Source organism: Bradyrhizobium sp. HKCCYLRH2015 (assembly GCF_051168215.1).
In the GTDB taxonomy this organism is placed as follows: Bacteria; Pseudomonadota; Alphaproteobacteria; order Rhizobiales; family Xanthobacteraceae; genus Bradyrhizobium.
Map to the genome: position 1 here is coordinate 112512 of NZ_JBNPUO010000013.1, position 113796 is coordinate 226307.

Annotated in this window: 104 protein-coding genes and 2 tRNA genes (1 of these 106 cut by a window edge); 67 read left to right on the forward strand and 39 right to left on the reverse strand. The window is 65.6% G+C overall.

The window, feature by feature from the left end:
- Positions 1-16: 16 nt before the first annotated feature.
- The 7 genes from ACQR1H_RS30180 to ACQR1H_RS30210 all read left to right on the forward strand — a co-directional run bounded on the left by ACQR1H_RS30180 (position 17) and on the right by ACQR1H_RS30210 (position 6330).
- Positions 17-253 (forward strand): hypothetical protein, encoded by a 237-nt coding sequence (locus tag ACQR1H_RS30180; RefSeq protein WP_316237458.1) that lies wholly within the window; start codon positions 17-19, stop codon positions 251-253.
- Positions 250-1725, forward strand: a complete 1476-nt coding sequence (gatA, locus tag ACQR1H_RS30185; RefSeq protein WP_434908624.1) for an Asp-tRNA(Asn)/Glu-tRNA(Gln) amidotransferase subunit GatA — start codon at positions 250-252, stop codon at positions 1723-1725. The genes ACQR1H_RS30180 and gatA overlap by 4 nt, the downstream gene beginning before the upstream one ends.
- Positions 1716-2012, forward strand: a complete 297-nt coding sequence (locus ACQR1H_RS30190; RefSeq protein ID WP_434884861.1) for a hypothetical protein — start codon at positions 1716-1718, stop codon at positions 2010-2012. The genes gatA and ACQR1H_RS30190 overlap by 10 nt, the downstream gene beginning before the upstream one ends.
- A 4-nt stretch (positions 2013-2016) precedes the next feature.
- The gene (gatB, locus tag ACQR1H_RS30195) at positions 2017-3495 is read left to right on the forward strand and encodes an Asp-tRNA(Asn)/Glu-tRNA(Gln) amidotransferase subunit GatB (protein ID WP_434908625.1); all 1479 of its coding nucleotides are present in this window, start codon (positions 2017-2019) and stop codon (positions 3493-3495) included.
- A 1394-nt stretch (positions 3496-4889) separates the two neighbouring features.
- Positions 4890-5156 carry a hypothetical protein gene (locus ACQR1H_RS30200; protein ID WP_315740271.1) on the forward strand — a complete coding sequence of 89 codons (267 nt, stop codon included), beginning with the start codon at positions 4890-4892 and terminating at the stop codon, positions 5154-5156.
- 126 nt (positions 5157-5282) lie between these two features.
- Positions 5283-5636 (forward strand): hypothetical protein, encoded by a 354-nt coding sequence (locus ACQR1H_RS30205; RefSeq protein ID WP_434908626.1) that lies wholly within the window; start codon positions 5283-5285, stop codon positions 5634-5636.
- A 298-nt stretch (positions 5637-5934) separates the two neighbouring features.
- The gene (locus ACQR1H_RS30210; protein ID WP_410051457.1) at positions 5935-6330 is read left to right on the forward strand and encodes a tyrosine-type recombinase/integrase; all 396 of its coding nucleotides are present in this window, start codon (positions 5935-5937) and stop codon (positions 6328-6330) included.
- Positions 6331-6351: 21 nt separating this feature from the next.
- Here the strand turns inward: ACQR1H_RS30210 and ACQR1H_RS30215 are convergent, their stop codons facing one another.
- From ACQR1H_RS30215 to ACQR1H_RS30225, 3 genes are all read right to left on the reverse strand, one after another.
- Complete coding sequence (locus ACQR1H_RS30215) at positions 6352-6867, reverse strand: hypothetical protein (RefSeq protein WP_316218306.1); 516 nt, start codon at positions 6865-6867, stop codon at positions 6352-6354.
- A gap of 85 nt (positions 6868-6952) precedes the next feature.
- Complete coding sequence (locus ACQR1H_RS30220) at positions 6953-7687, reverse strand: hypothetical protein (protein WP_316218307.1); 735 nt, start codon at positions 7685-7687, stop codon at positions 6953-6955.
- Positions 7688-8091: 404 nt separating this feature from the next.
- A tRNA-Ser gene (locus tag ACQR1H_RS30225) sits at positions 8092-8185 on the reverse strand.
- Between the two features lie 743 nt (positions 8186-8928).
- Between ACQR1H_RS30225 and ACQR1H_RS30230 the strand changes: the two genes are divergently transcribed.
- Both ACQR1H_RS30230 and ACQR1H_RS30235 read left to right on the forward strand, forming a co-directional pair.
- Complete coding sequence (locus ACQR1H_RS30230) at positions 8929-10458, forward strand: porin (protein ID WP_316237455.1); 1530 nt, start codon at positions 8929-8931, stop codon at positions 10456-10458.
- A gap of 605 nt (positions 10459-11063) precedes the next feature.
- Positions 11064-12140, forward strand: coding sequence for an alpha/beta hydrolase family protein (locus tag ACQR1H_RS30235; protein ID WP_315804012.1), 1077 nt, complete (start codon positions 11064-11066; stop codon positions 12138-12140).
- 64 nt (positions 12141-12204) lie between these two features.
- Here the strand turns inward: ACQR1H_RS30235 and ACQR1H_RS30240 are convergent, their stop codons facing one another.
- Entirely contained in the window at positions 12205-12726 is a 522-nt protein-coding gene (locus tag ACQR1H_RS30240; protein WP_315804011.1) for a MarR family winged helix-turn-helix transcriptional regulator, read from the reverse strand.
- A gap of 400 nt (positions 12727-13126) precedes the next feature.
- On the opposite strand from ACQR1H_RS30240, the gene ACQR1H_RS30245 reads away from it, so the two are divergent.
- The gene (locus ACQR1H_RS30245; RefSeq protein WP_315804010.1) at positions 13127-14656 is read left to right on the forward strand and encodes a porin; all 1530 of its coding nucleotides are present in this window, start codon (positions 13127-13129) and stop codon (positions 14654-14656) included.
- A gap of 672 nt (positions 14657-15328) precedes the next feature.
- Positions 15329-16858, forward strand: a complete 1530-nt coding sequence (locus tag ACQR1H_RS30250) for a porin (RefSeq protein ID WP_315804009.1) — start codon at positions 15329-15331, stop codon at positions 16856-16858.
- A 64-nt stretch (positions 16859-16922) separates the two neighbouring features.
- Here ACQR1H_RS30250 and ACQR1H_RS30255 read toward each other — a convergent pair whose 3' ends face one another.
- The gene (locus ACQR1H_RS30255) at positions 16923-19289 is read right to left on the reverse strand and encodes a transglycosylase SLT domain-containing protein (protein ID WP_434908627.1); all 2367 of its coding nucleotides are present in this window, start codon (positions 19287-19289) and stop codon (positions 16923-16925) included.
- 333 nt (positions 19290-19622) lie between these two features.
- Here ACQR1H_RS30255 and dapA point away from each other — a divergent pair, with 333 nt between their 5' ends.
- Genes dapA through ACQR1H_RS30275 form a run of 4 tightly spaced genes read left to right on the forward strand, consistent with a single transcriptional unit; the run spans position 19623 to position 22071 of the window.
- Positions 19623-20513 (forward strand): 4-hydroxy-tetrahydrodipicolinate synthase, encoded by an 891-nt coding sequence (gene dapA / locus ACQR1H_RS30260; protein WP_316181901.1) that lies wholly within the window; start codon positions 19623-19625, stop codon positions 20511-20513.
- Positions 20514-20541: 28 nt separating this feature from the next.
- Complete coding sequence (gene mscL / locus ACQR1H_RS30265; protein ID WP_316181903.1) at positions 20542-20958, forward strand: large conductance mechanosensitive channel protein MscL; 417 nt, start codon at positions 20542-20544, stop codon at positions 20956-20958.
- Position 20959: 1 nt separating this feature from the next.
- Positions 20960-21433 carry an SsrA-binding protein SmpB gene (gene smpB, locus ACQR1H_RS30270; RefSeq protein WP_315804006.1) on the forward strand — a complete coding sequence of 158 codons (474 nt, stop codon included), beginning with the start codon at positions 20960-20962 and terminating at the stop codon, positions 21431-21433.
- 56 nt (positions 21434-21489) lie between these two features.
- Entirely contained in the window at positions 21490-22071 is a 582-nt protein-coding gene (locus ACQR1H_RS30275; protein WP_315804005.1) for a peroxiredoxin, read from the forward strand.
- Positions 22072-22088: 17 nt separating this feature from the next.
- Here ACQR1H_RS30275 and ACQR1H_RS30280 read toward each other — a convergent pair whose 3' ends face one another.
- Positions 22089-22772 carry a uracil-DNA glycosylase gene (locus tag ACQR1H_RS30280; RefSeq protein WP_315804004.1) on the reverse strand — a complete coding sequence of 228 codons (684 nt, stop codon included), beginning with the start codon at positions 22770-22772 and terminating at the stop codon, positions 22089-22091.
- On the reverse strand, positions 22753-23406 hold the full coding sequence (locus ACQR1H_RS30285) for an NYN domain-containing protein (protein ID WP_315804003.1): 654 nt from the start codon (positions 23404-23406) through the stop codon (positions 22753-22755). The genes ACQR1H_RS30280 and ACQR1H_RS30285 overlap by 20 nt, the downstream gene beginning before the upstream one ends.
- A 347-nt stretch (positions 23407-23753) precedes the next feature.
- Between ACQR1H_RS30285 and rpoZ the strand changes: the two genes are divergently transcribed.
- The 13 genes from rpoZ (at position 23754) to ACQR1H_RS30350 (ending at position 37000) form a co-directional block, all read left to right on the forward strand.
- Positions 23754-24146: a DNA-directed RNA polymerase subunit omega gene (rpoZ, locus tag ACQR1H_RS30290; protein ID WP_006612728.1), complete on the forward strand. Its 393-nt coding sequence runs from the start codon at positions 23754-23756 to the stop codon at positions 24144-24146.
- 169 nt (positions 24147-24315) lie between these two features.
- The gene (locus ACQR1H_RS30295) at positions 24316-26616 is read left to right on the forward strand and encodes a RelA/SpoT family protein (protein WP_434882464.1); all 2301 of its coding nucleotides are present in this window, start codon (positions 24316-24318) and stop codon (positions 26614-26616) included.
- Between the two features lie 81 nt (positions 26617-26697).
- Entirely contained in the window at positions 26698-27480 is a 783-nt protein-coding gene (locus ACQR1H_RS30300) for a pyridoxine 5'-phosphate synthase (RefSeq protein ID WP_434838238.1), read from the forward strand.
- On the forward strand, positions 27477-27896 hold the full coding sequence (gene acpS / locus ACQR1H_RS30305) for a holo-ACP synthase (protein ID WP_315804001.1): 420 nt from the start codon (positions 27477-27479) through the stop codon (positions 27894-27896). Before ACQR1H_RS30300 ends, acpS begins: the two co-directional genes overlap by 4 nt.
- Before the next feature lie 288 nt (positions 27897-28184).
- A complete protein-coding gene (lepB, locus tag ACQR1H_RS30310; RefSeq protein WP_315804000.1) occupies positions 28185-28946 on the forward strand; it encodes a signal peptidase I in 762 nt (253 codons plus the stop codon).
- Positions 28943-30040 (forward strand): ribonuclease III, encoded by a 1098-nt coding sequence (gene rnc / locus ACQR1H_RS30315; protein ID WP_434908628.1) that lies wholly within the window; start codon positions 28943-28945, stop codon positions 30038-30040. Before lepB ends, rnc begins: the two co-directional genes overlap by 4 nt.
- Positions 30030-30956 (forward strand): GTPase Era, encoded by a 927-nt coding sequence (gene era, locus ACQR1H_RS30320; RefSeq protein ID WP_316237451.1) that lies wholly within the window; start codon positions 30030-30032, stop codon positions 30954-30956. Before rnc ends, era begins: the two co-directional genes overlap by 11 nt.
- Before the next feature lie 2 nt (positions 30957-30958).
- On the forward strand, positions 30959-31339 hold the full coding sequence (locus tag ACQR1H_RS30325; RefSeq protein ID WP_315803997.1) for a hypothetical protein: 381 nt from the start codon (positions 30959-30961) through the stop codon (positions 31337-31339).
- A gap of 246 nt (positions 31340-31585) precedes the next feature.
- Positions 31586-32326, forward strand: a complete 741-nt coding sequence (gene recO / locus ACQR1H_RS30330; RefSeq protein WP_434908629.1) for a DNA repair protein RecO — start codon at positions 31586-31588, stop codon at positions 32324-32326.
- A gap of 290 nt (positions 32327-32616) precedes the next feature.
- On the forward strand, positions 32617-34365 hold the full coding sequence (locus ACQR1H_RS30335) for a phospholipase D-like domain-containing protein (protein ID WP_434864195.1): 1749 nt from the start codon (positions 32617-32619) through the stop codon (positions 34363-34365).
- Positions 34366-34395: 30 nt separating this feature from the next.
- On the forward strand, positions 34396-35442 hold the full coding sequence (locus ACQR1H_RS30340; protein WP_315803994.1) for a DUF2278 family protein: 1047 nt from the start codon (positions 34396-34398) through the stop codon (positions 35440-35442).
- 154 nt (positions 35443-35596) lie between these two features.
- Positions 35597-36583, forward strand: coding sequence for a glutathione S-transferase family protein (locus ACQR1H_RS30345; protein ID WP_434908630.1), 987 nt, complete (start codon positions 35597-35599; stop codon positions 36581-36583).
- A 9-nt stretch (positions 36584-36592) separates the two neighbouring features.
- Complete coding sequence (locus ACQR1H_RS30350; protein WP_315803992.1) at positions 36593-37000, forward strand: ACT domain-containing protein; 408 nt, start codon at positions 36593-36595, stop codon at positions 36998-37000.
- A gap of 21 nt (positions 37001-37021) precedes the next feature.
- On the opposite strand, the gene ACQR1H_RS30355 is transcribed toward ACQR1H_RS30350, so the two are convergent.
- Entirely contained in the window at positions 37022-38080 is a 1059-nt protein-coding gene (locus ACQR1H_RS30355; protein WP_316181916.1) for a LysR family transcriptional regulator, read from the reverse strand.
- Between the two features lie 155 nt (positions 38081-38235).
- Between ACQR1H_RS30355 and ACQR1H_RS30360 the strand changes: the two genes are divergently transcribed.
- The 3 genes from ACQR1H_RS30360 to ACQR1H_RS30370 all read left to right on the forward strand — a co-directional run bounded on the left by ACQR1H_RS30360 (position 38236) and on the right by ACQR1H_RS30370 (position 42235).
- Positions 38236-39897 (forward strand): acetolactate synthase large subunit, encoded by a 1662-nt coding sequence (locus tag ACQR1H_RS30360; RefSeq protein ID WP_434874503.1) that lies wholly within the window; start codon positions 38236-38238, stop codon positions 39895-39897.
- Position 39898: 1 nt separating this feature from the next.
- Positions 39899-41500, forward strand: a complete 1602-nt coding sequence (locus ACQR1H_RS30365) for an FAD-binding protein (protein ID WP_434874504.1) — start codon at positions 39899-39901, stop codon at positions 41498-41500.
- Between the two features lie 111 nt (positions 41501-41611).
- Complete coding sequence (locus ACQR1H_RS30370; RefSeq protein ID WP_316237444.1) at positions 41612-42235, forward strand: glutathione S-transferase family protein; 624 nt, start codon at positions 41612-41614, stop codon at positions 42233-42235.
- Between the two features lie 3 nt (positions 42236-42238).
- Here the strand turns inward: ACQR1H_RS30370 and ACQR1H_RS30375 are convergent, their stop codons facing one another.
- The 6 genes from ACQR1H_RS30375 to ACQR1H_RS30400 form a co-directional block, all read right to left on the reverse strand.
- Positions 42239-43027, reverse strand: coding sequence for an IclR family transcriptional regulator (locus tag ACQR1H_RS30375; RefSeq protein ID WP_315803987.1), 789 nt, complete (start codon positions 43025-43027; stop codon positions 42239-42241).
- Positions 43028-43058: 31 nt separating this feature from the next.
- Complete coding sequence (locus ACQR1H_RS30380; RefSeq protein WP_434908631.1) at positions 43059-43820, reverse strand: SDR family NAD(P)-dependent oxidoreductase; 762 nt, start codon at positions 43818-43820, stop codon at positions 43059-43061.
- Complete coding sequence (locus ACQR1H_RS30385; protein ID WP_434908632.1) at positions 43817-45550, reverse strand: FAD-dependent oxidoreductase; 1734 nt, start codon at positions 45548-45550, stop codon at positions 43817-43819. The genes ACQR1H_RS30380 and ACQR1H_RS30385 overlap by 4 nt, the downstream gene beginning before the upstream one ends.
- 10 nt (positions 45551-45560) lie before the next feature.
- Entirely contained in the window at positions 45561-46772 is a 1212-nt protein-coding gene (locus ACQR1H_RS30390) for an ABC transporter substrate-binding protein (RefSeq protein WP_315803984.1), read from the reverse strand.
- A gap of 154 nt (positions 46773-46926) precedes the next feature.
- Positions 46927-47145, reverse strand: coding sequence for a hypothetical protein (locus tag ACQR1H_RS30395; protein ID WP_315803983.1), 219 nt, complete (start codon positions 47143-47145; stop codon positions 46927-46929).
- 834 nt (positions 47146-47979) lie between these two features.
- Positions 47980-48810, reverse strand: coding sequence for an alpha/beta fold hydrolase (locus tag ACQR1H_RS30400; protein WP_434908633.1), 831 nt, complete (start codon positions 48808-48810; stop codon positions 47980-47982).
- 395 nt (positions 48811-49205) lie between these two features.
- Here ACQR1H_RS30400 and parC point away from each other — a divergent pair, with 395 nt between their 5' ends.
- The 5 genes from parC to ACQR1H_RS30425 all read left to right on the forward strand — a co-directional run bounded on the left by parC (position 49206) and on the right by ACQR1H_RS30425 (position 54762).
- Complete coding sequence (parC, locus tag ACQR1H_RS30405; RefSeq protein WP_316217814.1) at positions 49206-51458, forward strand: DNA topoisomerase IV subunit A; 2253 nt, start codon at positions 49206-49208, stop codon at positions 51456-51458.
- Positions 51459-51541: 83 nt separating this feature from the next.
- Positions 51542-52504: a cation diffusion facilitator family transporter gene (locus tag ACQR1H_RS30410; RefSeq protein ID WP_315805840.1), complete on the forward strand. Its 963-nt coding sequence runs from the start codon at positions 51542-51544 to the stop codon at positions 52502-52504.
- A 44-nt stretch (positions 52505-52548) separates the two neighbouring features.
- Entirely contained in the window at positions 52549-52953 is a 405-nt protein-coding gene (gene arsC / locus ACQR1H_RS30415) for an arsenate reductase (glutaredoxin) (protein WP_315805839.1), read from the forward strand.
- 37 nt (positions 52954-52990) lie between these two features.
- On the forward strand, positions 52991-54265 hold the full coding sequence (locus ACQR1H_RS30420) for an adenylate/guanylate cyclase domain-containing protein (protein ID WP_316181550.1): 1275 nt from the start codon (positions 52991-52993) through the stop codon (positions 54263-54265).
- Positions 54266-54327: 62 nt separating this feature from the next.
- Positions 54328-54762 (forward strand): universal stress protein, encoded by a 435-nt coding sequence (locus ACQR1H_RS30425; RefSeq protein ID WP_315805837.1) that lies wholly within the window; start codon positions 54328-54330, stop codon positions 54760-54762.
- Here the strand turns inward: ACQR1H_RS30425 and ACQR1H_RS30430 are convergent.
- Together ACQR1H_RS30430 and ACQR1H_RS30435 are read right to left on the reverse strand one after the other, a co-directional pair.
- The gene (locus ACQR1H_RS30430) at positions 54759-55982 is read right to left on the reverse strand and encodes an MFS transporter (protein ID WP_316181548.1); all 1224 of its coding nucleotides are present in this window, start codon (positions 55980-55982) and stop codon (positions 54759-54761) included. The two genes, ACQR1H_RS30425 and ACQR1H_RS30430, sit on opposite strands and share 4 nt — an antisense overlap.
- A 102-nt stretch (positions 55983-56084) precedes the next feature.
- Entirely contained in the window at positions 56085-56876 is a 792-nt protein-coding gene (locus ACQR1H_RS30435) for a class I SAM-dependent methyltransferase (protein WP_316237439.1), read from the reverse strand.
- A 200-nt stretch (positions 56877-57076) separates the two neighbouring features.
- Here ACQR1H_RS30435 and ACQR1H_RS30440 point away from each other — a divergent pair, with 200 nt between their 5' ends.
- Positions 57077-58459, forward strand: a complete 1383-nt coding sequence (locus ACQR1H_RS30440) for an Nramp family divalent metal transporter (RefSeq protein WP_316181545.1) — start codon at positions 57077-57079, stop codon at positions 58457-58459.
- 82 nt (positions 58460-58541) lie between these two features.
- Here ACQR1H_RS30440 and ACQR1H_RS30445 read toward each other — a convergent pair whose 3' ends face one another.
- From ACQR1H_RS30445 to hemB, 3 genes are all read right to left on the reverse strand, one after another.
- Entirely contained in the window at positions 58542-59318 is a 777-nt protein-coding gene (locus ACQR1H_RS30445) for an arginyltransferase (protein ID WP_315720511.1), read from the reverse strand.
- Between the two features lie 91 nt (positions 59319-59409).
- Positions 59410-59943 carry an RDD family protein gene (locus ACQR1H_RS30450; RefSeq protein ID WP_434908634.1) on the reverse strand — a complete coding sequence of 178 codons (534 nt, stop codon included), beginning with the start codon at positions 59941-59943 and terminating at the stop codon, positions 59410-59412.
- A 186-nt stretch (positions 59944-60129) separates the two neighbouring features.
- A complete protein-coding gene (gene hemB / locus ACQR1H_RS30455; protein WP_315805832.1) occupies positions 60130-61191 on the reverse strand; it encodes a porphobilinogen synthase in 1062 nt (353 codons plus the stop codon).
- A gap of 221 nt (positions 61192-61412) precedes the next feature.
- On the opposite strand from hemB, the gene ACQR1H_RS30460 reads away from it, so the two are divergent.
- The 13 genes from ACQR1H_RS30460 to ACQR1H_RS30520 all read left to right on the forward strand — a co-directional run bounded on the left by ACQR1H_RS30460 (position 61413) and on the right by ACQR1H_RS30520 (position 72501).
- A complete protein-coding gene (locus tag ACQR1H_RS30460; protein ID WP_315711435.1) occupies positions 61413-61880 on the forward strand; it encodes a DUF6163 family protein in 468 nt (155 codons plus the stop codon).
- Positions 61881-62240: 360 nt separating this feature from the next.
- On the forward strand, positions 62241-62753 hold the full coding sequence (gene ldtR, locus ACQR1H_RS30465; RefSeq protein ID WP_008962376.1) for a transcriptional regulator LdtR: 513 nt from the start codon (positions 62241-62243) through the stop codon (positions 62751-62753).
- Positions 62754-62966: 213 nt separating this feature from the next.
- Entirely contained in the window at positions 62967-63191 is a 225-nt protein-coding gene (locus tag ACQR1H_RS30470; RefSeq protein ID WP_315805831.1) for a hypothetical protein, read from the forward strand.
- A gap of 18 nt (positions 63192-63209) precedes the next feature.
- Complete coding sequence (locus ACQR1H_RS30475) at positions 63210-63431, forward strand: hypothetical protein (protein WP_006612770.1); 222 nt, start codon at positions 63210-63212, stop codon at positions 63429-63431.
- A 180-nt stretch (positions 63432-63611) separates the two neighbouring features.
- Positions 63612-64016 (forward strand): hypothetical protein, encoded by a 405-nt coding sequence (locus tag ACQR1H_RS30480; RefSeq protein ID WP_434908635.1) that lies wholly within the window; start codon positions 63612-63614, stop codon positions 64014-64016.
- 187 nt (positions 64017-64203) lie between these two features.
- Positions 64204-65508, forward strand: a complete 1305-nt coding sequence (gene glyA, locus ACQR1H_RS30485; RefSeq protein ID WP_316181541.1) for a serine hydroxymethyltransferase — start codon at positions 64204-64206, stop codon at positions 65506-65508.
- 14 nt (positions 65509-65522) lie between these two features.
- The gene (nrdR, locus tag ACQR1H_RS30490; RefSeq protein WP_011927287.1) at positions 65523-66008 is read left to right on the forward strand and encodes a transcriptional regulator NrdR; all 486 of its coding nucleotides are present in this window, start codon (positions 65523-65525) and stop codon (positions 66006-66008) included.
- The gene (gene ribD, locus ACQR1H_RS30495) at positions 66005-67156 is read left to right on the forward strand and encodes a bifunctional diaminohydroxyphosphoribosylaminopyrimidine deaminase/5-amino-6-(5-phosphoribosylamino)uracil reductase RibD (protein WP_316217819.1); all 1152 of its coding nucleotides are present in this window, start codon (positions 66005-66007) and stop codon (positions 67154-67156) included. The genes nrdR and ribD overlap by 4 nt, the downstream gene beginning before the upstream one ends.
- Complete coding sequence (locus ACQR1H_RS30500; RefSeq protein WP_434887066.1) at positions 67156-67764, forward strand: riboflavin synthase; 609 nt, start codon at positions 67156-67158, stop codon at positions 67762-67764. The genes ribD and ACQR1H_RS30500 overlap by 1 nt, the downstream gene beginning before the upstream one ends.
- Before the next feature lie 182 nt (positions 67765-67946).
- Positions 67947-68438 (forward strand): 6,7-dimethyl-8-ribityllumazine synthase, encoded by a 492-nt coding sequence (gene ribH / locus ACQR1H_RS30505; protein WP_316181537.1) that lies wholly within the window; start codon positions 67947-67949, stop codon positions 68436-68438.
- 1 nt (position 68439) lies between these two features.
- Positions 68440-68949: a transcription antitermination factor NusB gene (gene nusB, locus ACQR1H_RS30510; protein ID WP_434887067.1), complete on the forward strand. Its 510-nt coding sequence runs from the start codon at positions 68440-68442 to the stop codon at positions 68947-68949.
- A 238-nt stretch (positions 68950-69187) separates the two neighbouring features.
- Entirely contained in the window at positions 69188-70180 is a 993-nt protein-coding gene (gene thiL / locus ACQR1H_RS30515; protein WP_434890165.1) for a thiamine-phosphate kinase, read from the forward strand.
- A 200-nt stretch (positions 70181-70380) separates the two neighbouring features.
- Positions 70381-72501 carry a sodium-translocating pyrophosphatase gene (locus ACQR1H_RS30520; protein WP_316181531.1) on the forward strand — a complete coding sequence of 707 codons (2121 nt, stop codon included), beginning with the start codon at positions 70381-70383 and terminating at the stop codon, positions 72499-72501.
- A gap of 74 nt (positions 72502-72575) precedes the next feature.
- Here the strand turns inward: ACQR1H_RS30520 and ACQR1H_RS30525 are convergent, their stop codons facing one another.
- The 3 genes from ACQR1H_RS30525 to ACQR1H_RS30535 form a co-directional block, all read right to left on the reverse strand.
- On the reverse strand, positions 72576-73658 hold the full coding sequence (locus ACQR1H_RS30525) for a DUF2336 domain-containing protein (protein WP_434908673.1): 1083 nt from the start codon (positions 73656-73658) through the stop codon (positions 72576-72578).
- Positions 73659-73879: 221 nt separating this feature from the next.
- Positions 73880-74887, reverse strand: a complete 1008-nt coding sequence (locus tag ACQR1H_RS30530; protein WP_434908636.1) for a Bug family tripartite tricarboxylate transporter substrate binding protein — start codon at positions 74885-74887, stop codon at positions 73880-73882.
- Between the two features lie 156 nt (positions 74888-75043).
- Positions 75044-75505: an outer membrane protein assembly factor BamE gene (locus ACQR1H_RS30535; RefSeq protein WP_315805821.1), complete on the reverse strand. Its 462-nt coding sequence runs from the start codon at positions 75503-75505 to the stop codon at positions 75044-75046.
- 129 nt (positions 75506-75634) lie between these two features.
- Here ACQR1H_RS30535 and ACQR1H_RS30540 point away from each other — a divergent pair, with 129 nt between their 5' ends.
- The 9 genes from ACQR1H_RS30540 to ACQR1H_RS30580 all read left to right on the forward strand — a co-directional run bounded on the left by ACQR1H_RS30540 (position 75635) and on the right by ACQR1H_RS30580 (position 82681).
- Positions 75635-76171 (forward strand): ubiquinol-cytochrome C chaperone family protein, encoded by a 537-nt coding sequence (locus ACQR1H_RS30540; protein WP_434846938.1) that lies wholly within the window; start codon positions 75635-75637, stop codon positions 76169-76171.
- A gap of 4 nt (positions 76172-76175) precedes the next feature.
- Complete coding sequence (locus ACQR1H_RS30545; protein WP_316237433.1) at positions 76176-76799, forward strand: YceD family protein; 624 nt, start codon at positions 76176-76178, stop codon at positions 76797-76799.
- 319 nt (positions 76800-77118) lie between these two features.
- On the forward strand, positions 77119-78180 hold the full coding sequence (gene plsX, locus ACQR1H_RS30550) for a phosphate acyltransferase PlsX (protein WP_316181524.1): 1062 nt from the start codon (positions 77119-77121) through the stop codon (positions 78178-78180).
- Entirely contained in the window at positions 78177-79151 is a 975-nt protein-coding gene (locus ACQR1H_RS30555) for a beta-ketoacyl-ACP synthase III (protein ID WP_434908637.1), read from the forward strand. The genes plsX and ACQR1H_RS30555 overlap by 4 nt, the downstream gene beginning before the upstream one ends.
- Before the next feature lie 132 nt (positions 79152-79283).
- On the forward strand, positions 79284-79640 hold the full coding sequence (locus ACQR1H_RS30560) for an integration host factor subunit alpha (protein WP_315740211.1): 357 nt from the start codon (positions 79284-79286) through the stop codon (positions 79638-79640).
- A 132-nt stretch (positions 79641-79772) separates the two neighbouring features.
- Positions 79773-80336 carry a MerR family transcriptional regulator gene (locus ACQR1H_RS30565; protein WP_434846937.1) on the forward strand — a complete coding sequence of 188 codons (564 nt, stop codon included), beginning with the start codon at positions 79773-79775 and terminating at the stop codon, positions 80334-80336.
- 225 nt (positions 80337-80561) lie between these two features.
- Positions 80562-80639: transfer RNA gene (locus tag ACQR1H_RS30570), tRNA-Pro, on the forward strand.
- Positions 80640-80822: 183 nt separating this feature from the next.
- Positions 80823-81698, forward strand: coding sequence for a class I SAM-dependent methyltransferase (locus ACQR1H_RS30575; protein ID WP_434908638.1), 876 nt, complete (start codon positions 80823-80825; stop codon positions 81696-81698).
- A 101-nt stretch (positions 81699-81799) separates the two neighbouring features.
- Positions 81800-82681, forward strand: coding sequence for an AraC family transcriptional regulator (locus ACQR1H_RS30580; RefSeq protein ID WP_434908639.1), 882 nt, complete (start codon positions 81800-81802; stop codon positions 82679-82681).
- Positions 82682-83211: 530 nt separating this feature from the next.
- Here the strand turns inward: ACQR1H_RS30580 and ACQR1H_RS30585 are convergent.
- The 8 genes from ACQR1H_RS30585 to ACQR1H_RS30620 form a co-directional block, all read right to left on the reverse strand.
- The gene (locus ACQR1H_RS30585) at positions 83212-84771 is read right to left on the reverse strand and encodes an oleate hydratase (protein ID WP_434908640.1); all 1560 of its coding nucleotides are present in this window, start codon (positions 84769-84771) and stop codon (positions 83212-83214) included.
- Positions 84772-84884: 113 nt separating this feature from the next.
- The gene (locus ACQR1H_RS30590) at positions 84885-86480 is read right to left on the reverse strand and encodes an oleate hydratase (protein WP_434908674.1); all 1596 of its coding nucleotides are present in this window, start codon (positions 86478-86480) and stop codon (positions 84885-84887) included.
- A 301-nt stretch (positions 86481-86781) separates the two neighbouring features.
- Positions 86782-88257 (reverse strand): ABC transporter ATP-binding protein, encoded by a 1476-nt coding sequence (locus tag ACQR1H_RS30595; RefSeq protein ID WP_315800410.1) that lies wholly within the window; start codon positions 88255-88257, stop codon positions 86782-86784.
- 50 nt (positions 88258-88307) lie between these two features.
- Entirely contained in the window at positions 88308-88991 is a 684-nt protein-coding gene (biuH, locus tag ACQR1H_RS30600) for a biuret amidohydrolase (RefSeq protein ID WP_434899322.1), read from the reverse strand.
- A gap of 15 nt (positions 88992-89006) precedes the next feature.
- Positions 89007-89933 carry an ABC transporter permease gene (locus ACQR1H_RS30605; protein WP_315775139.1) on the reverse strand — a complete coding sequence of 309 codons (927 nt, stop codon included), beginning with the start codon at positions 89931-89933 and terminating at the stop codon, positions 89007-89009.
- A 3-nt stretch (positions 89934-89936) separates the two neighbouring features.
- Positions 89937-91046, reverse strand: a complete 1110-nt coding sequence (locus ACQR1H_RS30610; RefSeq protein WP_434908641.1) for an ABC transporter permease — start codon at positions 91044-91046, stop codon at positions 89937-89939.
- Positions 91043-92152, reverse strand: a complete 1110-nt coding sequence (locus tag ACQR1H_RS30615) for a BMP family ABC transporter substrate-binding protein (protein WP_434908642.1) — start codon at positions 92150-92152, stop codon at positions 91043-91045. The genes ACQR1H_RS30610 and ACQR1H_RS30615 overlap by 4 nt, the downstream gene beginning before the upstream one ends.
- Before the next feature lie 529 nt (positions 92153-92681).
- The gene (locus ACQR1H_RS30620; protein ID WP_315711478.1) at positions 92682-92837 is read right to left on the reverse strand and encodes a hypothetical protein; all 156 of its coding nucleotides are present in this window, start codon (positions 92835-92837) and stop codon (positions 92682-92684) included.
- 225 nt (positions 92838-93062) lie between these two features.
- On the opposite strand from ACQR1H_RS30620, the gene ACQR1H_RS30625 reads away from it, so the two are divergent.
- Positions 93063-94031: an SDR family NAD(P)-dependent oxidoreductase gene (locus tag ACQR1H_RS30625; protein ID WP_316217827.1), complete on the forward strand. Its 969-nt coding sequence runs from the start codon at positions 93063-93065 to the stop codon at positions 94029-94031.
- Positions 94032-94283: 252 nt separating this feature from the next.
- Here ACQR1H_RS30625 and ACQR1H_RS30630 read toward each other — a convergent pair whose 3' ends face one another.
- The 3 genes from ACQR1H_RS30630 to ACQR1H_RS30640 form a co-directional block, all read right to left on the reverse strand.
- Complete coding sequence (locus ACQR1H_RS30630) at positions 94284-94760, reverse strand: GcrA family cell cycle regulator (protein WP_434840156.1); 477 nt, start codon at positions 94758-94760, stop codon at positions 94284-94286.
- A gap of 85 nt (positions 94761-94845) precedes the next feature.
- The gene (locus ACQR1H_RS30635; protein ID WP_006614936.1) at positions 94846-95043 is read right to left on the reverse strand and encodes a hypothetical protein; all 198 of its coding nucleotides are present in this window, start codon (positions 95041-95043) and stop codon (positions 94846-94848) included.
- A gap of 1005 nt (positions 95044-96048) precedes the next feature.
- Positions 96049-96990, reverse strand: a complete 942-nt coding sequence (locus ACQR1H_RS30640) for an acetamidase/formamidase family protein (protein WP_315799653.1) — start codon at positions 96988-96990, stop codon at positions 96049-96051.
- Between the two features lie 130 nt (positions 96991-97120).
- Between ACQR1H_RS30640 and ACQR1H_RS30645 the strand changes: the two genes are divergently transcribed.
- Positions 97121-97909: a YdcF family protein gene (locus ACQR1H_RS30645; RefSeq protein WP_316237507.1), complete on the forward strand. Its 789-nt coding sequence runs from the start codon at positions 97121-97123 to the stop codon at positions 97907-97909.
- On the opposite strand, the gene ACQR1H_RS30650 is transcribed toward ACQR1H_RS30645, so the two are convergent.
- A complete protein-coding gene (locus ACQR1H_RS30650) occupies positions 97906-99753 on the reverse strand; it encodes a tetratricopeptide repeat protein (RefSeq protein WP_434908675.1) in 1848 nt (615 codons plus the stop codon). The genes ACQR1H_RS30645 and ACQR1H_RS30650 overlap by 4 nt on opposite strands.
- A 186-nt stretch (positions 99754-99939) precedes the next feature.
- Between ACQR1H_RS30650 and ACQR1H_RS30655 the strand changes: the two genes are divergently transcribed.
- Positions 99940-100725 (forward strand): DUF169 domain-containing protein, encoded by a 786-nt coding sequence (locus tag ACQR1H_RS30655; RefSeq protein WP_316237425.1) that lies wholly within the window; start codon positions 99940-99942, stop codon positions 100723-100725.
- Positions 100726-100850: 125 nt separating this feature from the next.
- Positions 100851-102029: a saccharopine dehydrogenase family protein gene (locus ACQR1H_RS30660; protein WP_316181499.1), complete on the forward strand. Its 1179-nt coding sequence runs from the start codon at positions 100851-100853 to the stop codon at positions 102027-102029.
- Between the two features lie 32 nt (positions 102030-102061).
- Here the strand turns inward: ACQR1H_RS30660 and ACQR1H_RS30665 are convergent, their stop codons facing one another.
- From ACQR1H_RS30665 to ACQR1H_RS30675, 3 genes are all read right to left on the reverse strand, one after another.
- Positions 102062-103300, reverse strand: coding sequence for an O-antigen ligase family protein (locus tag ACQR1H_RS30665; RefSeq protein WP_434908643.1), 1239 nt, complete (start codon positions 103298-103300; stop codon positions 102062-102064).
- Between the two features lie 87 nt (positions 103301-103387).
- Entirely contained in the window at positions 103388-104917 is a 1530-nt protein-coding gene (locus ACQR1H_RS30670; protein ID WP_315799657.1) for an undecaprenyl-phosphate glucose phosphotransferase, read from the reverse strand.
- Positions 104918-105070: 153 nt separating this feature from the next.
- Positions 105071-106204: a glycosyltransferase family 4 protein gene (locus ACQR1H_RS30675; protein ID WP_315799658.1), complete on the reverse strand. Its 1134-nt coding sequence runs from the start codon at positions 106202-106204 to the stop codon at positions 105071-105073.
- Between the two features lie 365 nt (positions 106205-106569).
- On the opposite strand from ACQR1H_RS30675, the gene ACQR1H_RS30680 reads away from it, so the two are divergent.
- Complete coding sequence (locus tag ACQR1H_RS30680) at positions 106570-108867, forward strand: GumC family protein (RefSeq protein ID WP_434908644.1); 2298 nt, start codon at positions 106570-106572, stop codon at positions 108865-108867.
- On the opposite strand, the gene ACQR1H_RS30685 is transcribed toward ACQR1H_RS30680, so the two are convergent.
- Entirely contained in the window at positions 108864-110102 is a 1239-nt protein-coding gene (locus ACQR1H_RS30685) for a GNAT family N-acetyltransferase (RefSeq protein ID WP_434908645.1), read from the reverse strand. The genes ACQR1H_RS30680 and ACQR1H_RS30685 overlap by 4 nt on opposite strands.
- 275 nt (positions 110103-110377) lie before the next feature.
- Between ACQR1H_RS30685 and ACQR1H_RS30690 the strand changes: the two genes are divergently transcribed.
- Positions 110378-111439, forward strand: coding sequence for a polysaccharide deacetylase family protein (locus ACQR1H_RS30690; RefSeq protein WP_434908646.1), 1062 nt, complete (start codon positions 110378-110380; stop codon positions 111437-111439).
- Here ACQR1H_RS30690 and ACQR1H_RS30695 read toward each other — a convergent pair whose 3' ends face one another.
- On the reverse strand, positions 111440-111661 hold the full coding sequence (locus tag ACQR1H_RS30695; protein WP_315799662.1) for a DUF2842 domain-containing protein: 222 nt from the start codon (positions 111659-111661) through the stop codon (positions 111440-111442).
- Positions 111662-111763: 102 nt separating this feature from the next.
- On the opposite strand from ACQR1H_RS30695, the gene ACQR1H_RS30700 reads away from it, so the two are divergent.
- A complete protein-coding gene (locus ACQR1H_RS30700) occupies positions 111764-112852 on the forward strand; it encodes a COX15/CtaA family protein (RefSeq protein WP_434908647.1) in 1089 nt (362 codons plus the stop codon).
- A gap of 793 nt (positions 112853-113645) precedes the next feature.
- Positions 113646-113796, forward strand: partial view of a type I restriction-modification system subunit M gene (locus ACQR1H_RS30705; protein WP_434908648.1) — the beginning only. Its footprint extends 1391 nt past the window's final position; the window shows 151 of its 1542 coding nt (coding positions 1-151); its start codon is at positions 113646-113648; its stop codon lies beyond the right edge, outside the window.

The window sequence follows — 113796 nt, forward strand, 5'->3', positions numbered from 1 at the left end:
AAGCGAGCCAACGCCGATGTGCCTGCTCTGCGACGATGAAGCGGCCTACAAGGCCTATATGGACTATCTCGACGCCATGGAGCGGCAGGGCAAGGCCGCCGACCCGGACAAGGCCGTCAACGAGATCCTCGACCAGCTCGAAGCGGCCGCCAATACCAAGAAAGCCTCCCCTGCGAAGAACAAGTTCTTCGCGGACGACGCCGACGACGACAAGACGCTCTCCCCGTTCTTCTGCAGCCCGATCAACAAATGACCGATTTGACTTCGCTGACGCTCGCCGAGGCCCGCAAGGGTCTCGCGAGCAAGACCTTCACGTCGCTCGAGCTGACCGACGCCCATCTCAAGGCGATCGAGGAGGCGCGGGCGCTCAATGCCTTCGTGATGGAGACGCCGGACCAGGCGCGCGCGATGGCGCGCGACGCCGACGCCAAGATCACCAAGGGTGAGGGCGGGCCGCTGGCCGGCATTCCGCTCGGGATCAAGGACCTGTTCGCCACCAAGGACGTCCGCACCACCGCGTGCTCGAAGATCCTCGGCAATTTCGTGCCGACCTACGAGTCGACCGTCACGTCGCAGCTGTGGCGCGACGGCGCAGTCATGCTCGGCAAGCTCAACAATGACGAGTTCGCGATGGGCTCGTCGAACGAGACCTCGTGCTTTGGTCCCGTGGGCAATCCGTGGCGCCGCGAGGGCTCCAACACCACGCTGGTGCCGGGCGGCTCGTCCGGCGGCTCGGCCTCCGCGGTGGCGGCGCTCTTGTGCATGGGCGCGACCGCGACCGACACCGGCGGCTCGATCCGCCAGCCCGCGGCGTTCACCGCCACCGTCGGCATCAAGCCGACCTACGGCCGCTGCTCGCGCTGGGGCATCGTCGCCTTCGCCTCCTCGCTCGACCAGGCCGGCCCGATCGCGCGTTCGACCCGCGATGCGGCGATCCTGTTGCGCTCGATGGCCGGCCACGACCCGAAGGACACCACCTCGGTCGACATCCCCGTGCCGGACTACGAGGCCGCGATCGGCAAGTCCGTGAAGGGCATGAAGATCGGCATCCCCAAGGAGTATCGGCTCGACGGCATGCCGGCCGAGATCGAAAAGCTCTGGAGCGAGGGCGCGGCCTGGCTGAAGGCGGCCGGCGCCGAGCTGGTCGAGGTGTCGCTGCCGCACACCAAATACGCGCTGCCGGCCTATTACATCGTGGCACCGGCCGAGGCGTCCTCGAACCTCGCCCGCTACGACGGTGTCCGCTACGGTCTGCGCGTGCCCGGCAAGTCGATTGGCGAACTGTACGAGAACACAAGGGCCGAGGGCTTCGGGCCCGAGGTGCGGCGACGCGTCATGATCGGCACCTATGTGCTGTCGGCCGGCTATTACGACGCCTATTACATCCGGGCGCAGAAGGTCCGGACCCTCATCAAGAAGGATTTCGAGGACTGCTTCGCCCAGGGCGTGAGTGCGATCCTGACGCCGGCGACGCCGTCGGCCGCGTTCGGCATCTGCGAGAAGGGCGGCGCCGACCCGGTCGAGATGTATCTCAACGACATCTTCACGGTGACCGTGAACATGGCCGGCCTGCCGGGCATCGCGGTGCCCGCCGGCAAGGACAGCCAGGGGCTGCCGCTGGGCTTGCAGCTGATCGGCCGGCCGTTCGACGAGGAGACGCTGTTCTCGCTCGGCGAGGTCATCGAGCAGGCGGCGGGACGCTTCACGCCGGTTCGGTGGTGGTAAGCGTCGCCGATTTCAAGACGAGCCTCGCGGGCGACGCGCCCGCGGCCGGCCTGACGCCGGTGCTCACCGGCCTGTGGTGGCTGGCGAAGGGCGACTGGGACCGGGCGCACAAGATCATTCAGGACGAGCCCGGCCGCGACGCGGCCTGGGCGCACGCACATCTGCATCGCGTCGAGGGCGACCTCGGCAATGCCGGCTACTGGTATCGCCAGGCCGGGCAGCCGGTCGCGAAAGATGCGTTGGATATCGAATTCGAGCGGATCGTCTCCGCACTGCTTGGGAGTTAGAGCCATGACGGCAACCAGCGGCAAGCTGATGAAGGGCGCCACCGGCGACTGGGAGGTCGTGATCGGCATGGAGATCCATGCCCAGGTCACCTCGAAGTCGAAACTGTTCTCGGGCGCCTCCACCGCCTTCGGCGGCGATCCCAACAGCCACGTCTCGCTGGTCGACGTGGCGATGCCGGGCATGCTGCCGGTCATCAACGAGGAGTGCGTGCGGCAGGCCGTGCGCACCGGGCTCGGGCTCAGTGCCAAGATCAACCTGCGCTCGGTGTTCGACCGCAAGAACTATTTCTACCCCGACCTGCCACAGGGCTACCAGATCAGCCAGTACAAGGACCCGATCGTCGGCGAGGGCGAGGTCACGGTCGAGCTCGACGGCGGCAGGACCGCCACTGTTGGCATCGAGCGCCTGCACATCGAGCAGGATCCGGGCAAGATGCTGCACGACCAGTCGCCGTCGCTGTCCTATATCGACTTCAACCGCTGCGGCGTGGCGCTGATGGAGATCGTCTCCAAGCCTGACATCCGCGACGCCGAGCAGGCCAAGGCCTACGTGACCAAGCTGCGCTCGATCATGCGCTATCTCGGCACCTGCGACGGCGACATGGAGAAGGGATCCTTGCGCGCCGACGTCAACGTCTCCGTGCGCAAGCCGGGCGGGCCGCTCGGCACCCGCTGCGAGATCAAGAACATCAACTCGATCAGCTTCATCGGCCAGGCGGTCGAGGCCGAGGCGCGGCGCCAGATCGAGATCATCGAGGACGGCGGCACGATCGAGCAGGAGACCCGCCGGTTCGATCCCGACAAGGGGGAGACGCGCTCGATGCGCTCCAAGGAGGAGGCGCATGACTACCGTTACTTCCCGGACCCGGACCTGCTGCCGCTGGAGTTCTCGCAGTCCTTCGTCGACGAGCTGAAGGCGGCGCTGCCGGAGCTGCCGGACCAGAAGAAGGCGCGCTTCATCGCGGATTTCGGCCTGTCGCCCTACGACGCCTCCGTGCTGGTCGCCGAGCGCGAGAGCGCTGCGTTCTACGAGGCCGTCCTGGAGGCGCTGTCCGACCGGGCGCGCGACGGCAAGCTCGCCGCCAACTGGGTGATCAACGAGCTGTTCGGCCGGCTGAACAAGGAAGGCCGTGACATCGCGTCGTCGCCCGTCTCGGCTTCTCAGCTCGCGGCGATCGTCGCGCTGATCGGCGAGGGCACGATCTCCGGCAAGATCGCCAAGGACCTGTTCGAGATCGTCTGGAGCGAGGGCGGCGATCCGCGTGAGCTGGTCGAGAGCCGCGGCATGAAGCAGGTCACCGACCTCGGCGCCATCGAGAAGGTGGTCGACGAGATCATCGCCGCCAATCCGGACAAGGTCGCGCAGGCGAAGGCGAAGCCGCAACTCGCCGGCTGGTTCGTCGGTCAGGTGATGAAGTCGTCGGGCGGCAAGGCCAATCCGCAGGCGGTGAACGATCTCCTGAAGAGCAAGCTCGGCATCTGAAACGACGGTCGCTCGTCTTCGTTCCGGCGGCGCGCACGAGGGTGCGCGCCGTTTTGTTTTGGCGCCGCGGTCCGGCGAATCGCCGCGTGCGATTCGCAAAAAAGCCACCATTGCCGAGCGTTCGAACGCACACGAGGGCGTGTGCAATGAAAATTTTTTCGTTGCCAAAATTTACGACTCAGAGTCCGCGCGTTGCTCTCGCGGTGCGAGTCTGCACGCCGACACGCCGGCGTCGCCGCGTGCGACGTGCCGTTCAGTCGCTCAGAAAAATACTTGCAGCACAGGCTTTTTGCGCAATCGCGATTAGTTGCGATCGCGGCCTTGCGCAGAGAGACGTTTGGATTTTCGCGATCGATCGACGCGCTGCTTCGCGCGTTGCGCCAGCCGCGTGCGCGCGCGCCTGTCAACACTTCCTTAAGCCGGAAGCTGTTTTTTTTCACTCGTTGGTGTATCGATGAGGAGTGCAGCTCGATTCCCGAGTGCACGCATCGACTAAGCCATCTCACATCGGAGGGCAACATGGCCAAGAAAGCGAAGAAGGCGAAGAAGGCAGTGAAGAAGGTCGCGAAGACTGCGGCGAAGAAGACTGCCAAGAAGACCAAGAAGGTCGCCAAGAAGAAGTAACTCTCGCAGTCCTCTGCGAGATGAGTCCGGCAGCTGATGCCGGCACGTCGTTGGAACGTTAGGTCTGCATGGCTCCTCGAGAGCCGGGCGGATCTCCTGAAGCTCCAACAGACGATAGAGGGTGTCGGCGAGACATCAGGTCAACGGTCGGATCGAACTCGAGAGCGGCTTCGCTCGCGGTGCGGTCCGGCAGAAGAAACAGGATTTCTTCGTTCGGTGCAGATCGCGTTTCCGGTCTGCAATCTCACGAGCGGCTATCAGCCAGAGTGGGATCTGATCCTGACGTGTTCGCCGACGCCCTCGATCCCTGAGCACCGCGCCCTTGGCGACTGTGTGCCTCCAACCTCCCCATAGACGAACAGCATCATCAGCAGCTCGGCGCAGGCGTGCCCGCGCTGCGCAATCTCCCGCACGTGCTGTCGAGACGTGTCCAGTCGCGATGCGGCTGTTGACCAGCGGCGTGGTGCGCTTCGCGCCAGCGCGGTGAGGCGCTTTCGCGGATGGTTATGAGTTTGCCAAACAGAACGGTAAACCGCTCTTTGCCGAGTTGAAGAATCCATTTCGAATCAATGCATTGAACCCGGCCCGGGAAAATGCGGGGTTCCGCGTTCAGGGCTCGTTCAGCACGATGTTTAAACTGCCTTTCAAACTTGATCGGTCATCCTTCGCGCATAAGCCGCGAGACGGCATGGGGATAACCAGGCGTTGAACAGCTGGACGGGGGCGTGCTCGGGTGACCGGCCGCCTCCTCGAAGCGAAGGAGAGCGACGATGTTTCAGGGACAACTCAATTTCGATGACGTGACCACCGCGGAGCAGGGCGCCAGCGGCGATGTGCTGTTTGAGCTCGGCATGCTCTATGCGAGCGGTCGCGACGGTGCGGTCGATCTGATCGCCGCGCACAAATGGTTCAATCTCGCCGCCCTCAGGGGCCGCGTCGATGCCGTGGCTATGCGCCGCGAGGTCGCCGAGCAGATGTCGGACGCCGAGATCGCGACCGCGCAGCGCGAGGCGCGCGCCTGGATGACCGCGCACTGAGCGAGCCAAGCCGCGGCTTGGCGGATCTCGCCCGATCGCTCATTCTCGTCGGAAGCGGGCCTCGTCGCGCGCCCATAAATCTCCTATCTGTCGTTCGGTGTGACGCAGACAAGCGGGATTGACGGCATGGGCCAGGCAAGGCGACAGGCGCGGCGGCAAGAGCTGATCGACTGCCATGACTGCGGCAGCGGCGTCTCCTTCAGCGCAGTGGCGTGCCCGCATTGTGGATCGACCGAGCCGGCCGGGCCTGCGGTGCAAAGCCGGCGCGAGTTGAAGCGTCTGCGGGTCGAGGCCCATAATGACCGCCGCCTCATCGTGGTGACCGCCCTCTGTGCCGGTCTCGGCGCCATCTATGGTGCCGCGATGGGAGCAGGAGGCGTAGCGTCATGGTGGGCTGCGCTCGGCTATGGGTTCGTCGGCACCATCATCGGCGTGCCCGCCGCCTTCGTGATCAACATCAGCCGTGGCTTGTTCGATTGAACCGCGCGGGATTGAGCGGCAACCGTGATCACGACGGCCATGCTCCGTTGCGATCCGGCAGGTGCGTGAACGGCTCGGCTTTGATGCGGATGATCAGGGGGGAGGGGCCTGTTGGCCGCACCCAAGGGTGGCTGGCGGAGACGGAGGAGTTTCCCGCATGTTTGCCCCTGTCCGTGGGTGTCCGATAACTCGTTGTGGGTAGAACGTTTTTCTGATTTGATCGTCCCTCATTGGCTGTGGTCGTCTGCCCAGATCCGGATTTCTGGTCTGGGTACAGGGGCGGGTAGGAGCGGATCGCATGGCGGGCGGAACGTTGACGGCGCTCAAGGTCGCCAAGGCGAAGAAGCCCGGCATGTACGGCGGAGGGGGCGCCGCCCTTTCGAACATGGCCATGCTCGAGCTGCTGCAGGGCATGGGCTTCGGCGAAGACGTGACCGTCCACGGCTTCCGGTCGACCTTCAAAGACTGGTGCTGGGAGCAGACCGGCTATCCAAATCAGATGTCGGAAATGGCTCTGGCACACTCGGTTTCGGATAAGGTAGAGGCGGCCTACCGCCGCGGTGACATGCGGGAGAAGCGTCGACGGCTGATGGCCGACTGGGCGGCATATTGCGAAAGCCCTTCACTGAGTCGAGGAGCGCCTAACCCAGCTTCGCTAGATGCGCGCTATCCTGGAGGGGGCGCACGCATCTAGTTTCTGATGTTTTTCCAGCTTCTATTTGCCGAACGCGTCCGGCACCGTGACCGAAATCACGACCGGAGGGGGCGGTTGCCGGCGCTCTGGCGGGGTCCAGCGCCCAACTGCGTCCACTCTAATGCGCGTGATCGACGGTTCGTCCGAGCCGAGATCGACGTCGTCCAGATGAACCTCCGTCACCTGGTGTCGAAGCGTAAGCTCTTGGCGGTCGATCCGAACATATTGGCTGACCGTCTTGATCTCGCGGTCGCCGGCAAGAAACGTCAGTATGAACGTGCCGTCCGTTTTGCTGCCCCGCTGACCATTCTCGGCCCGCAGATCGATCGAGAACTTGCCATTGCCCTTCGGCGTCACAGTAAACGTGGCGTAGTGCTGGCTGGTGTTTGGGATATCTGAGCCGAGCCGGATTGTCTTGGTGTGATCAGGCCAGTTGGCAAAGTTGGGGCTCGGCATATTGGCAGACGCCGGGGCAATCATGTTCAACGCGAGAGTTGCAGCGGAGGCGGCTGCCAGCAGCAAGGTTGCGTATCTCATTTGAGGGCTCCAAGTATGGGCAACATTGCCCGCCCTCTCGACTACAGTCAGCATCACGACGTGACATTGGAAAAAACTGTATAGATCATCGATGAGATAGTTGCCGGCTTTTGGCAGTCGGCCTGGTCGGAAACTCGGAACCAAAGTTGTAGGTCACAAAGCCAACTCGGATACCTATGGTGACGGTGATGGCAAGTTCAGCGCCCTTCATTGATCCCTTTGCTCTTAAGTTCACGTCCATAACGACGCAGGCGTACTCCACCCTGGTCTTCGCAACTTGGTCAAACTCGGCGCGAGACAACTCGTAGGGACGGTACTGAATCGTCGTGAAGAAGGTTTGCGTGTTGCGGAGGCGAGCCTCAGCATGTTCTTGAAGGATCTGCTTGAGCTTCTCGGTCGGCAGAATCGGTACGTTTCGCCCCAGTTTTGGGCCTCTCTCGACCAGACCCTCTCGGATCGCCAGCTCCAGGCGCTTATGTGCTGTGGTGTAAGTGTCGGCGTTCAGTGCTTCGATAGCGTCGCCTACGAAGAACGGCATGCCCTCTCTTTCGGCAGCCAGCACTTGGAGGAGCATTTTCGTTGTATCAGCGTAGGGAAAATTGCTGCACTGCCGAATTCGGTGGTCGAAATCTTCAATGGAGTTAGAGCAAAGGAGCGACCACGCCTGCATAGCGGCAGACTCGTCGACTTCGGCGGTGAATTCTAGGAGCAAACTTCCATGGGCGTCGCTACGGAACGCTAAGGGTCCCAGAGATCCAGCTTTGGTTTCAGAATGGCGCACGACCACCGAAAAGCGCCGAGGCTCGATATCGAGACGCATGGATGAATCTCCTGCGCCACAAATCTCCTGCTACACGATTGGTTCCGCGAACGCGGTCCCGTTGACGAGATCGGAAGCGTGCTTTTGCGTTGATTGCGAAGGCGGCCGGCCGAGATTTGCCTATGCAGACCATCCGGTCACTGGCAGCCAGCGACGAGGATCTTGTTTGCAATCTTCTCGACGCGGCTGGTCGAGCACCGCGCCGGCCAGCGAGGTCCGGACCTCGAAGCTGGAGGAGCCGTCCCGGATCAGGCGGACGAGGGTCCGGGTGCGCATGGTGTACCGTGAACGGACTGCAAACAGACTGTGCCGGGTTTTGTGTCGGTGGAAACCGCACCGATCCGCGCCATCTGCGGAGCGCTTCCGGCCGGCTCGATCGATGCCAAGTGATTGAAAAAATTGGCTGGCGGAGACGGAGGGATTCGAACCCTCGATAGGGCTTTACAACCCTATAACGGTTTAGCAAACCGCCGCCTTCAGCCACTCGGCCACGTCTCCGGCGACGGTCGGTATGCCCGACGCCGCGCTGAGCCGCAAGCGGCAGATTGCATGCGGTTTCGAAATCCTCACAGGGCCGCGGCTTCGCCGGACCGGTGCGGGCGGTGGTCTTCACCTTCGGCTCATCGATCCGGGCTGGACCTGCCGTTTGATCGGCCGCGGTACGCGTCGAAGTCGACGGGCGGTGCGAGCCCCCTCGATGATCCCTGACGCGGGGGACCCCTAATATAGAGGGTCGTCGGCAAAGGCGGCCGTTGGCAGGGGCGCAGACGGCATTGTCGTCCGGCCCGATTCTCGTTCAGCGCGTGGCTGGATTCACGGCCCCGGCGCCTGACTTGGGGCGGGTTCCGGGCGGGCGAGTGCTCGCGGCCTTAAGCACCTCAAATTGCTTTGTGACAAAACGACAACATAAACAGCGACTTAGGTGTTCCCGCAGAACCACGGTTCCGTGCCTTTTGTGCAACACCGGTCCGAAAAGGCGCCGCTTGGGCGCCGCAATGATGGTTCCTTTGTTGCGTGTGCAAAGGCCTTCGGTAATTCTGCTCGCACGACGAAGGGGGGCATCCCGACGTCGTCCCGTTTAGGTCGTTCGCTCAAGTCCCTCGCGTTCATGCGGGTGTGTCCGATAGCGCGAAGCGGCTGAGCGACGGGTCGAAGAGGGATAACGGGTCCAACCCCAAGGGTGTCTCTCACCCAGCGGAGGCGGAACCTTCCCTGACTGAGCAACTTGGAGGTTTAACATTATGAACACGATCAAGAGCCTTGTCCTGGGCTCGGCGGCCGCTCTCGTCGCCATGTCCGGGGCTCAGGCAGCTGACCTTCCGATCAAGGCCAAGGCGGTCGAATATGTGAAGGTCTGCTCGCTTTACGGCGCTGGCTTCTACTACATCCCCGGCACCGACACCTGCATCAAGCTGGGCGGTTACCTGCGTGCTGAAACGTCGTTCGCCAGCAACGGCCAGTACAACAACGCGGTCAACGGCGTTGCCGGCGGCATGAACCGCCAGAGCAACTACTACTACAGCCGCGCTCGTCAGGACCTCAACATCGACACGCGCACCGCGACCGAGTACGGCGTGGTCCGCACCTTTGCTGACCTGACGTTCACCTGGACCAGCGGCACCTACGCTGGCTCGGGCTCGGCGACCGGCGCGACTGCCTACTCGACGGCTGGCGCTCCTGGCGCTCAGGCCGACGGCAACATCGCTCAGGGCGGCATCGGCGTGTACTACGCCTTCATCCAGTTCGCCGGCTTCACGATGGGTAAGGCCGTGTCGCAGTTCGACGCGCCCTGGACCAACTACCCGGGCAACAACTTCGACGGCCTGTGGGGCGGCGGCGGCACCGTGACCGGTGTCAACCAGTTCACCTACACCGCCGACTTCGGCTCGGGCATCACTGCGGCGATCTCGGCGCAGGACGCGAGCCAGTACTACACCACCAACATGTGGAACGTGTCGGGCATCACCGCGGCCGGCATCATCGGCGGCTCGTATGGCACCAACAACTTCGGTGGCAACGTGTCTCCGGACATCGTCGGCATGGTTCGTGTCGACCAGGCTTGGGGTCTGTTCCAGGCGTCGTTCGCGGCGCATGACAACCACACCGGCTACTACGGCGCCACCGAGCTCACCGGTCACCCGGCTGACAAGTGGGGCTGGGCTGCTCAGCTGGCCTTGTCGATCAAGAACATCCCGACCGGCCCCGGCGACACCATCAACATCCAGGGCGTCTACACCAATGGTGCGAGCCGCTACAACGCTCAGAGCCTGGTGCCGACCACCTACGCGATGTACGGCGGCAGCAGCACGGCTGGTGTCTACGGCACGCTCGGCTTCGCTGGCGTCAGCGACTCGGTCTTCGTGACCGGCGGTGAGCAGCAGCTGACCACGACCTACGGTATGCGCGGTGCGTACACCCACAACTGGAACCCGGCCTGGAACACCGCGATCTACGGTTCGTGGGCTGCCGTGTCCTACAACAGCACTGCCAAGGGCCTGATCTGCGGCAGCGCGGCGATGGGTGCGATCGCGGGCGCAGGCTTCACCTGCAACCCCGACTTCAACATCTCCTCGCTGGGCTTGATCACCCGCTGGACCCCGGTCAAGAACCTGACCTTCTCGGCCGACGTGGCCTGGACCAACCTCGACCAGAAGTACTCGGGCAACATTGTTTCCCCGGCTACGACCACGACTTCCAAGCCGGCTGCGGTCTATCAGCTCAAGGACCAGAACTCGGTGTCCTTGCTGCTCCGCGCTCAGCGCAACTTCTGATCCTGATCGTCTGATCGGGTTCAAGAGCCCCCGGCAGGAAACTGCCGGGGGTTTTTGCTTGTGTGCGGGCGCTCATTCCGGAGTGACTCCGGGTCCGGTGCGCTCGAGAAGCGATCGATGCCAGATCGATGGATCGAGCCAATTGAGCAGAGCTTCGATTGCCTGTAGCTCGAAAGTCGCATTCGTTTCAGTAGGTTGGCTGCACGCTGGTATTTTTTTTAAAAATGGTGTTGAAAACAGATGAGTTGATAAGCTAATTTTCTCATGCCTGAGTAATCATTCGTCCTCGTGAGGACGACACCGCAGACGCAAGACGACGATCATACGATGTTAGACTCCAGGAAGCCTCCGGCGATGCCCCGCCGGAGGCTTTTTCACATCGGGATCTCCTCGGCACCCTAGATCTGACGTTGCCTCTCGATTGCAGAGCCTCAGCGTGATCTCCGCAGGCGCGTGCCATCAGCGCATACATCCATCGTCTCACTAAAAATCGTTGTGCATCGGCTTGACCGGGAAATGCCGGATGGTCACCATGACCGTCAGATGACGGGGCCACACCGTCACGCCAGTGAGGAATGTGTCCAAAGATGAGTTCGGAAGGCTCTGTGGGAGTGCTGCGTCCGTGGTCCGAGCAAGACGATCTGGCGGGCGCCATCACGCGGCTGCTGGAAGCGCGGCCCGAGGGCCGGGCCGAGCTTGCGGAATGTCTGGCGGTTGCGCAGCGGATCGACGCCAGCGACGACGAGTCCTGGTATCGCGAGTGGATGCAATGCGCGGACGCCATGAAGGCTGCCGCCGCCGACGCCGTGAGCAGCGGTCGTCCCGAGCTGGCGTTTCGCAAATGGTCGCGCGCAGTGGATTGTTATGAGGCTGCGGCCTGTCCGTTCAGCAGCTCGCGTTCCCGCCAGGACGTCGTGCTGTCCCGCATGCGCGAATGTGCGCGCGAATTCCTGCGCTGTGCCGATCCGCAAGGAGAGGTCGTCACGATCCACTGGCGCGCCGACTATCCGCTCGAAGCCTATTTCCTGCCGGCGCGTGGCGAGGCGGGCAGGGCGCCCACCGTCATCTGCATCGGTGAGCCCGGCCGTCGCAAGGAAACGTCGCTGTTCAAGCTTGCAGCCCATGCGGAGCAGCGTGGCTTGGCGCTGCTGGTGGTCGATCTGCTGGGCAGCGGACCGGACTGCCGCTTCGAGGAGATCGTCGGCCGTCGCGATCTCGAATCGGCCATCGCGAGCGTGACGGACTACGTGACGTCCCGCGATGACGTGGACGAAGGCCGGATCGCGATTCTGGCCGACGACTGGAGTTCGTCCTTTGTCGCGCGCGGCATCGCACTCGATCCGCGTTATGCTGCGGCGGTCTGCGACGCCGGCTTGTGGGATATTCACGAGCGTGTCTTCCTGTCGCGCCGACCCGGTGCGTGTGAGCGGGGCAGGCCGCCGATCGCGACGGAAGGGCTGGCGGCGCGGCAGATCATGTGTCCGCTGCTGGTGACGGTGCCGGAGCGTGGCTGGCTTCGAGCCGACATCGCAACCCGGCTGATCGCGCAGATCAAGCGCGAGCACCCGGACATCACTCTGAAGATCGTCTCCAGCGCGGGCGCCGATTGGCTCGAAGCCGATGCCTTCGTCTTCGACTGGATCGCGAGGCGTCTGGCGGGGTCTCAGCGGCCTCCAGGCTGACGCGACCGCATGTCTGGGCCCGCTGCCTGCAAGAGGCGGTCGGGCCGTGGTCGCCTCGGGGGCCTCAGAGCCCCATCGTGAGTCGCGCGCTGGCCTTCTCGAAACGGTCCTTGAGGCCAGCCAGCTTGTCCGTGAAGGTCGCCAGCTCGCGAGCGTCGAATTCCTCGAAGATGAAGCTGAAGATCTGCGCCTGCTGGGCTTCCAGCTCGGCGAACTGCTCCGATGTCTTGGTGGTGAGCGACATCCGGACCACGCGTGCATCGTTGGGGGCGGGCTTGCGTTCCATGAAGCCCTTCTTCTCCAGCAGCTTCGACTGCGTCGTGACGAACGAAGGGTCGACGTGCAGCCGCTTGGCCGCCGCATTCACGGCGACTCCCTCGCCTTGATCCAGCTCGGAGATCGCCATCAGGATCATCCATTGCGGGCCACTGATGCCGATTCGCTTGGCCCAGAAGTACCTCAGCTCCTCCAGATGGACGTTGATCGTGGAGATCTCCCTGGCGAAGCGAAGAATGGCGTCGCGATTCTTCGGCAGATGTTCGGCAGTCTGCGGTTGCGCGTCCGCTTCCACAGGTGCGGCAGACATGTTCTTCAAGGGCGCCATTGCTCAGGAGTTCCAGTACGAAGCTCGACCCTAAAGAAAAAAAATCCGCAACAAAATCACTTATCTAGGAGGACATGCGCCGTCCCCCGTGCGCTGCACAACTAGCTGCCATTGTGTTGCCCTCAAGACACATTTCGGCTTCATTCAATTACCTGACTGCATAAACTATTTTGCTTACCGAATGAGCGAAGGCATAGTTCCTGGCGACGGTGGGGGGTTACTCGATCGTCCCGTGACAGGTGGTTCGCTTAAGTCCCTCGCGTGATGCGGGTGTGTCCGATGGCGCGAAGCGGCTGAAGCGGTTTTTCGGGAGCAGAGGAAGCGGATCGTCCTGGGGGATCTTGGTCCGGTTCTTTCTCAAAAGAGCAACTTGGAGGTTTAAATGAAGACGGTTAAGAGCCTTGTCCTCGGCTCGGCGGCAGTTCTGCTCGCCATGTCCGCGGCTCAGGCGGCCGACCTTCCGATCAAGGCCAAAGCGGTCGAGTATGTGAAGGTTTGCTCCCTGTATGGTGCGGGCTTCTACTACATCCCCGGCACCGACACCTGCATCAAGCTCGGTGGCTATCTCCGTGCTGAAACGGCGATCGGCACGAACAGCGACTTCAACGGCACGTACAGCGGCCAGGGTGGTGCGCATAACCGCCTGAGCAACTACTACACGGCCCGCGCTCGTCAGGACATCAACATCGACACGCGCACGGCGACCGAGTACGGCGTGGTCCGTACCTTCGCTGACCTGACCTTCAGCTGGACCTCCGGCGGCTATGCCGGCACGGGTTCGGCCACCGGTGCGACCGCTTACTCGACCGCTGGTGCGCCGGGCGCACAGGCCGACGGCAATATCGCGCAGGGCTCGGTCGGCGTGTACTATGCCTTCATCCAGTTCGCCGGCTTCACCATGGGTAAGGCCGTGTCGCAGTTCGACACGCCCTGGGTCAACTATCCGGGCAACAACTTCGACGGTCTCGCCGGCGGCGGCGGCACGGTCACCGGCGTCAATCAGTTCAGCTACACTGCTGACTTCGGCTCCGGCATCACGGCCTCGGTCTCGGCTCAGGATGCGAGCGCCTACTACCAGAACAACCTCTGGAACGTGGCGGGTTCGACGGCGGCTGGCGTGATCGGTGGTGCTTACGGCACCAGCAACTACGGTGGCAACGTCTCTCCGGACTTCGTCGGCATGGTCCGTGTCGACCAGGCCTGGGGTCTGTTCCAGGCGTCGTTCGCGGCGCATGACAACCACGTCGCTTACTACGGCGCGTCCGAGACCTCCGGCCACCCGGCCGACAAGTGGGGCTGGGCGGCTCAGCTGGCCCTGTCGATCAAGAACATCCCGACCGGACCTGGCGACACGATCAACGTGCAGGGCGTCTACACCAACGGTGCGAGCCGCTACAACATCCAGAGCCTGATGCCGAACAACTACGCGATGTACGGCAGCACGGGTCTGGCTGGCGCCTACCAGAGCATCGGCTTTGCCGGTGTGGGCGACTCGGTCTTCACGACCGGTGGTGAGCAGCAGCTGACCACGACCTACGGTATGCGCGGTGCGTACACCCACAACTGGAATCCGGCCTGGAACACTGCGATCTACGGGTCGTGGGCTGCCGTCCGCTACAATGGCACGGCCAAGGGCCTGATCTGCACCAGCCCGGGCGTTGTCGCGGCCTTCAACGCGGGTTCGACCTGTAATCCGGACTTCGATCTGGCCACCCTCGGCTTGATCACGCGCTGGACCCCGGTCAAGAACCTGACCTTCTCGGCTGACTTCGCCTACTCCTGGCTCGACCAGAAGCACTCCGGTTCGGTCACCGCTCCGGCTGCTGCTGCTGTCGCGAAGCCGGCCGCGGTGTACGAGCTGAAGGATCAGCAGTCGGCTGTGCTGCTGCTCCGCGCTCAGCGCAACTTCTGATCCAGATCGTCTGACGACGGTTTGACGAACCCCCGGCAGGCAACTGCCGGGGGTTTTTCTTTGCCTCGCCAGCGCGTGCTCCAGCGCCGAGATCCGCATTCCTCGCCGCTCCGCTCTGTCGCTGACAAACATGCTGCAGACCCGCCCGAGAACCACACCGCGCGGCCACGCGACGGAGTGCGATCTGGATGGAATTTCGCGACCGCCTCGTGGCCATCCGGCTCAAACATGCGTGAGAGGCGGTCGGCGGGCGCTCGGTTCGACCGCACGTTTGAGCCAAGCTTGGCCTGCGTGATCCCGGGCAGGCGAGGGCCCGTGTCACGATCGCCGGGATGACAGAGCCAGAAAATTGGAGCCTCGCGCTCGCCGCGCTTCTCGACGCGCGTCCTGCTGCATTCCCGCCACGAGCGCGACACGCATTCGGCGGCGAAAGTCTTCCCTGACACATTACTCTTGGGGATCTGGCGACCGTGTGCCGTGCCGCGGCCGCGCCACATGCGTGATCCGGCCGGTCACGAGAATGGTCCGATAAAGCACCAACTCTGCCTCGCGATCGTTCCCACTGCAACGCTATGCGCGAGCACTGTGGTGCAGCTGGAGACGGGCTGACCGTTGGGGCGGTCGTTCGATGTCGAGCCGGGCCGGTCTGAACTGAGCAATTTGGAGGTTAGTATGAAGACTGTGAGGAGCCTTGTTCTGGGCTCAGGGGCGGCGTTGCTCGCCATGGGTGGGGCTCAGGCCGCCGACCTTCCGATCAAGGCCAAAGCGGTCGAGTATGTCAGGGTCTGCTCGATGTACGGCGCCGGATTTTTCTACATTCCGGGTACCGACACCTGCATCAAGCTCGGCGGCTACCTGCGTGCCGAGGCCGGCTTCGGTACGAATACGATCTTCCAGAATGCCGTGAACGGCGTCGCCGGCGGGCGAAATCGTCTCAGCAACTACTACACGACGCGTTCGCGCGCCGACCTCAACATCGACACCCGCACCGCGACCGAATATGGCGTCGTGCGCACCTTCTTCGACGGTGTCTTCCAGTGGACCGGGGGCAGCTATGCCGGGACCGGCTCCCCCACGGGCGCAACCGCCTATTCGACGGCGGGCGCGCCTGGAGCGCAGGCTGACGGCAACATCGCGCAAGGCGGGATCGGCGTCTTCTATGCCTTCATCCAGTTCGCCGGCTTCACCATGGGTAAGGCCGTGTCGCAGTTCGACGCACCTTGGGCCAACTACCCCGGCAACAATTTCGACGGTCTGACCGGCGGCGGCGGCACCATCACCGGCGTCAACCAGTTCACCTACACCGCGGACTTCGGCTCGGGCATCACGGCCGCGATCTCGGCCCAGGATGCGACGCAATATTCGCAGTCGCAGATCTGGAATACGGCGGGACAGACGGCTGCCGGCGTGCTCACCGGCAGCTATGGCACGTCGAATTTCGGCGGCAACGTCGCGCCCGACATCGTCGGCATGGTGCGCGTCGATCAGGCCTGGGGCCTGTTCCAGGCGTCCTTCGCGGCGCACGACAACCACGCCGCCTTCTTCGGTGCCAACGAGACGACCGGGCATCCCGCCGACAAATGGGGCTATGCCGGTCAGCTCGCCCTGTCGATCAAGAATATCCCGACCGGCGCCGGCGACACCATCAATCTGCAGGGCGTCTACACCAACGGTGCCAGCCGCTACAACTTCCAGAGCCTCGCGCCGATCAACTACGCGATGTACGGCGGCAGCAACATGGCGGGGGCTTTCCAGAGCCTGGGCTTCGCGGGCGTGTCGGATTCGGTGTTCGGGGCGAATACCCAGCAGCAGCTGACGACGACCTACGGCTTGCGCGGCGCCTTCACCCACAACTGGGATCCGGCTTGGAACACCGCAGTGTACGGCTCATGGAGCGCCGTGCGCTATAATGCGACAGCGAAGGGCCTGATCTGCAACGGTGCAGGCATGGTCGCTCTCGGCATCGTCGGTGCGAACTGCAACCCGGACTTCAACATCTCGACCCTGGGTGTGATCACGCGCTGGACGCCGGTCAAGAATCTGACCTTCTCGGCTGACGTCGCCTGGACCCGGCTGGATCAGAAGTTCGCGGGCGTCGCCAATGCGCCGGCGGTTGCGGCGGTTGCCAAACCGGCCACGACCTATCAGCTGAAGGACCAGGATTCGGTCTCGCTGCTGCTGCGCGCTCAGCGCAACTGGTGATGAGAGGCGAATAGGGAGCAGGGAGTAGCGAATAGCAATTGACGACGATCCGATGTCGGTTTCGCTACTCCACCACAGCGCCGCGGCGCAGATCGGCCTCGATCTGTAGCCGCGAGCCGCCGCCGAAGCGGGCGCGATAGACCTGCAGGTTCTCCATCACCCGCTGCACGTAGTTGCGGGTCTCCGCGAAGGGGATCAGCTCGACCCAATCCACCGCGTCCACCTTCGGATCGCGCGGGTCGCCATAGCGTTCGACCCACTTCCTCACGCTGCCGCGGCCGGCATTGTAGGCCGCGAACGTCATGATGTACGAGCCGCGATAGTCCTCGAGCAGGCCGCCGAGCTCGGCCGCGCCGAGCTGCGCGTTGTAGACCGGGTCGGTCTTCATCCGGTTCAGATCGAAGCTGACGCCCGCGCGCTTGCAGACGTAGCGGCCGGCATCCGGCGTGACCTGCATCAGCCCATAGGCCTGGGCCGGCGAGACCACCGCCTGGTTGAAGGCACTCTCCTGACGCGCGATCGAGAAGACCACGCTCGGCTCGACCTCCGGTCCGAGCGAGCGGAACGCAGGAATGCCGGTGACCGGATAGGCGTAGTGGTCGAACGGCAGCCCGCGATTGAGCGCGGCCTTGCCGACCAGCAGCATCGCCCGCGCATCGCTGTTTCGCGCGGCGGCTTCCGCGATTCCGACCAGGACGTCGGGGTCGCCGTTGTCGCCCATGTCGGCGAAGATCGGGATCGCGACCTCGCCCTCGTCGAGCTCGTACAGCAGTTGCACCGCGCGCACCACCTCGAGCCGCTCGACACCGCGCCCGCGGCCGCTCGGCGCAGCATTGAGGCCGAGCTGCGGCAGGCCGAGCTTCGCCCGCGCCAACTGGCCGTAATAGCTCGTGGACTGCTCGGCCGCCGACATATAGGCCGCGCGCGCCTCCTGCATGCGCCCCATCGCTTCTGCCGCGCGGCCCTGCCAATAGCCGGCCCGGGCCAGGGTGGTCGGATTGACGCTGCCGATGCCGATGCGCGCAAAGTGCTGGGCCGCCGTGGCGGGATCGTTGAGGAAGCGCAACGCGATCCAGCCGGCGGTGAATTCCTGCTCGGTCTTGTAGATGTCGCGGTTCGGCAGCGCCGCGTCCCGCGCGATCAGGTAGGCGCTGCGATAATCGCCGGTATCGATCATCTTGCGCGCCAGCAGGCGGCGCTCGATCCACCATTCGTCCAGATTGTGCAGGCGGCCGGGATCCCTGGGCGCGCTGAGCATCAACTGCGCCGCCTCGGCGAACTTCTCGTCGCGCCGCAGCACCTGGATGCGGCTGAAGATGTAGCCGGCATCGCCGTGCAGCTCGCGCGGCACGGCATCGAGCAGGCTCTGGCTGTTGGAGGCTTTGCGGTAGGTCGCGATTCGCGCCTTTGCGAGCGCCACGTGGCCCGAGCCGAGCCGCCGTGCAGCGCGCATCGCCGCCTCGTGCTCGCTGCCATACAGCAGCGTGTCCATCCGCGCCTTGTGATCGCCGCCGGACAGCAGGGCGCCGTACTGGTCCAGGATGTTGTTCTCGGTCTCCTCGGACATCGCGTCGTTGCGCCAGGCATCGCGCACCAGGCGCTCGGCGTTGGCGCGGTCGCCGCGATTGAGCATCACCCGGGCCAGCGCGAACTTGCCCTTCGCCGACAGCGGCGATTCGTTCTCGAACCACGACCAGACGACGGAATCGTCGCGCTTGTCGTCCCACAACGCGGCCTCGAGCCGGCGGCGCAGGAAGGTCTGCGACGGCCAGGACGGATTGGCGGTGATGAATGCGCGATAGCGCTCGACGCTGGCATTGTTGTTGTCGCTACGCAGGATCACCCACTCCGCGAGCTTGCGCGCCACCGGATCCGAGATCGCCTGCACGACCTCGGTGGCATCGCCGGGCTTGCGCTTGCGGACGAGCTCGATCACGTTTTCGAGCGCCTCCTTGTCGGACTGCGAGGTCGAGGACGTCGCGGCGATCGCAGCCGGCACCAGGGGCTTGCGGGAGGCGGGCAGGGCGGCATGCTGGCGGGCCGGCAGGCTGGCAGCCGCCGCGCCGGGCGTGATATCCCTCGGGGCCGAGCGCGGCGACTCGCCGGCGCCCTTGGGAGTGTTCTTGATCTCGGCCTTCGCCTCGGCGTGCGCGTCGACCTTGCTCTTCGTCCCTGCCGCCTCGTTGGTGTTCGTCTTGGGGACCGCGCCGCGCGCGATCGGACGCGCCTTCGGCACGGGAACCTTGGCCGTATGAGCCTTGGATCCCGCAACCTTGGACTCTGAAACCTTGGACTTGGCGGCCTGGTCCTTGGCGAGCGCGCCATGTCCGGCGAGAGCCCATCCCAATGTCAGGCCGGCGGCCAAGGACACCGAGAGTGACACCGACAGGGCGGTCGATCGCAATGCAGTGGCGCGGGCAGAAAAGGGCACGGCGTTCCTTTTGCGGCGGATGACTTCGATCCCCTGACCAACATGGGTCTATCGAAAAGGTGAACAAATCCTAAATATACTGGGAAGGACTGCAACCTGCGCCAACACCGCGGCGAAATCACGACCGAAGGGCGGCGTGTGGCCGGCCCGGGGGTTCCGAGAAGGGTGGTTGCCCGGTGCGAAGTGTGCGGGCCGGGCTGTCGCGGGCGCGGCAGAGCGATTCGGGTGCCTGTTGAGAAGGCAGCCCAACCGCGGGCGGGCCTTCCGCCCCGTCGGTAGACCCGGTATGAAGTGGCTCGCACAGGGGCCAAACGGCGTTTGGGAGGGAGTTTCATGGCAGCCAAGACGAATTTCCGGGGTTCTTTCACCGCCTTGGTCACTCCTTTCAAGAACGGGTCCGTGGACGAGGCCGCTTTTCGCAGCCTCGTGAACTGGCAGATCGACGAGGGCACCAACGGCCTCGTGCCGGTCGGCACGACGGGCGAGAGCCCGACGCTCAGTCATGACGAGCACAAGCGGGTGGTCGAGTGGTGCATTGCCGAGGCCAAGGGGCGGGTTCCCGTGGTGGCCGGCGCCGGCTCCAATTCGACCAAAGAGGCGGTCGAGCTCGCCCAGCACGCCGAGAAGGCGGGGGCGGACGCGGTGCTGGTGGTGACGCCCTATTACAACAAGCCGACGCAGGAAGGCCTGTATCAGCACTTCAAGGCGATCAACGACGCGATCGGCATTCCGATCATCATCTACAACATTCCGCCGCGCTCGGTGATCGACATGTCCGTCGACACCATGAAGCGCCTGTTCGAGCTGAAGAACATCGCCGGCGTGAAGGACGCCACCGCCAGCATGGTGCGGGTGTCGCAGCAGCGCGCCGCGATGGGCGAGGAGTTCAACCAGCTCTCGGGCGAGGATGCGACGATCATCGGCTACATGGCGCATGGCGGCCATGGCTGCATCTCCGTCACGTCGAACGTCGCGCCGCGGCTGTGCTCGGAATTCCACCAGGCCTGGCAGAAGGGCGATGTCGCCACCGCGCTGAAGATCCACGACAAGCTGATGCCGCTGCACACCAACCTGTTCATCGAGTCCAACCCGGCGCCGGTGAAATACGCGTTGTCGCTGCTCGGCAAGATCGAGGAGAAGCTGCGGCTGCCGATGGTGCCGGTTTCGGAGCCGACCCGGGTCGCGGTGCGCGAGGCGATGGTTCATGCCGGACTGATCAACTGAGCCGACGTATCTTGAGGGGGATGCGAGCATGTTGAAGGAATTCCGTGAATTCGCGATGAAGGGCAACGTCGTCGACCTCGCGGTCGGCGTCATCATCGGCGCGGCGTTCGGCGCCATCGTCAACTCGCTGGTCGGCGACGTCATCATGCCGATCATCGGCGCGGTCACCGGCGGCCTCGATTTCTCCAACTACTTTATCCCGCTGTCCAAAGCGGTAAATGCCGGCAACCTTGCCGATGCGAAGAAGCAGGGTGCGGTGCTGGCCTATGGCAGCTTCCTGACGATCACGCTGAACTTCGTGATCGTTGCCTTCGTTCTTTTCATCGTCATCCGGCTGATGAACACGTTGAAGCGGAAGCAGGAGGCTGCGCCGGCCGCTCCGCCGAAGCCCACACCCGAGGTCGAGCTTCTGACCGAAATCAGGGATCTCCTGAAGAAGGCCTGACGTGGCAGACAAGAACGAGCCCAAGATCACCGTCGCCGCAGAGAACCGCAAGGCGCGGTTCAATTATGCGATCGAGGACACCATCGAGGCCGGCATCGCGCTGACCGGCACGGAGGTGAAGTCGGTCCGCAGCGGCAAGTCGACGATCGCGGAATCCTATGCGGATTCGCGCGACGGCGAGATCTGGCTGATCAACGCCAACATTCCCGAATATCTGCAGGCCAACCGCTTCAATCACGAGCCGAAGCGGCCGCGCAAGCTGCTGCTGCATCGCAAGCAGATCAACAAGCTGATGGGCGCGGTCGAGCGCGAAGGCATGACGCTGATCCCGCTCAAGCTCTATTTCAACGAGCGTGGCCGCGCCAAGCTGCTGCTCGCCGTCGCCAAGGGCAAGAAGCTGCACGACAAGCGCGAGAGCGAAAAGAAGCGCGATTGGGGCCGCGAGAAGGGCCGGCTGCTGCGGGCGCGCGGCTAACGAGACCTTTGCCGCGCGCTCCTCGGCGGCACGCCTGAGCCTTGGGACAGCATCCGATGAATCAGAAGAACCTCTTGGATGTCGACTGGAGCCGGATTCCGGCTCCGACCGACGACGGCGCAGCAGATCATCTGGTCGGGACGATCATTCCCGCGATCGGACTGCGTGCCACCGACGACACGCTGGTCACGTTGTCCGATCTGCCGGGACGGACCGTCGTGTTCGCGTATCCGCGGACCGGCGAACCCGGCAAGGTGTCGCTGGTCGAGGACTGGGACATGATCCCGGGTGCGCGCGGCTGCACGCCGCAGACCTGCAGCTTCCGCGACCTGTTCGGCGAGTTGAAATCGGCAGGCGCCGCGCATGTGTTCGGCCTGTCGACGCAGAGCAATGCCTATCAGACCGAGATGGCCTCGCGCCTGCACCTGCCGTTTCCGGTGCTGTCGGACGAAAAGCTCGAGCTGACCAATGCCCTGCGGTTGCCGACCATGGAGATCGCCGGGCTGACCATGATCAAGCGGCTTGCCATGATCGTGGACGACGCCTGCATCACCCACGTGTTCTATCCGGTGTTTCCTCCGGACAGGAACGCGGGCGACGTGCTGGCGTGGCTGAAGGACAACCGCGTCGCCGCGTGAGGATGGGGCGGACCGACCTAATCCAGATCCGCCTTCACACGCGCGAACACGGCGTGGAACATCTCGGTCGTGAGCACGCCGGTGTTCGTATTGTAGCGTGAGCAGTGATAGCTGTCGTACAGCCTGATCCCGCCGGCCTGGTGCACGGCGCCGTGGGCGAAGGGCGCCGCGACCGCGCGCAGGCCCAGCAGCTTCAGCAGCGTGTCGTGGGAGATGCGGCCGAGCGCGACGATGCTGCGCAGCCGCGGCATCGCGGCGATGGTGGCGCCGAGGAAGCTCCGGCACTGGTTGATCTCGGCGGGCAGCGGCTTGTTCTGCGGCGGCACGCAGCGCACCGCGTTGCTGATTCGGCAATCCACCAGCGTCAGCCCGTCGTCGGGACGTGCCTCGAATCGGCCCTTCGCAAATCCGTAGTGCAGCAGCGTCCCGTAGAGCAGCTCGCCGGCATAGTCGCCGGTGAAGGGACGCCCGGTCCGATTGGCGCCCTGCAGCCCCGGCGCGAGCCCGACGATCAACAGCCGCGCATCGGGATCACCGAACGACGGCACAGGCGCGTTGAACCATGACGGCTCGCGCGCGCGCTGCGCCTCGCGGAATTCCACGAGGCGAGGGCACAGCGGACAGTCTCGATCGGGATTGGTCGAAGACAGGGCAGGCGGCGCAGGCTGAGTGCCCGTCCGCCTAGTCCTCGAAATCGTCATCGTTGGGCGTGGTGGTGGCGGTGGTCGTGGCGCGGGCGGCCGGCGTGGTGGAGCGCTGCAGGAATTGCGGGGAATGGTGGCGCGGCTCGCGCGGGGCGGGGCGCTCCGACGGGTCGCGGCCGAGCTTGGACTGCAACTCCATGAGGTCGGTGAAGACGTCGGCCTGACGGCGCAGCTCGTCGGCGATCATCGGCGGCTGGCTGGAGATGGTCGAGATCACGGTGACGCGAACGCCGCGGCGCTGCATCGCTTCTACCAGCGAGCGGAAGTCGCCGTCGCCCGAGAACAGCACCATCTGGTCGATATGCTCCGCGAGCTCCATGGCATCGACGGCGAGCTCGATGTCCATGTTGCCCTTGACCTTGCGCCGGCCGCTGGCGTCGATGAACTCCTTCGTCGCCTTGGTGACGACGGTATAGCCGTTGTAGTCGAGCCAGTCGATCAAGGGCCGAATCGACGAGTACTCCTGATCCTCGATGATCGCGGTGTAATAGAATGCGCGGAGCAGCGTGCCGCGGCTCTGAAATTCCTTGAGCAGGCGCTTGTAGTCGATGTCGAAGCCGAGCGTCTTGGCCGTGGCGTATAGGTTGGCGCCGTCAATGAAGAGCGCAATCTTGTTGGTCGAAGATGACATTCAGTGTCTCGCGTTCAGTTAGATTCTATTTTGGGCGCGACTCCAGTCGGTCGCGCACTCCATTTCAAGATACTGCCAAGGCGTCGGCGGTCCATCTGGTGTGAGGTTACCGCAAACCGGAGTGATCGGGGCAACAAAGGCGTACTTGTGACGACGTAATGAAGCGTTTTCTTGTCCAAGGCCCGAATTCCGCGGGTCTGGACGGAGCGCCAGTCAAGGTTGCCGAATTCGGTACTCCTTGCCCCTTACCGAACCCTGACGCCAGTTTTGCCTTGCGAAAGCCAGCCAGCCTCTATAACTAGCCCAGCATAATCAGCATATTAAGCACACAAAGGACCGGAGCGACAATGGCGCGCGTCACTGTGGAAGATTGTATCGATAAAGTCGACAACCGGTTCGACCTGGTTCTCCTGGCCGCGCATCGCGCGCGCATGATCTCGTCGGGATCACAACTTACAATTGATAGAGATAATGACAAGAATCCCGTCGTCGCACTCCGGGAAATTGCGGATTCGACCATTTCTCCCGAGGATCTGAAGGAAGAACTGGTGCATTCGCTGCAGAAGTTCGTCGAGGTCGACGAGCCGGAGCCGGACACGGTGCCGCTGATCGGCTCGGCCGGTGCCAGCGTCGATGCCGACGACACCGAGGTCGCCGTCGAGCGCATGACCGAGGAAGAATTGCTGAAGGGCCTCGAGGGCCTCGCTCCGCCGGAAGAGCAGCCGGAAGAGGACGAGTGACGGTCTCGTCACCGTCAGCGCGAGCTCCAGCTAACTTGTGAGAATGTGAAGGCCCGGACCACGTCCGGGCCTTTGCATTTGAACGTGATTCCGTGATTACCATAGGGCTGCGACAAACGCCTGCCATCCGGCAGATTTGGTCACGAAGATAAAGGTTTAGTCATTTTCCATGGTGGTTTCGGGCCACACTCCTCAGCAGATGCAGGCGGCGGCCGAATCGGCCGCGTTGGCGCCTTCGCCGCCGGCTGAGCGGCCGCGGCCGCCGAAGCCGCGCTCCCGCATGATGCGACAGTACGATCTCGTGGAACGGGTCCGCTCCTACAATCCGGATACGAACGAGGATCTGCTCAACCGCGCGTATGTGTACGCCATGAAGGCGCATGGGTCGCAGACCCGCGCGTCCGGCGACCCGTATTTCACGCATCCGCTCGAGGTCGCGGCCATTTTGACCGACCTGAAGCTGGACGACGCCACCATCGTCGCGGCGCTGCTGCACGACACGATCGAGGACACCGAGGCGACCCGCGCCGAGATCGACCGCTTCTTCGGCCCCGAGATCGGTGCGCTCGTCGAGGGATTGACCAAGCTGAAACGGCTCGAGCTGGTTTCGCGCGAGGCCAAGCAGGCCGAGAATCTGCGCAAGCTCCTGCTGGCGATCGCCGACGACGTGCGTGTGCTGCTGGTCAAGCTCGCCGATCGCTTGCACAACATGCGCACGCTGGAGTTCGTGCCGGAGGCATCCCGGCGGCGGATCGCTGAGGAGACGCTCGACATCTACGCGCCGCTCGCGGGCCGCATGGGCATGCAGGAGATGCGCGAGGAGCTCGAGGATCTCTCGTTCCGGACGCTCGACCCGCAGGCGTACAGCGTGGTGATGCAGCGGCTCGATGCGCTGGCGGAGCGCAATCGCAACCTGATCGGCGAAATCGAGAGCCAGCTGGCCCGCAAGTTTCGCGAGCATGGCCTCACGGCACGGGTGTTCGGCCGCCGCAAGCGGCCATTCTCGATCTGGACCAAGATGGAACGCAAATCCATCGGGTTCGAGCAGCTGTCCGACATCTTCGGCTTTCGCGTCATCATGCCCGATCTCGAATCCTGCTACCGTGCGCTCGGTATCGTGCATACGACCTGGCCAGTCGTGCCCGGCCGCTTCAAGGACTACATCTCGACGCCGAAGCAGAACGACTATCGCTCGATCCACACCACCGTGATCGGCCCAGGCAAGCAACGCGTCGAGCTGCAGATCCGTACCGAGGACATGGACCAGATCGCCGAACTCGGCATCGCCGCCCACGCCTTTTACAAGGACGATCTCGCCTCGCCGACGGAGCGGCTGAAGCGCGAATCGAATGCCTTCGCCTGGCTGCGCCACACTATCGGCATCCTGTCGGAGAGCGCGAATCCGGAGGAGTTCCTCGAGCACACCAAGCTCGAGCTGTTTCACGATCAGGTGTTCTGCTTCACGCCGAAGGGCAAGCTCATCGCGCTGCCACGCCACGCAAACGTGATCGACTTCGCCTATGCCGTGCATACCGACGTAGGCAACAGCGCCGTCGGCTGCAAGATCAACGGCAAGTTCGCCGCGCTGTCGTCGGAGCTGCAGAACGGCGACGAGGTCGAGGTGCTGACCTCGGACGCGCAGTCGGCGCCGCCCTCGGCCTGGGAGACGCTCGCCATCACCGGCAAGGCACGCGCCGCCATCCGGCGCGCCACCCGAACCGCCGTGCGCGATCAATATGCCGGGCTGGGCCGGCGCATCGTCGAACGTCTGTTCGAGCGGACCAAGCTCGAATATGCCGACGACAAGCTCAAGGGCGCGCTGCCGCGTCTGGCGCGCGCCTCGATCGAGGACGTGATGGCGGCGGTCGGCCGCGGCGAGATCAAGGCCTCCGACGTCGCGCGCGCAATGTATCCGGACTACAAGGAAGAGCGCGTCGTGCGCTACGGCGCCAAGAAGACGGCCGCCGCGCCGGCAGCCAAGGCTGCCGCGCCTGCGGCCGAGCCCCACCGCGGCCCGTTTGCCATCCCGATCAGCGGGCTCAATTCCGGCCTGCCGGTGAAGTTCGCGCCCAACGGCGGTGCCGTGCCGGGCGACCGCATCGTCGGCATCGTGACGCCGGGCGAGGGGATCACGATCTATCCGATCCAGTCGCCGGCGCTGAAGGATTTCGAGGAGGAGCCAGAGCGCTGGCTCGACGTGCGCTGGGACGTCGACGAGACCTCGCCGCAGCGCTTTCCGGCGCGCATTCGCGTCGAGAACGTCAACGAGCCCGGCAGCCTCGCCCAGGTCGCCACCGTGATCGCCGAGCATGACGGCAACATCGACAACATCAGCATGAGCCGCCGCTCGCCTGACTTCACCGAGCTCACGATCGATCTCGAGGTCTACGACCTCAAGCATCTCTCGGCGATCATCAACCAGTTGCGCGCCAAGACCATCGTGGCGCGGGTCGACCGGGTGAATGGCTAATCTGCGGGGATGGCTGCGGCGTTCTGCTTCGGGATGCGCTAAACAAGCCGTAGTCTACTCGAAAGTCCTGCGAGCCGGCCCATGTCCGATCCGTCGAAGTCACATCCTCCGAAGCTGCGCCTTGGCGTCAACGTCGACCACATCGCCACCTTGCGAAATGCCCGCGGCGGCCGCAGCCCCGATCCGGTGCGTGCCGCGCTGCTTGCGATCGAGGCCGGGGCCGACGGCATCACGGCGCATCTGCGCGAGGACCGCCGGCACATCCGCGACGACGACATGGCGCGGCTGAAGGCCGAGATCTCCAAGCCGCTGAACTTCGAGATGGCGGCCACCGAGGAGATGGTGCGGATCGCGCTTGCGACGCGCCCGCATGCCTGCTGCCTGGTGCCGGAGCGGCGCGAGGAGCTGACCACCGAGGGCGGCCTCGACGTGGTCGGCCAGCACAACGCGCTGGCGCCGGCGATCGCCCGGCTCGGCGATGCCGGCATCCGGGTGTCGCTGTTTATCGCCGCCGACCCGGCGCAGATCGAGATGGCGGCGCGGCTGCGCGCGCCCGTGATCGAGATCCACACCGGCGGCTGGTGCGATGCCATCACCGACGGCCACCACGACAAGGCGGACGCGGAGTGGGAGCGGATCGTCACCGGCACCCGGCAGGCCTATGCAGCCGGGCTCGAGGTCCATGCCGGCCACGGGCTCGACTATGCCACCGCCGAGCGGATCGCGACGCTGCCGGAGATCGTCGAGCTCAACATCGGCTACTTCATGATGGGGGAGGCGCTGTTCGTGGGCCTCGCCGAGACCGTCCGCACCATGCGCGCGGCGATGGATCGCGGCCGTGCGCGGTTGGGGACGGCGGCATGATCATCGGCATCGGCTCCGACCTGATCGACATCCGCCGCGTGGCCGAGGTGATGGACCGGCACGGCGAGCGCTTCCTGAACCGGATCTTCACCGCGGCCGAGCGCGCCAAGGCGGAGCGGCGGGCCAAGAACGAGAAGATGGTGGTCGCCACCTACGCCAAGCGGTTCGCCGCCAAGGAGGCCTGCGCCAAGGCGCTCGGCACCGGGATCCGTCAGGGGGTGTGGTGGCGCGACATGGGCGTCGTCAATCTGCCCGGCGGCCGGCCGACCATGCAGCTCACGGGGGGCGCGGCCGAACGGCTGAAGGCGCTGACCCCCGAGGGCCACGAGCCGCGCATCGACCTGTCGATCACCGACGACTGGCCGCTGGCGCAAGCCTTCGTCATAATTTCGGCGGTGCGCCGCGAGACATCCTGACGGGCCGCCGCCCCCAGCAGGAAAAACAAAAATGCGATCGATTTCAGCGAGTTATGTAGTTTTGATACGGCGATTGATTGCGCGGCCCCGCGCAGTCGTCTAAAACCCGCCGGGATCGAACCGGCTGCATCACGGGCGGATTCTGGGTCAAACCGGAGTTGGCCTTAACCACCAGAATCAGGACAGACTCCCTTAAGCCGCGGAACGGTATGGTGTTCGCGGACGGAGGGGTGTTCGGCAACGGCTGGCGAATCGTCGGACCATTCGCCAAGGGACAGTGAAAGAGCGATGAGCGTGACCTCCGGAACCAAGACTGAGAGCGGCCTCGGTGAAACCGTTCGTGTCGTCGTTCATGCGCTACTGATCGCGCTGGTGATCCGTACGTTCCTGTTCCAGCCGTTCAACATCCCGTCGGGATCGATGAAGGCGACCCTGCTGGTCGGCGACTATCTGTTCGTATCGAAATATTCGTACGGCTATAGCCACTACTCGATCCCGCTGTCGCCGCCGCTGTTCTCGGGCCGCATCTTCGGCTCGGAGCCGAACCGCGGCGACATCGTCGTGTTTCGTCTGCCGAAGGACGATACCACCGACTACATCAAGCGCGTGATCGGCCTGCCTGGCGACCGCATCCAGGTGCGCGAAGGGCTGCTCTACATCAACGACAAGCCGGTGCAGCGCGAGCGGCTGTCCGACTTCATCGGCGAGGATCCCTGCGGGCAGCCGGACTCGACCGCGCGCGTCAAGCGCTGGAAGGAGACGCTGCCGAACGGCGTCAGCTATGAGACGCTGGACTGCGTCGACAACGGCTATGTCGACAACACCGCGGTGTATACCGTGCCGGCCGGCAACTTCTTCATGATGGGCGACAACCGCGACAACTCGACCGACAGCCGCTTCCTCAGCCAGGTCGGCTACGTGCCGTTCGAGAACATCGTCGGCCGTGCGCAGCTGATCTTCTTTTCCATTGCCGAAGGCGAGCATGCCTGGGCGTTCTGGCGCTGGCCGGTATCGGTGCGCTGGAATCGAATCTTCAAATTCGTGCGATGATCGACGACTCACCCGATATCCAGACCACGCAGGCTGCCGCATCGAGCCCGCAACCCGGCACGGGTGCGCTGGAGGCGTCGCCCAAGGCTGTGTCGCGGCCGAAGTCTGAGATCAAGCCCGAGCAGAAGAGCGAGCCCAAGACCGAGCCCAAGACCGAGCCCAAGACCGAGCCAAAGGCCGATTCCAGGACCGAGGCGAAGCCGGTCTCCAAGCCAGACATAAAGACCGTCGAGTCCGAATCGGGGTCCGCTGGCCCGACCGACGATGGGGCCGACCCGACCGCGCTCGTTGCCGAGGCCGAATCCGACGGCAAAGCGCGCAGCAAGGCGAAGGGCAGCCGCCGTGCCAAGAGCGCGGGGACCGGCGCCGCCAAGGGCGCCAAGGCCGCGGACAAGGCCGCCAATGCGGCGATCGAGGCGCGCATCGGCCATCACTTTGCCGATCCGTCGCTGCTCAGCACCGCCTTCACCCACGTCTCGGCGCTGAAATCGTCCAAGAAGCGCGGCGACAGCTATCAGCGGCTCGAATTTCTCGGCGACCACGTGCTCGGCCTGATCGTGTCCGACATGCTGTACCGCTCGTTTCCGAGCGCGGACGAGGGGGAGTTGTCGAAGCGGCTCGCCGATCTCGTGCGCAAGGAGAGCTGCGCCGACGTCGCCAAGTCGCTCGGCCTGCTCGACGACATCAAGCTCGGCGCGGTCGGCGCCGGCGCCGGGGCGCGGTTGCGCAAGTCGGTGCTGGGTGACGTCTGCGAGGCGGTGATCGGCGCGATCTTCCTCGACGGCGGCTACACCGCCGCGGCGGGCTTCGTCGAGCGCAACTGGACCGAGCGCATGCACAAGCCGCGGCGCCCGCTGCGCGATCCGAAGACGGTGCTGCAGGAATGGGCGCAGGGCAAGGGCCTGCCGACCCCGGTCTACCGGGAGGTGGAGCGCACCGGCCCGCATCACGATCCGCAGTTCCGTGTCGCCGTCGACCTGCCGGGGCTGGAGCCGGCCGAAGGCATCGGCGGCTCCAAGCGCGCGGCAGAAAAGGTGGCGGCATCTGTCATGATCGAGCGCGAAGGCGTGAGCGGCGGCAGCAATGACGGCTGAACAACAATCGGTGCCGGCTGCCGGGACCCGCTGCGGTTTCGTCGCGCTGATCGGCGCGCCCAATGTCGGCAAGTCGACGCTCGTCAACGCCCTGGTCGGCTCCAAGGTCACGATCGTCTCGCGCAAGGTGCAGACGACGCGGGCGCTGATCCGCGGCATCGTCATCGAGGGGGCGTCTCAGATCATCCTGGTCGATACCCCCGGCATCTTCACGCCGAAGCGCAGGCTGGACCGCGCCATGGTCACGACGGCCTGGAGCGGGGCGCATGACGCCGATGTCGTCTGCGTGCTGCTCGATGCCAAGAAGGGCATCGACGACGAGGCGCAGTCCATCATCGACAAGGCGGCTGCGGTCGCGCACGAAAAGATCCTGGTGGTCAACAAGGTCGACCTGGTGCCGCGCGAGAAGCTGCTGGCGCTGGTCGCGGCCGCCAACGAGAAGCTGTCGTTCGCGCGCACCTTCATGATCTCGGCGATCTCCGGCGACGGCGTCGACGATCTCAGGCGGGCCTTGGCGGAGATGGTGCCTCCCGGTCCGTTCCATTATCCCGAGGACCAGATGTCGGACGCGCCGATGCGGCACCTCGCGGCTGAGATCACCCGCGAGAAGATCTATTCGCATCTGCATCAGGAGCTGCCCTACCAGTCCACGGTCGAGACCGACAGCTGGACCGAGCGCAAGGACGGCTCGATCCGCATCGAGCAGACGATCTTCGTGGAGCGCGACAGCCAGCGCAAGATCGTGCTCGGCAAGGGCGGCGCGACGATCAAGTCGATCGGCGCGCAGGCGCGCAAGGAAATCGCAGAGATCACCGGCGTGCCGGTGCACCTGTTTCTGTTCGTGAAGGTGCGTGAGAACTGGGGCGACGATCCCGACCGCTACCGGGAGATGGGGCTCGAGTTCCCCAGGGAATGACAATGAGCGTGCCGCGCAACGTGCTGTGGTTCGAAGTGCTGCTCTACATCTCGCTGATGCTGGACGCGCTGTCCGTTGCGGTGTCGGACCGGACGCCGACCTTCGACATGACCGAGGACATGATCACCGCGCAGACCGTGCTCAACGGGGTGGTCATCCTGCTGCTGTTCTATTTCGTCTATCTGGCGGCGCAGCGCCGCAGGAACTGGCCGCGCTGGGTGCTGCTGGGGGCGCTGGTGCTGTCCGACATCTCCCTGGTGCAGGTGATCGGCCAGAAGGGCATGACGCTCGATGCCGGCATCGAGGTCATCTCCTGCGCGCTGACGACGATGGGTCTGTACTACTCGTTCACGGGCGATGCGCGCGGCTGGTTCAACGCGTGACGCTTTGACCGTAAGGGCCGTAGAGCGCGGCGCGCCCACCAAGGTTGGGGGCTAGCGCAGAAGGCCACCAAGACGTCATTGCGAGCGCAGCGAAGCAATCCAGGGCTGCGATCCGACTCTGGATTGCTTCGCTGCGCTCGCAATGACGAGCTTTGTGGCGGCAGCGCGCACAAGCTACGTTGATTGTCCACCCGCGGCCGGCACTAGGAGGCAAGCGCGTGTGGAATCATTTGGGCGGCTCGTGAGATGGAATGGACCGACGATGGCATCGTGCTGGGCGTGCGGCGGCACGGCGAATCCTCGGCTGTCGTCGAGCTGCTGACCCGCGAGCATGGCCGGCATCTCGGTCTCGTGCGCGGGGCGAGCGGCAAGCGCATGCGGCCGGTGCTGCAGCCGGGCAATACGGTGCGCGCGATCTGGCGCGCGCGGCTCGATGAGCATCTCGGCATGTACGCCATCGACGCGCTGACCTTGCGGGCGGCGGGGCTGATCTCCGCGCAACACGGCGCCTACGGCGTGACGCATCTTGCCTCGCTGGCCCGGCTGTTGCCGGAGCGCGATCCGCACGAAGACATGTTTCTGCGGCTCGAACATGCGCTCGATGATTTCGAGGATGTGGGCAGCGCCGCTGTCCACATCGTGCGCTTCGAGCTGGCGATCCTCGCCGAACTCGGCTTCGGGCTCGATCTCGACTCCTGCGCTGCGACCGGCGAGACCTCGGACCTGATCTACGTATCGCCGAAGTCGGGCGGCGCGGTGTCGCGCGCGGCCGGCGCGCCATGGGCCGACCGCCTGCTGCCGTTGCCGCCCTTCCTGCGCGAGGGCGAGCAGGGCGATGGCTGGTCGCAGCAGGATCTGCTCGACGGCTTCCGGCTGACCGGCCTGTTCCTTCTGCGTCACGTGCTGGAGCCGCGCGGGCAGGGCCATTCCGACGCCCGCGAGGGCTTCATCAACGCGGTGACGCGGGCAAGGCCCGCCTTGCGATAGGGCTCGTTTTCGACGTTCGTCGTCATGTGCCCGCGCGCTCGTTCGCCAACGTCGAGACTGACGACACCGCGGGCATCGCGGCAAAGCTGATCCCGATACCGTCTCCGATTGTGACGTCATTCACATCCGTCTTCACACGGCCGACGCAGGATCGTGCAACAATCCTGGTTGATGATAGTTCTCAGATCATTTTGAGGTTGCGTCGGCCGCGGGTCCTGGCGAAGATTGCAGCCCTTCGACGAGATGCGTTTCGTGCGCGCCTTTTTTCATCATCGTGGGGCATTTCGATCATGAGCGATTTCGAGAACCGCAAATCCAGCAACGGGTTCACGTCCAAGCTGTGGCGTGGAGAGCGCATGACGATGATCGGCTTCGACGTTGCCGAGCCCGAACCCGATCTGGTCGGATTCTCGATCGAGGTGAAGTCGCCGGGCGCACGGGATTTTTCTCAGTTGCGCAACAGGATCGCGTTTTCCTACCCGGCCGGGGCCGACGCGGCGGTCGACGGCAACCGCAATTTCCCGTCGACCGAGGCGCCGTTCCAGAAATTCCGCTGGATCCATTTTCCCTACAGGCCCAAGGATGGAGTCTATACGTATCGTGTCGCCAAGCAGCACATGCGCAACGACGGCACGCTGGTGGCGGGGACCAGCCTCACGCTCGACATCACGCAGAGCGCCGTGACCTATGACGGCCTGGTCGACGTCGGTTTCACCCGCAACTTCGCCTCGTCTCAGGCCTATCGCGATCAGTTCGGCAACAATGCCGAGATCATTCCCGTCGAGAGCCGCGACGGGCCGGGCTTCGACAAGCTCGACCTCACCAACGAGGCCGGCGACAGCGTCTATGAGTGGCTGGGGTTCGAGGCCTACGACCTCCTGTTCGGCTTCTTGAAAGAGGCCCTGGCGGATCCCGGGCTCACGCTCGACGTGATGGCCTATGACCTCAACGAGCCCGATGTGATCGGCCAGCTCGAGCAGTTCGGTCCGCGGCTGCGGGCGATCATCGACGATTCCAATGCCAAGGATAACAGTCACAAGCTGCCGGGCAGCGCGGAGTCGCGCAGCGCCAAGCGCTTCAAGCAGGCGGGTGCTGCCGTGCTTCGCACGCATTTCAGCAACCTCCAGCACAACAAGGTCCTGATCACGCGCCGCGACGGCAAGCCCGAGAAAGTGCTGTGCGGCTCGACCAATTTCACCTTCCGCGGCCTCTATATTCAGGCCAACAACATGCTGGTCTTTCATTCGCCTGATGTCGCCGGGCTGTTCGGCGAGATGTTCGACATCGCCTTCGAGGACCCCTCGGTCTTCCGGAAGAATGATTTCTCCAAGAAGTGGCACGCCGTCCATACCGAGGGAAAGCCGACCGTACAGCTCTGCTTCTCACCGCACCAGGCCACCGATCTCTCGCTCAATCCGATCCGGGCCGCGATCGATCAGGCCACCTCGTCGGTGTTCTACTCGGTCGCGTTTCTGAGCCAGCTCGGCGACGGTCCGACCAAGGACGCGTTCGACCGCGTGATGGAGCGGCCGATCTTCAGCTACGGCACGGTCGACAAGCGCGGCGCCCTGGAGCTGCGCAAGCCCGACGGCTCGATCGGTCTCGTCGATTTCGCCTATCTCGCGAGCAAGGCGCCGGAGCCGTTCCGCAGCGAATGGTCCGGCGGCAAGGGCCGCAACATCCATCACAAATTCCTGGTGACCGATTTCAGCCTGCCGACCGCGAAAGTGTTCACCGGATCGAGCAACTTCTCGCCGAGCGGAGAGAAGGGCAACGGCGACCACCTCATCATGATCGAGGACCGAAAGATCGCCACCTCCTATGCGATCGAGGCCACCCGCGTGTTCGATCACCTGCAGTTTCGCAACCGGATGCGCGATGCGTTCAAGGGCAAGTCCGAGCGGCAGCGCTCCGCGTCCGCGCCTGCGGCGATCACGCTGCGCAAGCCGACGGCGTTGTCCGGCAAGCCGGCCTGGTTCGAGCGCTTCTACGTCGACGGCTCGCAGGCCGAACGCGATCGATTGCTGTTCTCGTCCTAGATATCGTTACGGACAGAGTTGGAGACGACCATGCCATTGAACGACTATTCGCTTCTCAAGGGTCGGCCCATCAACAATCGTCTGGCGTCGGGAAGCAGTCCGCACTATCAGGTGCAGGTCTCCGCCGACGGTGAGCTCTATCGCATCGCCATCAATGTCCGTTCCCAGGATGGCAGCGAGGTCGAGTTCCTGGTCCGCTCGCGCTTCGAACATCCGATCGTCGACGGCCTGAAGGCGTTTTCGGAGGGGCTGCATCCATTGGAGAGCAAGCCTGGCGGCGTGGCGCTCGATTTCATCCGGGGCAATCTGATGCAGCCGTGGGAGCTCAAGCCGCTGCCGCTGTCGGCCGCGGGCCCCGACAACGATCTCAACGAGAAAATCGACGCCTACGTTCAGCGCGCCATGTCCGACGAGACGGCTCTCATTTATGCCTTCGGCGTCGCATGGGGACCGGAGGAGAAGGCCGACCGCTATTTCGGCTTCAAGCCCGGCCGCGGTATCCACGATATCCATTTCAACCAGGGCAATCCGGCCGGCAAATACGCCGGGGACAACGGTCCCTGGCAGGACGGTGGACTGATCTTCGAGTTTCCCGACCAGCAGCAATGGGTCGCCATCTTCCTGAAGTTCCAGACCCAGGCCTGGCATTCGGACGATGTCAGCGGCGGGGTCATCCTGCCGCCCGATCCCGATCACCCGAACGCGCCGCATACGCCGCCCGACCGCGACCACATTCCGCCGCTCGACGTGCCCGACGGGCTGGTGCGGATCATCGCGGCCTATGTCAACGACGTGCGCACGCCGGAGCACGAGACGGTCACGCTGCTGAACACCGCCGATGTCGACGTCGATCTCACCGGCTGGCAGATCAAGGACAAGCAGAAGAACGCCATGCAGCTCAGCGGCACGATCGCGCGCGGCGCCACCTTGGTGGTGCCCATCGTCGCGCCGGTCGCGCTGTCGAACCGGGGCGGCATCATCACGCTGTTGAATGCCGCAGGCGTGAAGGTGCACGGCGTCTCCTATACGCGGGAACAGGCGGCGCAGCCGGGCCGCACCATCCCGTTCCAGTCGTGACCGCGTGTCGCGCGGCGGAGCCGTCTCGTCGAAGCGTGGGCTCTCTGCTGGCGCAGAGGCGGGGTGACGTGTACTCCTGTCACGTAAGGGCCAAGGCAAGAGGGCGGCACATTGCTGCGCCCCCGCGCAGGTCACGGCGTGAGAGGAGAGCGTCATGGGAGTGCTGGTCGACGGCGAATGGCACGACGTCTGGTACGACACGGTGGCGTCCGGCGGCCGTTTCATCCGCAAGGATTCTGCATTCCGCAGCTTCGTCACGGCTGACGGCCGTCCGGGCCCGTCCGGCACCGGCGGCTTCGCGGCCGAAGCGGGCCGCTATCATCTCTATGTCAGCCTGGCCTGCCCGTGGGCTCACCGCACCCTGATCATGCGCGCCCTGAAGGGGCTCGATGACATGATCTCGGTATCGGTCGTGCACTGGCTGATGCGCGAGCAGGGCTGGACCTTTGCCGAGGGTCCGGGCGTCGTGGCCGACAGCGTCAATCACGCCGGCCTTCTGCACCAGGTCTACACCGCCGCAGAGCCGCATTATTCCGGCCGCGTCACCGTGCCCGTACTGTGGGACAAGCAGAAGCGCACCATCGTCAACAACGAGTCGTCCGAGATCATTCGCATGCTGAACTCGGCGTTCGACGGCGTCGGCGCCAGGCAAGGTGACTATTATCCGCAAGCCCAGCGTGACGAGATCGACGCCATCAATGCGCGCGTCTACGACACGCTGAACAACGGCGTCTACAAATGCGGCTTCGCGACCACGCAAGGGGCGTATGAGGAGGCGATCGGCCCGCTGTTCGCCACGCTCGACTGGCTGGAGGAGCGGCTGTCGGCGCGCCGCTTCCTGCTCGGCAACACCTTGACCGAGGCCGACATCCGGCTGTTCACGACCCTGATCCGCTTCGATGCCGTCTATGTCGGCCACTTCAAGTGCAACATCCGTCGCATCGCCGACTATCCGCATCTCGCAGCCTACACGCGCGATCTCTACCAATGGCCGGGAATCGCCGCGACAGTGAATTTCGAGCACATCAAGCGGCACTATTACGAGAGCCATCGCACCATCAATCCGACCGGCATCGTCCCGGTCGGGCCGCGGCAGGATTTCACCGCGCCGCATGGGCGCGAGCGCCTGGCGACGAATTGACGAGGATCCATGGCGGGTGAACGCAACCTCGATACGCTGCTGCGCACGATGGCTCCCGAGCTGCAGGACGGCGTGTTCGTGTTCTGCACTGTCGACACGCATCAGGACATCCCGGCCGGGCTGACGCCCCTCATGCTGTTCCGGGAGCGCGAAGCGATCACGCTCATCGTGCGGCGCGAGGAAGCAGAGCGGGCAGGGTTGCCCTGCCGGTTCGCCTCGCGCCTGATCACGCTCTCGGTGCTATCAGCGCTTGATGCGGTGGGTTTCCTTGCCGCGGTGACGACGAAGCTCGCGGCCGCCGGCATCAGCGTCAACGCGGTCTCGGCGTTTCACCACGATCATCTGTTCGTGCCGGAAGCACGAGGCAAGGAAGCCGTGCTACTCTTGCATGAGCTGTCTCGCAGCGCCGCCACCTAGCGATGGCAGGACGACGATCAGTCAGGCTTTGCTTCTGCCGACGTGATGCGATCGGCCTCGCCGGAGTCCACTCGGTTTCTTGCGTGTCGTGGCCGGCGACCGCTTCGTGTCACGCGCGGCGCGGGGGGCCGGAGGCCGGCGTGGCGCGATCAGCGTTCGCTCGGCCTGCGCGCGCACCAGGTCCATCAACATCATCGCTGCGGGCGACGGGGTCCGCCCCTTCAGCCGCAGGATGCCGAACTGCGCCATCAGCAGATCCGATGCGCGCGGCTCTTTCAGCTCGGCCACGTTGAGGCGGATCAACTGACCGGAGGCCAGCTCGTGGGTGAGAACGGCGTCGCCCGCGACGAGCACGATGTCGGAGCGAATGGCCATTTGCACCAGCAGGCTCGCGTTCTCGGATTCGAGCGCGACGTCGAAGCCGCGGCCCTCCGGCGCAGCGATGAGCGCTTCCAGGCGCCTGCTGAATTCCGGCGGCAGCGCAACGGAGGCGAAGTGCTGGCCGGCAAGCTCGCGTGCCGAAAGCTCCCGTCGGCGCGCCAACGGATGAGTCGCCCGACAGTAGAAGTATCCCGGAAGGCCGCCGAGCGGCTCGATGTCGAGGCTGTCGTCGGCGCGGATGTCGGTGATGTGCGCGAGGAAGAAATCGAGCTTGCCTTGCTGCAGCACCTCCATCAGGGCGCGCCAATTGTCCTGCACCACGATGATGCGCACGGACGGGTGCTCCGAATACAGCCGCGCCATGGCATCCGGCAGAAGCGTCAGCCCGGTGAAGGCGCCGACGCCCACCGTCACCTCGCCGGCATCTCCCGAGCGGAGCAGGCGCATCTCGCGGCCGAGATCGTCGGCGCCAGACAACAGCGACCGGGCCCGTGCCACCAGCCGTTCGCCGACCGGGGTGATCTCCACCGAGCGCGAGCTGCGGTCGAACAGCCGCATCCCGGCGGCGTCCTCCAAGGTCTGCAAGCTGCGGCTCAGCGCCGACTGCGTGACGTGGGCGCGCTGGGCCGCCCGGGCGAAATGCCGCTCTTCCGCGAGGTAGACCAACTGCTGCAGCTGGCGCAGGGTGGGGGTGTACATCGATGAGCCGAAATCATTGATCCAGCCATAACAATTCATTGGATTTCTGAGACCGTCAATTCCAAAATGGCGCAAATACAAACAGGGGAAATGCCATGGCGGGGTTGGCCAAGTCGCCCCGCGCTGCGGCAGTCTCCCGGCAACAGGCTCTTCTCATGCCCAACGGCGCGCAAGCTCTGATACGGACCCTGGTCAATTCCGGCATTCGGGTCTGCTTCACCAATCCCGGCACCTCGGAGATGCATTTCGTCGCGGCGCTGGATTCCGCGCCGGAGATGCGCGCCGTGCTGTGCCTGTTCGAAGGCGTGGCGACCGGCGCGGCGGACGGCTACGCCCGCATGACCGGCACGCCGGCGGCAACGCTGCTGCATCTCGGCTGCGGCCTCGGCAATGGCCTCGCCAATCTGCACAATGCGCGCAAGGGCAAGGTGCCCGTCGTGAACATCGTCGGCGACCACGCCACCTACCATGTCCCGTATGACGCGCAGCTCCAGTCCGACATCGAGACCGTCGCGCGCAACGTCTCGCCGGAATTCGTCTGGACCTCGCAGGTGACGTCGGAATTGTGCCGCGACGCGGTGGCGGCCGTGAAGGCGGCGTGCTCCTGGCCCGGACAGGTTGCGACGCTGATCCTGCCGGCCGACGTGTCCTGGGGGGAGGGCGGCGTCGCCGAGCCGGCGCCGGTGATCGAGCCGCCGGCGGCCGCCGACGATGCGACCGTGCAGGCGGTCGCCGAGGCGATCAGGGCGGGCGGCCGCAGCGCTTTTCTGCTCGGTGGCACCGCGCTGCACGAGGAGTCGCTGCTGGCGGCCGCGCGCATCGCGGCGGCCTGCGGCGTGAAAGTCTACGCCGAGACCTTTCCGACGCGCATGCAGCGGGGAGCGGGCCTGCCGGCCGTCGAGCGCATCGCCTATCTCGCCGAGATGGCGCAGATCCAGCTCAAGGAGATCGACACGCTGATCCTGGTCGACGCCAAGGCGCCGGTGTCGTTCTTCGCCTATCCCGGCAAGAAGAGCTATCTGCCGCATGACGGCTGCAAGGTGCTGACCTTGTCGACGCCGGCGCAATGCGCCGCGGGCAGCCTGGTCAAGCTTGCGGCCGCGCTGGAGGCCAACAGCGCCACGCCGGCATTGTCACCGGCCTCGCGGCCCGGGCGTCCGCGCGGCAAGAAGCTCACCGCGGAAAAGGTCTGCAAGGCCGTGGGTCATCTCCTGCCCGAGAACGCCATCATCATCGACGAGGCCATCAGCTCCGGCCTGATGCTGTCGAAGTTCACCGCGGGCGCGCCGCGCCACGATCTGATCACCTTGACCGGCGGCGCCATCGGGCAGGGGTTGCCGAACGCGATCGGCGCGGCGATCGCCTGTCCGGACCGGCCGGTGATCGCGCTGATCGGCGACGGCAGCTCGATGTACACGATCCAGTCGCTGTGGACGATCGCGCGCGAGCGGCTCAACGTCACCGCCATCATCTTCAACAACGCCTCCTACTCCGTGCTCAACGTCGAGCTGGAGCGGGTCGGCGCCGAGGAGATCGGTCCGAAGGCGCGGGCGCAGCTCGATTTGCACGGGCCGGTCCTGAAATTCGCGCAGATCGCCGACGGCATGGGCGTGCGATCGACCCGCGTCGCCACGCCGGACGAACTCACCAGCGCGTTGCAGGGGGCGCTGGCGCGGCCGGGGCCGCATCTGATCGAGGCGATGGTGCCGCCGGCGCTGACCGGCCTCAAGCTGAAGCTCCTGCCGCATCTCCTGGGATCGCTCGACCGCGTCCCGCTGCCGGTGGCGCGGATGCTCAAGCGCAAGATCGCGCCGTGACATGAGCGCGACGCTGCAATCCGACCTCGTCATCGCCGGCGGCGGTCTCGCCGGCATCGTCACCGCGCTGGAAGCGCTGCGCGCCGGCAAGTCGGTGACCATCGTGGACCGGGACACGCCGGAGCGGTTCGGCGGGCTGGCGTTGTGGGCGTTCGGCGGCATGGCGCTGATCGGCACGCCGTTGCAGGCGCGCATGAAGATCCCGGATACGCCGGAGATCGCGCTGCGCGACTGGATCAGGTTCGGCGAGCTCGACGCGGCCGAGCACTGGCCGCTGCAATGGGCGCGCTATTACGTCGAGCATTCGCGCGCCGAGGTCTACGATTGGCTGCTGGCGCACGGCGTGACCTTCATGCCGGCCGTGAACTGGGTCGAGCGCGGCCGGCACGGCGACGGCAATGCGCTGCCGCGCTACCACATCGTCTGGGGCACCTCGCAGCGGCTGACGCGCGTGATGATCGCGGCGATGCGCGCGGCCGATCGTGGCGGCAGACTGACGGTTCTGCACCGCCATTGCGTCGTCGGCCTCGATCGCGCCGGCGGCGCCGTGGCGGGCGTCGTTGCCGTCAACGAGCAGACGGGCGCGGAAATCCGCATCGCGGCGCCGCTGACGGTGCTGGCGATGGGCGGCCTCAATGGCAGCCACGCGGAGGCCCGCGCCAACTGGGTCAAAGGCCGGCCGCTGCCGGCGGCGATGCTCAATGGCGCGCATCCGCACTCCGACGGCAAGCTGCATCACCACGCGGCCGGGGCGCTGGGCGCCGAGATCACGCATGCCGGCGAGATGTGGAACTACGCCGCCGGAATCCCGCATCCGTTTCCGCATTTCGAGGGCCATGGCCTGTCGCTGGTGCCATGCAAATCGGCGCTGTGGCTCAACCATCGCGGCGAGCGGATCGGGCCCGAGCCGCTGGTGACCGGCTTCGACACCCATGATCTGTGCCAGCGCGTCGCGGCGCAGGAGAAGCCGTATACGTGGCATCTGTTGAACTGGCGCATCGCCGCCAAGGAGTTCGCCATCTCCGGCGCCGAGCACAATCCGCGCATCCGCGACCGGCAGATGCCGATGTTCCTCAAGGAGACGCTGCTCGGCAATCATCGCCTGGTCAGGCAGATGCAGCGCGAGAGCCGGCATTTCCTGGTCGACGAGACGCTGGCCGGCCTCGCCGCCAAGATGAATGCGCTGACCGGCACCGGCGACGTGAAGCCGGAGGTGCTGCAGGCCACTGCCGACGCCTTCGACGCCAACTTCAAGAACGGCGACAAGCTCTTCAATGACGATCAGCTGCGCCGGATCCTGCACGCGCGGCAATGGGGCCCCGACAAGATCCGCACCTGCAAGCCGGCGCCGCTGCAGATGCGCGGGGCAGGGCCGTACATCGCCATCCACATGCAGCTCATCACCCGCAAGAGCCTCGGCGGCCTCAAGACCGATCTGCAGAGCCGGGTCCTCGACACCACGGGCGCGCCGATCGGCGGCCTCTACGCGGTCGGCGAAGCCGCCGGCTTCGGCGGCGGCGGCGCGTCGGGCAAGCGCTCGCTGGAGGGCACGTTCCTGCCGGGTTGCATTCTCACCGCACGGGCGGCGGTGCGCGCGATGTGACGGCTACGGGAACCGTCCGGGTCCGCGGAACCGCCGCTGAATTATTGCTCGGTCACTGTCGATCCGGTGCTGCTACGTTCGTCTTCGAGGCACATGAGATGGAGACCCGTCATGAAGATCTACTGGATCAAGGCTCAGGCGCCGCGCCGCGTGCTGGCGCTGGTGAAGCATCTCGGCGTCCCGGCCGAGTTCATCGACATCACCGGCCAAATGAAGACGCCGGATTATGCCGCGCTCAATCCCAACATGAAGGCGCCGGTGCTGGTCGACGGCGACACCGTGCTGTGGGAGTCGACCGCCATCATGGCGCACCTCTGCATCCGCGAGAGCTGCGACATGTGGCCGGCGCGCGATCCGCAGGAGCAGATCGAGGTGCTGCGCTGGCTGGCGTGGACCGATTGCCACTGGGCGCCCGCGGTCGGGCCGTTCTATTTCGAGCACATCGTGAAGAAGACGTTCGGGATCGGTGCGCCGGACCGTGCCGCGCTGGTCGCGAAGGTGCCGAACCTGAAGACGTTCGCCGCCGTGCTCGACGCGCATCTCAGGTCGCATAGCCACATTGCTTGCGACCGGCTCACCATCGCCGATTTCGCGGCCGCTTCGATGGCGACCGACTGGCGCGAGGCCGAGATGCCGATGGAGACGTTTCCGAACATCGTGCGCTGGCTCGACGGGCTGATGCGGCTGCCGGCGTGGGCCGATCCGTGGCCGGAGAAGCGCTCGGTCGCGGCCTGAGGCTCACGGCTGCGCGATGCCGTGGCCGAGCTGCTTGGAGATCTCGGCCGCGCAGGCGCGCAGGCGGTTCGCGAGCGGCGACTGCCAGCCGGCATCGAAGGTGCCGGCTGGTCCCATCGCGGTGATGACCAGCGCGACGTGACCGGCGTGATCGAACACCGGCGCGGCGAAGGCATTGACGCCGGGCAGGGGATCGCCGACGGCGCGCGCCAGTCCCTGCGCGCGCACCTCGGCCAGCATCTCCGCCACTTTCGGGCTCCTCAGTGCGCGCTTCGGATTGTAGCCGACACCGAGACGGTCGAGGCCGGCGTCGAGCGCGGCCTTCACCGTCTTCGGCGGCAGGAACGCCGCGAAGGCGCGGCCGGTCGCGGTTTCCAAGAGCGCCATGATCGAGCCGACGCGCATCACGATGTGCACCGGATGGCTCGGCTCCTCCAGCCGCACCACGGTGGGGCCATTGGTGCCCCACACCGCGAGCGAGACCGCGTGATCGATGGCGCCGGCGAGCGCCGCGATCTTCGGAGTGGCGATCCGTACCGCCGACAGCCGCCGCAGGCTGATCAGTCCGAGCTCGAGCGCGAGCGGGCCGATCTCGTAGCGTCCGGTGGTTTCGTCCTGCTCGATCAAACCGATGCGCGAGAAGCTGACGAGATAGGGATGCGCCTTGGCCGGCGGCAGCCCGGCCTCGCGCGCGAGGTCGCGCAGCATCATCGGCTCGCCGCTGCGCGCCAGCGCCTGCAGCAAGGTGCCGCCGACCTCGATCGATTGGATGCCGCGGCTCTCTCGTCCCATGTCTTGTTGTGCCCCTGGTTCGGCGCCGTGCCTACACCGCCAGGAAGCCGCCGTCGACCGGCAGGGTCACGCCGTTGACGTAGGATGCCATGTCCGAGACCAGGAACGCCACTGGGCCGGCGAGCTCCTCCGGCTGGCCGACGCGGCCGAGCGGCGTGCGGCTCATGAAGCCGGCGAGCCGCTCCGGATCGTTGCGGGTCGTCTCCGTCATCGCGGTGGCGATCACGCCGGGCGCGATGGCGTTGACGCGGATGCCGTCGGCGGCGAGCTCGCGCGCCAGCGCCTGGGTCAGCGACTTCACGCCGCCCTTGGAGGGCGAGTAGCCGAGCGTGTTGCTGATGCCGATGAAGGAGGCGACGGAAGCGATGTTGACGATGGTGCCGCGCGTCGCGCGCAACGCGGCGAGAAACGCGTAGGTGACGTTGAACACGCCGTTGAGATTGACGTCGATCACCCGCTGCCAGTTCTGCGCGGCCCGCGGCGAGTCGATATTCTCTCGGATGATGATGCCGGCATTGTTGATGAGAATGGAAATCGGTCCGACCTCGCCGCGTAGCTGCGCGGCCAATGCCGCGCAGCCTGCGGCGTCGGTGACATCGAGCTTGTAGGCCCACGCCTTGCGGCCATGGCCGCGGATCTCGGCGGCGCAGCGCTCCGCACCCTCGATGTCGATGTCGGTGATCACGACATCGGCGCCGCGGCCCGCGAGTCCCAGCGCAATCGCACGGCCGTTGCCATTGGCGGCGCCGGTGACCAGCGCCAGCTTTCCGGCCAACATCTGATGGTCGCTCATGCGGCGCTCCTTTGGCCCGCGCGTTCCGCGAGGTGCCGACCGGCAATGTAGCCGAAGGTCAGCGCCGGTCCCAGCGTGATGCCGGCACCCGGATAGTTGCCGCCCATGATGCTCGCCATGTCGTTGCCGGCGGCATAGAGCCCCTCGATCGGCTGTCCCCCGGCGTCGAGCGCGCGGGCATGCTCGTCAGTGCGGATGCCGGCATAGGTGCCGAGATCGCCGATCACCATCTTGATCGCGTAGAACGGCCCGTCCTTGATCGGCGCCACGCACGGGTTCGGTCCGTGCAGCGCATCGCCCTGGTAGCGGTTATAGGCGCGCGAGCCCTTGCCGAACGTGGGATCCTGGCCCAGCGCCGCATCGGCGTTGAAGGCGGCGACGGTTGCTTCCAGCCCCCGCGGATCGATGCCCGTCGTGCTCGCGAGTTCGGCCAATGTCGCGCCGCGCTTGAGATAGCCGGTGCTGAGATGGTGCCCGAGCGGCATCGGGAACGGCGGCACGCAGCCGAGGCCATAGCGGCGCAAGGAGCGGTGGTCGGTGATCAGCCAAGCCGCGATCTCGCGTCCCGGCTTGGCCGCCTTGACCATCGCCTGCACGAAGTCGTGGTAGGAGTTGCCTTCATTGGCGAAGCGCACGCCATCCGCGGTCACCGCGATCACGCCCGGCTTGGCGCGGTCGATGAAGTGCGGCATCACGCCCTTGCTGCCGTCCTTGCGCGTGGTGACGGAGACCGGCACCCAGGCCGCCGCATGCGGCAGGCCATCCTCGACCCGGCCGCCGACGGCTTCCGCGAGCCGCAGGCCGTCGCCGGTGTTGCCGACAGGGCCGGGCGACACATGCTCCTGTCCGGTCGGCGCATGCGGAAACATCGCCTTGCGCCTGTCGACGTCATGCGGGAAGCCGCCGCAGGCCAGCACCACGCCGAGCCGCGCATTGACGCGGATACGTCGGCCCTGGCGCATCACCACGGCGCCGCGCACGGCCTCGCCGTCGCGGATCAGCTCGGCCACCGGCGACGACAGCCACAGCGGAATCCCGAGATCGAATGCCGACTTCGCGAGCCGCCCCGCCAGCGCATTGCCGTTGGTCAAGGTCATGCCGCGGCCGTGGCGCAGCACGTCCAGCGCATGCTTCGACAGCCGCTTGGCGACGTAGAACGCTGACGCCAGCGACTTGGTCGCGCGCATGAAATGGATGATCTCCTTGCCGGAGCCGAGCATCATGCCGAACACGGTGAGCTCGGGCAGCGGCTGGCCGAGATCCTTGATGTGGTCGCCGAGCTCGCGGCCGTCGAACGGGCGCGTCACCATCGAGCGGCCGCCCTGGGTGCCGCCCGGCGCCTCCGCGTGGTAGTCGGGAAAGGTCAGCGGCATGTCGAACTTCAGCGCGGTCTTGCTGGTGAAGAAGTCGACCGCCTCCGGGCCCTTGCTCAGGAACGCGTCGACCCGCGCCGCATCGTAGCTGTTGCCAGCTTCATGACGCAGATAGCTGCGCGCCAGCTCGGGCGGCTCGTCGATGCCCCAGGCCTTGGCCAGCGACGTGCCGGGAATCCACAGCCAGCCGCCGGAACGCGCCGTGGTGCCGCCGAACCGCGGCTCCTTCTCGGTCACGACGACCTTCAGCCCGGCATGGGCGGCGGTGACCGCCGCCGACAGCCCGGCGCAGCCCGAGCCGACCACCAGCACGTCGCAATCATGGGTGTCGCCGGCCTGGTGATCTGCTCCGCTCATGCGCGCGCTCCTACTTCTTCAGCAGCGGGCACTTGGATTCGGAGACCGGCCGGAACGCATCCTCGCCCTTTACGGTCTTGACGATCTCCAGGTAGTCCCACGGCTCCTTCGACTCCGACGGCTTCTTGACGCGGGCGAGATACATGTCGCGGATGACGCGACCATCCTCGCGAAGCTTGCCGCCGTGAACGAAGGTATCCTCGATCGGCAGCTCGCGCATCTTCGCCATGACAGCCTTGGGATCGTCTGTACCGGCCGCCTTGATCGCCTTGAGATAGTGCAGCACCGAGCCATAGACGCCGGTCTGGATCATCGTCGGCATCACCTTGGCGCGGGCGTAGAACTTCTTCGACCAGGCGCGGGTGGCATCGTCCATGTTCCAGTACGACGCCGTCGTCATGTAGGTGCCTTGCGCCGCCTCGAGCCCGATCGCATGCACGTCGGTGTCGAACATCAACAGCCCGACCAGCTTCTGGCCGCCCTTGACCAGGCCGAACTCGCCGGACTGCTTGATGGCGTTGTCGGTGTCCTGGCCGGCATTGGCGAAGGCGACGACGTCGGCCTTCGAGCTCTGCGCCTGCAGCGCGAACGAGGAGAAATCGGCGGTGTTGGTCGGATGCTTGACGCCGCCGAGGATGGTGCCGCCGAGCTCCTTGATGAAGCGCGTCGCGTCCTTCTCCAGTTGCTGGCCGAAGGCATAGTCCGCGGTGATGAAGTACCAGGACTTGCCGCCCTGGCCGATCACGGCGGAGGTCGTCACCTTCGACAGCGCATAGGTGTCGTAGGTGAAATGCACGGTGTTCGGGCTGCACAGCTCGTCGGTGAGCGAGCTCGCGCCCGGACCGGACAGCAGCGCGATCTTGTTGCGCTCGCGCACCATGTTGTGCACGGCGATCGCGATGCCGGAGTTGGGGATGTCCACGACGGCGTCGACCTTGCCGTTGTCGAACCAGTCGCGCACGACCGTGGTGCCGACGTCGGTCTTCATCTGGTGATCGGCGCTGATGATCTCGATCGGCTTGCCCAGCACGGTGGGCCCGAATTCCTCGACCGCCATCTTCGCCGCCTCGACCGAGCCCGGCCCGCTGTTGTCGCGCCCCCAGCTCGAGAGATCGGTGAGCACGCCGATCCGCACCACGTCGTCGGACACCTGGGCCGAGGCGTGGGTCGAAATGAATGTCGTCGTTGCCAGAAACGCGCAGGCGAGCCACTGCCGTCGCATGAAGATCCTCCCCGTTTGCCCCGCTCTGTCGGCGGTGGCAGCGAGTTAGACATTGACGAATTGGTTTGTCAATTACGAATGGGTGCGATGCAGCGCACAACGACTGTGGAGGTCGTCGCGGATATCGGATGGCGGCTGGGGAGCGCGATGCGCGCTACACGCGCGGCATGATCTGCAATTCGAGCAGCGCCAGTCGTTGCATCGCGGCAGGATCCCGCTCTCCGGTCTTGGCGGCACGCAGCACCGATTCGGCAAGCAGGGTGACATGGGTCGAGCTCACCGGCTCGGGCAGCGCGGCGATGGCGCTGTCGAGGGCCTGCGTCATCAGCACGATGACATCAGGCGAAAACGCAGCGTCTGAAAAATCCTTCATGCAGAACTGTCCGCAGCAGGGGCTTCAGTCGAAAATCGGTTGACGCAACGCGTGTTGATGTTGTCGGCAACGCGCCAGCCGCGGCTCCGGTTCCGGCTCTTCCGAGCTTCGGATCAGCAGAATCGCTGATCTGCCATGCGCAAACTGCCCGTCGAGCCAATCTGCCGCAGGCCGATCAGCTTGTGTCGTCGGGCAAATCAGGACGATGCTTCCGCCCATCCCGCCTCACCGAAGGGGCGTTACGCGCGATCGTCACGATACGCGAGGCGGGGAGCGGTGGCCTGTCGGATCGCAGCGTGCTCTATGCGCGTGGACGAACGAGTCCGGCAGGACGATGAAATCGCAGCGTCCTGGCGCCCCGATGCTGGCGTCAAGCCGGCGATGGATGCCTCAGGCATCGCGCTGACGACGGTGGCTAACAAGCCCGGACACCGGGGAGACTGCGTATAAATCGTAAGCCCATCGCGCAGGGAGGGCCGGGTCGTCCGGCTGACCTGTGGTACCTGCCGCCTGCATTTTTTTCGCAGGCGGGCCACGGGCCTCAGTCGAGGTCCGGCCTTCCCTGCGCCCTCTGATTGGAGAGGGTGATCGATGTGATAGCTCGGACGCTGATCGCGTCGCGAGAAGGTTTGACCATGTCTTCAGCAAAGGCATTGAAGCGATGGTGGACGAGGAGCTGCCACGCACTCGTCATGCCCGGGCTTGTCCCGGGCATCCACGTCGTTCGGCGTGCGCGGTGCAACGTGGATGGCCGGGACAAGCCCGGCCATGACGTGCAAGACGTGAGGTCTGTCGCCTCACCGGCCTCCGGCTGCTCATTCACCAGAGCGCGAGCTACCCCTTGATGAACGCCAGCAGGTCCGCATTGATCACGTCGGCATGCGTCGTCGCCATGCCGTGCGGGAAACCGGGATAGGTCTTCAAGGTCCCATGCTTCAGCAGCTTGATGCCGATGCGCGCGGAGTCGTCGATCGGGACGATCTGGTCGTCCTCGCCATGCATCAGCAGCACCGGCACGTCGATCGCCTTGAGATCCTCGGTGAAGTCGGTTTCCGAGAACGCCTTGATGCAATCATAGTGCGCCTTGGTGCCGCCCATCATGCCCTGGCGCCACCAGTTGCGGATGACGCCTTCGGAGATCTTGGCGCCGTCGCGGTTGAAGCCGTAGAACGGGCCGCTCGGAATATCGAGGAAGAATTGCGCGCGATTGGCGGCGAGCGCCGTGCGGAAGCCGTCGAACACCTCGATCGGCAGCCCGCCGGGGTTCTTGTCGGACTTGACCATGACCGGCGGCACCGCGCCGAGCAGGGCGGCCTTGGCGACGCGACCCTTGCCGTGCTTCGCCACGTAGCGCGCGACCTCGCCGCCGCCGGTGGAGTGGCCGACGTGAACCGCGTCCCTGAGGTCGAGCTTGGCGGCGAGCGCCGCAACGTCGGCCGCGTAGGTGTCCATCTCGTTGCCGGTCTCGGTCTGGCTCGAGCGGCCGTGGCCGCGGCGGTCATGCGCGATGACGCGAAAGCCCTTGTCGAGGAAGAACAGCATCTGCGCGTCCCAATCGTCGGACGACAATGGCCAGCCATGATGAAAGACGATGGGCCGGCCCGAGCCCCAATCCTTGTAGAAGATCTGCGTGCCGTCCGATGTCGTCACGAATCCTGAGCTCATGGGATGTCTGCCTTTCTCACTGGATGGAATCTGCCGCGTTCAAGGCGCGGCGTGATGGCGCTCCTCGTCGCGTCGATACGCAACCAAGGATGTCCGCTGCTACCTTAGCGACGGAGGGTGACGATCTCAGCAACACAGACTCGTGTGCGACATCGTTGCATCTCAACGGGACGCGCGATGGCTGCCCAATCCTGAGCGTAGCGGCATGCGTCGGCGGCGCATGACCTGCATGATTTGCGGGCTGCTTTGCGGTTCCGCGGCCGGACACCCGGTTTTTCCTCCTGGAACCGGGCAGGGCCGTCATTGCGCCCCGGCGCGTCATCGCATAAAGCGTGTTCCCAAATCGTTCAATTCAGCTCAAGCTCCTGGGCTAACCCACTGAAAGCTCAACGCTAATGGGAAAATCACTGATTCCGCCGGAGCCGGCGGAGATTCACGAGGTCGCGCTGCGCGAGGCGCTGGAGGAGCGCTATCTCGCCTACGCGCTCTCGACCATCATGCACCGGGCGCTGCCCGACGCGCGCGACGGCCTCAAGCCGGTGCACCGGCGCATCCTTTACGGCATGCGGCTGCTGCGGCTCGATCCGGGCACGGCGTTCAAGAAGTCCGCCAAGATCGTCGGCGACGTGATGGGCTCCTTCCATCCGCACGGCGACCAGGCGATCTACGACGCGATGGTCCGCCTCGCGCAGGATTTCTCATCGCGCTATCCGCTGGTCGACGGCCAGGGCAATTTCGGCAACATCGACGGCGATAATCCGGCGGCCTATCGCTACACCGAAGCGCGCATGACCGATGTCGCGCGGCTGCTGCTCGAAGGCATCGACGAGGACGGCGTCGAGTTCCGGCCGAACTATGACGGCCAGTCCAAGGAGCCGGTGGTGCTGCCCGGCGGCTTCCCGAACCTGCTCGCCAACGGCGCGCAGGGCATCGCCGTGGGCATGGCGACCTCGATCCCGCCGCACAACGCCGCCGAGCTGTGTGACGCCGCGCTGCATCTGATCGAGAAGCCCGACGCCAAGTCGCGCGCGCTGCTGCGCTGGGTGAAGGGCCCGGACTTCCCGACCGGCGGCACCGTGATCGATTCAAAGGAATCGATCATCGAGGCCTACACCACCGGCCGCGGCTCGTTCCGCGTCCGCGCCAAGTGGAAGCAGGAGGAGGGCAACCGCGGCACCTGGATCGTCGTCATCACCGAGATTCCCTATCTCGTGCAGAAGTCGCGCCTGGTCGAGAAGATCGCCGAGCTGCTCAACGAGAAGAAGCTGCCGCTGGTCGGCGACGTCCGCGACGAATCCGCCGAGGACGTGCGGCTCGTGATCGAGCCGAAGTCGAAGAACGTCGATCCGGCGCTGATGATGGAATCGCTGTTCCGGCTCACCGATCTCGAGAGCAAGATTCCGCTGAACCTCAACGTGCTGATCAAGGGCAAGATTCCGAAGGTGGTCGGGCTTGCCGAGTGCCTGCGCGAATGGCTCGATCATCTGCGCGACGTGCTGCTGCGGCGCTCGAACTACCGCAAGAAGCAGATCGAGAACCGGCTGGAGATTCTCGGCGGCTACCTGATCGCCTACCTCAACATCGACGAGGTGATCAGGATCATCCGCACCGAGGACGAGCCGAAGCCGGTCCTGATGAAGACCTTCAAGCTCACCGAGGTCCAGGCCGAGGCCATCCTCAACATGCGCCTGCGTAGCTTGCGCAAGCTCGAGGAAATGGAGATCCGTACCGAGGACAAGAACCTGCGCGGCGAGCTCAAGGGCATCAACGCGCTGCTCGGTTCCGAGCAGCTGCAATGGGCCAAGGTCGGCGAGCAGGTCAAGACCGTGCGCGACCTGTTCGGGCCGAAGACGCCGCTCGGCAAGCGCCGCACCAATTTCGCCGACGCGCCCGAGCATGATCTCGCCGCGATCGAGGAGGCCTTCATCGAGCGTGAGCCGGTCACGGTCGTCGTCTCCGACAAGGGCTGGGTGCGTACGCTGAAGGGCCACGTCGCCGATCTCTCGAACCTGCAGTTCAAGACCGACGACCAGCTCGGCCAATGGTTCTTCGCCGAGAACACCTCGAAGGTGCTGCTGTTCGCCACCAACGGCAAGTTCTACTCGCTCGACGTCGGCAAGCTGCCGGGCGGCCGCGGCCATGGCGAGCCTATCCGCATGTTCATCGACCTCGACCAGGACGCGTCCATCGTTTCGATGTTCGTCACCAAGGGCGAGCGCAAGTTCCTGGTGGCGGCGTCCGATGGCCAGGGTTTCGTGGTCAAGGAAGAGGACTGCGTCAGCAACACCCGCAAGGGCAAGCAGGTGCTGAACGTGACGGCGCCCGCGGAAGCGCGCGCGATCTGCACGGTCACCGGCGATCAGGTCGCGGTCATCGGCACCAACCACAAGATGGTGGTGTTCGGCCTCGACCAGGTCCCGGAGATGGCGCGCGGCCGCGGCGTCCGTCTGCAGAAGTACACCAGCGCGCAACTGTCCGACGTCACGACGTTCGAGCAGAAGCAGGGGCTGGCCTGGAAGGATTCCGCCGGCCGCGACCAGGGCCTGAGCTGGAAGGAATTGGCCGATTACCGCGGCAACCGCGCCGATGCCGGCCGCATCGCGCAGGGCCTGCCGAAGTCGAACAAGTTCAACCGGCCGATCGAGTAGCGACGTAATAGTATCCGTCCGGCGGCCGTCTATATCAGACAGCGGGCGATCGCGAGGTGCGCGATCGCCCGGAGACATGTTGGATGGCGCACTCGCATTCTCATCATCCCGACCATGATCATTCCCATGATCATGGCTCCCCGCACGCCCATGGCCACGCCGGCCACAGCCACGCGCCCGCCAGCTTCGGCACGGCGTTCGCGATCGGCGTGTCGCTCAACACGGCCTTCGTCATCGCCGAGCTCATCTTCGGCTATGCCGCGCATTCGCTGGCGCTGATCTCGGACGCCGTCCACAATCTCTCCGACGTGATGTCGCTGCTCCTGGCCTGGGGCGCGCTGTGGCTGTCGGGCCGGCGGCCGACCGACCGCCACACCTATGGCTATCGCCGCGCCTCGATCCTGGCCGCGCTGATCAATGCCGGCCTGCTGCTGCTCGTGGTCGGCGGCATCGCCGTCGAGGCCTTCGACCGCCTGCGCAATCCGGACGAGGTCGCCGGCACGACCGTGCTGTGGGTGGCTGCGCTCGGCATCGTCATCAACGGCGCCACCGCGATGCTGTTCATGCGTGGCCGCGACACCGACCTCAATATTCGCGGCGCCTACCTGCACATGGCCGCCGACGCCGCCGTGTCGTTCGGCGTGGTCATCGCGGCGCTGGTGACGATCTGGACCGGATGGCTGTGGGTCGACCCGGTGGTCAGCCTGATCATCGCGCTCGTGGTGCTCCTGAGCGGCTGGGATCTCGCCCGCGACAGCGTCAATCTGGCGCTCGACGCCGTGCCGCGCGACATCGCCCTGCCGGCGGTACGCGATTATCTCGCCTCCCTCGACGGCGTCAGCGAGGTGCACGACCTCCACGTCTGGGCGATGAGCACCAACGAGACCGCGTTGACGGCGCATCTGGTAAGGGCAGGCGGAACGGATGATGCCTTCCTGCATCGCGTCTGCGCTGAGCTGTCCCATCGCTTCAATATCCAGCATCCCACCCTGCAGATCGAGGCCGATGGCTGCGCCTGCAAGCTCGCTCCCGCCGACGTGGTGTGAGCAGTACGCGAATGTGCCCTCGGCACGCAACGACTGGACAGCCCATGCCCGTGACGATCTTCCACAATCCCGCCTGCGGCACGTCGCGCAACACGCTCGCAATGATCCGCGCCTCGGGTGAGGAGCCCGAGGTGATCGAATATCTGAAGACGCCGCCGAGCCGCGAGCAGCTGATCGCGCTGATCAACGCGATGGGCGTCAAGGTGCGCGACGTGCTGCGCGAAAAGGGAACGCCCTATGCCGAGCTTGGGCTGGGCGATCCCAAATGGACCGACGACCAGCTGATCGAGGCGATGCTCGCGCACCCCATCCTGATCAACCGGCCGATCGTGGTGACCAGCAAGGGCGCGCGGCTCTGCCGCCCGTCCGAACTTGTGCTCGACCTGCTCGATCATCCCGTCTCCTCCTTCACCAAGGAGGACGGCGAGGTGGTGAGCCGGCCTGGCTGAAGCTTTCCGGATCGTGACGCGTTGGTGAGTTGAAACCATGGATACGGCGACCCGTCTCGAAGTGGCGAACTGGCTCGTGGCTCAGAGCCTGACCGGCATGCCGGAAAACGAGATCCTGCGCGGCTTCTGCGAGCGCTGCCGCGCGGCCGGACTCGAATTGTCACGCAGCCTCGCGATCATCGACACGCTGCATCCGATCTTCGAGGGGCGTGGCTTCCGCTGGAACGATTTCGACACGAACGAGGCCGACAGCTTCGAATATGGCTCCAGCAATGAGGGAGAGGCGGCACAGAACTGGCGGCGCTCGGTCTTCCACCACATGCTGGAGAACGGCCATGACGAGTTCAGCATCGACTTCCTGAATTGTGCGCATCTCGATTTTCCGATCATCGAGGAGCTTACCGCACAGGGGCATCGGCACTATCTCGCCTTCGTGCACCGGTTCGGCGAAGCCGGCACGCTCGGCCAGATGGACTGCTTCTATTCGAACTGGCTGACGCGGCGTGACGGCGGCTTCACCGACACGCAGGTCGGCGCATTGCGCGACCTTGTCCCGCTGCTCGCGCTGACGATCAAATCCGCGCAGCAGGTCGACATCGTGCGAACCCTTGGCCGCGTCTATCTCGGCCGCGATGCGTCGGAGCAGGTGCTGCGCGGCCGCATCTCCCGCGGTGTCACCGAGCGCATCAATGCCGTGCTGTGGTTCTCCGACCTGCGCAGCTCGACCGCGATCAGCGAGAGCATCTCGCCGGACGAGATCATCCCGCTGCTCAACGACTATGCGGAGGCGTCGATCGACGCGATCTACGAGTCCGGTGGCGACGTGCTGAAGCTGATCGGCGATGGCGTGCTGGCGATCTTCACCGGCGGCGACATGGCCTCGGCCCGTCACGCCGCGCTGCGCGCCGAGCATCGCTTTCGGCTGAACATCCTGAAGCTGAACGCACGGCGCGCCGGCGAGGGACGGCCTGTCACCTCGGCCTATGTCGGCCTGCATGTCGGTGAGGTGTTCTACGGCAATATCGGCAGCGAGGACCGGCTCGACTTCACCGTCGTGGGACCGGCCGTCAACGAGGTCAGCCGCATCGCCTCGATGTGCCGCTCGGTCGATCGCGAACTGTTGGCATCCTCCGAATTCTGCGAGGGGCTCGACGGCGAAGGTCGGCGCTATCTGGTGTCGACCGGGCGCTACGCGCTGCGCGGCATCGGCCGCGCGCAGGATCTGTTCACGCTGGATCCGGACATTGCCGGCAGCGCCTCGGCCACGCGGGCCTACGAGAACTACCTGGCGGACGAGATGTCGCACCCTTGACCCACGTCAATGCCCAGCAGAAGCGAGTCTGCCCAGCATTCTCCGCCGGGAGATGAAAGCTCATGTACAAACATATTCTGCTGCCGACCGATGGCTCCGATCTGTCCAAGGCCGCGATCAAGCACGGCATCGCGCTCGCCAAGGCGACCGGCGCCAAGGTCACGGCGCTGGTGGTGTCGACGCCGCTGCATTCGCTGGTCGTCGATCCCCACGCTGCGACCAAGGCGCTCGCGCAATACAAGTCGTTGGTGGCCGATCAGACCGCGAAATATCTCGATCATGTGAAGGACGATGCCGAGCAGGCCGGCGTGGCCTGCGCCACGCTGTGCGTCGAGCACGACAAGCCCTATGAGGCGATCGTCGAGACCGCGCGCAAGCAGCATTGCGATCTGGTGCTGATGGCTTCGCACGGGCTGCGCGGCGTGTCGGCGATCCTGGGCAGCGAGACCTTGAAGGTGCTGACGCATTCGACCGTGCCGATCCTGGTCTATCGCTAGGCGGGCTGCGGCTCCGGCTGGCGCGCGATCGCAACGACCGGCGAGGCGAGGATGACGAGCGCCTGCAGGCCGAAGATGGCGGCGACGAGGTAGAGACAGATGTCGGCGCCGTAGCGGCCGCCGACGACCGCGCCGAGCAGCGAGCCCAGCGGACGGGCGCCGTAGCTCAGGATGTTGATGGCCGAGACCCGCCCGAGCAGGCCGGCCGGCGTCACCGACTGCCGCAGCGTCGTGGTCGAGATCACCCAGAGGATCGGCCCGGCGCCGAGCAGGAAGAAGCTGAGCGCGGCCAGGAGAGGCGAAGGGACGACCGTGGTGAGCGCCATCACCAGCGCTGCGGTGAAGCCGGTGACGGGGCCGAGCCCGATGACGGTGCCGAACGGCAGAAGCCGCATGATGCGCGTCGCCAGCAGCGCGCCGCACACCATGCCGATGCCGAACATCGACAACACCGTGCCGACGCCTCCCGCCGACAGGCCAAGCCGGTGCACGGCATAGGGCACGAACACCGCCAGCAGCAGGAAATGCGCCGTGTTGAAGATGAATTGGGTCACGAACACCGGCCGCAGCAACGGATGATGCAGCACGAAGGCGGCGCCTTCCCTGATGTCGGCGAGCGGATGGCGGCGCGGCACGGGCGCGCGAGCGGGCTCGGCGATGCCGGCCAGGCAGATGGCTGCGACCAGCGAGAGCGCCGCGGCGCAGCCGAAGGCGGGCGCGCCGCCGATCCAGCCGACCAGCACGCCGCCGAGCGCAGGCCCCGCCGCAAAGGCGATGGTGCGGGCAAGCTCGATGCGCGCATTGGCAGGCGCCAACTGGGCCGGGGCGACGAGGCTCGGCACCACGGCCGGCGCGGCGACGCTGAACACGACCGTGCCGCACACCGCTGCGAATCCGAGCGCCGCCAGCAGCGGCAGCGTGAGCACGCCGGCCGCCAAGGCGATGAGGATCGCGAGCAGCGCCAGCGCGCGAAGCGTCTCGGCCATGGCCATCAGCAGCCGTCTCGGCATCCGGTCGGCGAGCAGCCCCGCAGGGATCGCGAACAGCACGAAGGGCGCGGTCAGCGCCGTCTGCAGCAACCCGGTCTCGCCCTCGCCGACACCGAGCGCGAGCACCGCGACGATCGGTGCTGCGGCGAGCGCGATCTGCTCGGCCGATTGCGCGGTTAGGTTGGACCAGGCGAGGCGGTGGAAGGCGGCGGGCAGGGCGGAGGGAGACATGAACAGGAACCTGTTGTGATGATGCGGCCATCATCACTGCGCCGCCTCCTTGCGCCCACCCGCTTCCTGATCTCCTGCATCGCCCCTCGCGCGGCGGACGGCCTATGCCGCGGTCGGTGCCTCGGCCAATCCCCATTCCGGAGGCAGCGTGCGGAACGCCAGATGCGTGCCCGCATTCAGCGGCGCCGTCTTGAAGCCGAACCGGTGCCAGGCCAGCGCCAGCGCATGCTGGGTGTAGATCGAGATGTGGCCGTTGCGCGGCGCGACGTACCACCAGGACATGCCCTGGCTGTCGAAATCGTCCGGCTGGGTCAATGTGGAGTAGAACACCGCGCCGGGCTCGGCCACGCAGGCCGCCATGGCTCCGATCGTCGCCAGCGGATCGGGCACGTGCTCGAGGGTCTCGAAGCAGGTCACGAGATCGAACTTGCGATCGGGGCGGGTCGCGTGCTCGGCCACCATCGGATCATAGGTGACCGCTTCGGCAAAGCCTTGAGCGCGCAGGCCGGTGCAGAACAGGTCGTTGCCGCCGCCGAAGTCGAGCACCCGCATCCCGGCCTTGTGCGGCGCCCAGAAGCGGGCCACGGCCGCCGCATTGTCGGTTGGCCGCTTGATCCGATAGTCTGGATCCACGGCTTCGTAGCCGTCGTTGTAAATGTGGGTCTTGAACTGCTCGATGCCCCAGTCGTCGAAGGCGTCCGTAAACAGGAAGCCGCAATCCGAGCAGCGCCGGTAGTAGATCGGCACGCCGGCCAGCGGCGGGCGATGTGCATGGGCCGTCTGGCAGGGGCGGTTCATGTCGACCACGCCGTAGAGAGAGGCAGGACCGTCACAGATCTTGCAGGGCACGGGCACGTTCGTGACCGGTCGGAGACCGAGTTGGGGGGAGAGCATGTTGGATCCCGTCAGTGGGGCAGTGGCACCCGTCGCCGGCGGCACGCCGCCAGGGCCGCGCGCGAATCGGCAGCAACAGGCTCTCGCGATGATGAAGCGGTATCGGAGGATTTCCAGCCTCTCTGCGAGGCGCAGCCATAGGCGGGAGACGCACTTGCAAATAAGTTGCATTAAAGCTCGGTTTCGTCCAGGATGATGTCATGGACGCAAAATCGTCAGACCTTTCGCAACTGCACGCCATGGTTCCGCCGAGCGACCGCCTGATGAACGCAGGCTGGCGCGGCGAGCGCGGCGATCCGTCGCTCGGCGACATGTTCGCGACGGTACGAACCGCAACAAAAGGGTCGCTCTGGCGGAAGCTGCTGGCCTTTCTCGGACCCGGTTACCTTGTCGCCGTCGGCTATATGGACCCCGGCAATTGGGCGACGTCGCTCGCCGGCGGTTCCAAATTCGGCTACGTCCTGCTCTCGGTCGCGCTGCTGTCCAACCTGATGGCGATCGTGCTGCAGTCGCTGTGCACGCGGCTCGGCGTCGCCACCGGCCGCGACCTCGCCCAGGCCTGTCGCGACTCCACCCCGCGTTGGGTCTCGGTGCCGCTGTGGCTGTCGGCGGAGATCGCGATCACCGCCACCGATCTCGCCGAGGTGATCGGCACGGCGATCGGTCTCAGCCTGCTGTTCGGGCTGCCGCTGTCGATCGGCGTCTGCGTCACCGCGCTCGATGTCTTCCTGATCCTGGCGCTGCAGGCGTTCGGCTTTCGCTGGATCGAGGCCTTCGTGGTCGCGCTGCTCGGCATCATCGCGCTGTGCTTCGCGATCCAGATCGCGATGGCCGAGCCCGACTGGGCCGAGGTGGTGAAGGGCTTCGTGCCCAGCGGTCAGCTGATCGCCAATCCGGAGATGCTCTATCTGGCGCTCGGCATTCTCGGCGCGACCGTGATGCCGCACAATTTGTATCTCCATTCGGGCCTGGTCCAGACGCGCGGCTACGGCGACAGCCCGGAGGACAAGCGCGAGGCGATCACGCTTTCCACGATCGATTCCACCATCGCGCTGTGCCTGGCGCTGACGATCAACGCCTCGATCCTGATCCTGGCGGCGGCAACGTTCCACCGTACCGGACAGCGCGACGTGGCCGAGCTCGACCAGGCGCATTCCTTCCTGGCGCCGCTCCTGGGATCGACGCTGGCACCGACGCTGTTTGCAATCGCGCTGTTGTGTTGCGGCCTGAACTCGACGATCACCGCGACCCTGTCCGGCCAGATCGTGATGGAAGGCTTCCTCCACTGGCGGATCGCGCCCTGGCTGCGCCGGCTGATCACGCGCATGATCGCGATCGTGCCGGCGGTGGTGGTGACGATCTGGGCCGGCGAGAAGGCGACCGGGCAGCTCCTGATCCTCAGTCAGGTCGTGCTCAGCCTGCAACTGCCGTTCGCCATCGTGCCGCTGGTGCTGCTCACCGCGAGCCGCGCCAAGATGGGGCAGTTCGTGGCGCCGCGCTGGCTGACGGCGATTGCGAGCCTGATCGCGGTGGTGATCATCGCGCTCAATGCCAAGCTGGTGTGGGATCTGGCGATAGGTTGATGGAGGCGAGTAGCGAATAGGGAGTAGCGAATAGCGGTCGTTCAAATCCCTATTCGCTACTCCCTATTCGCCATTCGCTTCTTCATTCCTGCGGCTCCGGCGCGGTGTCGCCCTCGGCATCCACGCGGAGCCATCCGGCCGCCGCGAGCCGCTGCTGCGGCAGATAGCGGCTCTTGTAGTCCATCTTTTTCGAGCCCTCGATCCAGTAGCCGAGATAGACGTAGGGCAGGCCCTGGCGCCGCGCCCGGGCGATGTGGTCGAGGATCATGAAGGTGCCGAGCGAGCGCGTGGTCTCCGACGGGTCGAAGAACGAGTACACCATCGACAGGCCGTCGCTGAGCACGTCCGTCAGCGCCACCGCGACCAGCTCGCCACCGCGGGCGTTCGGACCGTTGCTCAGATTGCGGCGGCGGTACTCGATGATTCGCGTCTCGACATGGCTGTCCTCGACCATCATTGCGTAATCGAGCACCGTCATGTCGGCCATGCCGCCATGGCGATGGCGCTGATCGAGATAGCCGCGGAAGATCGAATATTGCTCCGACGTCGGCACCGCGCTGCGCTGCTCGCCGACCAGATCGGAATTGCGCGCGAGCACCTTGCGGAAGTTGCGCGAGGGGCGGAATTCGTTGGCGATCACGCGGACGGACACGCAGGCGCGGCACTGGTCGCAGGCCGGCCGGTAGGCGATCGACTGGCTGCGGCGGAAGCCGCCATGGGTCAGGAGGTCGTTGAGATCGGTCGCCTTGTCGCCGACCAGATGCGTGAACACCTTGCGCTCCTGCCGGCCCGGCAGATACGGGCAGGGCGAGGGCGCGGTCAGGTAGAATTGCGGGGTGTCACGCGAATGCTGGGTCAAGGAACGTCGTGAGCCTCCGAGGCGATCATCAACAGAATTGCGCTCCGGAGGCGGCCGGTCAATCGCTTTTGCTGCGCCACCTGACGTCTCATCACGTGCGAGCCGGTTCAACCAGCTGCGAGCGCACCGACGTGTTGATCACGACGGTGCCGAGCACGAAGTCGTGCAGCAGCCGGCGGCGGCCGTTGAACAGTCCGATCAGCAGCACGAGCGGCGACAACACCGAGACCGAGATCCAGAAGCAGACCGCATGCACGGCACCGAGCACAAAGTAGCCCGGCGCGCCGTACCAGGTCCGGAGCTCCAGATCCATCACCCGCATGCCGATCGTCGCCGAGCTCGGGCCGCCGATCGTGGCGCCGTAGTAGACGATCGCCCAGATCACCGAGACCGGCGACACCAGCCAGAACAACGCCCAGCCGAGGCCCAGCGTGACCAGGCCGAACACGGCGATGAAGATCACCGCCAGGATCACCGGGACGGAGAGCACCAAGAGATCGATCAGGAATGCAATTATCCGCCGCGTCAGCACACCGCGAAACAATTCCGGCTGCTGATAGGGGTCGTAGGCGTGCGGCCGGGCACCGGCACCGCCATTGCTATCGCCTGAACCCATATACGCCATGAATCTGCCCTCCGGATTGGCTCAGAGGACATGGGAACCCCACTTCCGCTTGCAAGAGCCGTTCGTGCATGGGGCGCGGCAAATTTCCGGCGATTTCGCGATTTGCAAGCCCGCTTGTAAGCCGGCGCGCGCGCATAGTCGGCGCGCCCGGAAGACCGCCGCAGACCCAGATCCCGAGGCGCCCGCTCAGCGCTGCTGCCGCAGCCGCTCGGCAGCCTGCGGGGCGAAATAGGTGAGCACACCGTCGGCGCCGGCGCGCTTGAAGGCGAGCAGGCTCTCCATCATCGCCCGGTCGCCGTCGATCCAGCCATTGTTGGCGGCCGCCGCGATCATCGCGTATTCGCCCGACACCTGATAGGCGAAGGTCGGCATGCTGAAGGTGTCCTTCACGCGTCTGACGACGTCGAGATAGGGCATGCCCGGCTTCACCATCACCATGTCGGCGCCCTCGGCGATGTCGAGCTCGACCTCGCGCAACGCCTCGTCGGAGTTGGCGCTGTCCATCTGGTAGGTCCGCTTGTCGCCGGTGAGCGTCTTGGCCGAGCCGATCGCGTCGCGGAACGGGCCGTAGAAGGCGGAGGCATATTTGGCCGCATAGGCCATGATCTGCACGTCGAGGAAGCCGGCCTGATCCAGCGCTTGGCGGATCGCGCCGACCCGGCCGTCCATCATGTCCGACGGCGCGATGATGTCGCAACCGGCCTCGGCCTGCACGAGGGCCTGGCGCACCAGCACCGCGACCGTCTCGTCGTTGAGGATGCGGCCGTCCCGGATCAAGCCGTCATGGCCGTGGCTGGTGAACGGATCGAGCGCGACGTCGCAGAGCACGCCGATCTCCGGAAACTCCTTCTTGATCGCGCGCACCGCCTGGCAAACCAGATTGTCCGGGTTGCAGGCCTCGGAGCCGTGCTCGTCGCGCAGCGACGGCTCGGTGTAGGGGAACAGGGCGATGCAGGGGATGTCGAGCTTGGCGGCGCGTTCGGCATCGCGGACGATCTCGTCGACGCTGAGCCTTTCCACGCCCGGCATCGATGCGACCGTGCTGCGGGTCCGATCGCCCTGCACCACGAACAGGGGCCAGATCAGATCGTCCGTCGTGAGCACGTTCTCCCGCACCAGCCGACGCGCCCACTCGGCCTTGCGGTTGCGGCGGGGGCGGATGGTGAGATCGAGCGCCGGTGTCGGTGCAGTGGCCGGGTTGCGCGCGGTGTCGCGCAGGTCGATCGGGCGCCCGAATTTGATCGCCATGGGGTGCTGGCTCCTTGAGCTGGCCGGCGAGCCGGAGGATTTGATTTGTTGTAATTCCAACAATCTGTAGCACTTCGGCCGCCGCCCGTCACTTGACCTGACGCAAGCGGCCCGGTTGATTTCCGGCCCGGTTGATTTCACGGTGCCGGCCGGCCAAGAATCGCCATGCTCCTGGTCTTGAGAGGCCCCAATGACGACCTGCCTGTTCTGCTCGAGCTGCCATGGCTGAGATTCCCTCGGCGCGAGATCTGGCGCGTGACAACGCCGCCATGTCGATTGCCGCCATGTCCTCGGATCGGCGCGAGAGCGACGATAATGTCTGGACGCGGCGGCTGGTGCTGTTCCTGCGGGTCATGGCCATGCTCTCGATCGCCAAGGGCCTTTATCATTGGGCCCAGGTGACCGGCTTCATCGGCGGCGAGGACGACGCGTTCGAGAACCAGGCGATGGCCTGGCAGGCGGCGACGGTCTATTTCGCGGTGATCGAACTCGTCGCCGCGGTCGGCCTGTGGCTGGCGACGCCGTGGGGCGCGGTGGTGTGGCTCACCACGGTCGTGTCGATGGCGGTCATCGAGCTGATGTTCCCCGGCATCTATGGCGGCAATCTGCTGGTGGTCGCGGGCGAGGCGATCATGCTCGCCGCCTACCTCGTGCTGGCCTGGATGGCGGCCCGCGAGCGGCCACCGTAGGTGGTGAGGAAAATTCGTTGCACGCTGTAAATCCTCTCAGCGCGATGCAAGTAATGTTTCGAACACCTTAAGAGCGCCTGCCACAGCCGTTACACAGACCTTAGCGGTGGGAACTGCACCTGTTTTGGAATGTGACAGGGGGGTGAAACAGAGCGCGAACATTGCCCGTCGTCCGTCAACGGACCCTTGCAAAAGCCCCTGTAATCACTGGATTAAAAGAGGATTCACTCTCCGCGATTCATTCTCTCTTTATGCTCTTATTTAAGGCGATCTTCAAAGCACGCCCCTTAAGTTCGTTCTATCAGACGGGACAAAAGTTTCGTCGAATAAGTCGACAAAAACGACGACAGGGGAAGTGTCATGATGAAAGCCGTTGCGACGGCCGTGGAGACTGCTGCGCCGGGCCAGGGCGGCACCGTCCAGTCGCTCTATCTGGAAGCTCTGACGCTGGTGGAGCGGCTGCATCGCCGCCTGCTCGACGTCATCAAGGACGAGTTCGACCGCCGTGGTCGTTCCGACATCAATTCGGTCCAGGCGCTGCTGCTCTATAACATCGGCGACAAGGAGCTGACCGCGGGCGAGCTGCGCACGCGCGGCTACTATCTCGGCTCCAACGTCTCCTACAACCTGAAGAAGCTCGTCGAGCTCGGCTTCCTTGATCACCAGCGCTCGCGCGTCGATCGCCGCTCGGTCCGCATCCGCCTGACCCCCCAGGGCCAGGAGATCCGCCGCATCGTCGACTCGCTGTATCAGAAGCACGTCAAGACCGTGGAGCAGGTCGGCGGCATTTCGAGCGAGGAGTTCTCAACGCTCAACAAGTCGCTGCACCGCCTCGAGCGGTTCTGGACCGACCAGATCCTGTATCGTCTCTGAGCCGGCTTCATCGTTTCGGCTGATCCGGCCTCAGACATCGAGAGCCAAGACCGGACAGCCCTCGATCCTCTGAGTTCGACCTTGCGTCGGCCCCTGCTGGGCCGGCGCTTTTTTCTTTTGTCGTGGCTCACTTCGCTCGCTGTTGCGAAAAACATCCACTCCGAACTGGAACCAATATCGCCTCTCGGACTTGTCTCCCGCGGAGGTTGGGTGATGCTGCACGATTACGGAATGCAGGTCATGAACGTGGAGCTGGTGAGCGACGCCTATGCGATCGCGGCCAACTACCTGCGGCTGTCGGGGGCGATGACGGATACCATCACGCCGAACGAGCAGCTCGTCGACATGATCGTACAGCTGATTCACCGCGGAGAATTCAACAAGCTCAGACTCGCGAACAAGGCGATCTCGATGTTCGAGATGGCCTCTGCGGCCTGACCATCAAGAGGGGATGATATGGAAGCTGCCATCGATCGGATCATGCATACCTACGACCTGCTGGCAAACCGCACCGCGGCGGCCAGCGAGGAAGCGCGGCGCAAGGTCAGCGCCTACATCCAGACCTTGTTCGAAGCCGGCGAGCGTGACCCGCATCGTCTCACGGTGTGCGGCCTGACCTACCTGCGCCAGCTCGACGGCCGCGTCGATCCGGTGAAGGCCGGCTACACCGGCCTCTGATGTCATCGGCGCGCGATGGCTCGCGCGCTTGCCTCATGATACCGACAACCTGTATGAGACCGTCAGGTTTCATACAGGTTGTTTATTTTTGGGGGATCGATGCGTTTGGTGTCCCGAGTTATTGCCACGGTGGGACTCTTGGCCTTCGCGTGTGGAGAGCTGAGTCTGCCCACGAGGAGCATGGCTGAGACGGTCTGGCCCCAGAAGGGACCGAACAGTCGAGAATCTCTGGCCAGAGTTGGAGCCTGCGCGGAGACGACGATCACGAAAATTGCTGGTCGGTTCGATGAGCCGCTGTCGCCGACCCCGTTCAAGCTCGGCGAGAAGCTCGACGAGTATGGTGAGCCCATAATGGATCAGGGCGTCCACGTGCTGTACCAGAACGGCGCCGAGCAGATCGACTCGGCATGGAATGCCGCCGTCGCGCATTCCAAACTGGGCGATCCCGTGCGGCTCTGCACCGTCTGGAAGCCGAAGAAATGCCCGCCCGGCGATGACCGGGGACGAATCTACAAGGCGACCAATCTCCGGACCAAGAAAACCTGGCAGATGTCGGAAAGCTGGCACTCCTGCGGTGGCGCCTGAGCACGGGGGCTTGCTCCAGCGGCCGTCCACCATATCTGGCGCAAATATCCGGTTTGACCCGCAACCGCTTGGTCTGTCCCTTGGCCTGCCGCCGCCCGTATGGTAAGGGCAGGGGTCTTTTCCGACCGCCTTCACTGAACCGACCGCCGGCCGCCCAAGGCCTTGCGGACGTGGAGATATTCCGCCGATGACCGCTTCCAGCGCCAAGCCCGCCTCGTCAGTCGATTCCTTCTTCTCCGCCACCCTGGCCGAGGCCGATCCCGAGATCGCTGCCGCCATCAAGGGTGAACTCGGTCGGCAACGACACGAGATCGAGCTGATCGCTTCGGAGAACATCGTCAGCCGCGCGGTCCTGGAAGCCCAGGGCTCGGTGATGACCAACAAGTATGCCGAGGGCTACCCGGGCGCGCGCTATTATGGCGGCTGCGAATGGGTCGACGTCGCCGAGAACCTCGCGATCGACCGCGCCAAGAAGCTGTTCGGTGCCAATTTCGCCAACGTCCAGCCGAACTCGGGCAGCCAGATGAACCAGGCGGTGTTCCTGGCGCTGCTGCAGCCCGGCGACACCTTCATGGGCCTCGACCTCGCCGCCGGCGGCCATCTGACCCACGGTTCGCCGGTCAACATGTCCGGCAAGTGGTTCAAGGCCGCGCACTACACCGTGCGCCGCGACGACCACCTGATCGACATGGATGCGGTCGCCAGGCAGGCCGAGGAGGTCAAGCCGAAGCTGATCATCGCTGGCGGCAGCGCCTATTCGCGCCCGTGGGATTTCAAGCGCTTCCGCGAGATCGCCGACAGCGTCGGCGCCTATCTGCTGGTCGACATGGCGCACTTCGCCGGTCTCGTTGCGGGTGGCGTCCATGCCTCCCCGGTGCCCTACGCTCACGTCACCACGACCACCACGCACAAGTCGCTGCGCGGTCCGCGCGGCGGCCTCATCCTGTGGAACGACGAGCAGTTCACCAAGAAATTCAACTCGGCGATCTTCCCGGGCCTGCAGGGCGGCCCGCTGATGCACGTGATCGCGGCCAAGGCGGTGGCCTTTGCCGAGGCGCTGCGGCCCGAGTTCAAGGTCTACGCGAAGAACATCGTCGAGAACGCGAAGGCGCTGGCGGAATCGCTGCGCGCCCAGGGCTTCGACATCGTCTCCGGCGGCACCGACAACCATCTGATGCTGGTCGACCTCCGGCCGAAGAGCCTGAAGGGCAACGTCTCGGAGAAGGCGCTGGTCCGCGCCGGCATCACCTGCAACAAGAACGGCATTCCGTTCGACCCCGAGAAGCCGTTCGTCACCTCCGGCCTGCGACTCGGTACGCCGGCCGCGACCACCCGTGGCTTCGGCGTCGCTGAATTCCAGCAGGTCGGCAGCCTGATCGCCGAGGTGCTGAACGCGATCGCGCAGGCGCCGGACGGCAGCGCGCCGCTGGTGGAAGCTGCGGTCAAGGCGAAGGTGAAGGCGCTGACCGACCGGTTCCCGATCTATCAGTAAGGCTTGAAGCCACAATGCGCTGCCCGAGCTGCAACAGCCTCGATACGCAGGTGAAGGACTCCCGCCCCACCGAGGATTCCTCGGTGATCCGCCGGCGGCGGGTCTGCGTCACCTGCAACTTCCGCTTCACGACCTTCGAGCGGGTGCAGCTGCGCGAACTCACCGTCATCAAGCGCAATGGCCGCCGCGTGCCGTTCGATCGTGACAAGCTGATGCGCTCGGTGCAGATCTCGCTGCGCAAGCGCTCGGTCGATCCTGAAAGGGTCGAGAAGATGGTCTCGGCGATCGTGCGCGAGCTCGAGAGCGGCGGCGAGTCCGAGGTGTCCTCGGAGGCGATCGGCGAGATCGTGATGGAGCATCTGCGCGATCTCGACGACGTCGCTTATGTCCGCTTCGCCTCGGTGTACCGCAATTTCCGGGAGGCCAAGGACTTCGAGGCCGTGCTCGGCGAGCTCTCGGCCGAGGACGAGACGCCGCGGCTGGCGCCAGTCCGCAAATGATCTTCCGGGTCCTGGTCGATCAGGTCGGCGAGAAGCTGAAGGCGCAGAAGGACGCCGACCGCCGCTTCATGCAGCTCGCGCTGTCGCTCGGCCGTCGCGGGCAGGGGCGGACCTGGCCTAACCCGGCGGTCGGCGCCGTCGTGGTCAAGGACGGCGTCATCATCGGCCGCGGCTGGACCCAGCCCGGTGGACGCCCTCATGGCGAGCCCGAGGCCTTGAATCGCGCCGGCAAGGCCGCGAAGGGCGCCACACTCTATGTGACGCTGGAGCCATGCTCGCATTTCGGCAAGTCGCCGCCTTGCGTGGACGCCGTCATCGCAGCCGGAATCAGCCGCGTCGTGTCGGCGATCGAGGATCCCAATCCGGAGGTCGCAGGGCAGGGGCATGCCAAGCTCCGCGCTGCCGGCATCCAGGTTGAAGTCGGCCTCTGCTCGGCGGACGCCAAGCGCGATCATGCTGGCCATTTCCGGCGCATCCGCGATGGCCGGCCGCATGTGATCCTGAAGCTTGCGGTCTCGGCCGACGACAGGATTGCAGCCGCGGGCAACAAGCCGGTCGCGATCACCGGCGAGGCGGCGCGGACGCGCGTGCATATGTTGCGTGCCCAGAGTGACGCGATCCTGATCGGCGTGCGCACCGCGATCGCCGATGATCCGCTGCTGACCTGCCGGCTGCCCGGCATGGAGGCCCGCTCGCCGGTGCGCGTGGTGCTCGATCCGATGCTGCGGCTGCCCATGACCAGCCGTTTGGTGCAATCAGCGCGAACCACGCCGCTCTGGATGGTCGCGTCAGCGCTTGCCGAGCCCGCGGCGGCGACCAAGCTCGGTGCTGCCGGTGCCCAGGTGATCCGCGTGCCGCCGCAGGCCGAGCCCTCGGCGCTGGAGCCCCCCGCCGTGCTCAAGGCGCTGGCTGAGAAGGGCATCACCCGCCTGATGATCGAGGGCGGCAGCCGCGTCGCCTCATCCTTCATGGCGAGTGGCCTGGTCGATGAAATCTGGCTGCTGCGCGGTCCCGGCGAGATCGGGGCCGACGGCATCGCTGCGCTGGACGCATTGCCGCTGACCGCAATCACGCAGTCGCCGGCCTATCGCGTTCGTGCTAGCGAAACGCTCGATCCCGACACCCTTACGATTTATGAGCGCGCGTAATGTTTACCGGCATCGTCACCGACATCGGCGAGATCGCCAGCCTGACGCCGCGGACCGAGGGCAAGCTGCACCGGCTGCGCATTGCCTGCCATTATGACCAGGCCAGCATCGCCGATGGCGCATCCATCGCCAACAATGGCGTCTGCCTCACGGTCGTGCAGTCCGGCGTCACCGATGGGACGACCTGGTTCGAGGTCGACGCCGCCGCGGAGACGCTGGCACTGACCACGGCCAAGCACTGGCGCGTCGGCACAAAGCTGAACCTCGAGCGGGCTCTGAAGATCGGCGACGAGCTCGGTGGCCACATCGTCGCAGGCCATGTCGACGGCATCGCGACCATCGTCAGCCGCGACGACCTGCCGGATATGGCGCGGTTCGTGCTGAAGACAACGCGGGATCTGGCGCGCTTCATCGCCACCAAGGGCTCAGTCACCCTCGACGGCGTCTCGCTCACGGTCAACACCGTCGACGAACTGGCCTTCTCGGTGCTGATCATTCCGCATACGCTGTCGGTCACGACGCTGTCGTCCTGGCAGGCCGGCGGCGAGGTCAATCTCGAGGTCGACCTGATGGCGCGCTATGCCGCGCGCCTCACGGAAATGAAGTAGCCTCGAAGGGGGCTTTCCGTCTTGGCTTTGCGGGCGCCCGCGCCTACAAGGCCAGCCCTCGTGGCGAGGAGGCGCCGATGTGTCGTCTCGCGGCATGAGGCCGATTTCATCTCGCCCTTCGCGACGCGGCCGGATCGCCGCTCCCTTGGGGCGAGGCACCTGAAGACAATGGAAACAGAACCATGGCAGACGCACGGCGCGCGCCGCTCAAAGACCAGACCGACATCTCCGGCGCCCGGGCGCTGATCGTCGAGGCCCGCTTCTACGACGACCTCCAGGACGCCCTGCTGGAGGGCGCCACCGCCGAGCTGAAGGCGGCGGGCGTGGGCTATGATGTTCTCACCGTCACCGGCTCGTTGGAGATTCCGGCGACTATTGCCATTGCGCTCGATGCTGCCGCCAAGAACGGCAAGCCTTATGATGCGGCGATCGCGCTCGGCTGCGTCATCCGCGGCGACACCATCCATTTCGAGATCGTGTCGCAGGAGTCCTCGCGAGCCCTGATGGATCTGTCGGTGGCGCGCGGCCTGCCGCTCGGCAACGGCATCCTCACCGTCAACAACGAGGACCAGGCGTGGGCGCGCGCCCGCCTCTCCGAGATGAACAAGGGCGGTGATGCCGCCCGCGCCGCGCTTGCCGTGCTGCGCATCAAACGCCGTCTGGCGCGAGGCTGACATGGCCGAGAGCAGCAACAGACCGTTCAAGAGCCCGGTCCGTGCCGGCGACCGCAAGGCCAACCGCCGTGGCGCGGCGCGGCTCGCCGCCGTCCAGGCGCTCTACCAGATGGACATTGCTGGCGCCGGCATCAACGACGTGCTGGCCGAGTTCGAGAGCCATTGGCTCGGCAACGAGGTCGAGGGCGAGCAGTATCTGCCGGCGGAGGCTGCCTTCTTCCGCGACATCGTCTCCGGCGTGGTGCGCGACCAGACCAAGATCGATCCGGTGCTCGACGCGGCGCTGGAGCGCGGCTGGCCGCTGCAGCGGATCGAGGCGATCCTGCGCGCCGTGCTGCGCGCCGGCGCCTATGAGCTGGAGCGGCGCAAGGACGTGCCGGCCAAGGTCGTCGTGTCCGAATATGTCGACATCGCCCATGCCTTCGTCGAGCGCGACGAGACCGGCATGGTCAACGCCGTGCTGGAGCAACTCGCCCGGCAATACCGCGGCGACGAGATGGGGCCGAAGTAGCGATGGGGGGCGCCGGAGCACGATCGCTGCGAACCGGTGCGATGCCAGTGTCTTTCCTCGACTGTCATCACCCGCGAAAGCGGGTGATCCAGCATTCCAGAGACGAGCGCGGCGTACTGGATCGCCCGGTCCCGCCTTCGTCTATCGGCTCCGGCGCGGCGACGAATGCAAGGGCGCGCCGAAGCTTTAGCGAAGGCGGCAAGCCGGGCGATGACAGCGGAGAGCGGGGAGGGGGGCTGTGACCCAAAACCCCTCCGGCGAAGACTCCCTCATTGCCCGCTATTTCAAGCCGCTGGCGACCGACCCCGGCGCGTTCGGTCTCGTCGACGACGCTGCGATCATTCCCGCTGATGGGGACGACATCGTCGTCAAGACCGACGCCATCGTCGAAGGCGTCCATTATCTCGCCGACGATCCCCCCGACACCATCGCGCGCAAGGCGCTGCGGGTGAACCTGTCCGATCTCGCCGCCAAGGGCGCCGTGCCCGCTGGCTTCGTCCTGACGCTCGCGCTGCGCGAGAAGGACGACGCCTGGCTGACGCAGTTCGCGCGTGGCCTCGGCGAGGACGCCGCCGCGTTCGGCTGTCCGTTGCTCGGCGGCGACACCGTGTCGACGCCCGGTCCCGTGATGATCTCGATTGCGGCCTGGGGGCGGGTGCCCAGGGGCCGGATGGTGCATCGCTTCGGCGCGCGTCCCGGCGACCGGGTCATGGTCACCGGGACGATCGGTGATGCCGCGCTCGGTCTGCGCATGCTGACGGGCACAGCCGAGGCTACGGCGCTGGCCGACGATCCCGCCGCGCGGGATATGCTGATCGGTCGTTATCGCACGCCGCAGCCGCGCAATGCACTGGCGGCGGCCGTGAGAGACTGTGCGACCGCCTCGATGGACGTCTCTGATGGCCTCGCAGGCGACCTGACCAAGCTCTGCGCCGCCTCTTCCGTGAGCGCCGACATCGCGCTGTCCCACATTCCACGATCGCCGGCAGCGGCGAAGCTGCTTGCTGTCGGGGCCGCGCAGCTTGAAAGCATGATCTCGGGCGGCGACGATTACGAGATCCTCTGCACCGTTCCCGCGGCGCGATGCGCGGCTTTCCGCGCCACGGCCGAGACGGCGGGCGTGGCCGTCACCGACATCGGTGCCATCACCGAAGGCGCACATGCCCCGCGCTTCCTGGACGGGCAGGGCCGTCCCGTCACACTGACGCGTTTGTCCTTCAGCCACTTCTGACACCTATTTGCACCGCACAATGCGACCAAAGAAGCGTCTGAATTTGGAGCGGTTCAGGCGTCGCGGCGTTGCGTCATCATGGCGATTTTGGCAAGCTTCATATGTTCGAGGCGGTTCCGCCCGGAGCGGCCTGGCAGGGGGCGTGCGTCGCACCATCGCGGCGTGACGTAGTTAGAAAAGCAAAGAGCCGAGGAAACTAAATGTCAGCTTTATGGGTGATCGTGCTCTGCGGAGCGCTGTCGATCGTCTATGCGATCTGGGCCACTTCATCGGTCCTGGGTGCGGACGCCGGCAATGCGCGCATGCAGGAAATTGCGGCGGCCGTGCGTGAGGGCGCGCAGGCCTATCTCCGCCGCCAATATACGACGATCGGAATCGTCGGCGTCGTGATCTTCGTGCTCCTTGCGTATTTCCTCGGCATGCTCGTGGCGGTCGGCTTTGCGATCGGCGCGATCCTCTCCGGCGCCGCCGGCTTCATCGGCATGAACGTGTCGGTGCGCGCCAACGTCCGCACCGCACAGGCTGCGACCACCTCGCTCGCAGGCGGCCTCGAGCTCGCCTTCAAGGCCGGCGCCATCACCGGTCTGCTCGTCGCGGGTCTGGCGCTGCTCGGCGTCACGATCTACTTCGGCGTTCTCACCGGCTTCATGAAGCTCGCGCCCGACAGCCGCACCGTGATCGACGCGCTGGTCGCGCTCGGCTTCGGCGCATCGCTGATCTCGATCTTCGCCCGTCTCGGCGGCGGCATCTTCACCAAGGGCGCCGACGTCGGCGGTGACCTCGTCGGCAAGGTCGAAGCCGGCATTCCCGAGGACGATCCGCGCAACCCCGCGACCATCGCCGACAACGTCGGCGACAACGTCGGTGACTGCGCCGGCATGGCCGCCGACCTGTTCGAGACCTACGCGGTGACCGCGGTCGCTACCATGGTGCTGGCTGCGATCTTCTTCGCCAAGTCATCGCTGCTCGCCAACATGATGACCCTGCCGCTCGCCATCGGCGGCATCTGCATCATCACCTCGATCGCCGGCACCTTCTTCGTCAAGCTCGGCGCCAGCCAGTCGATCATGGGTGCGCTGTACAAGGGCCTGATCGCGACCGGCGTGCTCTCGCTCGCCGGCGTCGCGATTGCCATTGCGTGGCTGATCGGCTTCGGCAAGCTCGATGGCGTCGACTACACCGGCACCGCGCTGTTCGTCTGTGGTGTCGTCGGCCTCGTCGTGACCGGCCTGATCATCTGGATCACCGAATACTACACCGGCACCGACTTCCGCCCGGTGAAGTCGATCGCTTCGGCCTCGGTCACGGGTCACGGCACCAACGTGATCCAGGGCCTCGCGATCTCGATGGAATCGACCGCGCTGCCCGCGATCGTGATCATCGCCGGCATCCTGGTCACCTACAGCCTCGCCGGCCTGTTCGGCATCGCGATCGCGACCACGACGATGCTGGCGCTGGCCGGCATGATCGTCGCGCTCGACGCCTTCGGTCCAGTCACGGACAATGCCGGCGGCATTGCCGAAATGGCCGGCCTGCCGAAGGAGGTCCGCAAGTCGACCGACGCGCTCGACGCGGTCGGCAACACCACCAAGGCGGTCACCAAGGGCTACGCGATCGGCTCCGCCGGTCTCGGCGCGCTGGTGCTGTTTGCGGCCTATAACCAGGACCTGCAGTTCTTCATCGCCGACTCCGCGAAGCATCCTTACTTCGCCGGCATCAAGCCGGACTTCTCGCTGAACAACCCCTACGTCGTGGTTGGCCTGCTGTTCGGCGGCCTGCTGCCATATCTGTTCGGCGCGATGGGCATGACCGCGGTCGGCCGTGCCGCCGGCGCGATCGTCGAGGAGGTGCGCCGGCAGTTCCGCGAGAAGCCGGGCATCATGCAGGGCACCGACAAGCCGGACTACGGCAAGGCTGTCGACCTGCTGACCAAGGCGGCGATCAAGGAGATGATCATCCCCTCGCTGCTGCCGGTGCTGTCGCCGATCGTCGTCTACTTCCTGATCTACGCGATCGCGGGCGGCGGCGCGGCCGGTAAGTCGGCGGCGTTCTCCGCCGTCGGCGCCATGCTGCTCGGCGTCATCGTCACCGGCCTGTTCGTGGCGATCTCGATGACCTCGGGCGGCGGCGCCTGGGACAACGCCAAGAAGTACATCGAGGACGGCCACTTCGGCGGCAAGGGCTCGGATGCCCACAAGGCGGCGGTGACGGGTGACACCGTCGGCGACCCCTACAAGGACACGGCCGGCCCTGCCGTGAACCCGATGATCAAGATCACCAACATCGTGGCCCTGCTGCTGCTGGCGATCCTCGCGCACTGAGCGGAGCAATTGTCCTGACGAATAAAGACCCCGCGGCGTGAGCCGCGGGGTTTTTCATGAGACTGTGTTGTTTGCTACTCGGCTGCGCGCTGCCGCGTGCGATACGACTGCAACGTGCTCTGAGCGGTTCGCGGCTGCATCTGCGAGAAGCTCGCCAGATGCTGATCGAGCTGCGGGCGCGCGCTGCCGCTCGCGTTGGCCTGCATGAACAGTAGCGTCGTGGTCGTGACCCAGGACAGGTCCAGCGCCTTGGCGAGCACCAGGAGCTGGTCCGGCTGCTTGCGCACGAAGGCGCGCTCGACCACGTCGAGCGGCAGCTTGCACATCAGCGCCAGCGCCAGCGTGACCTTGTCGAAGCTGCCTTCCTTGGCGAAACCGTGCAGTTGCGCCTCGTGGAGCTGGCCGGTCGCGTGCAGCAGCTCGACATAGTCCTTGGCGGTGACGAAATCGGCCGAGCGCGTCCGCGCTGCCGCCTGCAGTTGGTCCGATGCCTGCGCAACGGCGCGTTCGACGATCTCGGCGCGCGCCGCGTCGGCGCTGGCGAGCTGGCTGCGCACCGCGTCGGAGGCTTCGACGAACAGCCGCACCAGCACCTCGCGCGGACTGTCGGGCCGGCTCCAGAGTTTCAAGGCGAGGTTGGGATCGTCGGACGCCTTCGTCACCAGGCCGTAGAAGCCGTGATCGGAAAAGCGCGCGCCGCCATTGTTGGCGGTGTTCGACACCACGGCCTGATTGCCGCGATCGACCAGAACATCGGTGACGGACTCGGTCAGGATCTTGCGGTCGGAGATCGCGAGCAGATGCTCCTGGCCCCGGGTCTGCGCGGTCGCGACCAGGGTCTCCTCGTCGAGCCGATCGCTCTGGCGCAGCACGGGACCTGCCACCGCGATCGTCTCGTCGCTCGCGAGCAGCCGGAGCAGGCGTAGCGGTGCGTCGGGCAGCCCCGCGAGCCGGCTGCCGAGCTGCGCCCGCGCCGCAATGGCGACGTTGTCGAGCAGCTTGAACAGCACGTGGTCGAACAGATCGACATGCTCTTCGTTGAACTTGCCCGAACCGAAGACGAACAGGTCGGTGACGCGCTCCAGAATCTCCGCGCGCCGCGAGACGTAGCGGCTGGCGAGAATGTCTTCGAGCTGGTGGAGGACGTCGTTGGGCAAGGCACGGCTCATGCGATGGACATCGCCGGCGCCTGCCCCTCGGACGGTGCTCGGACCGCATCCACGCGAAGGTGGTCGGCCAGGCATCCGCTTGACGGTATCTCAGGACCAGATCAAAGGCGCGCGGCCACCATCTATCGCACCATCCCGCTTAAGGTGCCGTTACACCACGAGCCGTGCTGCAATACTCCGCTGCGACGTGGCCGGCCGGGCTCCGAGGGCTACTGCACATCCATCTGCAGGCCTTCCTTCTGGATGATCGAGGCGAATTTGGCTGTCTCGGCCTGGACGAAGTCGCCGAACTGCTGCGGCGTGCCGTAGTCCGCCCGCGCGCCCATGGCCGCGATGTTCTTGGCGATGTCCTCGCGCTCCAGCATCGCCTTGACCTGCAGGTTGAGCGCGCTGACGATCTCCGGCGGGCAGGCCTTGGGCAGGAATACGCCGAACCAGGACGACACGTCGAACTTGGCGAGCTCCGGCGCGCTCTCGCGCATCGTCGGCAGCTCCGGCGCATTGGCGCTGCGCTCCGGTGTGGTTACGCAAAGGCCGGTGAGCTTGCCCTCCTGGACCTGCGGCAGCGATGGAAACAGATTGTCGAACAGGATCTGGACGTCGCCCGCCAGCGCAGCCTGCAGCGCCGGGCCGGCGCCGCGGAACGGGATGTGCGTCATCTTCAGCCCGGTGAGCTGCAGGAACCATGCGCCGGTGAGATGCGGGCTCTGGCCGACGCCGGACGAGGCGTAGTTGAGCTTATCGGGATTGGCCTTGAGGTAGGCGATCAGCTCGGGAATCGACTTGATGCCGGTGGAGGGATGCGCCGAGACGATGTTGGGGATGCGGATCATGTTGGAGACCGCCTGCAACTGATCCGGCTTGTAAACGAGGTTGCGGAAGATCGAATAGGCGATCGCGTTCGGACCGGGGTTGCCGATCAGGACCGTATGGCCGTCGCCCTTGGTGTTGCGCGCGACCTCGGCGGCGCCGATCGTGCCGCCACCGCCGGAGCGATTCTCGACCACGGCCGACTGTCCCCAGGCGGTCTGCAGATGCGCCGCGAGCAGCCGGCCCATGACGTCGGTGCTGCCGCCGGGCGCAGCGGGCACGATCAGCTTGATCGTCTCGGTCGGGCGCCAGTCGGCGAGACTGGTGCGCGGCAGAATGGCGGCGGTCGAGAGCGCCGCGGCGCCCGACAACAGCTTGCGGCGCGACAGCGCGATGCGATGAGCCAATGATTCCTCCCTGCTGATGTTTTCCAGCAGGGTAGGGAAGATTGCAGCGCCAGAGCAAGCCGGCGAATTGCGCACGGGCTGCGCCAATCAGCGCAGCGGTCCGGCTTTGTGCCGTGGCCCGGAATCATATTCCGGGCTGCGGCGATCGGGTCGGGATCAGTTGAAGCTGAGCAGCTTGAACAGCGGCGTCAGGTAGCTGAGCTCCTGGCCGGAGGTCGGCGTGGTGCGGCTGACGAAGTCGAAGATCTTGCCGTCCTTCATGCCGTAATTGGCGAGCCGGCGGACCTGGCGGTTCTTGTCGAAATAGATCGCGATGACGCGCTGATCGACCACCTTCTGGTTCATGAAGGCGACCGGGCGCTCGGCGCGCTGCGAGATGTAGTAGAACACCTCGCCGTCGAGCGTCGCCACCGTCGATGGCGTGCCCATCACGATCAGCACCTGGTCCTGGCTGGCGCCGATCGGGATCTGCTCCAGCGCGCCCGGCGGCATGATGTAGCCCTTCTGGAACTGCTCGCCGGTGCAGGCGCCGAGCGCCAGACAGGTCAGCGCGATCGCACCAAGGGTGCGCAGACGGGGGCTCAGGCCACGGGTGAGCAGGCGGGCAGTCGTTCGCATTGTCTGGGTCATCTTCTTCAGATCGGATCCCGTCCCCTTGCGTCGGGCAGGGCGTTGACGTACCGGGCAAACTTGCGGATTGCAACATGCCCCTGAACAGGGTCAGGGAAACTCGACCGCGGAACCGTCATGCTCTGGCCATTCAACCATCTCAGGAAATCCCGACCGTCCCCGCGCGGGACCATCGAGCCGATCTATGGCGCGATCGTGGCACAAACCCGAGACCCGTTGTTTTATAGACACTTGAATGTCCCTGACACGGTGGAAGGACGGTTCGATCTGCTGATTCTGCACCTCTGGCTGGTGCTGCGGCGGCTGCGCGGGGTGGGGTCGGCGCTGTCGCAGGCCCTGTTCGACCGGTTCTGCGACGACATGGACGACAATCTCCGCGAGATGGGGGTGGGTGATCTGACCGTTCCGAAGCGCATGCAGAAGTTCGGCGAGGCGTTCTATGGCCGCACCGCCGCCTATGATCTGGCCTGGTCGGAGAGCGAGGCCCGGCTGGCGGAGGCGCTGCAGAAGAATATCTTGAACGGCGAGCATCCCGACAGCGCGGCCGGACTTGCCGCCTATGCGGCCCTGGTGGCGGCCGACCTCGCCGCCCTCGACGACAACAGGCTGCTCGGCGCCGGCTGGAGCTTCCCGCGGCCGGTTCAGCAGGACTAGCGACATGACCAGAGACAGAGACACGTCGCGCGAAACGGCGCGAGACCCTTCCAAGGACCCCTGGCGCGCGCCGCCGGTGATCGTGGCGCAAATCCCGGACGCCGGCCTGCATCGCGAGATCGAGGCCGATCCGGCCACGCGCCGGGCGTTGGCAGAGATCGCCGATCTGCGCGAGGTGCTTTCGGCCAAAGCCTCGTTCGACGTGGCCCTGAAGCGTGACGGCAAGGTGCATGTCGAGGGCCGGGTGCGCGCCCGGATCGGCCAGACCTGCGTCGTCACGCTCGATCCGATCGAGACCGAGATCGACGAGCCGATCGACCAGATGTTTGCCCCGCCGGAGCAGATTCCGGAGCTTGCCGACCTGGTCGAGGACGACCCGAACAGCGAGGTCGAGACGGCCGATCCGCCCGAGCCGATCGTCGGTGGGCAGATCGACCTCGGCCGGCTCGCCGCCGACGCGCTGTTCCTGGGGATCGATCCGTATCCGCGCAAACCGGGCGCGGTGTTCGAGCAGCCCGCCGAGGCCTCCGATCCGGCGGACCATCCCTTCGCCGCGCTGAAGGCGCTGAAGCCGGCAGATGCCGTCGGGCCGGGCGCGGTCAAAGCGAAGAAAACGGGTGAGGATTGACGCGCAATTGTGCAGGCCGCTGCCGCGCGATCCTGTCACAAAGCTTGTCAAAATTCTCTCAAGCCGCTGATTTCGAACGAAAAGACGGGGCGCTACCGGTCCCGGACCGGCGCGGCGGTTGCAAAATGCATCGCTCCCGGGAGGTTGTTTCGACACGGAGAGACGCTATTGTCGCGCCCGGGTCGGGGTGCGACGAAAAGGCCCGGACGGCCTCTGGCCTGTCCATCGGCCGCGCAATGCCTCTGAACGACCGCCAAACACGGCCAACCAAATCACGGCCAAGACGAGACAAAGCTCGAGATCAGGTTTCCGGGACGTCATGCCTCAAAAGGTTCGAATCGCGCTGGACGCCATGGGCGGGGATTTCGGCGCGGCCGTCGTCATCCCCGGTGCCGCGATCGCGCTGAGCCGCCATCCGGATGCGGAGTTTCTGCTGTTCGGCGACAGTGCCAAGATCGTTCCCGAACTCGACCGGCATCCGCGGCTGAAGGCAGTCTCGCGCGTCGTTCACACCGATGTCGCCGTCAGCATGGAGGACAAGCCGAGCCAGGCGCTCCGGCGCGGCCGCAAGACGTCGTCGATGTGGCTCGCGCTCGAGGCGGTGAAGAAGGGAGAGGCCGACGTCGCCGTGTCCGCAGGCAACACCGGCGCGCTGGTGGCGATGGCGCGCTTCTGCCTGCGCACGCTGGACGGGATCGACCGGCCGGCTCTCGCCGCGATCTGGCCGACTGCGCGCGGCGAATCGGTGGTGCTCGACCTCGGCGCGACGATCGGCGGCGACGCCCACCACCTCGTCGCGCTGGCAGTGATGGGCGGCGCGCTGGCGAGCGTGCTGTTCAACAAGCCCAGGCCGACCGTCGGCCTCCTCAACATCGGTGTCGAGGAGATCAAGGGCCATGAGGAGATCCGCGAGGCGGCCGAGCAGCTCCGTGCGATGAACCTGCCGCAGCTCGACTATATCGGCTTCGTCGAGGGCGACGGCATCGGCAAGGGCGCCGCCGACGTGGTCGTGACCGAGGGCTTCAGCGGCAACATCGCGCTGAAGACGGCCGAGGGCACGGTGCGCCAGGTCACGGATTTCCTGCGCGGCGCGATCCAGGCCAGTCTGCTGGCCCGGGTCGGCTACGTGTTGGCACGCGGCGCGTTCGCCGCCCTGCGGGCCCGGCTCGACCCGCGCAAATCCAACGGCAGCGTGGTGCTCGGGCTCAAGGGGATGGTGGTCAAGAGCCACGGCGGAACCGATGCCGAGGGCTTTGCCTCGGCGGTCAGGGTTGGCTATGAGATGGCCCGCTACGATCTCCTGACCAAGATCAATCAAACACTCAATCCCGACGGCGGCGCACCGGCGTCCGAACCCGTCGCCCAGGAGGCTGTCTCGTGACAATTCGTTCGGTCGTGCTCGGCTGTGGCTCCTACCTCCCGCAGCGGGTCGTGACCAATGCCGAGCTGGCAAGCCGCATCGAGACCTCCGACGAGTGGATCGTGCAGCGCACCGGCATTCGTGAGCGCCACGTCGCAGCCGACGGCGAATTCACCTCGCATCTCGCGATCAACGCGGCCCGTGCCGCGCTGGCCGCGGCCGATGTCGATCCGCAGTCAATCGATCTGATCGTGTTGGGCACCTCGACCCCGGACAACACCTTTCCGGCGACGGCCGTGGCGGTGCAGAACGGCCTCGGCATCCATCATGGCGCGGCGTTCGACCTGCAGGCGGTGTGCTCGGGCTTCGTCTATGCGCTCGCGACCGCGGATAATTTCCTGCGCAGCCGCCAGTTCAAGCGCGCGCTGGTGATCGGCGCCGAGACCTTCTCGCGCATCCTCGACTGGAACGACCGCACCACTTGCGTGCTGTTCGGCGACGGCGCCGGCGCGCTGGTCCTCGACGCTCAGGAGCAGGGAGGGACCTCGGCCGATCGCGGCGTGCTCACGACTCACCTGCGGTCCGATGGTCGCCACAAGGCCAAGCTCTATGTCGATGGCGGACCGTCCTCGACCCAGACCGTCGGGCATCTGCGGATGGAAGGCCGCGAGGTGTTCAAGCACGCGGTCGGCATGATCACCGACGTGATCGTCGACGCCTTCGATGCCACCGGCCTGTCGGCCGAGACCCTCGACTGGTTCGTGCCGCACCAGGCCAACAAGCGAATCATCGATGCTTCGGCGCACAAGCTGCACATCGCGCCGGAGAAGGTGGTGTTGACGGTCGATCGGCATGGAAATACCTCCGCTGCCTCGATCCCTCTGGCGCTCGACGTGGCCGTCAAGGACGGTCGCATCAAGAAGGGCGACGTGGTTCTGCTGGAGGCGATGGGTGGCGGCTTCACCTGGGGCTCGGCTTTGGTGCGCTGGTGAGCCTGCCGCGCGGCGGGATTACGCCTTAGATCGGCATGAGGGCCCGTACTTCTATTCACGCTGCTGTTGACCACCGCCGCTTAACCTCTTAATTTCCGGAGCGAATTATTCGCCGAGAGTTTGGGGCAGGCGATGGCGGGAACCGGAAAAACAGTCACACGCGTCGATCTCTGCGAGGCAGTCTACCAGAAGGTGGGGCTGTCGCGGACGGAGTCGTCTGCGTTCGTCGAGCTGGTCTTGAAGGAGATCACCGACTGCCTCGAGCGCGGCGAGACGGTCAAGCTATCGTCGTTCGGGTCGTTCATGGTGCGCAAGAAGGGTCAGCGCATCGGACGTAACCCGAAGACGGGCACGGAAGTGCCGATCTCGCCGCGGCGGGTCATGGTGTTCAAGCCGTCCGCGATCCTCAAGCAGCGCATCAACGGCCAGCAGGGCAACGGCAAGATGAACGGCGAGGCTAGCGCCGAGTTCGGCGCCGAGCCGGAATAGGGCCGGGCTGGCCCGCCGCATCGTCCGGCGAGGCCGTATCGACGCGTTACCTTCGTCCCGCGTGCAGTTCGTCCAGTCGAATCAGCGTAGTCTCCCACTTTCTTGGCAGCACGGTCGAAGGGGAACGGGCATTTGGACAAGGCGCCGGATGCGTTTCGGACGATCAGCGAGGTCGCGCAGGAGCTCGACATCCCGCAGCACGTGCTGCGGTTTTGGGAGACGCGGTTCGCCCAGATCAAGCCGATGAAGCGGAGCGGCGGCCGGCGCTATTACCGGCCCGACGACGTCGATTTGCTCAAGGGCATCCGCCGCCTGCTGTACGGCGAAGGCTACACCATCAAGGGGGTGCAGCGGATCCTCAAGGAGCACGGCGTCAAGTCGGTCCAGGGACTGGCCGACAGCTCCGCCGCGGTCTCGTTCGGCGCGATGGAGGAGACCCTCGGTCAGGCGATGATGGAAGAGGAGCCGATCGGCGAGGCCGAGGTCGAATCGGAGGACGAGGAGGAGGAGGCTTCCGACGAGGAGGGCATCGACTTCCGCTTCGTCGACACCGAGGACGACATCCTCGACACCTTCCGCGTCGGCCCCCCAACCCGCGCCGGCATGAAGCCGGAGGAGCGCGACAAGCTCCAGGGCGTGCTCAAGGACCTGCTCGACTGCCGCGCGCTGCTCGACCGCGCGATGAAGGAAGTGTGAGGCGCACAGCGCGCGTCACTGAGAATTCGCCGGGCACGGCCGGTGATCCCGCGTTGTAACCCACCCCGAGAGCCGCAGGTCGGCTGCGCTCCCGTTCCCCTTGCGGGGAGGGGTTGGGGGTGGGGGTCCCCGGTCTCCGTTCAATCTGGCAGCCCCATGCCCCCCAAGGAAACCCACCCGCCGTGCCTTGCATCGGGCTCGGATCACGGCTACAGGAACGGCCATCGGAGCGTGGCGCAGCCCGGTTAGCGCACTAGTCTGGGGGACTAGGGGTCGTGGGTTCGAATCCCGCCGCTCCGACCATTTCTCAAATCGCTGCATTTGACATCGGCCGATGCGTTTTTGCGTGCCCCTGCCGCGACCGCTTTGTCCGTGAGACTGGCTTTTCAAGCCGCAGACCGCCCCCTAAACTCCCGAACAGGGCCTGCTGGACGCTGATCGAGCCGGCTCGTTTCATTTGTGACCTTTGTTGTCGAGATTTCCCGCATGGACGCCGCCATCGCCGACACCTCCTTTGGGCATTTCGAGAACGCCGAGCAGATCGCCTTCTGGAACGGTGCGGGCGGCGGGCGCTGGGTCGCGCGCCGCGCCGAGATCGATGCGATGCTGGTGCCGGTGCAGGAGGCGTTGCTGGAGCGCGCGGCGATCCAGGCGGGCGAGCGGGTGCTGGACATCGGCTGCGGCTGCGGCGCGACCTTGATCGCGGCGGCCGAGAAGGTCGGCCCAGGCGGCAGCGTGCTCGGCCTCGACGTCTCCGCGGCCATGCTGACCGCGGCCCACGAGCTCGCCCCGGCCGAGGCGCCGGTCAGCTTCGTGCAGGGCGACGCCATGGTGCACCACTTCAAGGCCGCCAGCGCCGATCTCGTGATCTCGCGGCTCGGCGTCATGTACTTCGCCAATCCGGTGCGCGCCGTGCTCAACATCCGCAATGCGCTGCATTCGGAGGGCCGCGTCGCGTTTGCGTGCTGGGGCGAGCTGCGCGACAACCCGTGGGCGCTGGAGCCGCTGCAGGCGGCCTATGACCACGTGCCGAAGCTGCCGGGATTGCCGCCGCACGCGCCGGACGATTTCGCGTTCGGCGCTCCCGAGTGGATCGAGAAGGTGACGACCGATGCCGGGCTGCGCCGCATCCGGCTGGAGCGCCACGACATCGCACTCGACGTCGGCGCGGGCGCCGGCCTCGACAGCGCGGTGCAGACGGCGCTCGCGATCGGGCCTGCCGGCCGTGCGGTGGTCGGGCAGCCGCCCGAGGCCATGGAGGCCGCGACGGCCGCGGTGAGGAAGGCGCTGGCGCGCTACGCCAGAGGCGCGGGCGTCATGGTGCCCGCCTCGTTCTGGACCGTGACGGCCGTCGATCCGTGAAAGGCGGTCTTGATCGCTGAACCCCGTGACAAAGCCGCAAGATCGGTCGAGCGCGTCATGTCCGCCTGCGCTTAGCTGATGCCGCCACGGAGCAAGGAACGATGAAGGCGGCGCTGCGAAACTACCATGCGCGGATGCAGCGGGTGCTGGATCATATCGACCGGCATCTGGAGGATGATCTCGATCTGGACGCGCTGAGCAGCATCGCAGCCTACTCGAAATATCATTTCCACCGGCAGTTCACGGCGACCTTCGGTCTATCAGTGCATCGCTACATCCAGCTCGCCCGCATGAAGCGGGCGTCCTATCAGCTGGCCTACAGCGATGCCCAAAGCGTCACCGAGGTCGCGATGGAGGCCGGCTACGATGCGCCGGACGCCTTCGCCCGCGCCTTTCGGCAACGGTTCGGGCAATCGCCGTCATCGTTCCGGAAATCTCCCGACTGGGAGCCGTGGCTTGCGGCCTTCGGGCCTCTCGACGACGCGAGGAGCAAGCTGATGCGGACGACCTATACCCCTGACGACGTGACGATTCGCGAGGTGCCGGCCACGCCGGTGGCGATCATGGAGCATCGCGGCGACCCGGCGACGCTCGGCGCGACCATCCAGCGCTTCATCGCCTGGCGCAAGGCGGCCGGCCTGCACCCCAGGACCCATCCGACCTTCACGGTCTGGCGCTCCGAACGGCGCCCCGCTTCGCCTGCCGATTACAGCGTGGATCTCTGTGTCGGGACCGATCAGCCGGTCGAGACGGACGACGCGACGATCAGAGCCGGCGTGATCCCCGGCGGACGCTGCGCCGTGCTGCGCGTCGTCGGCAACACCCACAATCTGGAGCCCGCCGCGCTGTTCCTCTATCGCGACTGGCTTCCGGCCAGCGGCGAGGAGGCGCGTGACTTCCCGATCTATTGCCAGCGGCTGAATTTCTTCCCGGAGGTTCCCGAGCACGAGACGGCTGCGGACCTGTTCCTGCCGCTGAAATAGCGCCCGACGGCCGGATCCATCCTAAAACATGCAGCCAGGAGCCTTCTCAACCTTGAGTTCCGCCAGGAAGGGGGCTCTGAGGGGGAGAGCGGCCTCCTTTGGAGCGGTTCCAGTTCCCATCCGGGAACCACGAGCGGCCGTGTCCGTTAACAATGAAGCAGCTCAATCAGGGCCCCACACCCTGACATTGAACCTTTGCGCGCAGGCGCGCACCAAACCTGTGTTCGGCTCGTTGTGGAGCCGGTTCCAGGAAATTTCAGACTGACATCGGGGTTCACCTCGATGTGCTGTTCATTGTCGTTGAAGGAGGCGCGTATGGTCCTCAGGACTTTGAAAGTTTCGCTGTCCGTTTTTGCCGCTGCAACCTCGGTCGTATCGCTGTTTGCCGTCAGCTGGGTTGGTCTCGCGCTGCTCGGCTACTGACAACTCACGCAAGACGCATGGAGGCGCCATCTGTGCCTCGCGAGACGGAAAGCGCGCCCGGATCGAGCCTGATCCGGGCGCGTTCGTTTTTGCGGATGCGAGAGGCGTCAGGCGAAGGCCTTCTCCATCGTCTCGATCAGCACGCGGAACGACTTGTCGTGCCGCGTGATCGGTGGAATCGCCCTGGTGATACCGAGCAACTGATAGACCGCCATCTGCGCGGCACGCACTGAATATTCCACCGTGAACACGACGTCGTCGGGGATCTCGACGAACTGGCTGACGAAGGCGAGGTTCTTCGAATTCGCCGGCACCGGCAGCGGCCGGTCGGCCTTGTTGCGCGGCATGAACATGCTGGTGATGTAGGGCAGGCGGCATGGCACGCAGGTCGCCTGGTCGAACACCGCAAGGTCGAAGTTGAGGTGGCCGCACAATTCTTTGAGGATGTCGGCGCCGCCGCAATCGGCCATCGCCTTGCCGACGAAATTGCCGATGCGGTCGGGATGCAGTGCATAGCCCCAGAACACCTGTACGTCGGCGGGCTGGCCGGCGAAATGCGGCTGGTGATACAGCACGACCGACATCAGCCAGTTCGACTCGGTGAAGGTGACGAGCCCGCCGGTGCCCGCGGCGTTGCCGCTGAACGCTTCCATCGCGTCGAAGAACCGCGGATTGCGGCAGGTGACGGTGAACGACTCCCAGCAGGATTCCGGGATCGATGAGTTGAACGCGGCGGGATTGCCGAATTCGGGGCGGCCCTTCGCGATTGTCTCCCACAGCGTCCAGCCCTGGCTGTCCTGCTTGGTGAGCCGCGGCGGCGGCGCATCCTGCGTGCCCAGGCTGGTCGCGTCCGTCATCGAGCCGTTCTGCAGGAAGACGAGATCGTCGCTCGACAGCGCGACCGTCTCCGGCTTTCCGCTGCGATCCAGCGTGAGGCGCTTGACCACATGCTTGCCGGCTTCCGTCGCGATCTCCATGTCGGTGACATCGACGCCGCCGGCGAAATTCACGCCGTGGCCTTCCAGCCATTTGACGAGCGGCACCACGATCGCATCATACTGGTTGAACACGGTGCGCTTGACGCCGGCCAGCGTCTCGATGCGAGGAAACTCGTTCATGAAGCGATGCAGATAGCGCTTGAACTCGACCGCGCTGTGCCAGGGCTGGAACGCGAACGTCGTCTGCCACATGAACCAGAAATTCGTGGTGAAGAACGGCGGCGACAGCCAGTCGGTGATGCGGGAGTTGCCGAGCTTCTCCTCGGAGGCCTCGGTCAGCCGCACCAGTTCGAGCCGGTCCTGCATGGTGAAGCCCATGGTGGAGACGTCGATCTTGTGCCGGTTGCGATCGACGAGGCGCGCCTGCGAATGCGCGACATGGGCCTTGTTGAAGGCAATCGTCTCGTCGCGCACGGTGCGGCGGGGATCGCTGGCATCGGGGATGGTGGAGAGCAGGTCCCACGTGCACTCGTAGTGATCGGTCGTCAGCATGCGGCCGCCGCGCAGCGAATAGGAGCCGTCGGGCAGCCGCGCGCCATCGAGACTGCCGCCATAGGGCAGGTGCTTCTCGTAGATCGTGATGTCGCGGCCCGCGATGCCGCCGTCGCGGATCAGGAACGCCGCGCCGGCCAATGCGCCGATGCCGCTTCCGATGAAATACGCCTTCATGATGTTTCACCCGGATCGTCTGTTACGATCCGGGCGTAGCCGCTGTGTTCCCTCGCGGAACTGATCCAGGTCAAGCGCTGCGACGCGCGGTGATCACGATCTCGCGTGGTCCGTCAAGCGAATGATTTCACTACCGACTGCAGCAGCACCTTCAGCGATTTGTCATACGGCGTCACCGGCGGAATGGCGCGGTCGATCTTCAAGAGCTGATAGACCGCATGCATGGCCGCGCGCACGGAATATTCGATCGTGAACACGGCGTCCTCCGGCAGCTCGACATATTGACCGATGAAGGCGAGATTCTGCGAGGTGAGCGGCACCGGCAACGGCCGGTCGCCATAGCTGCGCGACATGAACATGCTCATGATGTAGGGCATCCAGCACGGCACGCAGGTCGCCTCGTCGAACACGTCGAGCGGGAAGCGCAGGTGTCCGCACAGCTCCTTCAGGATTTCGGCGCCGCTGCACTCGGACATCGGCTTCCCCACGAAATTGCCGACGCGATCGGGATGGAGCCCATAGCCCCAGAAGATCTTGATGGTGCCGGGCTGGTCCGGAAAGTATGGCTGGCTGTAGAGCACGATCGACATCCGCCAGTTCGAATCCTTGAACGTGACGAGCCCGCCGGTGCCGGCGACGTTGCCGGTGAAAGTCTGCATCGCGTCGAAGAAGCGCGCATTGCGGCAGGTGACCGTGAAAGATTCGAAGCTCGACTCCGGAACCGATGAGTTGAACGCGGCCGGATTGCCGAATTCCGGGCGGCCCTGCGCGAGCTTCTCCCAGAGCGCCCAGCCGTGGCTGTCGTCCTTGGTCAGTTGCTTCGGCGGACTGTCGTGGCTGCCGAGGCTGGTCGCGTCCGTCATCGAGCCGGCGGTGTAGAACACGAGGTCATCCGCCGCGAGATCGATGCTGCGGCTGACGAAGTCATGTTCCAGATCGAGGCGCGTGGCGCGATGCTCGCCGTTCTCGGTGACCAGCGCGATGTCAGTGACATCGGCGCCGCCGACGAAGTTGACACCGTGGCCTTTCAGCCAGCGCATCAGCGGCTTGACGATCGAGTCATTCTGGTTGTGCACCGTCCGCTTGACGCCGCCGAGCGTATCCATCATCGGGAATTCGTTGATGAAGCGGCGCAGATAGCGCCGGAACTCGACCGCGCTGTGCCAGGGCTGGAAAGCGAAGGTCGTCTGCCACATGTACCAGAAGTTCGTCGTGAAGAACGGCGGCGACAGCCAGTCCGAGATCAAGGACTTGCCGAGCTTCTCCTCCGAGGCCTCGGTGAGCCTGGTCATCTCGATGCGGTCCTGCATCGAGAAGCCCATGGTGGAGACGTCGACCTTGTGCCGGTTGCCATCGACCAGCCGCGCCTGCGCGTGGGTGACGTGGAGCTTGTTGAACGCCACGGTCTCCTGGAGGATGGTCTGCTGAGCGTCGGTTTCGCAGGGAATGGTCGACAGCAGGTCCCAGGTGCATTCGTATTGCTCGGTCGTCAGCATGCGCCCGCCGCGCATCGAGTAGGAGCCGTCCGGAAGACGCGCGCCGTCGAGGCTGCCGCCATAGGGCAGGCGCTTTTCGAAAATGGTGATGTCCGATCCGGAGACGCCGCCGTCGCGGATCATGAATGCTGCGCCGGAGAGCGAACCGATGCCGCCACCGATGAAATAGGCCTTCATGAGATCGACCTGTCGAGCAAGGGATTGAAACGAGATAAGGAAAATGTCGCCAGGACGGCCAGGCGGCCGCAACCAGCACGCACTCGCCGCGATGTTACCTCAGCGGGATGAATTAGTCGTCAACAGCTTGAGGTCGTTTACCCCTGGTGTGGCGCAATGTCCCGCGGAGCGGGCCCAACTCCCTCCACCGTCATTGCGAGCGCAGCGAAGCAATCCAGTGCCGAGCGAGGATTCTGGATTGCTTCGCTGCGCTCGCAATGACGCGGTGAGTGCCGGGTTCGCCGTTAACCGCGCGGCAGCCGGCTTGTTTCGTTGTCCGGCGCAGTCGACGTCGGCCTCAATGCCCCGCCATGTGGCGGCCGATTTCGGTGAGATCAGCATCGCTGCCGCGGGTCTCGTAGACCAGCTGGCCGTGGAACATCACGACCAAGCGGTCCGACAGCTCCAGCAGCTCGTCGAGATCCTCGCTGACCAATAGCACGGCGGCGCCGCGATTGCGCGCGGCCATGATCTCGGCGTGGATCTGCGCCACCGCCGCGAAGTCGAGGCCGAAGCAGGGATTGGCGGCGATCAGCACCTCGACGTCGTGACCGAGCTCGCGCGCGAGCACGGCGCGCTGCACGTTGCCGCCCGACAGTGCCGAGATCGGCGTATCCGGCGTGCGGGTCTTGATCTTGTAGCGGTTGATCTTGGTTGTCGCGCCCTGGCGGAAGGCAGCCTTGTTCAGCCACCAGCCGCCGCGGGCGAACGGCGCGCGGTCGAACTCACGCAGCGCGATGTTGTCGGCGACGCTCATGCCGCCGACGCAGGCGTTCTTCAGCGGCTCCTCCGGCAGCAGCGACATCTTGTGCCGGCGCATCTCCTCGCGGCTCGCCACATAGGCCTCGCCGGAGACCCGGATTGCGCCGCTCTCGGCCTCGCGCTGGCCGGCGAGCACCTCGACCAATTGGCGCTGGCCGTTGCCGGAGACCCCGGCAATGCCGACGATCTCGCCGGCGCGCACGGTGAGCGACAGGTTGTGCACAGCGAGGCCGCCGGAATCGTCGCGCGCCACCAGCTTCTCGACCTCGAGCCTGACGTTGCCGGCCTCGCCGGTGCGCGACGGCTGCACCGTGAGCTGCTCGGCGCCGATCATCATCCGTGCCATGTCGTCGGGCGTCAGTTCGGTGACCTTGCCGCGGCCGGCGAGCTTGCCGCGCCGGAGGATGGTGACGTCGTCTGCGAACGCCATCACCTCGCGGAATTTATGCGTGATCATCAGGATGGTCAGCTCGCCGGCCTCGACCATCTTGCGCAGCATGCCCAGGACCTCGTCGGCCTCGCCCGGCGTCAGCACCGAGGTCGGCTCGTCCAGGATCAGGAAGCGGCGCTTGAGATAGAGCTGCTTGAGGATCTCGCATTTCTGCCGTTCGCCCGCGGAGATGTCGGAGACCTTGGCGTCGAGCGGCACGCGGAACGGCATCCGCGCCAGGAAGGCCTCCAGCTCCTTCTTCTCCTTCGCCCAGTTGACCACCGCCGGCACGTCGTCGCGCGCCAGCACCAGGTTTTCCGCGACCGTCATCGCCGGCACCAGGGTGAAGTGCTGATAGACCATCCCGAGGCCGAGCGCGTGCGCGTCCCTGGGATTGTTGATGGCGCGCTCGCGCTCGGCGATCAGCACGTCGCCCTCGGTCGGGCGGTAGTAGCCCATGATGCATTTGACCAGCGTCGACTTGCCGGCGCCGTTCTCGCCGAGCAGCGCGTGGAACGAGCCAGGCCTGACCTTCAGCTCGACATTGTCGAGCGCGGTGAACGCGCCGAAGCGCATCGTCATCGCGATGGCCTCGACGCCGAACGCGCCTGATGGCGTCGGATCGTCGCCGATCACGACAGCGCCTCGATCAGCGCCGCGGAGGTCGCGACCGCGCCGAACACGCCGCCCTGCATCTTGATCATCTTCAGCGCGTGATCGTGGTTGCCCTTGTCGGTGGCACCGCAGCAGTCCGACAGCAGCACGCATTCGAAGCCGCGGTCGTTGGCCTCGCGCATCGTGGTGTGGACGCAGACGTCGGTGGTGATGCCGGTCAGCACGATGTTCTGGATGCCCTTCAGGCGCAGGATCAGCTCGAGGTCGGTGGCGCAGAACGAGCCCTTGCCGGGCTTGTCGATCACGATCTCGCCCGGAGCCGGCGCCAGCTCGGGGATGATCTCCCAGCCTGGCTCGCCGCGCACCAGGATGCGGCCGCACGGGCCGGGGTCACCGATGCCGGCGCCGATCTGCTGCGAGCGCCAGCGCTTGTTGGCGGGCAGGTCGGACAGGTCGGTGCGGTGGCCCTCGCGGGTGTGGATGATGCAGAAGCCCTGCGCGCGCATGACGCCGAGCAGGGTCTTGATCGGCTCGATCGGCGCCCGCGTCAGCGAGAGATCGTAGCCCATCTTGTCGACATAGCCGCCGACGCCGCAGAAATCGGTCTGCATGTCGATCACGATCAGCGCGGTGTTCTCTGGCCTGAGATCGCCGTTGTACGGCCATGCATAGGGCTCGGAGCGGATGGTGCGCGCGGTCATGGTGGACCTCTGAAATCAGCGGGTGATGGACAGCTCGGCCGGCGCGCCGCTCAGGGTGCGTTTCGGCGAGCAGGTGATGATCATGATCAAGAGCGTCAGGATGTACGGCGCGGCGTTGAACAGATGATAGCCGGAGGTGACGCCGACCGATTGCAGCGCCGGTCCGAGCGCTGCGGCACCGCCGAAGGCGAGCGAGGCCCACAGGCACAGCATCGGGTCCCAGCGCGCGAAAATCACGAGCGCCACGGCGGTGATGCCTTGGCCCGAGGAGAGGCCCTCGTTCCAGCTGCCGGGATAGAACAGCGACAGGAACGAGCCGCCGATGCCGGCGAGGAAGCCGCCGGCCATGGTGGCGCGCAGCCGGATCATCAGCACCGAATGACCCATCGCCCGCGCCGCGTCGGCGCTCTCGCCGGCGGTACGGATCAGCAGGCCCCAGCGGGTGGTTCGGAATGCCCACAGCAATAGCGGCGCGAGCACGACGCCGAGCAGGAAGAGGACGTTGATGCGCAAGGCCGCGCGGACCTGCGGCACGTCGCTCCACCAGCCGAAATCGATCGCCGGAAGCCGCGCCGCGGTCGGCTCGATCAGCGGCTTGCCGAGGAAGAAGGCGAGCCCGGTGCCGAACAGCATCAAGGAGATTCCCACCGCGACGTCGTTGACGCGCGGCAGCGAGCAGATGCCGGCATGCAGGGCGCCGAGCAGCGCGCCGGTGAGGCCGGCGGCGAGCACGCCTGCCCATGGCGATCCCGTGAGATAGGAGATGCCATAGGCGCTCATCGCGCCCATCACCAGCGTGCCCTCGAGGCCGAGATTGATGCGACCGGAGCGCTCGGTGATGCATTCCCCTAGGCTCACGAACAGGAACGGCGTGGAGACGCGGATGGCGCCGCCGAGCACCGCCAGCGGCACGGTCCAGAGCCCGATATTGCCGTCAGCCATGGATCAGGACTTTCCCTTGAGGACACCGATGCGGCCATAGAGCGCGTCGCTCGCCAGCACCGAGATGAAGATGATGCCCTGCAGCACCAGCACCGAGGCGTCGGGCAGGCCGAGCCTTCGCTGCAAGAGGCCGCCCGAGGCATTGATGCCGCCGAGCAGGATCGCGACCGGAATGATTGCCAGTGGATTCTGCCGCGCGAGGAAGGCGACGAGGATGCCTGTGAAGCCGTAGCCGACGGCGAGATTGGCATTGGTGCGCCCCTGGACCGCGGCGACCTCGACCATGCCGGCCAGGCCAGCGCAGGCGCCGGCGAGGAAGCAGACCGTCAGGATCAATTTGCCCACGGAGAGGCCAACGATCTTGGCGGCCCGGATGTTGCCGCCGGCGACGCGCGCGGCGAAGCCGAAGGTCGTGTGATAGATCAGCACATAGGACGCGATCGCCGCGATCAGCCCGAACACCAGGCCCCAATGCACGTCGGTGCCGGGAATGCTGCCGATCATGTTGACGGTGCCGATCTCGCGCGTCGACGGCTTGTTGAGGCTCGCCGGGTCACGCATCGGGCCCTCGACGAGATGGTTGAGGATCGCGAGCGCGATGTAGACCAGCAGCAGGCTGGAGATGGTCTCGTTGACGCCGCGATACTGCCGCAAGGCTCCGGACAGCAGGATCCACAATCCGCCGCCGGCCATGCCGGCGATCACCATCGCGATCTGCACGACGAGCGGCGGCATGCCCTGCAATGCCAGCGCCGCCGAGGTCGCCGACAGCGCGCCGATCAGCAGCGCGCCTTCGCCGCCGATGATCACCATGCCCAATTGCGCGGGCAGGGCAGTGCACAGCGCGGTCAGGATCAAGGGAGCGGCGCGCGTCAGCGTGTTCTGCCAGGAAAACCAGGTGCCGAAGGCGCCGTAATACATGTACCAATAGAGGTCGAGCGGGTTCTTGCCGAACAGCGCGACGAAGATGCCGAACACCAGGAGCGCGGCGACCAGCGCCGCGCCCGGGATGAGGATGTATTCAATGCTCGCGCCATGGCGTTGCAGGAAGCCTGCGTCGGCGGCCGGCGCGATGGCGGCCGCATCAACCGGATCGGCCGCCTCCGTGGTCACGACGTCGCTCCGATCACGCCCTCGACCAGATAGTCCATCTTCTCGAGCTCCGGATCCTTCTGGCCGCGCTCGGTGCCGGCGGTGATCACGGTGTTGCCCTTGTTGTCCTTGATCGGGCCCTTGAAGATCGTATAGCCCTCGCCGAGGAACTTGCTCTTGATCTCGTCGGCGTGCTTGCGCGCCTGCTCGGACACCGCCTCGCCATACGCCGAGATCTTGACCACCTCTTCCTTGAGGCCGCCGCGATAGAAGTTCGGAATGCTCTCGCCGGCCTGGAGCATCTTGACGAACTTCGGATACAGCGCTTCCCAATTCCACTCGGCGCCCGTCAGATAGGCCTTCGGCGCCAGCGGCGACTGGTTGACGTGATAGCCGGTGACGAACGCGCCGCGGCGCGCGGCGTTCTCGACCATCGTCTTCGGACCGTCGACATGGCAGGTCAGGACGTCGACGCCCTGGTCGATCAGGCTGTTGGTCGCCTCGGCCTCCTTGACCGGCATCGACCAATCGCCGGTGAAGATCACCTGCGTGGTGGCGTTGGGATTGGCAAGCTGCGCGCCGAGCGTGAAGGCGTTGATGTTGCGCAGGACCTGTGGGATCGGCTTGGCGGCGACGAAGCCGAGCTTGCCGCTCTTGGAGGTGTAGCCCGCGACGATGCCGGCGATGTACTGCGCCTCGTCGATATAGCCGAAATAGGAGCCAGCGTTCTTCGGGTCCTTCTCGCTCCAGAGGCCGCCGCAGTGCTCGAAGCGCAGCTTCGGGTACTTCGCCGCCATCTTGATCATGTGCGGATTGTAGTAGCCGAACGAGGTCGGAAACAGCAGCGTGGCGCCGTCGAGATTGATCATGGACTCGATCGTCTTCTCGACCGCGTCGGTCTCCGGCACCTTCTCCTCTTCGATCACCTTCAGCCCGGGCAGCTTCTTCAGCGCCGCCGCACCCTGCGCATGCGCCTGGTTGTAGCCGTAGTCGTCGCGCGAGCCGACATAGATGAAGCCGATCGTTGTCTCCGCGGCGAAGGCCGGCCGCAGGCCCGCGGCCGCGCCGAGCGTCAGCGCCGCGCTACCCTGCAACAGATGCCGTCGTGAAATCCTGCCAAAGTCCATTTGGTGAGCTCCCTCGGCGGGTCGATCCGCCCGCGCTGTCATCTCGGCTTCACCGCCACACGGCGGAGCCTCGAACGGGAGTGATCGCAAGCTTTGTGCCAGCGGCTTTCAGCGCGGCCGAGGAGCTAAGTCACTGAAATGTTGATGTTTTGTGGCTGACTGCAAACTGGGCAGTAGCGTGACACGGCAATCATTAGCCTATTAATTGATCAATCGACTGCAATTGTATGCAATGAGTTCGGCCGGGCGGGACCCCCAGACGGTCAGCCGCGCGCCTTCGCGAAACGCGGCGGTCAAGATCCCGGGCGTGAATGCCGACGTCTTGGGGAGGCGCCAGGCTCTCTGGGAAACAGTCGGCTCTCTCCACGTCATTGCGAGGAGCGCAGCGACGAAGCAATCCAGTGTCCCGTCCACAGCGCTGGATTGCTGCGCTGCGCTCGCAATGACGGATGAGAGCGCAGAACGCAGCAGGGCTCAGAGGCCACGCTTTGCATGGCGTCCTATTGCATGAGAATTCGTCGCGCCGCTCTCAGATCCCGAGCAGCCAGACCGCGACGATGGTGCCGATCACGGCGAGCCCGCTGATCGTCCACCCCGTCACATAGGCGCCGTCGTCCGATCCCGCGGGATCGACCATCGTGTCGCGCCAGCCTTCGTCCTGCCAGTGCCCCTGTTGGTACGCCATGCGAACCTCCTCGAGCCTGCCTCCCCACGGAATAAGTCGGACGCCTGTCGAGAAGGTTCAACCCCAAGCTGAAATCTTCGTTGCATGCGCTGCAACGCAAATCTCCGACATCCCCTCTGGTCAGGCCGGCGAAACGTCCTAAGCTCGCAAACGCGTTCCACGAAGAGAACGAGCAAGTCGCCGGGGCGGCATGGCCGTCCCGCAGCAGGGAAGGAAGACCATCCGATGAAGGATTTCGCCGGCAGGATCGCCGTGATCACCGGGGGTGGCACGGGCATGGGCCGCGAGCTCGCGCGCCAGCTCGTCGCCGAAGGCTGCAACGTCGCCATGTGCGACGTCTCGACCGAGGCGATGGCCGAAACCAAGCGGCTGTGCGAGGCCGAGAAGCTGCCGCAGGGCCTGCGCGTCACCACCCATGTCGCCGACGTCTCGATCGAGGCGCAGCTCCAGCGTTTTCGCGATGAGCTCGCCGAGCAGCAGGCCACCGACAAGATCCATCTGCTGTTCAACAATGCCGGCATCGGCGGCGGTGGCAGCCTGTTCACCAATTCAAGAGAGCAATGGGAGCGTACCTTCAACATCTGCTGGGGCGGCGTCTATCTCGGCGTCCGCACCTTCCTGCCGATGCTGCTGAAGGCGGACGAGGCTCATATCGTCAACACCTCGAGCGTCAACGGCTTCTGGGCCTCGGTCGGCATGGGTGTTTCGCACACCGCCTACAGCGCCGCAAAGTTCGCGGTGAAGGGATTTACCGAAGCGCTGATCAACGACCTCCGCCTCAACGCGCCGCACATCAAATGCTCGGTCGTGATGCCCGGCCATATCGGCACCTCGATCGTGTCGAACTCGCGCAAGGTGCAGAGCGGCACCGAGTCCGACGAGCTCAGCGAGACCGAGATCGGGCTAGCGCGCCAGCGCATGAAGGGCATGGGCATCGATGTCTCCGCCATGAGCGACCAGGACATCCAGGCCGCCGCCCGCGAGCGCGCCCGCAGTTTCCTCGAAGACGCGCCGACGACGGCGGCGCAGGCCGCGAAGATCATCCTCGACGGCGTCAAGGCCGACCAGTGGCGCATCCTCGTCGGCGAGGACGCCAAGCTGCTCGACATGCGCGTCCGGCAGTCGCCGGAGCAGGCCTACGAGCCGGAGTTCTTCCAGCGCTTCGCGCAGGAGGCGGGCTGGAAGCTGGGGTAGGGTTGGGCGTACGCACGCCTCGACGGTGCCAGTGATTGCGCCCTCTCCCCTTGTGGGAGAGGGCTACGCTGATATCAGCGTCGTGCTCACTTGGGTGAGGGGTTGTATCCACAGAATCGCCGCCCGTATGGAGAGAGACCCCTCACCCGGATTCGATGCTACGCATCGAATCCACCCTCTCCCACAAGGGGAGAGGGTGCACCGTCCGTGCGGCGAGACACGACTTTCAACTAATTAGTCGGCCGCTGAGTTTTACCTCGACGACGCCACCCGGTACGCCATCCGCGTGTGGCTCGGGCAATAGGGCAGGCCCTCGATCGGCTTGGAGCCGCAGAAGCAGAAATCGTCGGCGCCGGGGGTGGAGATCGGCCAGCGGCAGCGCTCCTTGGAGAGTTCGAACAGCGAGCAGCCATTCTCGACCGTGCCGACCGGCTCCTCGACAACGATCGGCGGCGGGTCGTTCTGGACCGCGCGCAGGATGCGGCGGCGCAGCTTCGGCACGGGACGGCGGGCGCCATCGCGTGTCGTCTCGGCGCGAACCACGCGCCTGGAATCGCCGCCATTGTCGCGCGTCAGCGCCAGGCGGGAGATCTTGCCGATCACGGCGTTGCGGCTGACGCCGAGCTCGGCGGCGATCTCTCGGCAGGTCAGCCCGGCCTCAAAGTGCTGCTTCAGGGCCTGGAGCCGTTCCTCGGTCCAGGTGGGGAGTGTCTGTCGTTCGGCGGGCATTGTTGTCGCTTCCAAGTTTGATCCGTCCTGGATCGTCCTGGCCGACGGCTGCACCGAAACTGTTGTCCGCGTTGCGTGTCCCTAGTTACGCCCGTCCGTTGTCGCGAATCGACAGCAGCCCATCCTTGATGGCGAGCCGGATGCCTTCTTCAATCAACGTTCTGCAGACACCCGGAACGCTGGTGCCGTGGGTTCCCTGTTTCACGAGCTTTTCGAGATAGCCGATGGTTGCCAGGGCTAGGGTTACGGGGATGCGGTCAGTTTCGGCTTTTTCCGTCGCCATGCCTAAAAGCTAGTCCGTAACCGGTGTACAGAAAAGTAACTTTTTAGACTCTATTAGGAATCGGATTGGTTGTACAGTAGCTTGGGGATAACTGGTTAAGATATTGAATTTTATGGAAATATGACGAATTTGGCTGGTCGCGGCGGTGACTCTCCGCCCGCTCGGCGAGTCCGGGCCCGGAATGGTACGGGAAGCACGGGCCGGGAAGATTCGCGTGGGCCGCGGTGTCCGATGGTTTCTTCAACCGCCGCCGTGCCGCGGGGCACCTGATCGGGGAGCCCTGGCGGAATTGTCGGCTGAAGAGGCGGACGGTCGCTCGCGGCTTTTCCGGTCGGTGCGAGAAAATTCGTCATTCCAGAAATAACACTTTCGCTTTTCCGGAAACTGTGCTTTAGTGCCGCCATCCCGCCTCACTCGGAAGGGGCGTTGCGCGCGATCGTCACGACACGCGAGGCGGGGAGCGATGGCCGCGATGGAGCCGCAGCGTATCCGCGAGGATGCGCGGACGAACGGCTCGGCGCGGACGTGAAGTCGCAGCGTGCTGACACCCCGACGCTGGTGTCACGTTCGCGACGGCGCTTGCGCGCCGCGCGGGCAATGGTGGCCAACAAGCCCGGCGCACCAGGCAGACTGCGTATAAGCGTGAACACCATCGCGCAGGGAAGGCCGGGCGTTCTCGGCTGCACCTGTGGTACCTGCCGCCTGCATTTTTCTCGCAGGCGGGCCGCAGGCGCCAGCCGGCGCCTGGCCTTCCCTGCGCCCTCCGACTTTTGAGAGGGTGAGATGATGGCATGACTCGGCGCGAGCGGCGCGCGAGGATGATAGACCGTGTCTCTTGGAGTGAGCGAGGGTTGCACTTCAAATTCGGTCGTCATCCCCGCGAACGCGGGGGATCCAGTACGCCGCGGCCTGTCGAGGACTTACGCCTGCCTCTGGATACTGGGTCGCCCGGTCGAGCCGGGCGACGACAGCGGGGCGAGCCGCGCCAGCGTGCCCGACACAACCTCACCCGTGCACGACGGCCTTCGCGATCATGCAATGAATGCCCTTGGAGCCGTTGACGGTCTGGGTCACCCGCAGGTCGGCGGCGAGGCTGCACAGCGTGTAGGCGTCCTCGCGCGACAGGTTGCGCTTCTCGCCGAGCAGCACGATCATGTCGCGCAGTGCCCGCACCGCGCATTGGTCGAGATCGGGGTCCATCGCCATCGTCATGTAGTGCGTGGCGGTCTCGGCGCGTGGATAGTCGAACTTGAGATCCTTGCGCACGGTGAGGCGGAAGCGGCCCTGCAGCGCGGTCTCGATCGCCGTGACGCAGACCTCGCCGTCGCCCTGCACACCATGGCCGTCGCCGCAGGAGAACAGCGCGCCCGGCACGAACACCGGCAGATACAGCTTGGCGCCGGCACCGAGCTCCTTGTTGTCGAGATTGCCGCCCATCGCGCGCGGGATCAGCGAGGTGATGCGGCCCCAGGCCGGCGGCGGCGCCACACCCATCACGCCGAAGAACGGCGCCAGCGGCAGCTCGAGCCCCCACGGCAGCTTGCCGACCATCCGTTCCTTGTCGAGCGGGATGTTCATCAGCCGGCTCTCATGGAAATCGTCGGGCAGGGTGCCGGCCAGCGGGCGGATGAAATTGTAGCCCCAGTCCTGCCGCAGCTGGACGTCGAGGATGTCGACCTCGAGCACGTCGCCGACCTCGGCGCCATGGACCGCGATCGGGCCGGTCAGGATGTGGCCGGGCACCATGCGCTCGCTGCGCGCGTGGACGTCGAACAATTCCGGCGGCACGTGGAATTTGCTGGTGTCGGGCACCACGTCGGGCCCGCCGCTGATCGAATCGATCGTGACCTCGTCACCGCTGTCGATCGTGAGCACCGGCTTCAGCCGGGATTCGAAGAAGCCCCAATGGCAGGTCTCGGGGCTGGCGTGCAGATGGTGATGGGCCATGATCCTCTCATTCATCCGTGTTCGGGCCTGAGCATAACGCATCCCATGCCGTTCGCAGAGAGATGGCAACGCATGGCGGCTGTCGTGTATGAGGGCGGCCGTGGCCATTCACCCCGCGCCGGAGCTCGCAATGTTCTTTGTCCTGTCGAAGACGCTCGGCTTGCTGGCACTGCCGACCAATTTCATGATCGCGCTCGGCCTCGTCGGCGCCATCCTGATGCTGACACGGTTTGCCGTGCTTGGCCGCAGGCTCGTGGTGTCGGCGATGCTGCTGCTGGCGATCGTCGGCCTGACGCCGCTCGGCAGCCTGATGCTGTATCCGCTGGAGAGCCGGTTTCCGAAATGGGACCCGGCGAACGGCGCCCCGGACGGCATCATCGTGCTCGGCGGTCCCGTCGATTCCGATCTCTCGGTGATGTACGGCATGCCGGTGACGGTGGCGGGCGCGGACCGTGTGATCCAGGCCGCAGCGCTGGCGCGGCGCTACCCGACTGCACGCATCCTGTTCACCGGCGGCAGCGCCAATCTGATCGCGACCGAGGCCAAGGAGGCCGATGTCGGCGCCGAGATCCTGCTCAGCCTCGGCGTGCCCAGGGAGCGGCTGCTGCTGGAGCGGCAGTCGCGCAACACCTACGAGAATGCGATCTTCTCCAAGGCGATGATCTCCCCGAAGCCGGGCGAACGCTGGCTGCTGGTGACCTCCGCGTATCACATGCCGCGCTCGGTCGGGCTGTTCCGAAAAGCGGGCTTCCCGGTCGAGCCCTATCCGGTGGACTGGCGCGTCGGCCGCGTGCTGGATTTCGACGGCATCTCGCTGCTCGGCCTGCGCCGCGCCGACATTGCGGTGCGCGAATGGGTCGGGCTCGTGGCCTACCGGCTGCGCGGCCGCATCGACGACCTGTTTCCAGGGCCGGCCTAGGCGGTTGTTGTGCCGAAGCCCGCCGCTTTCGCTGCCAGCTCGCCGCGCACGCGCGCGACGACCGGCTCGTAGCGACAGCTCGAATCCTGCCGGAACAGGCGCGCGCTCGGATACCACGGGCTGTCGTCGCGATCCCTGAGCCAGCGCCAGTCGGCCAGGTAGGGCAGCATGATCCAGGTCGGCCGTCCGAGCGTCGCGGCGAGATGCGCGACGCTGGTGCAGACGGTGACGACGAAGTCGAGGCAGGAGATCAGGGCCGCCGTCTCGACGAAGTCGGTCAGCTCGGCGGTGAGGTCGCGGATGCCGCTCTGCTGCGCCAGCATCGTCCTGTCCGCAGGCCGCAGCTCCTTTTGCAGGCTGATGAAATCAGCGTCCACATCGAGCAGCGGCAGCAAGGTCGACTGCGGCATCGAGCGGTTGCGGTCATTGCCCTGGTGCGGGTTGCCGGACCAGACCAGCCCGACGCGCAGCCGGTCATGCGACCCCAGCCGCTGCTCCCAGGCCGCGATGCGCTCGGCCGGGAGCGGCGGCAGATAGCCAGCGGGCGGGATGGTGGCGAGCGTGGTGCCGAAAGCGAACGGCAGGCTCATCACCGGGCAGTGCATGTCGAAGGCGGGCCGCTGCAGCTCCGGCGCGTACGCAAGACATTGCGACACGCCTTCGACACCGGCCAGCAGCGGCCGCAGCGCCTCGCGGACCACCAGGATCACCCTGGCGCCGCGCGCGGCGAGCATCGGCAGGTAGCGCGCGAACTGGATGGTGTCGCCGAAACCCTCGTCCTCCTCGATCAGGACGGTCTTCCCGGCGATATCCTCTTTGCCCAGCCATTTCGGCTCCGCAAAGCGCGGATACTCGGGCGAGAAATCCGGCATGTTCCAGCGCGCTTCGCGCCGTGCCCAGCCAGCGGCGTAGTCGCCACATTGCAGCTCGACATGGGCAAGCTGCCAGGCCGCCTTGGCGTGACTCGGCTCGAGCACGAGGATCTGCCGGTAGACGGCCGCGGCGTCCTCGAAGCGCAGCAATTGAAGCAGCGCAAAGCCCTTGTTCAGCAGCACCTCGACGAAGTTCGGGCGCAGGCTCAGCGCCTGGTCGAACCACGGCAGCGCCTCCGCGCTGCGGCCGAGACAGACGAATGCATCGCCGAGATTGTTGCAGACCATCGCCTCGGCTGGCGCCAGCGCATGCGCGCGTTCGCAATCGGCGAGATACGCGTCGTAGCGTTTGAGCTCGCGGAAGCATCGGGCGCGCATCTGCAGCGACTGCAGGTCGCCCGGCCGCTGAGTCAGGCAGATCGTGAAGGCCTGGGCGGCTTCCTCATAGCGCTGCTGCTGATGCAGCAGCAGGCCGCTCTGGAACGCGGCCTCATGATGCGAAGGATCGATCGTCAGCGCGTGCTGATAGCTCAACAACGCCTCGGCGCCGCGGTCGAGCGCCAGCAGTACGCCGCCCATGTGCTTCCACAGCTCGGCGTCGTCGGGCTTGAGCTGGATCGCCTTGTCGAACACCGCGAGGGCGTCGTCGAGCCGGCCCATCTGCTTCAGGGTGAAGCCCAGGCTGGTGAGATAGTCGATCTTCGGCGTCTGCCGGATCGCGCGCGAGAACCACGCCACGGCATGATCGTGCTGACCGGTTTGCAGCGCAATAATGCCCATCAGCGCAAGGCTGTCGGCATGGGTCGGGTCGGCGGCCAGCGCCTGCTCGCAGCACATCTGGGCATCGAGCAGACGTCCTCCGCCGAGGTGATGCAGTCCCGCCTCGTAGAGCGCGGCGGGCGACAGCGCGGGCGTTCCGCCGGGGCCGGCCGTTGCGCTCTCGGCGCCTTCCTTCCGGTCGCTGCGGGTCATCGTCTGGTCCTGTCCGAGGATCGAAAATTCATAAGTGATTCCCGCGATATCGAGAAGGATCACGGTATGGCGGGTGAGCCCGGACGGCGGAAATACTGGCATCATCAGGTGCGACGGTCTAACAAGCCGCCCGAAGCCGAACCACACGCGGCGCGGACGCCCGGTGCGGCAGGGAGGGAACGCCACATGCAACAGCCGAACGCGGCAGACAGGCTGGACCTGGCGGCCATGGTCGCCGATCTCAACAGCCTGCTGCGGCTGAAGACGACCGTGATCGGCATCAAGATGTTCGCCCGCGTCGAGGACATGGAAGCGATCGAGAAGATCCGCCGTCCCAACGCGGTGCACACCACCGACCAGATCGTCAGCATGGCTTCGCGGCTCGGCTGGACCGTCGGCATCACCGGAGATGATCTGGTCGGCGCGCAGTGCCGCGCGGTGATCGGGCTCGGCCCGCAGGACGAGGCCTGGCTCGAGGGCGCGAACTATGTCGGCGTCTGGCACGGCACGGCGGAGGATGCGCGCAAGCGGCAGGAGGCGCTCGATGTCGTGCCGTTCGGCCGCTACCAGGCGATGGCGGTGAGCCCGCTGTCGAGCGGCCGCCTGGATCCGCCGGACATCTGCCTGGTCTATGCGACGCCGGGACAGATGATCATCCTGATCAACGGCCTGCAATATGTCGGCTACAAGAAGTTCGAGTGGGGCGTCGTCGGCGAGACCGCCTGCGCCGATTCCTGGGGCCGCGCGCTGAAGACCGGCGAGCCGAGCCTGTCGCTGCCCTGCTTCGCCGAGCGCCGCTATGGCGGCGTGCCGGACGAGGAGATGCTGATGGCGCTGAAGCCGTCCGATCTCGCCAAGGCGATCGCCGGCATGAAGCAGCTCGCCAGGAATGGCTTGCGCTACCCGATCGCCCCTTACGGCATTCAGAACGACGTCCGCGCCGGCATGAGCGTGTCTTATGGAAAGAAATAGAACCACATCCGCCGTCATTGCGAGCGAAGCGAAGCAATCCAGAGTCCTGTCCGCAGCCCTGGATTGCTTCGCTTCGCTCGCAATGACGGAGCAACTGATTTGCAGCTGATCTCCAGGGAACACCAATGACCTCACCGAAATTCGATCTCGTCGTCTACGGCGCCACCGGCTTCACGGGCAAGCTCGTGGCTGAATATCTCGCCACGCAATATCGCGGCGACGCCTCGCTGCACTGGGCGATGGCCGGCCGGAGCCTGGACAAGCTCGCTTCCGTGCGGGACGAGATCGGCGCGCCCACCGACACGCCTCTCATTGCCGCCGACGCCTCCGATCCGGCGTCGCTGCAGGCGATGGTGGCGCAGACGAAGCTCGTGCTGACCACCGTCGGTCCGTATCAGCTCTACGGCAACGAGCTCGTCGCCGCCTGCGCCGAAACCGGCACCGACTACGTCGATCTCTGTGGCGAGCCGGTGTGGATGCGGCAGATGATCGACAAGCATCAGGCGACCGCCGAGAAGAGCGGCGCGCGCATCGTGTTCTCCTGCGGCTTCGATTCCGTACCGTTCGAGCTCGGCGTCTACTTCGTGCAGCAGCAGGCGAGACGCGTGCTCGGCGCGCCGGTCGCGCGCGTGAAGGGCCGCGTCCGTGGCATGAGCGGGACCTTGTCGGGCGGGACGGCGGCCAGCGCCAAGGCGACATTCGATGCGGTCGCCAAGGATCTGAGCCTGGTAGCGATCCTCAAGGACGCGTTCGCCCTGACGCCCGGCTTCAAGGGGCCGAAGCAGCCGTCAGGCAACAAGCCCGTCTATGAGGAGGATCTGCAGTCCTGGACGGCGCCGTTCATGATGGCGCTGATCAACACCCGCAACGTCCACCGCTCCAACATGCTGATGGGTTTCCCGTACGGCCAGGACTTCGTCTATGACGAGATGGTGCTGACCGGTCCGGGCGAGAAGGGCGAGGCCAACGCCAAGAAGGTGATGGCCGCCAATGCCGAGAAGACCGGCCCGAACGCGCCGAAGCCGGGCGAGGGGCCTTCCAAGGAAGAGCGCGAGAACGGCTACTACAATCTTCTTTTTGTCGCGATCGCCCCCGACGGCCGCCAGGTCCGCGCATCCGTGAAGGGCAACCGCGACCCCGGCTACGGCTCGACCTCGAAGATGATCAGCGAATGTGCCGTCGGCCTGTTGCGCGACGGAGCTGGCGTGAAGGGCGGTTTCTGGACTCCGGGCGCGGCGCTCCAGGACAGCCTGATCAAGCGGCTGGTCGACCATGCCGGCCTGACGTTCGCGGTGGAGGACTAGGAGGCTGCGATGTGCGGACCGATCCCTGCGGATCAGCCCGCGTCGACCTGGTGGGCGCGGGTGGCGGCGATCATGCCCCACATCGTGCCGAGCATCAGGAAGAAGTGCCGCCAGTGATCGGTATCGATGATGAAGCTTTCGCCGACGGTGCCGAGGAAGGCTGCGAAGATTGCGATGTAGGTGCGCTGCCAGGGCACGCGCACGAGCAGATAGCGGAAGCCGAGGACGACGGTGGTGAAGACCAGAGCGGGATAGCAGATGCCGGACAGCCAGCCGCCCGACATGAAGGCGTTCAGATAGGAGTTGTGGGTGTCCTCGGGGAAGTAGTTGTGGAATTGCAGCGGCCCGATCCCGAACGGCAGGTCGAGCGCCATGTCGGCGCCGAGGATGTGGCGGCCGAACCGGCCGAACCGGCCTTCGTCGTAGCTCTGGTCGAAGCTCGCCCGCTGCTTGAACATGTCGGCGATGGAATCGATCGAGAGCAGTACGCCGATCAGGACGAGGCCGGCCACGGCAGCCGCGAGCGTCATGAAAATGATGCGGGAGCGCTCGCGGGGCGAGGTGCTGGTCAGTACCATCAGCGCCAGCATGAAGGCCGCCGTGAGAACGAGGCCGCCCCAGGCCGCGCGCGAGAAGGCGAGCAGGATGGCGAGCGCCATCACGCCGAGGGCGAAGCTGGCGCGCAGCGTCGCTGCGAAGCGGGCGGTGACGACATTCTGCAGCGCCAGCAGCGCCGGCAGGATCAGGAATGCGCCGAGAACGTTCGGATCCTTGAACGTACCACGCGCGCGGCCATACAAGGTGAGGAGATCGTATCCGCCGGGCACCAGATGGAAGTAGCCGGCGACACCTGCAAGGGCTGCGATCGCGCCGCCCATGACGAGGCCGCGCCGGAGCATGTCGAGCCGCGCTTCGGTGTCGTCCGAAACGAGCATGGCGATGAAGATGGCCGTGAACGCCATGTACCAGGAGGTGGCGATCCAGGTCGAGATCTTGGAATCGTCGAGCAGCGGTATGGCGCTGATCGTGTAGCCGAGATTGACCAGGACCAGCAGCAGCAGGAGCGGCACGAAGACGAGGCGCAGCCTCATGCCGGTCGCAATGAACACCGCGGCGGACGCGAGCGTCACGAGCTCGTAGGGGCTCGGTTCGATGAACACGATGGCGCCGGAGGCGCCGACCAACCAGACCAGCGCACGCTGCAGGGCGACGACGCCGGGCGGGGCCATCGGTCTGGACGCGAACTCTCCGGCTGCCGCCGTCATGGCCATCGCGAACTCACACTCATACGCAACGCAGGGCGGGATCGGCCGGACACACGCGCGAAGCGGACGTGGGTCCGCTCCGGATCCCCGCAATCAATAGGCGTTCTCGCTCTTGGTCATCAACGCCAGCGGCGTCTTGAGCAGGATGTAGACGTCGAACAGCACGGACCAGTTCTCGATGTAGTAGAGGTCGAACTCGACTCGCTTCTGGATCTTCTCCTGGTTGTCGATCTCGCCGCGCCAGCCGTTGATCTGCGCCCATCCGGTGATGCCGGGCTTCACGCGGTGGCGCGCGAAATAGCCGTCGACGGCCTCGTCGAACATCCGGTTCTGCAGCTTGCCCTGAACCGCGTGGGGCCGCGGGCCGACCAGCGACAGGTTGCCCTTGAACACCACGTTGAACAGCTGCGGCAGCTCATCGAGGCTGGTCTTGCGGATGAAGCGGCCGACGCGGGTCACGCGCGGATCGTTCTTGGTGACGACCTTGGACGCCGTGGGATCAGCCTGGTGGTGATAGAGCGACCGGAACTTGAACACGTCGATGCGCTCGTTGTTGAAGCCGAACCGCTTCTGCCGGAACAGCACCGGTCCCGGGCTGTCGAGCTTGATCGCGAGCGCGACCAGCGCCATCACCGGCAGTGCGAGCAGCAGGATGAGGCCGCCGACCAATCGGTCAAACAGCATCTTCATCACCAGATCCCAGTCGGTGATCGGCGCCTCGAACACGTCGAGCGTCGGGACCGCACCGAGATAGGAATAGGAGCGCGGGCGAAAACGCAATTTGTTGGTATGGGCCGAGAGGCGGATGTCGACCGGCAGCACCCACAGCTTCTTCAGCATGTCGAGGATGCGGGTCTCCGCCGAGATCGGCAGCGCGAACAGCACGAGGTCGACGCGGGTTCGGCGCGCGAACTCCACGATATCATCGACCTTGCCGAGCTTCGGCGCGCCGGCACAGGTCTCGAGCGAACGGGAGTCGTTGCGGTCGTCGAACACGCCGAGGATCTCGATCTCGGAGTCGTCCTGCGCCTTCAGCGCACGTACCAGATCTTCGCCGCTCTGGTCGGAGCCGACGATGATGGTCCGTCGATCGAGGCGCCCTTGTCGGGCCCAGCTGCGGATCAGGTTGCGCAGTACGACGCGGCTCGCGATCAACGCGCCGAGTCCCACGAAGAAGAACGCGGCGAGCCAGAGACGGGAAACTTCGCTGCCGATCTTGGCGAAGAAGGACAGTCCGATGAACAGCAGGAACACGAAGCAGTAGGACGAGATCATCCGAGTCATCTGCCTCACCTGGGCGCGGAAGACCTGGATCTGGTAGATGTCGGCGGCCTGGAAGCACACCACCGCGCTCACGGCGAGGCCGACGATGGCAACGAGATACTCCCAATGGAAGCCGCTGAGCGGAACCACGTAGCCGAAATAGACGGCGCTACCGACGACACTCAACAGCACGAAATCGGTGATGCGGACGATGCCGGCGAGGACGATCGGAGAATAGGCGCGGTGAACCTTCTGATTGGCGACCGCCAGGGCCGCCGGCGACAGGCGGCGACGGCGTTCAACGGCCGGCTTGCCTGCCGCGGCCGTGGATGCGGCCGCGGCCGCAGCGGCATCCAACATCGAGCGAGCGTTGATCGGTTCCACAGTCGTACAAGCCCGGATTATGTTTGTTAGTATTTGTGGTCATGTAAGCGCTGATAGCGCCGGGGGAAATTCCCTACCGGCGGGATTACGAGCCAAATCGGAAGAAACGGTTAGCGATGGTAAATGACGTCAGGTCTTGGTAAACGCCTCGCGGTAGCTGTCGAGCACGCCCTCGACCATCGCCTTCTGCGAGAAATGCTGGAAGACGCGCTCGCGCAGCGCCTTGGCGCGGAGCTGCGCGGTGGCCGGATCGTCCAGTGCGGCTGCAATTGCGTCGGCCAGCGCGGTCGCGTTGCCCGGCATGAACAGCGCGTCGTTATGCGGTCCGAAGATTTCCGGAATGCCGCCGACTCTGGCCGCGATCATCGGAACCCCGGCGGCACCCGCTTCGATCACGACATAAGGCATGGAATCGCCACGCGAGGGAACGACGAGCAGGCTTCCCTTGGAAAATCCGTCGCGCGCCTTCACATGGCCGATGAAGCGCACCGCGGCCGTAAGACCGAGGCGTTCGACCTGAGCCTTGAGCTTCGACATCTCTTCGCCGTCGCCGCCCAACGTCAGCGTCAGCGGCCGGCCACGGGAGCGCAACAGCGCGACGGCGTCGATCAGCAGATCCGTGCCCTTGATGTGCCGGAATTCGCCGACATAGGCCAGGTCGGTCTGGTCCTGAGCCGGCGTGACCGGGTCGAATTCGCCTGCAGTGACGCCGTTGAAGACGCAATTCACCAATCCCCTGGGATGGCCGATCATGCGCTCATAGGTATCGCGGGCGAAGGCGCTCTCGAACAGGAAGAGGTCCGTCCGGTTCATCAGCGCACGTTCAAGCCGCCCGTACAGCGCGCCTTTGAGCGTGTCGAGCGGGTAGTGCAGCGAGCCGCCGTGAGGCGTGTAGATACGGATCGTTCCTGGCCGATGCGGCAGCAGGCGGACGAACGCGCCGGCCTTCGCGCCGTGGCCATGCAGCACGTCGGGGGCGAGCGCGCGGGAGAGGCGATGGAACCGGCTGAGTGCCAGAATGTCGCTCGGCCAAGGCTCCCGGTGAATGGGAATGCGGTGCACGCCGAGTGTCAGGCGGGGCGCGATCTGGGCCAGCGCGGCATCGGCGCGTTCGCCGCCGGTCAGGCTGTCCGCAATGATGCCGACGTCATGCCCGTGATCCACTTGACCGTTGGCAAGGTCAAGGATGTGCCGAAAGATGCCGCCGACGGGAGCTCTGACGGCGTGAAGGATTTTGAGAGGTTTGGTCTGCGACGGTGCCATGTCGAACTCGCCCGCGCCATCGGGTTGCGCGTGGTTTCGCCAGGCTCCGCCGAGGGTGCTGATCTGACGACTGGCGGATAGAGGAAGCACGGGCGCCTCTCGTCGGCTGAATATTGATAGCTCCAACCTCGATAGAGGCTTGATGGTTAACAAAGTCTCACTTGTCGTCGCTGCCGGGCGAGCTCGCTCCAACATTGTGACGATCTGGCGCAAGCCTACTTGTAGCGAGCAGCATATGGCGAAGGATGACGATTGTTCTATAGGGCGAGGTTGCAGGCGCTCCGGTTAACCCGTCAGCAACCTTAATTGAGTGTAATTGTACCACGTATGGTAGCGGGGTGGCGTAGGTCTCGCGGGAGTGGATGATGCGGTTGGCGTTCTGGCGTGCCGGCAAGACGACACAGGTTGACGGAGCTTCCGTCCGACCCGTGACAGGCTCGTCATCGTCGGCCGAGCCGGGCCCAGCCGGCGATCTCGATCTCCGGCTGGTCGGCCGCGCCTTGGCACGAAAGCGCGGCTTCATTCTTTTGCCGACGCTGCTCGCTCTCGTTCTGTCGATCACCGCAGTCAACATGATCACGCCGCGGTACAAGTCCGAAGCGCGGATCCTGATCGACGGCCGCGAAAACGTGTTCGTGCGGCCGAACGGCGAGCGTACCGAGGAGCGAACGGCACTCGATCCCGAGGCGGTCACCAGCCAGGTGCAACTGGTGCTGTCGCGCGATCTGGCGCGCGACATCATCAGGAAGAACAAGCTTGGTGAGCTGCCCGAGTTCGATCCAGTCCTGCGCGGCGTGTCGCCGCTGAAGTCGGTCTTGGCGATGGTCGGGCTCGTGAAGGATCCGCTTGCCATGACGCCGGACGAGCGCGTCATGGATGCCTATTACGAGCGCCTGACGGTCTACGCCGTCGACAAATCGCGCGTCCTCGTCGTCGAGTTCCAGTCGCAGGATCCGGCGCTCGCGGCACAGGTCGCGAATTCGATCGCGGACGGCTATCTCGTGGTTCAGCAGAACGCCCGCCAGGCGCAGGCGAAGTCGGCCAGCCAGTGGCTGGCCGGGGAGATCCAGGGGCTGCGCAAGAAGGTCGAGGAAGCGGAATCGCGGGTCGAGGAGTTCCGCGCCAAGTCGAATTCGTTCATGGGGACCAACAACACCTCGCTGTCCAACCAGCAGATGGGCGAGGTCAACACCCAGCTCAACAACGCCCGCGCCTTGAAATCGGACGCCGAGACCAAGGCGCGGCTGATCCGCGAGATGCTGCAGAGCGGCCAGCCGATCGAGGCATCCGAGGTGCTCAATTCGGAACTGATGCGACGCTTGTCGGAGCAGCGCGTGAGCCTGCGTGCGCAGCTCGCCGAGCAGTCGTCGACACTGCTCGACAATCATCCGCGCATCAAGGAACTGAAGGCGCAACTGGCTGATCTCGACCGCCAGATCCGTGACGAGGCCGGCAAGATCTCCCGCTCGCTCGACAGCGACGCGCGCATCGCCGACGGGCGGGTGCAGATGCTGAGCCAGAGCCTCGAGCAGGCCAAGAAGCAGGCCACCTCCACCAATGGCCTCGATGTCCAGCTGAGGGCGCTGGAGCGCGATGCCAAATCGCAGCGCGACCTGCTGGAATCGTATCTCGCCAAATACCGCGAGGCGAACACCCGCGAAACGCTCGACACGCCGCCGGCGGATGGACGGATCATCTCGCGGGCGGTGGTGTCGAATACGCCGGCCTATCCGAAGAAGCTGCCGATCGTGCTGATCGCGACGCTGGCGACCCTGATGCTGACCTCAGGCGTGATCATCACCGGAGAGCTGCTGCGCCTCACGGCGCCGCGCGCGGCGGGCCCCACCGCCCCGGCCATGGGCAGCATGGCCGACGTCATGGTGCTCGCGGCGCGGGTCGAGCCGATGATCGCCCCGCGGACGGTTTCCGCATCGCCGGCCGTTGCACCACCTTCGACGCCGGCGCCGGTTGAGGCCACGCATCCGGCTTTCGTACCGCCGCCCGTCACGGCCATGCAGGCGGCCGAGGCGCCGTCGGCCGAGCCGATCAAGCCAGCGCCGATGAACGAGCTCGAGCAGCTCGCATCCGATCTGCTCGCCGCGGGCGAGGGCGCCCGCAAGGTCACCGTGCTCGGCACGGCCGGCGGCGATGCCGTCACGTCCACCGCGCTCGCGATCGCCCGCACCATGGCGGCGCAGGCGCGCGTGGTGCTGGTCGACCTCGCCGGCAGCCCGCAATTGCTTGCAGGCGTCTCGGTCGATCCGGCCGCGCCCGGCCTGATCGAGCTGATGCTGGGCGAGGCGTCGTTCGCGTCCATCATCACCAAGGACCAGACCTCGCGGCTGCACATCGTCAACGCCGGCCGCCCGGGCGCGGACCGCAGCCAACTGCAATCGCCGCGGCTCGCGCTCGCCATCGACGCGCTGCTGCGGGTCTACGACCACGTCCTGCTCGACGCCGGCAACGCCTCCGACCTGCCGGCCGAGCTGTTGACCGCGGGCGCGCGCGCCGTCGTCGTGCCCGATCCCAACATGGCTGCCGAGGCGCGCAGCCAGATGAGCGATCAGCTGCGCGAGGTCGGCTTCGGCGCCGTCACCATGCTGAAGGCACCGGGCGGAGGCGCGAACCGCAACCAGCCGGGGCCGCGCGGCGTCGCCGCCTAATCTTCGGCCTTCTCGTTCTCGTTGGCCTTGGCGACGCCGCCACGCGATTGCAGCGCGCCGCGCAGGCGCTGCGCCAGACGGAGCAGGGCAGGGCTGTGCTTGACGGCATGCTTGGCCCGGCTGACCGCAGCCATCGTCGTTGCGGCAACGCGGCCCCGCGCGGTCAACGGCATGAAGCTGTCGAAGATCGGCTCGTCGTCCTTGCAGAACATCCGCTTGTAGTCGTCCGATCCGATGCCGAGATCGAGGGCGCGAAAATCCTGTTGCGCGTAGTGATCGATGATCGAGCGCATCAGGATCAGCCCGGGGCTCCAGCGCGCATTCTCCGATAGCGTATAGGTGTTGAACATCATCGAGAAGCGCGCCCCGTCGGCGACGCCGGCAAACAGCGCGATGATCTCGTCGTCGCAGCGCAGCGCGTGGATATCGATGGCGCGATGCCCGCAGTTGAGCCTGGCCATGCAGGCGCTGCGCACGAAAGCCTCGACGCCTGCTTCCGCGAACACGTTCGGAAGCTTCTGTTCGGCCATGCGGATCGGCTTTGTCCGGAAGAACCAGTCGAGCAGCTCGGCGGCCTCGGCGTCGCTGCCCGCGACCATGTAGCGATAGCCGGGCAGCGCCTGCAGCTTCTTTTCCTTGCTCTTGAGCCGCTTGCGGAATGAATTCGACAGCAGCGCCGTCGGCGCGGCGCCCGGCGGCATCAGCAGCACCGGGCAGTCGTTCACCGACGGCTGGTGCGGCCATTGCGCCAGCGGATTGGCGACATCGCCCCAGCGCTGCGGCTGCTGCGTCAAGGCGAGCACGTCGACACCGCCGCGGTCGCGCAGCCCTGCGAGCAGGACGTCGAGATCGCCGGCGCCGGCGCGCCCGGCGAATTCGCCATCCATCAGTGGCATGTTGAAGGTCGTATGCTTGCCGCCCATGAAGCTGGCGATGCGCATGCCGCAAGCGTGCCGCAACGTCAAAGGCAACAGCAGCAGCGGACGTTGCTCGGCATCACGCCCGATGACGATGAACGGCGTAGCATGCTCGCGTGCGCCGACGTCGCGCTGCCATGCGCCGAGCAGGTCGAAGCGCTGGTACGGCGTCGAGACATGGGCGGGATCTTCGAGCTCGCGCCAGACCGGCTCGGCGGCCGCCAGATCGGACACGATGTCGACCCGCGCGAGCCCCGACGGCAGCCGCCGCGCGGGCGCCTGCGCCGTCCGGCTCTCGATCACGGCGGCCATGGTCATCGCGCAGCTCGCGTTGTCGTGGAATTTTGTTGCTTGACGTCGGGAGACCCTCGCAAAGAAGTCTCAACAAAAGGTAATGGCAATGACTTCGTCCCAAATCGGGAATGACGCAAATAAAGACCTGTTCAAATCGGCAGCGGCCACGCGATCTTGACGGCGGATGATCGCTGTCATCGGATGGCGGTGATCATGACGCGATCGCGCCATGGTCTGTCCGCATCAGGTGGGCGCAGACGGTCTGGTTTCAAGTGGGATTTTCGGAAGGGGCGCGGGAATTGTCGTCGGACAACAGGTGGCTGCGCAGCGCCCGGCTCGAGCTGGCCTATTTCAGCGGTCGCACGCTGCTCGCCTCGCGAGCCGCGGCCGGCGCCGGTGCCGTGCTGCGGTTCGAGCGGGTGCGGCCGCGGCGCAAGGGCGCGTTCCAGCCGCTGACATGCGCGGAGATCACGCCCGTCTTCCTCGACAAGGTGATCCGGGCGCTGAAGCGCTGGGGCTACGAGATCGTCTCGCTCGACGAGGCCTGCGACCGGTCGGTCCGGCTGCCCGACAGCCGTCGCTTCGCCTGCCTGAGCTTCGACGGCGCCGCGAAGGACCTGATCAAGCACGCCTATCCGGTGCTCGCCCACCACGGCGTGCCGTTCACCGTCTACGTGCCCTCGGCCTTTCCTGACGGGCTCGGCGAAGCCTGGTGGCTGGCGCTGGAGGCCGTGATCGCGCGCGAGGCCCGCATCAGCCTCGTGATCGATCATCGTGAGCAGCGCTTCAACGTGTTTACGCCGGCGGAAAAATACGAGCTGTTCGCGTATCTTTCGGCGTGGCTGCGCAAGCTGCCGCCAGCCGAGTTGTCGATCGCGATCCGCGACCTCTGCTCGCGCCACTCGGTCGATCTCACCGCGCTGAGCCGCGAGTCCGCGATGGACTGGGCCGACATCGCCCGGCTCGCCGCCGACCCCAACGTCACGATCGGCAGTGCCACCGTGCATTATCCCGTGCTCGCCAATCTCAGGGATGCCGACGCCCAGCGCGAGATTGCGATGGGCAGGGCGGTGCTGGAGACGGCGCTGCGCCGCCCGGTCCGGCACATGGCGTATCCGTTCGGCGACCGCTATTCGTTCCGCCGCAGCGATGTCGTGCTCGCGGAGCAGGCGGGTTTCGTCAGCGCGGCCTCGGCGATGTCAGGCGTGGTGCAGAGCGAGGGCCGCACCCATCTGCACATGCTGCCGCGCATCGCCTGGGACGGCCGCTCGCGCTCGCTGCGCGCCCTGAAGGTGCTGATGGCCGGGGTGACCCTGCCGCGGGAGAAAGTCGCGCAGCCGTCGAAGCTCGATCTCGGCTGATCAGCCCTGCTGCTGCTCCCGATCGGGGCGCAGCATCCAACTGACGATCGGCATCGCCGGCAGCACCCAGCCCATGCCGACGACGACGTAATACACCGCCTGCAGCCAGCCGGAATTGGCGATCAGGGGAAATTGCGCCATCACCATGCCCATCATCGACCAGGCGAAGGCGAGCAGGAGCAGCGCGACGGCGCCGATCAGTTTGCGGGTGCGGATCGTCATGACGGGATTGTCAGCCTCGGCTGGGGGCGGCGCGGCTTGCGCGCGATTTGGTCGGGATTATAAGGGCCTGTCAGCCCCGGTTCAATCGAGCGTTCAACATCCATGACCACGGTTCCCCGCACGACAGATCTCGCCGCGATCCGCATCTGGCTCCTCGTCGTGGCCGGCCTGATCGCGCTGATGGTGCTGGTCGGCGGCGCGACGCGGCTGACCGAATCCGGGCTGTCGATCGTCGAATGGAAGCCGGTCACCGGCACCCTGCCGCCGCTGACGGAGCAGGCCTGGAGCGACGCCTTCGCGGCCTACAAGACCATTCCGCAGTACCGGCAGATGAACGCCGGCATGACCCTGCACGAGTTCAAGACCATCTTCTGGTGGGAATGGAGCCACCGGCTGCTCGGCCGCGTCATCGGCATGGTCTATTTGCTGCCGTTCCTGTGGTTCCTGTGGCGTGGCGCCGTCTCCGGCCCGCTCGGCCGCAGGCTGTGGCTGATCTTCGGCCTCGGCGCGCTGCAGGGGGCGGTCGGCTGGTGGATGGTGGCCTCCGGCCTCACCGAGCGCACCGAGGTGGCACCGGTCCGCCTCGCCACGCATCTGTCGCTGGCGCTGTTGATCTATGCTGCGATCGTCTGGACCCTGCGGCGGCTCAAACCGCGCGAGGCGGCCGAGGTGACGGCGCGGCTGCGGCTGACGGCGTGGGTGCTGGTCGGCGTCACCTTCGTGCAGCTCTATCTCGGCGCGCTGGTCGCCGGCCTGCGCGCCGGCCTCGTCTACAACACCTGGCCGGAGATCGACGGCGGCCTGATTCCGAAGGCGGCCCATCTGTGGATCCATTCGCCGTGGTGGATCAATTTGTTCGAGAACGACCTGACGGTGCAGTTCATGCACCGCATGACCGCCTACACGCTGCTCGCGCTCGCCGCATGGCACGCCTTCGACGTGATGCGCGCGGGCGCCGGCCGCGCCGTCGTGCGCGGCGCGCACCGGCTGCTCGCGGCGGTCCTGGTGCAGGCGGTGCTGGGCATCGCAACGCTGCTGATGGTGGTTCCGATCTCGCTGGCGCTGTTGCATCAGGGCACGGCCATCATCGTGCTGACCTTCGCCGTGCTGCAGGCCGAACGCCTGTCGCCGCGACGTGTCGCTGTTGTCGCCGTGCCGCGGACGGCCGTGGCGGCCGGGCAGGCGGGGTAGGGCGTTCTCGCGCTCGCTGTTGCAGCGACCTCCGCCGTCATTCCGGGGCGCCCGCAGGGCGAGCCCGGAATCCATTGAGCCGCGAGACACGCTGGAAAATGGATTCCGGGCTCGTGCTTCGCACGCCCGGGAATGACGACTGGGACGTTGGGCGCGAGCCAATGAGCGCCTTTGCGTGCAACTCCCGATCTCGCCAAGACATACACCCTCATCCTCGCGCGCTTGTGCGCCGAGCCATGCCGATCGTCTCGCCCCCGAAAAACGCGAGGGCGCAGGGAAGGCCGGATGCCTGGCCGGCACCCATGGCCCGCGTGCAAAGAAAAAAGCACGCGGCGGTCACCACAGGTACGGCCGAAAACACCCGGCCTTCCCCGCGCGATGGTTTTAACGCTTATACGCGATCTCCCCGGGGACCGGGCTCTCTTGCCCCCGTCATCTCGCGCGATGTGTGAGCACCGCTGCGAGACTTAGCGCCAGCGTCGGGGCGCCAGGACCACGCGATTTCGCCGTCCGTGACAAGCCGCTCGTCCGCGCAAGCTTGAAGCCCGCGCACGGCCCGCCACGTCCACCGCATTCCCAATCCCACGCAACTGGACGATCCGGAAGCGCCCCTCGGCTGGACAGGAACAAACGCAGAATATGCTGATTTGCCGAAAGATGCAAGGGCGCTGTCGCGCCGCTTTGGTGAAGCGCCGCGTGCCCAGACTTGTCAGGGGATGATCGTACCGAATCCGTTTCACGCCCCGCTGAATTTGCTATGCCGGTTCAGCAAGATGTGCGGAATGGGGTGAACATGCTGACGGGCGAACTTCGGTCCAAGATCGACAATGTCTGGAATGCGTTCTGGTCAGGCGGCATCGCCAATCCGATCGAGGTGATCGAGCAGATCACCTATCTGCTGTTCATCCGCGGCCTGGACGAGGCGCATATGCGCGAGGAGAACC

Excerpts from the sequence above, each read along its gene's own strand:
- ACQR1H_RS30475 (WP_006612770.1), top strand. The coding sequence starts at position 63,210 with ATGGAAGCTGCCATCGATCGGATCATGCATACCTACGACCTGCTGGCA.
- ACQR1H_RS30535 (WP_315805821.1), bottom strand. The coding sequence starts at position 75,505 with ATGCGAACGACTGCCCGCCTGCTCACCCGTGGCCTGAGCCCCCGTCTG.
- ACQR1H_RS30410 (WP_315805840.1), top strand. The coding sequence starts at position 51,542 with ATGGCGCACTCGCATTCTCATCATCCCGACCATGATCATTCCCATGAT.
- ribD (WP_316217819.1), top strand. The coding sequence starts at position 66,005 with ATGATCTTCCGGGTCCTGGTCGATCAGGTCGGCGAGAAGCTGAAGGCG.
- ACQR1H_RS30340 (WP_315803994.1), top strand. The coding sequence starts at position 34,396 with ATGCCATTGAACGACTATTCGCTTCTCAAGGGTCGGCCCATCAACAAT.
- ACQR1H_RS30300 (WP_434838238.1), top strand. The coding sequence starts at position 26,698 with ATGTCCGATCCGTCGAAGTCACATCCTCCGAAGCTGCGCCTTGGCGTC.
- gatA (WP_434908624.1), top strand. The coding sequence starts at position 250 with ATGACCGATTTGACTTCGCTGACGCTCGCCGAGGCCCGCAAGGGTCTC.
- acpS (WP_315804001.1), top strand. The coding sequence starts at position 27,477 with ATGATCATCGGCATCGGCTCCGACCTGATCGACATCCGCCGCGTGGCC.
- ACQR1H_RS30635 (WP_006614936.1), bottom strand. The coding sequence starts at position 95,043 with ATGGCGACGGAAAAAGCCGAAACTGACCGCATCCCCGTAACCCTAGCC.
- biuH (WP_434899322.1), bottom strand. The coding sequence starts at position 88,991 with ATGACCGCGCGCACCATCCGCTCCGAGCCCTATGCATGGCCGTACAAC.
- ACQR1H_RS30595 (WP_315800410.1), bottom strand. The coding sequence starts at position 88,257 with ATGACGATGCGCTTCGGCGCGTTCACCGCGCTCGACAATGTCGAGCTG.
- ACQR1H_RS30480 (WP_434908635.1), top strand. The coding sequence starts at position 63,612 with ATGGCTGAGACGGTCTGGCCCCAGAAGGGACCGAACAGTCGAGAATCT.
- ACQR1H_RS30345 (WP_434908630.1), top strand. The coding sequence starts at position 35,597 with ATGGGAGTGCTGGTCGACGGCGAATGGCACGACGTCTGGTACGACACG.
- ACQR1H_RS30560 (WP_315740211.1), top strand. The coding sequence starts at position 79,284 with ATGGCGGGAACCGGAAAAACAGTCACACGCGTCGATCTCTGCGAGGCA.
- ACQR1H_RS30470 (WP_315805831.1), top strand. The coding sequence starts at position 62,967 with ATGCTGCACGATTACGGAATGCAGGTCATGAACGTGGAGCTGGTGAGC.
- ACQR1H_RS30350 (WP_315803992.1), top strand. The coding sequence starts at position 36,593 with ATGGCGGGTGAACGCAACCTCGATACGCTGCTGCGCACGATGGCTCCC.
- ACQR1H_RS30375 (WP_315803987.1), bottom strand. The coding sequence starts at position 43,027 with ATGGGACGAGAGAGCCGCGGCATCCAATCGATCGAGGTCGGCGGCACC.
- ACQR1H_RS30425 (WP_315805837.1), top strand. The coding sequence starts at position 54,328 with ATGTACAAACATATTCTGCTGCCGACCGATGGCTCCGATCTGTCCAAG.
- ACQR1H_RS30615 (WP_434908642.1), bottom strand. The coding sequence starts at position 92,152 with ATGGACTTTGGCAGGATTTCACGACGGCATCTGTTGCAGGGTAGCGCG.
- ribH (WP_316181537.1), top strand. The coding sequence starts at position 67,947 with ATGGCAGACGCACGGCGCGCGCCGCTCAAAGACCAGACCGACATCTCC.
- ACQR1H_RS30295 (WP_434882464.1), top strand. The coding sequence starts at position 24,316 with ATGGTGGTTTCGGGCCACACTCCTCAGCAGATGCAGGCGGCGGCCGAA.
- ACQR1H_RS30365 (WP_434874504.1), top strand. The coding sequence starts at position 39,899 with ATGAGCGCGACGCTGCAATCCGACCTCGTCATCGCCGGCGGCGGTCTC.
- ACQR1H_RS30250 (WP_315804009.1), top strand. The coding sequence starts at position 15,329 with ATGAAGACTGTGAGGAGCCTTGTTCTGGGCTCAGGGGCGGCGTTGCTC.
- gatB (WP_434908625.1), top strand. The coding sequence starts at position 2,017 with ATGACGGCAACCAGCGGCAAGCTGATGAAGGGCGCCACCGGCGACTGG.
- ACQR1H_RS30325 (WP_315803997.1), top strand. The coding sequence starts at position 30,959 with ATGAGCGTGCCGCGCAACGTGCTGTGGTTCGAAGTGCTGCTCTACATC.
- ACQR1H_RS30240 (WP_315804011.1), bottom strand. The coding sequence starts at position 12,726 with ATGTCTGCCGCACCTGTGGAAGCGGACGCGCAACCGCAGACTGCCGAA.
- ACQR1H_RS30380 (WP_434908631.1), bottom strand. The coding sequence starts at position 43,820 with ATGAGCGACCATCAGATGTTGGCCGGAAAGCTGGCGCTGGTCACCGGC.
- ACQR1H_RS30230 (WP_316237455.1), top strand. The coding sequence starts at position 8,929 with ATGAACACGATCAAGAGCCTTGTCCTGGGCTCGGCGGCCGCTCTCGTC.
- ACQR1H_RS30215 (WP_316218306.1), bottom strand. The coding sequence starts at position 6,867 with ATGAGATACGCAACCTTGCTGCTGGCAGCCGCCTCCGCTGCAACTCTC.
- glyA (WP_316181541.1), top strand. The coding sequence starts at position 64,204 with ATGACCGCTTCCAGCGCCAAGCCCGCCTCGTCAGTCGATTCCTTCTTC.
- ACQR1H_RS30285 (WP_315804003.1), bottom strand. The coding sequence starts at position 23,406 with ATGTCATCTTCGACCAACAAGATTGCGCTCTTCATTGACGGCGCCAAC.
- ldtR (WP_008962376.1), top strand. The coding sequence starts at position 62,241 with ATGATGAAAGCCGTTGCGACGGCCGTGGAGACTGCTGCGCCGGGCCAG.
- rpoZ (WP_006612728.1), top strand. The coding sequence starts at position 23,754 with ATGGCGCGCGTCACTGTGGAAGATTGTATCGATAAAGTCGACAACCGG.
- ACQR1H_RS30680 (WP_434908644.1), top strand. The coding sequence starts at position 106,570 with ATGCGGTTGGCGTTCTGGCGTGCCGGCAAGACGACACAGGTTGACGGA.
- parC (WP_316217814.1), top strand. The coding sequence starts at position 49,206 with ATGGGAAAATCACTGATTCCGCCGGAGCCGGCGGAGATTCACGAGGTC.
- ACQR1H_RS30335 (WP_434864195.1), top strand. The coding sequence starts at position 32,617 with ATGAGCGATTTCGAGAACCGCAAATCCAGCAACGGGTTCACGTCCAAG.
- ACQR1H_RS30450 (WP_434908634.1), bottom strand. The coding sequence starts at position 59,943 with ATGGCGTATATGGGTTCAGGCGATAGCAATGGCGGTGCCGGTGCCCGG.
- plsX (WP_316181524.1), top strand. The coding sequence starts at position 77,119 with ATGCCTCAAAAGGTTCGAATCGCGCTGGACGCCATGGGCGGGGATTTC.
- mscL (WP_316181903.1), top strand. The coding sequence starts at position 20,542 with ATGTTGAAGGAATTCCGTGAATTCGCGATGAAGGGCAACGTCGTCGAC.
- ACQR1H_RS30655 (WP_316237425.1), top strand. The coding sequence starts at position 99,940 with ATGCAACAGCCGAACGCGGCAGACAGGCTGGACCTGGCGGCCATGGTC.
- ACQR1H_RS30245 (WP_315804010.1), top strand. The coding sequence starts at position 13,127 with ATGAAGACGGTTAAGAGCCTTGTCCTCGGCTCGGCGGCAGTTCTGCTC.
- dapA (WP_316181901.1), top strand. The coding sequence starts at position 19,623 with ATGGCAGCCAAGACGAATTTCCGGGGTTCTTTCACCGCCTTGGTCACT.
- ACQR1H_RS30210 (WP_410051457.1), top strand. The coding sequence starts at position 5,935 with ATGGCGGGCGGAACGTTGACGGCGCTCAAGGTCGCCAAGGCGAAGAAG.
- ACQR1H_RS30620 (WP_315711478.1), bottom strand. The coding sequence starts at position 92,837 with ATGGCGTACCAACAGGGGCACTGGCAGGACGAAGGCTGGCGCGACACG.
- ACQR1H_RS30435 (WP_316237439.1), bottom strand. The coding sequence starts at position 56,876 with ATGCTCTCCCCCCAACTCGGTCTCCGACCGGTCACGAACGTGCCCGTG.
- ACQR1H_RS30385 (WP_434908632.1), bottom strand. The coding sequence starts at position 45,550 with ATGAGCGGAGCAGATCACCAGGCCGGCGACACCCATGATTGCGACGTG.
- ACQR1H_RS30460 (WP_315711435.1), top strand. The coding sequence starts at position 61,413 with ATGGCTGAGATTCCCTCGGCGCGAGATCTGGCGCGTGACAACGCCGCC.
- ACQR1H_RS30575 (WP_434908638.1), top strand. The coding sequence starts at position 80,823 with ATGGACGCCGCCATCGCCGACACCTCCTTTGGGCATTTCGAGAACGCC.
- ACQR1H_RS30360 (WP_434874503.1), top strand. The coding sequence starts at position 38,236 with ATGCCCAACGGCGCGCAAGCTCTGATACGGACCCTGGTCAATTCCGGC.
- ACQR1H_RS30180 (WP_316237458.1), top strand. The coding sequence starts at position 17 with ATGTGCCTGCTCTGCGACGATGAAGCGGCCTACAAGGCCTATATGGAC.
- nrdR (WP_011927287.1), top strand. The coding sequence starts at position 65,523 with ATGCGCTGCCCGAGCTGCAACAGCCTCGATACGCAGGTGAAGGACTCC.
- era (WP_316237451.1), top strand. The coding sequence starts at position 30,030 with ATGACGGCTGAACAACAATCGGTGCCGGCTGCCGGGACCCGCTGCGGT.
- ACQR1H_RS30580 (WP_434908639.1), top strand. The coding sequence starts at position 81,800 with ATGAAGGCGGCGCTGCGAAACTACCATGCGCGGATGCAGCGGGTGCTG.
- ACQR1H_RS30400 (WP_434908633.1), bottom strand. The coding sequence starts at position 48,810 with ATGAGCTCAGGATTCGTGACGACATCGGACGGCACGCAGATCTTCTAC.
- ACQR1H_RS30670 (WP_315799657.1), bottom strand. The coding sequence starts at position 104,917 with ATGTTGGATGCCGCTGCGGCCGCGGCCGCATCCACGGCCGCGGCAGGC.
- ACQR1H_RS30275 (WP_315804005.1), top strand. The coding sequence starts at position 21,490 with ATGAATCAGAAGAACCTCTTGGATGTCGACTGGAGCCGGATTCCGGCT.
- ACQR1H_RS30500 (WP_434887066.1), top strand. The coding sequence starts at position 67,156 with ATGTTTACCGGCATCGTCACCGACATCGGCGAGATCGCCAGCCTGACG.
- ACQR1H_RS30700 (WP_434908647.1), top strand. The coding sequence starts at position 111,764 with ATGACCACGGTTCCCCGCACGACAGATCTCGCCGCGATCCGCATCTGG.
- ACQR1H_RS30545 (WP_316237433.1), top strand. The coding sequence starts at position 76,176 with ATGACCAGAGACAGAGACACGTCGCGCGAAACGGCGCGAGACCCTTCC.
- ACQR1H_RS30200 (WP_315740271.1), top strand. The coding sequence starts at position 4,890 with ATGTTTCAGGGACAACTCAATTTCGATGACGTGACCACCGCGGAGCAG.
- lepB (WP_315804000.1), top strand. The coding sequence starts at position 28,185 with ATGAGCGTGACCTCCGGAACCAAGACTGAGAGCGGCCTCGGTGAAACC.
- ACQR1H_RS30585 (WP_434908640.1), bottom strand. The coding sequence starts at position 84,771 with ATGAAGGCGTATTTCATCGGAAGCGGCATCGGCGCATTGGCCGGCGCG.
- rnc (WP_434908628.1), top strand. The coding sequence starts at position 28,943 with ATGATCGACGACTCACCCGATATCCAGACCACGCAGGCTGCCGCATCG.
- ACQR1H_RS30650 (WP_434908675.1), bottom strand. The coding sequence starts at position 99,753 with ATGACCCGCAGCGACCGGAAGGAAGGCGCCGAGAGCGCAACGGCCGGC.
- ACQR1H_RS30390 (WP_315803984.1), bottom strand. The coding sequence starts at position 46,772 with ATGCGACGGCAGTGGCTCGCCTGCGCGTTTCTGGCAACGACGACATTC.
- ACQR1H_RS30645 (WP_316237507.1), top strand. The coding sequence starts at position 97,121 with ATGTTCTTTGTCCTGTCGAAGACGCTCGGCTTGCTGGCACTGCCGACC.
- ACQR1H_RS30605 (WP_315775139.1), bottom strand. The coding sequence starts at position 89,933 with ATGGCTGACGGCAATATCGGGCTCTGGACCGTGCCGCTGGCGGTGCTC.
- ACQR1H_RS30685 (WP_434908645.1), bottom strand. The coding sequence starts at position 110,102 with ATGACCATGGCCGCCGTGATCGAGAGCCGGACGGCGCAGGCGCCCGCG.
- ACQR1H_RS30430 (WP_316181548.1), bottom strand. The coding sequence starts at position 55,982 with ATGTCTCCCTCCGCCCTGCCCGCCGCCTTCCACCGCCTCGCCTGGTCC.
- ACQR1H_RS30205 (WP_434908626.1), top strand. The coding sequence starts at position 5,283 with ATGGGCCAGGCAAGGCGACAGGCGCGGCGGCAAGAGCTGATCGACTGC.
- ACQR1H_RS30625 (WP_316217827.1), top strand. The coding sequence starts at position 93,063 with ATGAAGGATTTCGCCGGCAGGATCGCCGTGATCACCGGGGGTGGCACG.
- recO (WP_434908629.1), top strand. The coding sequence starts at position 31,586 with ATGGAATGGACCGACGATGGCATCGTGCTGGGCGTGCGGCGGCACGGC.
- ACQR1H_RS30420 (WP_316181550.1), top strand. The coding sequence starts at position 52,991 with ATGGATACGGCGACCCGTCTCGAAGTGGCGAACTGGCTCGTGGCTCAG.
- ACQR1H_RS30370 (WP_316237444.1), top strand. The coding sequence starts at position 41,612 with ATGAAGATCTACTGGATCAAGGCTCAGGCGCCGCGCCGCGTGCTGGCG.
- arsC (WP_315805839.1), top strand. The coding sequence starts at position 52,549 with ATGCCCGTGACGATCTTCCACAATCCCGCCTGCGGCACGTCGCGCAAC.
- ACQR1H_RS30675 (WP_315799658.1), bottom strand. The coding sequence starts at position 106,204 with ATGGCACCGTCGCAGACCAAACCTCTCAAAATCCTTCACGCCGTCAGA.
- ACQR1H_RS30395 (WP_315803983.1), bottom strand. The coding sequence starts at position 47,145 with ATGAAGGATTTTTCAGACGCTGCGTTTTCGCCTGATGTCATCGTGCTG.
- nusB (WP_434887067.1), top strand. The coding sequence starts at position 68,440 with ATGGCCGAGAGCAGCAACAGACCGTTCAAGAGCCCGGTCCGTGCCGGC.
- ACQR1H_RS30630 (WP_434840156.1), bottom strand. The coding sequence starts at position 94,760 with ATGCCCGCCGAACGACAGACACTCCCCACCTGGACCGAGGAACGGCTC.
- ACQR1H_RS30695 (WP_315799662.1), bottom strand. The coding sequence starts at position 111,661 with ATGACGATCCGCACCCGCAAACTGATCGGCGCCGTCGCGCTGCTCCTG.
- ACQR1H_RS30540 (WP_434846938.1), top strand. The coding sequence starts at position 75,635 with ATGCTCTGGCCATTCAACCATCTCAGGAAATCCCGACCGTCCCCGCGC.
- ACQR1H_RS30520 (WP_316181531.1), top strand. The coding sequence starts at position 70,381 with ATGTCAGCTTTATGGGTGATCGTGCTCTGCGGAGCGCTGTCGATCGTC.
- ACQR1H_RS30660 (WP_316181499.1), top strand. The coding sequence starts at position 100,851 with ATGACCTCACCGAAATTCGATCTCGTCGTCTACGGCGCCACCGGCTTC.
- ACQR1H_RS30355 (WP_316181916.1), bottom strand. The coding sequence starts at position 38,080 with ATGTACACCCCCACCCTGCGCCAGCTGCAGCAGTTGGTCTACCTCGCG.
- ACQR1H_RS30440 (WP_316181545.1), top strand. The coding sequence starts at position 57,077 with ATGGACGCAAAATCGTCAGACCTTTCGCAACTGCACGCCATGGTTCCG.
- ACQR1H_RS30220 (WP_316218307.1), bottom strand. The coding sequence starts at position 7,687 with ATGCGTCTCGATATCGAGCCTCGGCGCTTTTCGGTGGTCGTGCGCCAT.
- ACQR1H_RS30640 (WP_315799653.1), bottom strand. The coding sequence starts at position 96,990 with ATGGCCCATCACCATCTGCACGCCAGCCCCGAGACCTGCCATTGGGGC.
- ACQR1H_RS30665 (WP_434908643.1), bottom strand. The coding sequence starts at position 103,300 with ATGGCCATGACGGCGGCAGCCGGAGAGTTCGCGTCCAGACCGATGGCC.
- hemB (WP_315805832.1), bottom strand. The coding sequence starts at position 61,191 with ATGGCGATCAAATTCGGGCGCCCGATCGACCTGCGCGACACCGCGCGC.
- ACQR1H_RS30280 (WP_315804004.1), bottom strand. The coding sequence starts at position 22,772 with ATGACGATTTCGAGGACTAGGCGGACGGGCACTCAGCCTGCGCCGCCT.